The organism is Prosthecobacter sp. (genome assembly GCF_044222565.1).
Classification (GTDB): domain Bacteria; phylum Verrucomicrobiota; class Verrucomicrobiia; order Verrucomicrobiales; family Verrucomicrobiaceae; genus Prosthecobacter.
This window is the reverse complement of record NZ_JBGANA010000008.1, coordinates 1-112257: the sequence shown is the minus strand read 5'-3', so window position 1 is coordinate 112257 and position 112257 is coordinate 1. Positions and strand designations below refer to the sequence as shown.

Genomic DNA, 112257 nt, shown 5'->3' with positions numbered 1-112257 from the left:
CTGGCTCAAGAAGCACGAGATGCGCCCCGGCGAAGCAGAGCCCCTTGGCCTCATACTCTGCGCGGAGAAATCCGACGAGCGTATCGAAGTCTTCGAACTCGCCACACGCGGCATCCGAGTCGCCGAATACCTCACCGCACTGCCCCCGAAAAAACTCATGGAGCAAAAACTTCATCGTGCCGTTCAACTTGCCCAACAGCGTCTTGAAACGAACGCACCGGCTGGTAAAAAGGCAGCAGCAGCACCCGCCATAACCCCGAAACCACCGCTTGGCGTCCCCACCCATCAGCAAGGCCAGTTTCTCGCCTTTATCCGCGAATACATGATGCGCAACCATGCGGGAGCCGCCCCAACCCATACCGCTTTTCAGAAGTTTTTCAACCTTACCCCTCCCTCCGTGAACTCGATGCTCACTCGTCTCGAACAGCATGGATTCATTCAGCGTATCCCCGGTCAAGCACGCGCCATCGAACTGACCCTCAGCCCGGAACTTATTCCACCCCTTGAACGTCCCTTCAAGAGATAGCGCCCAGCAGTTTGCGTGGTTGATCCCAAGACTTTTCTGGACACGCTGCTCCAGCCGCCATGACAACCATCTCCGCCTGGCAAGTCCGCGACAGCATCGAAGTCCGGGCTGCACGCGGCCATAAAGGCGGCCTCAGCGAGGTTCTGGCCATGGTGCCGGATGTGCCACCGATGCCGGGGGCTGAGAAGTGAAAGTTAAGCAAGAGGAAAATGGGGCTTATGCGCTCGAACCGGGTGTCTCATGGAGTGGTCTTAGACGCCTGCCAGGTGCCTTTGGAAGAGCCGCCAGTCCTAGCGGCCACGTGCCCAAAGTACTCGCCTGACATTTTACCTTCATTGCACACACCGAGAAGCGTCCCTGAGATGTACTTTTGGAATTCGCTTCGCCCATAGCACAGGTTGATCCGATCCCCGCTGACCTGCCCTTCGATGACACCCCACACTCGCTCCTTTTTGAGTCCCGCCATCGTCTCCTTTGCGCTGTGAATGGTGCCTGAGATGGCATTGCCCGTTTGCTCAAGAGTTAAAGAAATAACCTCTTCGTATCCGGCTCTCGGATCTGTCCATTTGCCAGTCCAAGTTCCGGAAACGTTCACTGTTGCCGGTTTGGTTTTGGAAAACTTAAGCGTTGCGCGATCATAGGGCCGTTCTGGGAGTCGTATGCCCCAGGAAGCCAGGATCAAACATGCCACGAAACCCAAGGCATAAGCGACGCGGCGGATGCCATGACTTAACAAATCCGCCCGTGAAGCAAAAACGGTCCAGCCAGCCACCCGGGACATTGACCAAATCGCAACTACCAGCATCGGAAGGGACACAAAGAGAAGGCTGCCATAACCCAGGAGCCAATTGCACAGATACATCAAGAGATCCGAACCAATCATGGGAACGAGAATCGTGATGGGAATGCCAGCCAAACGAAGGAGCCAGATTTTCGCTGTTGGATTCATGGGGCCATGTTGCCCCAACGAGAGCAACCACAGCAATTCTTTTGTGAATCTGTCCATCCAAGACCCAACAGGTTTTCGTCATGCAGCCCGGCAACTAGTTTCTGCTGAGAGGCATGGTGTTGGCCAGAGATGCCGGCTATTGATCTCCTCAATCGCAGCTTCAAGACTATCAATGTCATGATTTGTGAAGGGTGAGGCAGAGGTGGAGGTCATGAATGACTTTATCTCACTCACTCTTCAGGCGGCGGGCGTGGTGCTGGCCGCGGATTTTACGGCGGGGCTGGTGCATTGGATTGAGGATGCTTACATCCGCGATGACACGCCGTGGCTGGGGCGGTGGATCGGAAGGCCGAACATGGTGCATCATCATCTGCCGCGGCGCATGACGCGGAACACGTGGTGGGAGAGCAACATGGAGCTGCTGATGGCGATGGGGGCGCTGGTGATCGGCGCGGCGCTGCTGGGCTGCCTGACTTGGCATGTGTGGCTGTTTGCGCTGGTGGGCGGAAATGCGAACGAGGTGCACAAGTGGTCCCACCGCACGAGGCGGGAAAACGGGCGGGTGATCTCGTGGCTGCAGGATGTGCGGATTTTGCAGACGCCGCAGCACCATGCGGTGCACCACACGAATCCGAAGGAGGTGAACTACTGCCCGGTGACGAATGCTCTGAATCCCGTGCTGGATGCGCTGCATTTCTGGGAGGGACTGGAGTGGCTGCTGGCGCATACGGTGGGGCTGAAGCGGCAGCCGGACAGCTCGGTGCCGGGACAGGGGATTCCGCCGGCGTGGATCGCGGAGATGCGAAGGGCGGGGTGAGCGGACGCAAGGATGGCCGCTGGAGCAGCACTCGGAGAGTGCGGACCACATCGCGGTGGGTGCGCGGGGGCTTTATTGGACTGTGGTGATTTTGGCTGAGAGGCCGGGCTGCATGGGGATGACATCCCCTGCCCTCTTTCCCATGAGCTTCTGGCCCAGGGCTGAGGCGGGGGTGATGACAACGACTTCCCTGCCTTCGTGCACGACCTCGGTGCCGCCGGCGAAGGGGCCGAGGAAATAGTGAGCCACTTCACCGGGCAGGGACAATCCCACCAATGCGCCGAGAGTGACGGCGGCACCGGGTTCCAATTCATTTCCAGAGAGAGCGCCGAAAGCCTGGACAGCCTGCTGCAACTCCGCCACACGCTGGGCCTGACCGCGGGCGACGTAGGAAGCCTCCAAGGTGCGGGTGTCGTATTTGTTTTCCGCTTTGCTGTCGGGGTCCGTGGCGGCGGCAAAGGCGCCCTGCGCGGCGCGGGTGAGAGCGGCGAGTTCGGCAGTAAGCACGGAGAGGATCTGAGCGAGGACGGCGGATTTGTTCACAAGAAGAGGAGGTGAGCCGTGCGATGTTTCGGGGGCGGGATCAAGGGTGAAAAAAATCGGGTATTGACCCTGGAGGGCGATTTCCGGTAAAATCCCTCCCATGAAAACGCACCGGCAATCTGTTCAGGGCGCATTCACCCTGATCGAAATACTCATTACGATCACAATCGTGGCGATTCTCGCCAGCCTCACGGTAGCAGGGATCAGCCATGCCATGACCACGGCCAACAATCTGAAAGTACGGACGGTGGTGATGGAACTCAAAAACGGAATCGAGAGCTATTACACGGATTACAATCGCTATCCTGTGAGCTCCAATTTCGCAGGGGCGAATGGCGAGGACGGGCCAGAGCTGCTGACGGATGGAAGCAGTCCTGTGGTGGATGCTCTGATGGGCATTCCGCCGGCCTCCAGCGGCACTCCGGATCTGAATCCGAAGCGCACGCCATTTGCCAACTTCGTTCCGGCAAACGGGGACCGCCATGGGCTGGTGGGCACGGCGCGGCCCTACAAGCTCAATGACATGTATGGCAGGCCCTACCACATCCTGCTGGACACGAATGGTGACAATCAGGTAAAGAACCCGGACGCAGCCAACACCGACCCCAAGATCTCGCAGAATCAGGCGGCGCATCTGGTGATGAAGGTGGCTGTGTACAGCAGCGGGAAGGATCAAACTCCGCTGACCAGCGATGACATCACCTCCTGGCGGCCGAAATGACCTGGCGGGCTACTTTGACGCCGCCTTGAAAACTTCGGGGTGGTCCAGCAGCATTTTCTTCACGCGAGCCACCTGCACCGCAGGGCAGTCTGGCGGGATCCAGGAGGCTTGCTCGATGGCATCGCGCCCGCCGATAGTGCCTGCGATGACGTAGGCGCCGAGAAGGGTGCCAAGCGTGGCTGGGTGGGTGCCATCGATGTCATACAGCGGCAGCGCAGGATAGAGATCGTGCACGAGCCACCAGAAGTCTCCCACAGGGCTGATGAGAATTTGCGCGCCTGGGTTTTTTTGCAGCGCTGTATTGACGGCATTCACATTGGCGAGGTGGATGCGGGCATGGGCCTCCTCGGGATTGTTTCCGGTGAGGAGCGCATCGGCAGACTTTTCCTTCCACAATTTTTCATGCCGTGCCCAAACTTGAAAATCGATGATGAGCATCTGCGGATTCACTTCGCGCGCGGCGGCAACGAGTTTGGAAAGGCCGGTGTTCATGAGTTGGGCCACGTCAGGTTTGTAGGCGGCGACGGCCGAAACCAGGCTCTGTTCCTGGACGACGAGGACGTCCCAGGGCTGGCCGTCGTCAGCGCCTTTTTTGAGGAGATCAAGAGCCGTCTGATCCGCGGCGTGCTGTTCCAATTTGAAACTGCCGCGCAGATAGCTGCTGATGTGCGGTGCGAGCAATTTGGATGACAGCAGCAACTCGCCCACCATGGACGGGAGCTGATTATGGGCGGTGTAGCTGTTGCCGAGAAAGAGGATGCGGACGTGGGGAGCACCCGAAGCGGAAGGTTCAGCGCCGAGGCTGCATGCTGTGCAGGCCACGAGCAGGATGGCAATCCGGACCCATGAGAGTGGCGGGTTCATCATTTGGAAATCATTTCAGCGCCGGATCTGCCGCGCCATCGGCTTTGCGATACAAACTGGTGGGGATGAGCATCTGCGCGGGGAGATCCTCGCCTTTGGAATGACGCATGAAGGCACGCACCACCTCGATGCCCATCTTGTCCGGGAACTGGATGGGATCGGCGTAGATCTTGCCGTCTTTGATGGCCTGCTTGCCCTCGGGCTGACCGTCGAAACCGATGATCATGACCTTGTCTGCCTTGCCGGCTTTTTCCAAGGCGCCGCGCGCGCCGAGTGCGCCAGGATCATTGATGGCGAAGATGCCCACGAGATCTGGCTGGGCTTGGAGCATGTCCTCAGTGGCCTTGTAGCCTTTGTCATTCGCGCCGCCGCAGTCGAGCTCGCTGACGATTTCGATTTTTTGTGATGCTGTGGCGTTGTGGGCGGCGAGCACTTCCTTGAAGCCTTTGACGCGGAGGATGCAGGACTCGACCTGCTTCATGTCCAGCACGCCGATCTTGCCCCCCTGCCCTTTCAGCGCTTCGATCATGGCGTGGGCCGCCATCTTGCCGCCGCCGAAGTTATCTGTGGCGACCTGGGTGACGATCTTCACACCGGGCTCGTTGCAAGGAATGTCCACCGTGAAAACGGGGATGCCTGCGGCGTTGGCTTCCTGGATGACTGGAACGATGCCTTTGGAGTCTGCCGGGCTCAGCACGATGGCGGCTGCCTTTTTCACGATGAAGTCCTTCATCTGATTGCTCTGGCGCGCCACGTCTCCGTCCGCGCTGACGACCAGCGCTTCATAGCCGTGTTTGGCGGCCTCGGCAGCGATGTTGTCGCCGATGACTTTGAAGAAGGGATTTTGGAGGGTGAGCAGAGAGACACCGATGGTGACTTTGGAGGCGGAGGCGGGTTTGTCGGAGGTCTTGCCGCAGGCGGCGATGAGGAGGGTGCAGGTGAGAAGGAAGCGGCGGAGATTCATCGCTCGCATGGTAGCACAGAGAGGTGCGGGGAAGGCAAGTCTGGAGATGGGAGTTATTGCTCAGGGAAGCGTTCCTGCATCGCGCAAATCGCATTTCTCAGTTCGTCAATTCCCTCCGTTCCTGCAACGAAGTGCCCGACCACTGAACGAAACTGTGCGGCCAAATTTGGATCGTCCGGGGCCATCTGGGCCAGGATGGGCTCTATCATTTGCCGTACGATGGCAACGAAAGTGTTACCATTAAAAAAGCAAAATGGTGCCAGGCAATGACACTCATATGCAACGAACAGCGCTCGCTCCAAGGTCAACTCCTGGCCGCGAAGAGTTTCCCAAAGACTTCGGGCAGGTTCGTAGCCATCCGAGGTGGGCTTGTGCAAAACGTTTTGGTGCTGGCAAAGCGCGGCATTCAGACGCTCCACCATCTCCCATGGGAATGGATCAAGCCAGTTTCGTTTCCACACGGTGATTGGAATATTTAGCTGCCAGCTCCGCTGCGTCCTGCTTCAAGCCATCGACTCCCCGGCTTTTGAGATGTCCAACACCCGTTGTTTTGAGCCTAGGTTCCGCGACAAAACGATCCTGGATTGCCAGCGCATCTGCCAGCAATTCTTGAAACATATCCGTCTTGCCATGCGACACGGTGACATCGGAATTCATGAATCATTAATAGCCTAAAATCGGTGATTTGCCAGACTATTCCGTGGGGTAACGAAGGAACCCCTTTCGCCTCGCCTCAAACGCCAGCGCTTCCTCTTCCCAAGTCGCCACGACTTTTTTGTATGATTCGCCTGCACGGATGAGCTTCACGCTTTTGTCGCGATTGAGGAGTGTGTTGACGAGGTCGAGCTTGAACTCTTTTGGATAGAGACGCTGCAGGGTGCAGGCGAAGGCGATGCCTGCCTCCACGGGATGCAATGCAGCGCGATACGTGACAGCCATGCGCACGCCGCCGCAGGCTTCGCCTTTGAATACGCTGGCAGTGGGTGTGAAGCGGATAGGAGTGAACTGGATGCCGGGGAGGCCGAGTTTGTTGAGTTCATGGGCGAGGCGAAGGTCGTCTATGTAAGGTGCGCCGAGAACTTCAAAGGGGGTGTCGGTGCCGCGGCCGACGCTGATGCTGAACTCAAGCAGGCCGATGCCGGGATAGAGAAGCGCGGCGTTCAAGGAGCGCATGTTGGGCGAGGGATTGATCCATGGGAGACCGGTTTGATCGAAGAGCATTTGGCGCTGCCAGCCTTCGACGGGGATGATTTTCAGATCGCAACCCATGCCGCGCTCGGCGTTCATCATGGCGGCGAGTTCGCCGGCGGTCATGCCGTGGCGCAGGGGAATGGCGTGGGTGGCGGTGGGTTTTTCGGCATCGACGACGGCAGGGCCTTCGATGGCGAGGCCGCCGATGGGATTGACGCGATCCAGCACGTAGAAGGATTTGTGTGCCTTTGCCGCGGCCTCCATGCAGAGGCGCATGGTGCCGATGTAGGTGTAGAAGCGGCAGCCGATGTCCTGGATGTCGAAGACGAGGGCGTCGATGTCGGCGAGTTGCTCTGCGGTGGGCGCGCGGTGTTCGCCGAAGAGGCTGAGGACGGGGAGGCCGGTTTTTTTGTCGGTAGAGTTGCTGATTTTTTCCTGGTCGAGTTCGCCGCGGATGCCGTGCTCGGGGCTGAAGAGTTTTTTGAGTTTTACCTCGGGAGCGTTGGCGAGGAGATCGATGGTGCTGTGGCGCTGGGCATCGATGCCGGTTTGATTGGTGATGAGGCCGATGCGCTTGCCGCGCAAATCGGAGAACTTGCGACGGGCGAGGACGTCGATGCCATTGAGCACGGTGGGCACTTCTTTTTCATCGCGTGGCCAGGGCGGGCCGCTGGTAGGTATGAGTGTGGTGCAATGAGCGGCGGCGGTGCCGATGTCTTCATAGAGATCGCGCACGCTGCCTTTGCCATTGGGATGCAGGCGGGAACTCATGAGGATGACGAAGGTCTGCGATGGTGGATCGATCCACAAACTGGTGCCGGTGAAGCCGGTGTGGCCGAAGGAGCCGATGGGGAATGTTTTTCCACGCGGGCGGCTGAAGGCGGAGTCGATGTCCCAGCCGAGGCCGCGACGCTCAAAGACGGTGGCGACGGTTTGGGGCGTGGTCATCAGCTTCAAGGTGTCCGGATTCAATATGCCTGCACCGCCCTGAAGATAGATGCGCGCGTATTTAGCAAGATCGCCAGCGGTGGTGAAGAGTCCGGCGTGGCCGGTGACGCCGCCCATTTTGCGTGAGGTGGGATCATGCACGACGCCGCGCAGCATGGTGCCGTTTTCATCTTTTTCAGTGGGGGCGATGCGCGGCTTCCAATCGTCGGGCGGAAGGAAGCGGGTGGAGTCCATGTGCAGGGGCTCGAAGACATGCTTCGTGGCGAACTCATTGAGCTTCATGCCGCTGACGCGCTGAACGATTTCGCCGAGGAGGATGAAGTTGATGTCTGAGTAGCGGAAGAAGCGATCAGGCGGGCCGTCGGCCTCAGAAGCGACGGCGCGTGCGATGCCAGTGGCGTAGCCGGTCCACTCCGGTTCTTTGGGGATGCCGGGTTTGAGGCCGGAGGTGTGGGTGAGCAGATGGCGGACGGTGATGCCGGGGCGAAACTCGGGAATGTAGCGGCGCACTTCCGCCTCGAGCTCGATTTTGCCCTGCTCCATGAGGATGAGGATGCAGGGCAGCGTGGCGACGACTTTGGTGAGAGAAGCGGCATCGAAGATGGTGTCTTCGGTCATGGCCTCTTTGGCTGGTGTGAGCGAGCGCTGGCCTTCGACGAGGGTAAGTTTTTTTCCTCCGCTTTCAAACCACAGCACGGCACCGGGCGGGTTGCCTTTGGCAACGGCCTTGCTCACAACGGTGCGAAGCGGGTCAAACTCGTCCGCATGTGCGAACGAGCAGAGGAGCAGAAAGATGAGCAGGCGCGGCATGGTGATTCGCATCCTGCCAGAAACGCGGTGCGAGTGCCTATTTCTTTTTCTTCTTCGCGGCAGGTTTGCCCGCCTGCGGACTCTGAAAGATGGGAGCGATGGTGCCTCTCTCCCAATCGGCGATGGCGGCGACGAGGTCTTTGACGACCTCGGGCTTTTCAGCGGCGAGGTTTTTGGATTCGCCGATATCGGCGGAGAGATCGTACAACTCGGGCTCCGCTTTGCCGAGGCGGACGAGCTTCATGCTGCCACGGCGTACGGCGTTGTTGCCGCCGGGGCCGCCGGTGCGCCAGAAGAGAGTTTCGTGGGGAGCGGCGGTTTTTTCGCTGGTGAGGAACGGCAGGAGGTTCACGCCATCGAGATTTTTTGGCGTGAGGTCTGCGGAGTCTGCAGCGGCCAGTGTGGTGGGCAGAAAGTCGAGGGCGATGACGGGCTGCTCGTACTTGCCGGGCTTGATTTTGGCGGGCCAGCTGACGAGGAAGGGCACGCGCATGCCGCCTTCATAAACCATGCCCTTGGCGCCACGCAGAGGGGAGTTGTTGGTGAAGTTCGAACCGTTTTTTGCCTGCAGATTGGGCCCGCCATTGTCGCTGACGAAAAAGATGAGGGTGTTGTCGCGCTGCTTGGTGGTCTCCACCTGCGTGAGGACCGCGCCGATGGCCTCGTCCATGGCAGAAACCATGGCGGCGTAGGTTTGGCGGCTTTTGTCTGGGATCTGCGAATACTTATCGAGCCACTTCTGCGGGGCCTGGAGCGGCGTGTGCGGAGCATTGAAGGCGAGGTAGAGCATCCAGGGCTTGGCCTCGCCAGCGTGACGACTGATGAATGACGAAGCCTCCTCGCCGAACTGCTCGGTGAGGTACTTGGTCTGCGCCTCGTCCTTGCCGTTGCGGTTCAGCGGGATGTTGTATTCCGCGCCGCCACGGGTGTCCGGAAAGTACATGTGGCCGCCGCCGAGAGCGCCGAAGTATTCGTCGAAGCCGCGCTTGTTGGGGTGGAACTGCGGATGTGCGCCGAGGTGCCACTTGCCAACGGCACCGGTGGTGTAGCCGGCTTTTTGCATGAGCTGCGGGTAGGTCGTCTCCGTGAGGGGCAGACCAGCCACGGTGTCCTGCGGCAGCCATGCGGGATTGTTTTCATGACCAAAGCGGTGCTGGTAGCGACCCGTCATGATACCGGCGCGCGTGGGGCTGCAGAAGGGGTGCGAGACGTAGCCATTGGTGCAGAGGAGACTCTGTGCGGCGAGCTTGTCGAGATTGGGCGTGGTGATCTCCTTGGAGCCCTGAAAGCCGACATCATTGTAGCCAAGATCGTCCGCGATGATGAGCAGGACGTTGGGTTTGGCGACGAGGGCCGGGGACGCGAGAAGCAGGGAGGCTAGGAGAAGAAGCGGACGCATGATGATGAGGCGAAAACGTCCATTTGCGGTTCTTGTTTCACTTCCGGCTTGCATCGCCCGGAGAAATCCGGCATGCCCATGGCATGAAGCCCAAACTGCCGCTCATCCTTCTCCTGCCTCTTTTCCTGACCCAGTGTGGTGATGAGGCCAAGAAACCTGTGGATACACCCAAGCCGGCGGTTGAAAAGCAGGCGGCGGAAAAGTCGGTGGCGGAAAAGCAGGCGATGGAAAAGCCTGGGGTGGCGGCGGCTCCTGCTGACGCCAAGCCAGAGCCTGCGTCGGCTCCCACCACAGCCGCGCCTGCACCCGCCAAGGATGCACCGAAGAAGGTGTACTGGACGGAGCAGATGATGCACACGGAGATCAAGTTCCACAACCCGACCTACATGGGAGAGGGGCAGTTCAACATCGAAGGTGGAAACGTAGTGGCGCTGAGCCTGAAGGGGGCGAAGATCGAAAACGCGAAGTTTCTCGAACACATCGAGCCCGTGGTGCTGGACCTGAGCGAAACGCCGGTCAGCGACCTGCGGCCGCTGCAGGGAAAGAAGCTGGTGGAGCTGTACCTCGAGGACACAAAGGTGCGGGACCTTTCCCCGCTGCGTGGCATGCCTCTGGAAAAGCTGTACCTGACTCGTACACCGGTGGAAAACCTGGCGGCGCTGGAAAACATGCCGCTGAAGGAGCTGAATGCGCTTGGCTGCCCGATCGGAGATCTTTCGGGGATAGCCAAATGCCCTATCGAGATGCTGTGGCTGACGAACTGCCCGGTGGAGGACATCCGGCCGCTGAAAACGGTGCCGCTGATCAGCCTGACTCTGCAGGGCACGCGGGTGAAGGATCTGACGCCACTTTCAGGCACGAACCTTCAGCGGCTGCACATCGCCGAGACGCCGGTGACAGATCTGTCACCGCTGAAGGGCATGAAGCTCACGCGGCTGGTCTTCACACCGGCGAACATTACGGCAGGGATCGATGCGGCGAAGGCGCTGCCACTGGAGAAAATCGGCACGCGATTTGACGACGGAGGAAATGATCTGATGTCTCCGAGCGATTTCTGGCCTGCGTATGACGCGGCGGTGAAGGCTGCTGGAAAATGACGGAAATTTATCTTGTCCCCACGGCCATCCTCCTGACAGAATCCCTGCATATTCAATGAAAGAATTCGCTTACATCCACGACGAGAAGCACAGCCCCTCGCCACTGCGCGCGGTGCCTGCTCTCGCCAGTTTTAGCGATGACCAGCTTGATGATGTGCTGAACTCCAGCAGCCTGCTGCAATGCGAGCCGGGGGACCACATCATCAAAGAGGGAAGCATCGACTCCCGCATCTACGTCCTGCTCAGCGGTGAGCTGGAGGTGCGGGTCGGCAGCAAGAAAGTGGCTGCCATCACCCGGATCGGGGAAGTTTTTGGCGAGCTGGCGCTCGTGAACCATGACAAACGTCTGGCGTCTGTGATCGCTTCCAACAAGGCGGTGTGCCTGGCGGTGGACCAGAAGTTTCTGCAGGACATCCATCCGCGCGAGGAAGATCCCGATTTTCATGCGGCGCTGTATGAATTCGTGGCACGACTGGTGGTGCGGAAGCTGGAGGCGACGTCCAAGCGGCTGGCAGAGGTGGAGAAGGAGCTGCGGGAGCTGAAGGAGGCGAATGCTAACGCGCAACCAGTGGTGGCTGCGCCGAAGCTGAAGCGGCCGGTGAAACGTCCAGCGTCCGCGGCGAGGAAACCGGCGCGGGTGAGGTAGACTGGAGCAGGAAGAGTTCGTATAACTCCGCGAGAGAGACCGGGATTTTAGACCGGTTCTCGGAAGGGATGTTTGCGGACTGGTCGTCGGTCTTGGAGCCTTAGAAAGCGCTGATCGACAGACAGTGTCTGCCGTTCTTCGATCCGGCTGCCCCGAGGATTGGGGTCCAGGCGTTTTTATGTGAGGAACTGGGCAGAAGCCGCACTCGGGGAGTGCGGACCACGACACGGGTGGGCCGTGCGGGGATCTGTGGAGATTGGGTGGCGAGGCGACGCTCGGCGGCGGTTGGAGGACCAACCGCCCTACCTTGGTCCGTGCCGCTGCTCCGTTTGGCGAGGTTGGAGACCAACGGCCCTACCTTAGTCCGTGCCGCCGCCAATCGTGATGCGTTTGGCAGGGATGGGGGACTCGATGATGCCGAGTTCGGTTTCCTGCTTGAGGCGGAGCTGGCCGCAGGCGGCGGCGATGTCGTGGCCTTTTTCGCGGCGGAGGGTGGCGGTGACGCCGGCATTGGTGAGCACGGCGAGGAAGGCGTCCTGGGCGGCTTCGCTGGGGCGCACCCAGTCGAGGCCATCGACGGTGTTGTAGGGGATGAGGTTCACCTTGGCATTGGCACTGCGGGCGCGTTTGGCCAAGGCGTGGGCCTGCTGGAGGCTGTCGTTGACGTTGGCGATGAGGATGAACTCGAAGGTGAGGAACTGCTTCCGCTTTTGATTCCAGTAGTCGAGGGCTTCGAAGAGTTCGCTGAGCTGGTACTTGCGGTTCACCGGCATGATTTTCTCGCGCACTTCATCGGTGGCGCCGTGAAGGGAGATGGCGAGGCGGATCTGGAGGGGGAAGTCGGCGAGTTTTTTGATCTGCGGGGCGAGGCCGCTGGTGCTGACGGTCATGTGGCGGGCACCAATGCCGATGCCCCACTCGGCATTGAGGATTTCGATGGCCTTGGTGACATTGGAGAAATTGGCAAGAGGCTCGCCCATGCCCATGAAGACGAGATTGTCCACGCGCTCTCCGGCGTAGGCCTCGACCTGGACGATCTGCTCGACGATCTCTGCGGCGGTGAGATTGCGGGTGAAGCCGGCGAGGCCGCTGGCGCAGAATTTGCAGTCGTAGGCACAGCCGACCTGGCTGGAGACGCAGAGGGTGCGGCGGTCTGAGGCACCGCCGTACAGGGCGGGATTGGCGGGGATGAGGACGGTCTCGACGTAGCGACCGTCGTGGAGCTTGAGGAGGAATTTGCGCGTGGTGTCTGCAGAGCCGGTGACCTTGGCAATGGTCATGGTGCGGGTGACGAAGCGGGTGGCGAGGGCTTCGCGGGTGGCCTTGGGCAGATTGGTCATCGCCTCGAAAGTGGCGGCGCGCTTGGCGAAGACCCACTCGACGAGCTGTTTGGCACGAAAGGCGGGCTGGCCCAGCTCTGTGAACACGGCAGAGATTTCCTCCGGCTTCATGCCGAGGAGGCCCTGGGGTGCGGGGGTGATGATCATGGGTGTGACAGTGGCCTTGAAATGAGGATTTGAAATTCGAGATTTGGGTTTGATGCTGAGGGCATGGGAATCTTTGGACTCATCGCGGCGCTGGTGATGCTGGTGCTGATCGGCGTTGGCATTGGCGTGGGTTTGTTTGCGTGTGCGGTCGCCGCGGTGCTGATGATGCTGGGAGTGGTGTCAAGCTCTGTGGCGCTGGGATTCTTTACAAAGCGTCCGGCGACTGCCGTGCGCGCGCTGCTTCTCCAATGCGGCATCCTGGCGGGCATTCCCGCAGGCGCGGTGACTGCGTGGGTGGGCCGGGCGTTTCTGGACAAGGTGGACGAGAGCTGGCTGATCGCCGTGTATGGCGGCATTGCCGGTGCGTTTGCGGGGGCGGTGCTGGCGCTGATGCTGGATTTTATTTTCAGACGCTCGCACCTGTGGGTGGAGCAGCGGGTGAAGAGGAAGGCGCTGGTGGGGTAGGTTGTGGTGGGAAGCAGGGCATGCTGGCGTCAACGGCTGGCTGGCCCCTCACCCCGGCCCTCTCCCCAAAGGAAAAAGGTGGGTGACGTCGTGCGTCCAGGATGGGGAGAGGGAGACCTGTTTCGGAAGCGCTGGGCTCATCTCGCGGAGCGAGATGGGTACTGTACGGACGGCTGCTACGGCTGCTTTTCCTGCTCGCGGAACTGGGTGGGGGTGAGCTTGGTCATTTTTTTGAAGTCTTTGGAAAAGAAGAACTGGTCGTGGTAGCCGACCTGGCGGGCGATTTCTTTGACGGGGTCGTCGGATTCAATGAGGCGGCGTTTGGCCTGATTGATGCGCTCGCGGCGGAGCCAGTCGATGGGGCTGGTGCCAATGGCGGATTTGAACTGGCGGCTGAAGTGGCTCTCGCTCATGCCGCTGAGCTGGGCGAGCTCGATGACGCGCATGGGCAGGTGGAAGTACAGGCGCATGCGCTCGAGGGCCTTTGAAACTGCGGAAGGAAGCTCGGGCTGGACGAGGCCGGGCTCTGAAAGGCGCACGTGGAAGGCGAGGCCGATAATGGCGGCGACGGCAGCGCTGGCGAGTGCGGCATCGCTGGGGCGGGTGCCGCTCATGTGCTGGAAAGCGCGCTCGAACTCCTGCCTGATGGACTGCTCATTGATACCTTCGAGCACGGGCTGGGAGCGGACCTGCAGGAGCTCGGCGATGCGGTCGAGCGAGCGGCCTTCGATGCGCATCCAGTAAAGCTCCCAGGGGTCTTTCTTGGCGGCGCCGTAGAGGTGGGGGTGGTGGCAGTTCACCCAGAGGAGGGAGCCGGGGCCGACTTCGTGGCGTTTGCCCGCCACCTGGACCCAGCCGCGACCTTTGAGGCAGAGGATGAGCTCGTGGCCGGGGTAGGTCTCGCGCTCAATGCGATGCTCAAATCCGGCCTTCAAATGGCCTGCACGCACCACGGAATAAAACAAATCGCGCTGCCAGTCGGCAGGTGTGGCGTAAAGATTCGTCATGAAGACGGTTTCCTGGAACAACGTGGCCATGGCTGGATAATACATCGCACAGGGGGCGGGTGTCGAGCATAGAATGCAAAGGAGAGCGTGTGCCGGGGGAAAATCCTTTTGCAGCAGAGGGGTCGAGGCGGCATACTCCCTCCCTGCTGCGCGCTTCTGCAAACATGCGCAGGCTCATTTCTAAATCACCATGCCAACTTACGAATACGAATGCCAGACATGCGGCCACCAGTTTGAGGCCAAGCAGTCGATGAAGGATCCGCACCTCACGGACTGCCCTGTGGAGGGCTGCCCGGGGCCGGTGAAGAGGAAGATCGGGCTTGGATCAGGCTTCATTTTCAAAGGGAACGGCTTTTACATCACGGACTACCGCAGTGATTCGTACAAGGCGGCGGCGAAAAAAGATTCTGAGAGTGCGGCGTCGTCTTCGAGCAGCAGTTCGACGCCTGCGGCTGCACCTGCAGCCAGCACGCCAGCGCCTGCAAAACCCTCGGGCACTTCGGCCTGAGTCTGCATCCTTTTCCACTTTCCACTCCGACTGCCGTGATTCGCCATTTGTTCCAGACCTTGCGGCTGCTGGGGATCAGCATGCTGGCGGGAGCTGCGTGGGTGGCGCACCGGCCGGCGGATGTGTCGAAGGTTCTTGTGTCGAATTCCGCAAAAACGGAGGAGCTGGTGGACAATCTGAGGCAGGCGGCGATCAAGCGCGCGGCGGTGATCGAGATCAGCGAGGGGGACATCAACCGGCATCTGGCGGCGACGCTGAAAGGGAAGATCAACGGCAAGCTCGGGGGATGGGTGGAGTTTGAGGGAGCCCGCATCGACCTGGAGCCGAACCGCGCGCGGCTGTATATGATGTGGAAGATTTATGGCCATACGAGGACTGCGAGTGTGGACCTGGCGATCAGCCGGGATGCGGACCATTTTCAGGTGGAGCTGCTGAGCGGGGCCTATGGTCATCTGCAAATGCCGCGTGGGATGATGAGGCCGATTTATCCGTCCTTGCGGGCGCTGGCGGAGGCTCTGGACCCGGAAATCCGGGCGCTGTTTCAGATGACGCAGATCACCCTCGACAAGGACAAGCTTGTGCTTGATTCCCGCTTTCCCACTGCATGAAACGCCGCCTATCATTGATTCGAGGAGGACTGCTCTCGGTTTTTTGCGCCCCATTGATCGCAATGGGGCAGGCACCGGTGGTGCCGCCGCTGACGCAGGAGCAGAAGGAAGCCGCGGCTGCCATTGAGGCGCCGAAGACCTTTATGGCGCCGCCTGTGCCAGGGCAGTTGCAGACCGGCGGGGCTGTGGTGCCGGCAGCACCTGTGCCCGCTGCCGCGCCGATGCCAGTTCCGGCTCCCGTGCCTGCGCCTGCGGTGGCGCCGCCGGCAGTTTCACCTGCGGCTGTGGGGAGTGCGCCGCCCGGAGTGGTGCCGTCTGGCAATACGCTGAGCAAGATGGAGGCGCTGGAGGCGGTGACGCAGAAGCCGGCGATGACCGAGGTGCCGCGTGTTTCGTCTCCGTCGGAGAAATCGCCGGTGACGAGTTCGACAAGCACGAGCAGGCAGTTCATCGTGCATGGAAAAGTTTTTGAGACACGCAGCGCCATGTCCACGCGCTGCGAGGAGATTGCGCAGGAAGTGCGGAAGGTGCTCAATGACAAGGAGCCGTGGGTGCTGCCGATCGTGGTGCTGCTGAACACCGGCGAGGCGGCCGCCAAGACGCAAGGTCCGGCGATTTCGACGACGGTCTCTGAGTTGAATTTCGGAGGCTTTCACCTGCAGGTGACGGTGAATGAACAGCCAGGAATGAATGTGGCGGACCTGCGGCGGGAGGTGGTGCGCGCGCTGCTGGCCGAGCGCATTCTGCGGAACCATCAAAAGATGGAAACACCCAAAGGGAGGCTGCTGCTGCCGGACTGGATTCTGACGGGCGTGCTGCATGCGATGGACTACCGCGCCACGACGAGTCCGAGCGCGGTGTTTTCCTCGCTTTTCAAAAGCGGCAAGGTGTATGGCATCGAGGAAATCATTGAGGCTTCTCCGACGGAAATGGACGGGCTGTCGCGGACGATTTACGAGACGTCCTGCAGTGCGCTGGTGCTGGCGCTGGTGGACCAGCCGAGCGGACCGGAGCATCTGAACAAGTTTCTCAACGCCCTGGCGGTGGACCCGCGCTCGGAACGGGAGCTGCTGAGTGCAAACTTTCCCAACTTCGCGGCATCGTCCTCAAGCCTGAACAAATGGTGGTCGCTGCAGCTGGCATCGCTTTCCAAGCCGGGAGTGGCGGAGCCGCTGACTGCGGCGGAAAGCCTGAAGGCGATCGAAGAGGCGATCATGATCCATTACGAGGCGCTTCCGGCCGAAGTGCCGAAGAACGTGAAGATGCATCCCTTTGTGCTGCCTGCGCCGCTGCAGGTGGTGGATGCGCCGGCACCTGTGGCGGCAGCCGGCCCATCGTCGGCGAATTCGAATACGTCGGCCAAGCCCAAGGCGAAGGGGAACAGCACGGCTGAAGCCAAGGAGGAGACGACGACCGAGGAAGAGGGAAAACCGAAGCGCAGCCTGCTGCGGCGTCTGCTGTTTCTCGGTGATGGCAGCCCCAAAGACGCGGAAACCAAGGCCGCTGAAGCGGCCGCCGCAGAGAAGTCCAAGTCCAAGATGGAGAGTCTGGCAAAGGCGGCTGAAAGCGCCGCTGCCGCTGATAAGGATGCGAAGGCTGACGAGGAAAAGAAGCCCGGCTTCATGGGGCGGCTGTTCGGCGCGGGCGGCAGCAGCAGCGACAAGAAGGAGACTGAAAAGGAAGCTGCCACGGTGGTGACTGAGAAGCCGAAGAGCAAAACGGAGACTGTGACGAAAGTCTCTGACAAGGCTGCGGAAGGTGCAGCCACCTCGGCTGCGGCTGCGGCTGAGAAAGAGACGAAGGCGGAGGAAGAGAAGAAGCCTGGCTTTATGGGTCGTCTGTTTGGCGCGGGATCGGGTGAGAAGAAGGTGTCTGAAAAGGAGGCTGCGGCGGCAGTGGAGAAGCCAAAGACGAAGGTGACGGAAAATTCCGCGGCGCCTGCACCGACGACAAAGACTGCGGAGAAGGACAAGCCGAAGGCAAAGACGGAGAGCAAGAAGGAGCCGGTGGTGACCAAGGAACCAGAGCCCGCGAAGGAAGAAAAGAAGCCGACCAAGCTGAACCCGATGAACTGGTTCCGCGGCAGCAAGAAGGCCACCGACGAACCGACGAAGGAGGAAGCGGACAAACCAGTGACGAAGGAAAAGCAGGCGCTGGCAGAGCCGCCATCCGCCATTGATGTGGCACGGCTGATCTCCCCGGTGCTGGCAGATGCCTGGCAGCTGCTGGGACCCGCTTCTGCGCGCCAAACCACGGAGCCGCTGTTTGATTTCCGCAAGCGCAAGCCCAAGCCGGAGGAGGAGCCCAAGGCAGAGCCCAAGGAGGAGAAGAAGCCGGCTCCTGCCGCTGAAGAAAAGCCTGCCGCCAAGAAGAGCAGCAAACCGCGCAGCACGAACCCGAACTCGAAGCCGGTGGCGAAAACGTCCGGTGCTGCTTCTACGTCTGAAAAACCGCGCACGACCAATCCGAATGCGAAACCTGCCACGGCAGAGCAGGTCAAGTCGCAGCAATCCACGACGACGCCTGGCACGCCTGCACCGCTGGTGCCGGTGATTCTGCCGCTGGAGGAATATCAGCGCATTATGAAGCATCCGGACCGCAGCAGGATCCTGGCGGAAAACGTGGCCGCGCTGCGTGCGCTGGAGCTGCGGGTGAGCGTGCTGTTCCGCCCAGTGGTGCGGGGTTACCTGGTGGCGGTGCTGGACATTGAAGCGGGCCGGACGAAGGACATGGAGAAGCGGCTGGTGACGCTGCATGAGTTTGCGCTGATCGCGTATCAGAAGTCGGTCGCGGTGCGTGATTATCTCGACTGGTTTGAGGCGAGCGAGAGCGGCGGGCTGTCCGGGAAGTTCAATGACTACCTGAACCTGCCCGCGACGATTCAGAAGGAACTGCCGCCGCGGACGGATCCGATCTCGAAGTACCTGGATGCGATCGACAAGGAGTTTTCGAAGTAGGGGGCGAGTGGCGGGGAGTTGAGGTGGCCGCAAAGAGTCGCAAAAAATTTGGGAATGGTTTCTTTGAGTGTTTTGCGGTTACTTTGAAGATTGGATGGAGGAGACGGGGTAACGAAAATTGGAGGTGTGAAGAATTTTTGAAGAGGGTCAAAGAGGTCGTCCGCTGCGACGATTGGTTGGCTTCGTGGTCATGCAAATGCTTCACCAGCCAACTCACTCAAATGGTCTCGGAACTGCGTGCACGCGATGTTGGAGTCCTTGCCAGAATGTCTCCGATACCAACTCCTCAATCCAGGACGCAACTCAGGCGATAGCAAAAGACTGATAATCTCCTGACCTTTGGCACTCTGCTCGCCCTCGATCAGCCGAAACCAAGCGTAAACATCCATCAAAGCGAACACTGGCTGCTCTTCGTCGGTCAAGCCAGCAACGTGCGAAGCCATGACTCGCTTGTAAGCCTGCTCAACATCTGGATGCTGAAATGTCATCGTGCGAGTGATGCCTACCGTTTCGGATCGGGAGGCGACGATGACAAGACAGATGAGATACGAGCCGTTGCCTGCATCCGTTTTGTTCGGCCTTGGATGGGCGGTTGGGCGTTTTCACTTCTTGGGTTGCTCGGTCGGTTTGGCGGCTGGGTGATGGTGATAACGCTGGGCACCAAGCACCTGCGACAAAAGCCGGAAGGAAGTGGCTGCATCGTAGTGAGGTGAAGCTGCTGCAAATCGCCCGTCAGGGAGGCGCCGGAGAAAAGCAAGATACTCTGGGCCACCCACCCCATACGCCTGCGAACGAGTCAAATCAGGCTTGCCGTCTGGCAGAGAAGGGAAAGTCACGAAGCCGACTGGATCAAAAAGGAAGCTCATCATCAAACCCCCGTTGAACTCTGGCTTCGGATCGGCGTATGCAAAGTGAACGATCTTGATGGTCTGCTCCGTGATGGCACCTTTAAAGCTCGTAACGACTCGGCACGTTGTCTCAAGTGGTTGGTAGTTCTTCATGTCCCGGCTACCGAAAGAGTCATCGTCCGGGCGATCGGTCGTCTGACGGACTGACTCTGGATGAATGATCACGACGAAGGGTGACTGTGCCATCAACTCTTGAATGGTGGGGATGGCGACCGGTCGAGCTTCAGCGACACCAACCAACAAGCTCAAGACTGTCGAAAGGGCACTTCGCATCATGGGTGGCGTGTTGAGTTAGGCGAACGACCCGGAAAAGGCGACGGCGAGCGGGAGGCGTCGATGACACGACAGTTGCCATACGAGCCGTTGCCTGCATCCGTTTTGTTCTTCATTCTCGCAGTGGTTCTGCTGAGGGTTAGTTGCTGCTCTCGTCAAAAAACAGACGCTGTCTATCGGGATCATAAATCACTCGGATACCTCCACCATTGCGTGCGACATTCTCATACACCAGTGCAAATGGGTAATGGTTTGGAGATCTATTGGCTTCAACTCTGAATGGCGGAAGTCCTAACCTCAGTCGGCCTCCTGTGCCGTGGAAGTCACGCTTCTCGTTTAAAGTCCATCGACTTTCCCGAGCAAAGTTCTGGAAATCTTCAGGAGCCATCGTGCACTCATAACAGAAGTGATAGAATAGACCGTCATCTTCATGGTAGGTGATGTCTGACGCAGTCTTGGGAAGCCAACTGACAGAGTTCACATGCGAACCGCTTCCGCGTGAAAACGCGCCGCCAAAGAGTGCTATAATCAGGCCGATGCCTACCAAAGCACCAATGATGAGCGCGACCTTCATGAAGTGCAGCAGTTTGGTGATCATCTGCGATTAGGTGTCTTGAATTGCTCTCTCACACTGGGCGCTCATGAGTTAGGCGAACGGCTCAAGCTCAGCGACCCGGCGCACGGGACGCAACGATTGCAACCGCGACGCCCCCGCCGGGTTCGCTGCAGCGCATGGTTAGCCTGCATGTCCAAGATGCACTGCGTAAGCAGCCAACCTCTTCCGGAACTCTCTCTCGCTCTCATAAGGTGATGCCACTGCGTTGGCCGGACTCATCAACTCTGTCCGCGTCCAAACTCCATGCTCTGTAAAACCAACTGCGTCGAGGAATGTCGGACATCCGCACTCGGCATAAATCTCGAAACGCACTGGCAACCGAACCTCAGCTCTGGACTCGCATGAAATCTTGCACTCGTCATCAACGCGCTGCTCAACAGGCGCTGCCTGTCCCTGCTCCCAAACAAACAAAGCACAAGGCCCGCCCTTGCCCTGCCAATCAAGTTCAGATGCTCCACAGACCGGGCACTGAAGGTCTGGCTTCGGGCGATAATGGTCGAACATTCCCATGCGCGTGAATGCAGGCTAACTATTGGATGGCTAACAAATCTGTCGAGTACGTGATCCCTATTATAGGCGACAGATTTGTCGTGTACTCAAGGGGGCAAGCTTTTATGGGTGTTACTTTTGCCGCAACAATGGCGGGATAGGCAACTGAATTGCTGAATATGACGCGTATTTGCGTCCTATTATCGTGTCGAATATGACCGTGAATTGATCTTACTGCGCGGAGGCAGCTCTTGCGATCTGCTGGCGTGGACGGCGGAGGAACCGCTAGGCTGATCCAAGAGTGTCGAGGGGATGTTAGTTAGGTGTGCCAACGGTTTCACGGTCACGGTCTGCGAGCATGAGCGCGCTGGTGGTCGGACGGTTTGGCGGAGGATGGTTTGGGGATAGAATGAATGGGGCGCCAAACACATCCAACCTACGGCCTCCGGCAAGGGTGCCGCCGTGGGCCATTCAAGCCTGGCACGAATGGAGTAACGAAAGGGCTGACGGCAAAGGGAGCGTTTCCAGAGCGGGATCGGAGTTCCGCGCTCCAGGCAGGGATCAGTTCAGGCCGACGTCTTCGGGCATGCCGGCCATGACTTGATAGACGGGGCCCATGTCTTTGAGGATGGCGGACCAGAGCTGGGTGGGCTTTTCGACGGTGAGGACGAGGGGGCGGGGGTCGGCGGTGATCCAGGAGCGGACTTCGAGTTCGCTTTCGAGCTGACCACCGCTCCAGCCGGAATAACCAACGAAGCCGCGGACTTCGTGGCCGAGGCTGAGTGCGTGGAGGGCATCGGCGACGGAGAGATGGGTCTGGCAGCGGAGGGTGCGGCGGCGCTTGTTCCAGTGAAGGGCAGCGAAGGCGAGCTTATCTGTGGAGACGGGGCCGCCCATGAAGACTTGGACATCGCCGAGGGGACCGAGGTCTTGGTCAGGGAGGAGGTCGGCAACGCATTGCTCAAGCGGTCGGTTGAGGATGTAGCCGAAGGCACCGTCCTTGGCGGTGTGCGCCGCCATGAAGACGACGGAGCGGGCGAAATTGGAGTCGCGCATGGCCGGTGAGGCGAGCAGGAGGCTTCCGCTGAGGGAAGAGGACGATTCGTTCGTGCTTTCCGAGTTCATGATAAGTGTCTGACGCAATAATTACGCCAGTCACTCAATTAGCGCATGGAAAAGTTTGGGGGGAGTGGAGGGGGAGTTGACGGTGGCTGAACGATTGTTGACGGTGGTTTACGGTTGTTGGGAGTGGGCGGCAGAGTGTGTGGGGAGTGGTGGAGGCTTGGAGGGGCGTGTTCGCAAGATGTGTTCGCGATGGGAAAGCGAGCGGACGTTCGGTTTGCCGCAGAGGGGCAACGGAGCAGAGGTGGCAGAGTGGACCTGTTCTTTGCTGGCTTTGGTCTCTCTGGCAGATGGGTGAGTGAAGAAACGGCAGCGGTTCGAAGGCCGCTGAGGAAGACAGCGAGAACTGGTCTGACAGAGCGCTGTTTTGGTACGATGGAGGACGTGCACCGCGCTGGAGGTAGCGGGGCGCTGGGATCGACGGGCAAGAGTGCCCATCGTACTGCCAAAGTTTACGCTGCAGCGACTTCGAAGCCTTTGCGGTAGGTTTTGGTGAGGAGGGCGTCGGCTTCGGGGGCGTTGGGGAATTTGAGGTTCGCGGCGTCCCATTCGAGGACTTTGTTGGCTTCCTCCATACGGCCGGTGATGGGGTCGATCTTGGGGATGGCGAGGCGGGTGGCGACGTTGCCGAGCTGGACGGTTTCGGCGAGGGGGCCGGCGTAGTGGAAGCCGTCGCTGGTTTTTTTGGAGGCGAGGCAGGCGTCCACCCAGGTGTGCCAGTGGCTGCGGCCTTCTTCTTTCGGATATTTGAAGCCGGTGAATTTATCGAGGGGATAAAGGCGGGGGCCGGCGACGTGGGCGAGGACCATGGTGCCGCCTTCGCCGATGAAGATGGAGCCGCTGCCGGGGAGGTCGATGTCTCCGGGCATCTGCGCGAGCTTGTGGCTGGGTTTGAGGCCGCCATCCATCCACGTGAGTTTCATGGTCTTGCCGGCGGTGTACTGGGTGCCGGGGAAGACGTAGTTGACGGTTTCGTGAGTGGGCCAGATCTGATTGTTGATGCCGCTGTTTTTGGCGTGAACGCTGATGGGGGCGGTGAGATCGAGCGCGGTGAAAACGGGGTCCATGATATGGCAGCCGAAGTCGCCGAGTCCGCCGCCGCCGAAGTCCTGCCAGTCGCGCCAGATGAAGGGATGGTAGGAGGGGGCGTATTCGCGCATGGGTGCGGCACCGATCCAGAGGTCCCAGTTCAAATTGGCGGGGACGGGGGCGGAGGGTGGCGGCTGGAACATGCGGGTGCGCTCGTTGCCGGTGACGCCGACCCAGGAATAGACCTCTTTGATTTTGCCGATGGCGCCTTCCTTGATGAGGCGGGTGCCCATGCGGTACTCGATGGAGGAGTGGATCTGATTGCCCATCTGGGTGGTGAGATTTTTCTTCTCGGCCCAGAGGCGCATCTGGCGTGCCTCCCAGACGGTGTGGGCGAGGGGCTTCTGGCAGTAAACGTGCTTGCCATGCTGCATGGCGGCGACGGCCACAGGGGCGTGCATGTGATCGGGGATGCCGACGGTGACGGCGTCAAAGCCATCGCCGAGCGTGGTGAACATTTCGCGGTAGTCGGAGAAGTGTTTCACGCCGGGGAACTCTTTGTCGGCTTTATCGAAGCGGTTGGCGTCCACGTCGCAGAAGCCGACGAACTTCACGGCGGCGTGGGAGCCGACGTTGTGGAGATCGCTGTAGCCCATGCCGTTGACGCCGACGCAGGCGACCTGGAGCTTGCTGTTGAGGTTCTGGCCACGAACCAAGGCCGGGAAGGCGGCAGCGGCGGAGGCGAGCGTGGAGTGCTTGAGGAAGGAGCGGCGGGAGGTGGGCGTGGACATAGGCATGAGGAAAGGCGGTGGGTGTGTGCCCGAACGTACGGTGTTACGCCGGGGTGTTTGTCTCGAAAGGCGAAGAAGGGCAGTTTAGTACCATGAGCGGTTGGAAAAGAGTCTGGATCAAAGTGACTCAAAGGCGCACTGCTGGGGTGGGATCTTTGTCTGGAAAGAGCGTGGAGGGATTAGGAAGCGGCGAATGAGGGCGTGGGGGCAGGACGAAGGACAGAAAGGACAGAAAGGACAGAAAGGACTTAAAGGACGCGGGAATGGGTGGAAGAGGGATGCTTTGCTGCTGTTTATGCGTGAGCGTTATTGTTTAGGGGGGCGGGTGATTAACACCGCAGAGATTGGAAAAACGCAGAGGATTTTCTGAACCAGATCCCGGTGCTCGGCAGCGCTCTGGATGATGAGGTGGCGGGGCATGAATCTCATGCCATGGAATACCAGAACGGGCTAAAGCCCGAACTACGTACGAAGAGCCGGACCGGCTAAAGCCGGGACTACAATACGGCGCTGGGTTGACGAGAGAGTCCTTTGAAGAAAGGAGCGCTACGCAGAAAGCTGCATAAAAGAGCGTGACGTCATTTTATGACAGGGAGTACCAGAGCGGGCTACTGCGGAGCCGCGAAGCGAACCCCGAACTACGTGCGAAGGGCCGGACCGGCTAAAGCCGGGACTACAATACGGCGCTGGGTGAAACGGTGGTATGAACTGCCAGCGAAGGCTATTTGAACGGTGGCATTTGTCAGCGCTGGGCTTTGCGTCAGCGTTTTTTGGCGCGTTGGAACCGGCTTTGGCGATCAGCGTCTGAAACGGATGGGGGGAGCGTTTCTGGAACGACGGCAGGGAGCTTGGGGTCTTCGGTTTTTGGAGACTGCTGGAGACGTTCTTGATGCTGAAGGGTCTCGCGGGTGGGTTTGGCGGTTTTGGGGCGGGGCTTGAGTTCGGCGCGGGCCCATTGGGGGAGCTTCCAGGCGGTGCGGGTGACGAAGGCTTCGAAGAGGAGGAGTATGAGGGTGGCGATGAGGAGGTAGAGGCCGAGATCGGTGAAGCGGGGGATGGTGGGGCTGCGCCAGGCCTGGCTCATTTCGAGGAGTTCGCGGCCACCGCTGGTGAGGGAGACGCGGCGGAGTTCTTCGACGCGGGTTTCGTCGAAGGCCCACTCGGTGCTGGTGCCGACGATGGCGGGACCGAAGCTGATGGCTTGCCCGCCGACTTGAACGGCGCCGCGTACCATTTCCCCTTCGGGGAGTTCGGTGCTGGTCTGGAAATGACCGGGCGCGACACGCTCCCAGGCAAGCTCGTGGGAGCCTTCGGCACGGAGGCCGTGGGCGAGGACGACGCGGGGGGCTTTGGCGCGGAGTTTGGGTTCCCATTCTTCATCGTAGAGGAGATCAAGGGTGAGGGTGTTGCCTTCGATGCGATGGCGGACGCCGATGCCGGGTGGAGTGGCCTCGCCCATGAGCCAGCGGACCTGGGTCTGGAGGAAGTCGCCGTATTTAGGCCAGGCGCGGACGCGCTGGGAGTGCTCGCCACCGAGGGGGAAACTAAGGGCGGCGGTGCGGCCGGTGCCGCGGGGGCCGAAGGCGACGAGGGGGGCGGTGTATTCATCCTGCGTGATGAGGGCCTGGCTGGCCCAGTCGCGCAGGTAGCTGAGATTGAAACCGTCCACCTGTGGCGGCCAGTCGAGGGTCTGGCTGCTGATCTCATACCAGCCGCCGGCGGCCTTGGTGCCGACGGGTTCGGCAATGAAGGCGCTGCGGGCGACGGCAACGGTTTCCTGGCTGAAGATGCTGGGAAGCTCTTCGGCTTTGTCGGTGTAGAAGATGCGGCCTTTGCCGAGCTTGGCGATGTCATCGAGCAGCCAGGCATCGGAGTCGCCACGGGTGCCGAGGGCGATGACGCTGACGGTGCCGCCGTTGTGGGTGATTTCGTCGATCAGGGCTTTGTAAGCGCCGGGTTCTTCGGAGTCGGCGGCGTCTGAAAAGAGGATGATGTGGCGCTGGCCTGCGGGGGCGGTTTTGAGCTGATCCCATGCGGCCTTGAGGCCGTTGTAAACATAGATGCCGCCGCCGGTGCTTTCGATGCGGCGTACGGCGCTTTCCATTTTATCGCGGTTGGGGCCGACTTGCTGGAGAGGGACCATCTCATGCGCTTCGCTGTCCACGGCGAAGACGGCGAGGAGATCCTGCGGACCGAGGAAACGGATGGCATTGGCGGCGCCTTCGTCGCCGAGCTGCATTTTGGTGAAGCCGTTCTGGACTGTCATGCCCATGGAGCCACTGCGGTCCATGACGATGGCCATGGCGACCATGAGCTTGCGATGCTCCTGCTTTAATTCGAGCGAGACGGGCAGCAAGGGATCGAGAGGTGACTCGAAGTAGCCGCCGGCGGCGAAGCTCTGTTTGCCACCGGCCATGAGGATGCTGCCGCCCTGCTCGCGCACATAAAAATCCATGGCGGGGAGGAATTCGGAGGGGAGCTCGAAGGCGGGTACGTTGTTGAAGATGACGCACTTCACGCCGGCGAGCTGGCCGGGGCGGAGGGAGCGCAATTCGGTGACGGTTTCGACGGTGAAGCCCTGGCGCTGCAGGGTGGTGGCGACGGGATCGTTGGTGTATTTCGTGAGCAGGAGGACGCGGGGGCCGCCAGCGATTTCGATCATGGCCTCATGGCGGTTGTTGCCTTTGTGGGCGTCTTTCTCGGGCTGAATGAGGGCTTCGTAATGCGCGACGCCGGCGGTGGGAAGGCGGTCGGTGAAGCGGATGATGCCGCTGCCGAGCTGCACAGTGACATTGCTGGTTTTGATTTCGTGGCCATTGCGCAGGAGGGTCACGGGGATTTTGCCATCGGCGGTGCCGCGGAGTTCGACTTCGATGAGGAAGGGCTCGCCGAGCTGAGCGCGGGCGGGGAGATTGAGAGCGGCGATGCGGAAGTCGGTGGTCTCGGTTTCACGGGCGAGGCGGTAGTCGAGTTCGACACCTTGTTGCGTGAGTTTGGAGGCGAGACCGGTGAGGGGCTCGGTGGAGTAGCCGTCGGTGATGGCGAGGATGCGCGCGGGCCTGTCGTGGCCTTCGCGCTGGGCAAAGGCGAGGGCCTGGGTGACGGCCTGGGCGGTGCGGGTTTGAGTCTGATTGCGGGCGTACATTTCCGCGCCTTCAGCGCCGCGCTTCATGACCTCGGCGGCGTAGTTGAGGTAGAAGATGCGGTCCTGGGGGCCGCGTCCTTTTTCGAGGAGCTTTTCCCACTCGGGGAGGCCTTTGGCCATGGGGTGCTCCGCGGAGGTGGAGCTGTCGAGCAGGACCCAGAGGTCGATGCCATCGGCGAGGCGGCGGAGCTGGGGCTGGGCGAGGGCGACGGTGATGAGGAGGAGGATGAGCAGGCGGAGTGGACGCCACAGAGAAAGGCGTGGCAGCAGCCAGCCTGCGAGAAGCAGGACGGGCAGCAGGGCGAACCATTCTGGGTGGCGGAAGATCATGAAGAAAAAGCGTCAGAGGGGGTGGCCGCAAGAAACGCAAAAGGGCGCAAAAATGGGGGGAGGGATGGGGTGGGGGCGGATTGAAGTGCTGGCTGATTGCGGAGCGTAGGCGTGGCGGGGCGTGTGGCAGACGCTGCTGGTGGATGCTGGATGTGGCGGGGGGATGGGTTTGCTTTCCGATTTGATTGCGGCATACCCAGGGCAGCCTCGCCAAGGCTCGGCTTGCCCTGGGCTGAATCCACAGCCCTTTCAGGGCTGATGGGGCGATGCGAAATGGCGAGAGAGCGCGGGGGCTGATGAGTCGGTAGGAGCGCCAATAATTTGGAAGCCCCTGACTGCAGGATCGGTGCAGAATGCGGCGTGCGTGAGCCAGGGGGTGCGCGCCGGAGCCGGCTGGAAGCCGGCGCTCCCAGTAATGAGGAAGTCTCTTTTTGCGTCTTTTGTGTTTTTTTGCGGCTAACGAGGAAGGAGGTCATACGCGGGCGGCCTCCTTGAGTTCGCGTTTGGAGAGGGTGAACCACCAGCTGGCGAGGAGGAGGAGAAGGAGGATGAGTAGCCAGAGGCGCCAGTTAGGGTCGGCTTCGTGGAGGGTTTCGATTTGGACGGCTTTGACTTTGTCGAGTTCGTTGAAGGGCTTGGCCTGGGTGAGATCGGCTTCGCGGGTGTCGGCAAAGTGGGCGGCGGCGGTGAGGAAGAGGGCCTCTCCCTGACGGATTGTGAAGTGGCCGGGCTTGGCAGGGGCGCGGAGGAGACGGGCCTGGGAAAGAGGGACCTCCTGCGTGCCGAGTTTTAACGGAGCGGCTTCTGCATCATGACGATGGGCGACGTGGAGCTGCTGGCGGACATCGAAGTTGGCGGCTTCGGGGGCGAGCTTGTCTTCACGGAGGCCTTCGAGGAAGCGATGGAGGAGGACGGCGAAGGCGGGGAGCTTGCGGGCGTTGGAGGTTTCGAGGTCGAACTGGCAGATGAGCTGACGACCGCCAGCGGGCATGATGCGGAGGACGATGAGGGGGCGCTCTCCCTGCCAGAGGAGGACGCGGTCCTGCGACTGGCGGGGCATGGCTTTGGATTCGCGGACGAGGAGGCCCTGCCAGTTGAGTCCTTCGACCAAGGCGTGAGGTTCGGCGACGATGCTGCCTTTGAGATAGGGTGCGGAGTCGTCTGCGGGGGCCTGGAAGAAGATGCCGTGGCGTTGTTCGGGGAGGGCGAAGGTCGGGGTCATCACGGCGGCGACGAGGTCGGATTCGCCGGGGATGCTGACGAGGCGCAGATGGGCGTAGCGGCTGAAGAGGTCGGCGAGGATGGGCGTTTTTTCTTCGAGGGGACAAAGGGAGAGGACCTTGGGCTGGGGACGGACGAGGGGCAGGTCGTTGTCGAGTGAGAGGGCGTCGTCGCTGAGATGGAGGGAGATCTGCTGGACTTCGCCGGTGGGGAAAGGGCCGGAGAGGGTTTGGGTCTCGCCGGGTGCGAGTTTGACGGACTTGGGTGGAGACTCCGCGCCACCTGCCTGTGCGCGCCATTGGCGTTCCTGCGCGGTGAGGCTGTAGTTTTTGACAAGGGCATGCCAGAGCCACTGGCCGTCTTTTTCTTCCACGGTGACACCAGCCCAGCCGACGTTGTCGGTGGGTTGACCGACGGAGATGACTTGGGCGGCGAAGAGGGGCGGGGCGGAGAGAGGGTGATCGGTGATGAGGACGACGACGCCCTGGGAGCCGACGAGTCCGCGAGCGACGCGCAGCGCTGGGGTGAAATCGTGGACGCCGAGGAGAGGCTGCCACTGGGCGAGGGACTGGCGAAGCTCGCCGGGCATGGTGCCGTGGTAGAGGCTGGGGGCTTCGGAGTCGGAGGAGAGGAGGGTGAGCTCGGCGCGGGCGAGCGGGCCTTCGAGGAGGCCGAGGACTTCATCGACGGCGTGCAGTGCGGGCTCGCGGAAGGCCTGCATGCTGGCAGATGAGTCCATGACGATGGCGATGCGCTGGACGGCATCGTGCTTGAGCCAGCGGGGCTGGACCAGGAGCCAGGTGAGGAGGAGCACCATGAGGAGCTGCAGCCAGAAAGGGATGGAGGTGCGGAGGCGCTCGAAGCGGCTGCCAGTGCGGCTTTCGCGCTTCATCTGCTGGAGCAGGAAGAGCGTGGTGGCGGGCACGCGGCGATTGCGGCGCTGGAGGAAATGAATGGCGATGATGATGGGCAGACCGAGCAGCGCCCACAGACCCCAGGTGTTGGCGAGGGTGAAGCTCATGCGATTTCCACGGCTCCACTGGGGATGCCTTCGAGCTGAAGTGCTTTTTGAAAATCGGCCTCGGCGGAGACGCGGGCGAGGGCGATGCCGTGCTTTTGCGCGGTGGCTTTCCAGAGTTCGAAATGGCGGCGGTAGGCGGCTTCGTAGCGTTGGAGAAGCGCGGATTCGACGCGATGCTCGTGCGGGAGGCTGGTTTCGGGATCGATGAACTCGTAGTTGCCGTCCCAGCCGGGGTCGGCCTCTTCCTGGGCCTGGGGGGCGAAGACGATGCCGCGGCCATTGCGAGAGCTGAGGCAGGCGAGGACGGCTTCGGGCTCGGTGGGAAAGAGGAGATCACTCACCAGAATGCGCATGGCACCGGCACGGAGCGGGAGACGATTGAGCACAGGGGTGGTGGGAGTGGAATGCAAAGCGCTGACGCGTGCGGACCACTGGCCACTGAGGATGACCTCAGGCTCCAGAAGCTGATGGTCCGCGCCGGCGATGGCGTAGCAGCGCAGGGTGGCGCCGGATTGCAGGGCGGATTCGACGGAGTAGGCGAAGAGTTCCAAGGCGCGCTGCTCTTTGGCAGGAAAGGCGAACATGGAGGCCGAGACATCGAAGATGACATCGACGAGGGGACGGACCTCCTCGCGATAGAGCTTCATGGAGTAGGTGCCGGTGCGGGCGTAGGCCTGCCAGTTGATCTGGCGCGGATCATCGCCGGGGAGGTAGAGGCGGTGGTCCTGGAAGTCGAGACTGCTGCCGGTGCCGCCGCCCATGAACTCGCCGGCATGGCCGCGCCAGCGCTGCTGGCGGAAGGGGAGCTTCAGCACGCGCGCCCAGCCACGGGCACGAGCGTGGAGGGAGCGGAGAGCGGTGGCATCCTCAAGCAGCGTCATGAGTGCGGGCGGGTTCGGGAGCGGCGAGACTCTGAGCCTCGCGGTCAAGCGTGGTGTAGGCGGAGGCGTTCAGACGAGCGCGGATGAGTGCGGCGAGCATCCAGAGCGCGCTGCAAACTGCAGCCACGACGAGGATTTCATCCCGCCTGCCGTAACTGATGCTTTCGATGCCAAACAGGGCGGTGATGGGAGTGACGATGCCGAAGACTCCCATTTCCCGAGCGCCCACGGCGTGCAGGAAGGTGGTCATCATAATGCCGACAAGAACGGAAACGAACTGCCAGACCCACCAGTTGGCGAACGTGTTGGTGCGATTGATGCGAATGATGACGGGGACGAATGCCGCACAGAACATGCAGAACATGTACAGAGGAGGACCGTCGTCCCAGTCCCAGTGGCGGCTGCGGAGGGTGATGACCGAGATAAGGAGCATGGCCATGCCAGTGAGAATGGCGGCAAACCAGACACCCGAGACCCAGCCAGGATGAAGGACCTGGGCCGCGAGGCGCTCGAGAGGGCCGCGCCGTGCGGGAAAAGCGAGGGCATTGGGGAAGCGCGGCATCTCCTCGGTCATGACGTCCATGCAGACGATGAGGGTGAGGAACAGAAGGGGAATGAAGGTCCACATGGCGACCTCGGGGTCTTTGTTGAAACAAGCGAGGAGCAGGCCGGTGACGAGCAAGGCACCGTGAGCGGCCAGAGCGACGAGGCGCTTGAACGTGCTGTGATTTTCAGAGGGCGGAGCGATGCGTGAGGAACCGAGAGCGAGGAAGTAATAAATGACATAGACGACCACGGCGAGAATGCCGCCAATGATGCCGAACTGCTCCCAGAAGGTGAGCGAGAAGAAATCGCGCACCATCGAGTCCGCATCCGAGGCAGACACGAGGTAGGCGGTGAAGAAGCCCAGAGGCATGGCACCCGCGCCGATGCAGAGGGTGAGAAAGATGCGAAGCACCAGAGAAGTCTGGGAGGAAAAGGCCAGCAGGCCCGCGGTGATGATGCCGGAACCGAGCAGCAGGATGAGCAGCGCCACGAGCTCCCGGATGATCTCCACGCCGCCGAAGAAGTAGCGCGCCACCATGTAGGGAAGGATGGAACCGGCGACTAGAAGGGACTGACTGCAAAGCGCGGCCCATTTCCCGGACAGAATGCGGAAAGACTGAATGGAGGTGAGGGTGAGCATGTCCAGGGTGCCGTCCGCAGCTTCCGAATGGAGCGAGCCAAACCCGCGCAGCGGCAGAACCACGAGGAGCATGAGGCCGGCGATGCCCCAGAAGATGCCGTTCACCGCCTCGATGGGCACATCCAACGTGGCGGTGACGAGGAGCAGGATGATGAGGGTGTGAAAGAAGATGAGCGACGAGGTGAAGAAGCGGGTGCGCAGGCCCTGACGCAGCTCTTTGACGACGATGGGGCTGAAGCGGTCGCTGAAATCGCGCAGCAGAGGCAGAGAGATCGTGCTCATAATCAGCTGACGGCACCTCCTTGAGAATCATGGTGAACCATGCGCCAGCCTTCCTGACGGGCGGAGCGGGTGTGACGCCAGGCCAAGCAGGCGAGAATGAGAAGAAGAACGGGCCAGACGAGCGCCGCCCAGGAGCCGAGCTCAAGCATTGCCTCTTTGTCTCCCACCGCAGCGTTGCCATACCCGATGGGCAGCAGTTCTGGCAGAGCACAGGCAACCCAAGCGGTGTCGCCCCGGACGGAGCGGGCATTGATCAGGAGGCTGCCGATCACGTAGATGAGCGAACTGACGATGAGCCAGAAGATCAGGAAAGGTGGCAGGAGATCCCGCGCATTACGTGTGGAGAACAGCTGAACGAGGACGGCGATCAACCAGGTGCTGGCGGCACTGATGGCCACCAGCTGCGCCTCTGCGAAACTGCGGGTGAGGCCCACATGCATGGCAACGATCCATGTAATCAGCAGGGTGAAAACAAAGCCCGTGACCCAGCCGGGGGCGAACAACCAAAGAGCGACGCGGCCGAGCAGCCCACGCCGGTAGAAGGCGGCATAGACCGAAGGGATTTCATTCACGCGTTCGGTCAGGGCATCGACCATGACGAGGGAGAGCACGCCGGAACTGACCAAGGACAGGGCGGTGCCTGATGACGTAAGCCAGCCTATCAGGATCAGGAGGAGGATGGTGGAGAGGTGCACGGAGCGCTTGACCACACTGAGGAGAGAGGAGGCGGGCGCGATGCGGGTGGCGGCCAGGCTGAGGAAGTAGAAGACCGCCCAAACCGCCATGGCGAGGGCCAGCAACACGGCACCCTTTTCCGCCGAGCCGCCGGCGCTGGTGAGGATGGAAAACGTTTTGACGGAGGACATGCCGCTGGTCACGCGGGTCATCATGAAAAAGAAAGACGCGCCACATCCGCCGATGAGCAGGGGCAAACCGATCACGACCGCCCGCAGCCAGAACTGACGCTGGGTGGAGAGGGCCACGATCACCGCGGCAAGCACGACGCCAATGACCCATTTGTAAAAGAGAACGGCAATCTCTTCAAAGAGGTCCAGGCCGCCGAAAACGAAACGTGCGACCACGTAGGGAAGGACGCTGAAGGCGATGAGCAGCGACTGGGAGGCGATGGCGGCCCACTTGCCAAAGACGATGCGCCCGGCGGAGAGCCGGGTGAGCACGAGCATGTCCAGAGTGCCGGCCTTCAGCTCATCCGCCACGGCGGAGAAACCGCGCAGAGGAATGATGATGCAGAGCACGAGCGTGATGATGCCGTCAAACCAGCCGCTGACCGCCGCGGCGTTTTCCGCGCCACCGCTCATGAGCGTGAAGAGAACGAGCAGCAGATGCAGGATGAGCATGACGCCGCCAAACAACCGCGTGCGCAGTCCCTGACGCAGCTCCTTCACCACCATGGGCGAGAGACGGTCCGGGAAGTCGGTGATGGCGAAGGAGGAGGTCATGTGATCAGCTCAATGACGAACGACAGAGAGTTGGATGCGAATGCTGGTGTTATTCGTCATTTCTGCGGCGGGAGTGGCGGGGGCTGGGACTGGGATTTTAAGGTGCCTTTGTCGATCTGGCCGAGCATGTCGATGAAGGCGTCTTCGAGGCGGCGCTCTTCGCGGTGGTAGTCGAAGACGGGGAGGCCGTCCTGGATCATGCGGTTGAGGACACCGGCGAGCGTGGCTTCATCGGTGGCCTGAACGCGGAGGCGGGCGCCGCGCTTGGTCTCTTCCTCGAGTTTGATGAGGGGAGCGGTGAGGGCCCACTCGATGAGTTTGGCGGGATCGCCAGATATCTGGACATTGATGAGGGTCTCCGCCGCGGCCTCTGAGCCGCGGAGCATGCTTTCGGCATCGCCATGATGAACGATGCGGCCTTTGTCGATGAAGAGGAGGCTGTCGCACATCTCGCCGAGTTCGCTGAGGATGTGGGAGCTGATGAGGATGGTCTTGCCCTCCTGCGCGAGAATGCGGATGAGGCTTTTCAATTCCACGCGCGCCTTGGGATCGAGACCGGCGGCGGGTTCGTCGAGGATGAGGATCTGAGGATCGTGCAGCAGGGCGCGGCCGAGGCAGAGACGCTGGGTCTGGCCTTTGGACATCTTGTTGCTCATGCGATCCGCGAGCGGCGTGAGGTCGGTGAAGTCCATCACCTCCTGAATGCGACGAAGGCGGTCATCTCCTTTGAAGCCGAGAGCGCGGGCGTAGAAGTCGAGGTACTCCAGCACGGTCATGTGCTCATAGGTGCCGAAGGCGTCCGGCATCCAGCCGAGGAGGCGGCGCACCTTGGTGGGGTGATGGACGACATTGTGGCCGCCGATGCGAACCTGACCGCTGCCTGGAGAGTCCAGCGTGGCCATGATGCGCATGGTGGTGGTCTTTCCAGCACCATTGGCGCCGACGAAGCCGACGACCTGGCCGTGATTGATCTGAAAAGAGACGCCGTCCACCGCCTTCAGGGCGCCGAAGCTGCGATGCAGATCGTCAACAACGACGGCAGGCTGGCTGCGGTCCATCTCAGGAGCATGCGCGGGGGACGAAGCAGACGATGACATGAAGATGAGAAGAGGGGTTCAAGGCTGAGTCACCGGGCCAAAGACGACGACATGATCATCCACCCAGCGAATGGAGGAGAGGGTGTCCAGGGTGAAGTCCGGGGCCTGACGCGCCCGGGCGACGAAGAAGGAGCGGCGGGCCTTGCAAGCGTCGGTAAGCTGGGAGCGCAGGCTCTCCACCGCAGGCTTGAGAGCGGCCTCCCGCCAGGTAAAAAAAGAACTGTCGTCCGCCTGTACCAGCGTGGCGCTCTGGCCTGTGGCGAGGGGTTTCTCAAGCCGCCAGCGCGCGCCGGCGGCATCGGTGTAAAACAATTCGTCCACCGTGAAGCCGAGGGCGGAGATCAAGGTGGGAGGGGCATCTGCAGCGGCACCGGCCTTGAGCTCCAAACGCGCGCGAGTGGAAACGGCAGCGCGCAGGACCTGGCCCTGCTCGGCACGGCTCTGGAAGAAATTGCCGCGGCGAGAGCGGCCCTCCTGAGTGAGATTGGCGGGCTGGCCGGTGCTGCCGGTCTTGAGCTTTACCCAGGGGGTGTCCGGAAGGGCGAGGGGCTCCACGAGCGCGGGCTGCTTCATTTCAAAGCCAGCCCCGAAGAGGACGCCGGTGCGGCTGACCTGCTCCTGAGTGACGTAGGCAGCGGCTTCCGCAGGCTCGAGATCGACCGCGACGAAGCGCCTGCCGGTGCCGCCGGTGCCATCCTGCACCAGAATGAGCACCACCATGACCACACTGGCGGCGATGGAGAGCAAGGGTGTGGTGACAAAGAGCTTGTGGCGACGCCCGGCGGGAGCAAGCACGAACAGATTGACCGGACCGACGAGGAGACCAAAGACAACAAGAAACACAATGACCTGCCAGGAAGCAAAGCTGCGTATGCCAAGGCTGGAGAGCAACGGCCAGCGGGCCGGCACGGTGTGATCCGAGGTGAGGCTGGTGATGCGCTGAACCCCACCCCAGTAACGGCTAATCGTGGCGGAGGCAGGCAGGGTCTTACCATCCCAACTCAAGATTTTGATCTCACCGAGAGAGGTGGACTGCTCCTCCGGGAGACCGAGGGAGGCGGCCGTCAGGCCGGAGGTGAGGAAGACATGAAGCTTGCCCCCCAAACGCACCCACTCGAGCAGCGCGCGCTGCACGGCAGGCTTCAGCTTCTGCCAGTCCGTGCCGCTGAGGAGGACGAAATCAAAGCCGCTGAAGCCGAGCCATGAGTCCGGCAGGTCGCCCGTGTCAAAGCGGCTGCCAAAGATGGGAGTGGCGCCGTAGTAGCCGCGACTGCCAGAGCGCAAACGCGACTCCAATTCCTTGGTGAGCTGGGTGAAGCTGAACTCCGCCAGAGTCTCGCTGAGGGCGATGGCAGGGAGATGAGCACTGTGGTTGGAGTGGTCAAACTTTGGCTGTGCATTGAATCCTGTGCCGGAGAATTCCACCTTCAGAGAGCGGCTGTTGCCGCCATAGCCATAGTCCAAAGCGAGCGGCACCAGGAACAGGGCGGACTGGGTGGAGCGAGCCGGCACTGCCAAAGCGAAGCTGCTGTTATGCTCATTGTGCAGACGGTAGTGCTCCGTCTGTGAGTGAAAGGAGAAATCCCAACGGGCATTCTGCAGCGTGCCATTGGTGGCGACGATGCGCATGGGTGCATAACCGGACGCAGGGAGCGGATCAAAGACGCTGCGGACCTGGAGCCGCGTGCCGGTGCGGGCGTCAAGCTCGTCATTGGCGATGATTTTCTGCGCCTGAGCGGGCGCAGCCATGAGGGCCACCACGCACAGCAGAAGGCAATAAAAGGGCTTCATGCCGCCTCCTTCAAGGTGCGTGGTGTCGCGAGATTTTGCACCGGGACCTCCTCCAGAATGGCGCGCACGACGCCAGCGCTGGTTTTTCCATCCATGCGGGCGGTGTAGTCCAGAAGCACGCGGTGATTGAGCACCGGCAGCGCCAGGGCCTGGACGTCTTCAAAGCTGGCGTTCGGCCGGCCATGCATGAGAGCGCGTGCCTTTGAAGCGGCGGCGAGGCTGAGGGCGGCACGCGGGCTGGCGCCATAACGCACGCCCTGCGCGGCCTTTGACTGGCCGGGGTGCGTGGCATCCACCAAACGGGCGATGTAGTCCGCCACGATCTCCGGGAGAAAGATGCGGCGGGCGGTGGCCTGGATGAGGGCGAAGGTCTCACGCGTGATCACCGAAGCGACCTGAGGCTCGACTCCCAACTCGCGCTGGGTGACGATTTTGGCAAGGGTCTCGGCGGAGTTGCGCAGGACTTCGAGCTTGAACAGAAAACGGTCCACCTGGGCCTCCGGCAATGGATAGGTGCCTTCGAGCTCGATCGGGTTCTGCGTGGCGAGCACGAAGAAAGGGTCTGGGAGTGTGTGCGTCTGACCCAGCACGGTGACGCGGCGCTCCTGCATGGCCTCAAGGAGTGCGGACTGCGTCTTGGGAGAGGCGCGGTTGATTTCGTCTGCCAGAAGCAGATTGGTGAAAACGGGGCCGGGCTGAAACACGAACTCGCGTTTGCCATCCACCTCCTGCAGCACGGGATTTCCCGTGATGTCTCCGGGCAGGAGATCGGGGGTGAACTGCACGCGGCGGGTGGTGAGATTCAGCGCCTTGGAGAGGCCTTTGACGAGCTCCGTTTTGCCGAGGCCGGGCAAACCTTCGAGCAGGACGTGGCCGCGGGCGATGACGCCGCAGAGCACAAGCTCGATGAGTTCACTCTGGCCGAAGAGCACTTCGTTCAAGGTCCGCCGCAAGGCATCGATGGGTAGGGATGCTGTCTGAATTTCTGAGGCTGAAGCGTAGGCGTCGGTCATTCATCCGACTAAAACAAGAACCAAGGCAGGAAGTCGAGATGAAATCTCCGCTTCACACACATTTCACAGAGGGTAGTTACAAAACCGGGCGATGATTGTTTTATAGCACGGCGGGATTCTGACGCTGCGTCGACGGCGAAGAGTGCGCATCGTCATATTGAAAGGCAGGAACCGGAGCGCAGCGCAGATAGCCAGCCGCAGGCTGCCCGCAGGGCGAACGCAGTGATGCAATGCCTGTCGTACTTATTTGAAGACGCGCTTGAGCACGGCTTTTTCGTCGGGGGTGAGGGACTCGCGCCAGACCTGCTCGCCCCCCTGGCCTGCGTTTTGAATGGAGCCGGCGGCTTGCGGGCCTTTGGCGGTCTTGTCCACTTCGTGTTTGCCATCCTGCAGGGCGAGCATGTTGCCGACCTGGGCGCGTGACATGTCGGTGTTTGAAACGGCTTCGTTCTTGTTGGTGCCGAAGTCGTTTTCTTCATCCGAGAGGGTCAGCGGCGCGGTGCCGGGTCCGCGGGTGATGCCGCCTTTGCCGGGCATTTCGCCCATGCCTTCTTTTTGAAGCAGGCCGAGGAGCGCGGCGAGTTCATCGTCCTCCCCTTCCCCGTCGCCAAGGAAGCCGGGGTTTTTGCACATGCCATTGCAGGCGCCGGCTTTCTTTTTCATGGACTCGCTGAGCTGCTTCATCTGCTCCGCAGAGAGGCTTTTCATGTTTTTGGGGTCGATGCCAGCGATGGCTTTCAAGAGCGAGGGGTCAAGTTCCAGAGCGCTGGACTTCATGTCCGCGAGGGCCTGATCGAAGTCTTTGAGGAGGTGCTCCTTGGCAGCGACGGAGAGCTGATCGGCGTAATTTTTCAGGGCGTTGAGGCTGCGCTCTGCGGTGGTGAGATTTTGGGCGAGCTGTTTGATATCGCGCTGCAGCTGCTCTTTGAGGGTGTCTCCGGCATTGAGGCTTTCATGGCTGAACCACTTCTCAGGCGGCTGGTCGCGGAGATCGGAGATCTTGGCGAGCTGCTCTTCTTTTTCCTCCTCGGTGACGATCTGCTCTTCCTTGAGCTTTTCCAACCAGTCCTCCATCTGCGCCCATGCTTGCGGCTCGACCGTCGGGCCTTTCGCCTCGGCGTCTTGGGCAACGGGGAGCAGGATCGCCAGCGCGAGACTGCCCGCGAAAGCGAGGAAGGGTCCGCTGACGGACTGCCAGCGCCAGCGCCAGCCGTCGTCTGCCGCTGCGACCAGCGATGGCCAGGCGCCACGGCCTGCGACTGCTGTGGTGAGTGCATTGTGAAGCTGCAGCTCAGACTCGAGACGTACCAGAGCCTGGGAGGTGGACACAAACTGATGCCGCGCGAGCAGCCAGCTGATGATCATCAAAGCGGCGAAGGCGGACAGGACCCAAGGCCAGAGCTGGCTGAAACCGAGATCCATGCCGCGGGAACGCAGGATGAAAATGGTGGCGAAACCGATGACACCGGCCATCACGAGAAGGGGCATGGAACGCGCGAGCCACCAGCCGACGTTCACTTTGCGCCGCGTGCGTCGCGCCTGTCTCATCCAGGCCGTGGAGAGCTGAACTTGGTCCGTCATGGCGGGAGTGATAACCGATCCTGCGGCGGATGACTAGGACAATAATTGGCGCAGGCCGGTCCAGCGCTTGCGGCTTTCCTGTTTGCTGACGGCTAGGGAAAGGGCGCGCTCGGCTCCGACGAGGACGCAGAGTTTTTTGGCGCGGGTGATGGCGGTGTAGATGAGGCTGCGCTCCAGCAGGACGTAGTGCTGGGTGCTGACGGGAATGATGACGCAGGGGAACTCGCTGCCCTGGCTTTTGTGAATGCTGAGGGCGTAGGCAAGCTGGAGTTCATCGAGCTCTCCGGGCTCGTATTCGACGAGGCGGTCGGCGTCGTAACGGACGTGAATTTTGACGGGGTCGGGATCGATGGTGACGATGTGGCCGATGTCGCCGTTGAAGACTTCCTTGTCGTAGTTGTTGTGCGTCTGGATGACCTTGTCCCCGACGCGGAAGGTGACGCCGAAGCGTTCGATTTCGAACTTGAGTTCGTTGGGCGGATTGAGCGCGAGCTGCAGGGATTGATTGAGCGAAATCGTTCCGAGGAGATTGCGATTCATCGGTGTGAGCACCTGGATGTCGCGGATGGGATCGAGGCCGTATTTGTTGGCGAGGCGCGTGTGCGCGAGTTCGACGAGGGTGTGCTTGATCTCCTCGGGCTCGGATTCCTGAAGGAAAAAGAAGTCGCTGCTGCGTGAGGTTTTCAAATCGGGCACCTGGCCGCGATTGATCGCATGCGCGCTGGTGATGATGCGGCTGCTGGCGGCCTGGCGGAAGATTTCGGTGAGCTTGACGCAGGGGACCTTTTCGCTGGCGATGAGATCGTAGAGGACCATGCCAGGACCGACGGAGGGGAGCTGATCGGCATCGCCCACGATGAGCAGGTGCGCGCCGTCTGGCAGCGCGGCGAGGAACTGCGCCATGAGCGGGGCGTCGATCATGGAGGCTTCATCGACGACGAAGAGATCGCCCACGAGGCGCTTGCCGCGATGGCGGCCCCACTGGCCTTCGCCTTGGTATTCGAGCAGCCGGTGGAGTGTCTTCGCTTCGAGCCCGGTGCTTTCGGTGAGGCGCTTGGCGGCGCGGCCGGTGGGTGCGGCGAGGACGAGCTTCACCTGCTTGCTCTGGAGAATGAGCAGGATGCTGCGGAGGATGGTGGTCTTGCCCACACCGGGGCCGCCGGTGACGATGAGGAGGCGATGGCGCAGGGCCTCACGCACGGCGCGCTGCTGGCTTTCGGCGAGCTCTTTGCCGGTTTTTTTCATGACCCAGGCTAGAGCGGCGTCTTCATCGATGGCGGGATAGGCGGCGGGGAGAGCAGCGAGGGATTTGATGTTGGCGGCGATGCTTTGCTCGGCGGCGCGGAGGTAGGGGAGGTAGAGGAAGGAGGTGGGTGTGGCGGAGTCTTCGGTGCGGGCAGGAGTGCCCACATCACTTACCCGCTCGACCTTGTCCTCGGCGATGAGGGCTTCGATTTGCGGGGCGATGAGAGTTTCGACGCCGAGGAGTTCGGCGGCTTTTTGGATGACCTGATTTTCGGGGAGGCAGCAGTGACCGCTGCCGGCGGCGGTTTCGAGGACGTGGAGGATGCCTGCTTTGATGCGCTCCGGCGCGTCCTCGGCGACGCCGAGCTGGTAGGCGATGTCGTCCGCCGTTTTGAAACCGACGCCGCGAATGTCCTGCGCGAGGCGATAGGGGTTCTCTTTGAGTACGGACTGGGCGTCCTCGCCGTACGTCTTATAGATGCGCAGGGCACGTGAGGAGCTGATGCCGTGCTGATGCAGGAAGAGCATGATGCCGTGAATGGACTTCTGCTTCATCCAGGACTCGCGGATTTCGGTGCGGCGTTTTTTGCCCACGCCTTCGACGTCTTCGAGTTTTTTGGATTCGTTCTCGATGATGTCGAAGATCTTGGGCCCGAACTTTTCGACCATGCGTTTGGCATACTTGGGGCCGATGCCTTCGATCAAACCGCTGCCGAGATAGCGCTCGATGCCGGCGAGGGAATCGGGGCGTTTCAGCTTTAACTCGTCGGCTTTGAACTGCGGGCCGAAGTCGCGGTTCGGCTCCCAGACGCCGCGGGCTTCGAACTCCTCTCCGGCGACGACGCGAGGCGCTTTGCCGATGAGGCTGACCACGTCCTGGCGACCTGCGGGGACGATTTTCAGGATGCAGTAGCCATTGTCCTCATTGTGAAACACCACGCGGTCCACGAGTCCGCGGAGGACTTCGGATTTGGTGGTGGAACGTGGGGGCGGCATGGGAGCAGGCTAAACAAGGATACGCCTTCTCACAAACACGATTGCCATCGGGTTCGTGTTGTCGTTGTTGAACCTGTGGCCCTATTGGTCATTATTTGAGATCGAATCAAACCTCTCTGTTTTGCTGGATCAGTATCGACTCAAACTTCGCGATCAACTCCCTGTGATCCTGCGCCCGCTGCTGCCGGATGACCGGGAGAGGATCATTGAGGCGTTCAGGAGACTTTCGCCTGAGTCCACGTATTTCAGATTCTGGACGAGCTTTCGCGGAGCGAACCCGACCTTCATCGACAAACTGTGCGCGGAGGATCAGGAACAGCATGCGAGCTGGATCCTAGTGATCGAAAACAATGATGATGTGCCGGGAGTGGGAGGTGGCTCGTTCTGGCGCTCCAAGGAAGCTGCGGATACAGCGGAGGTCTCCTTCACGGTGGCGGATGAGTTTCAGGGGCAGGGTGCGGGCACGATTTTGCTGGCGGCGATATGGGAGCATGCGTACTCGATCGGCATCCGGCAGTTTGTGGCGGAGGTGCTGGATGAGAACCATGTGATGCTCACGTGGTGGAGCAGTCTGGGCGCGGTGCATGTGAGACAGCCGCATGGCGGGTGGGAGCTGACACTGATGCTGGAAGAAGCCCTGCTGCCGGATACGTCTGCGGCGAACAGCTTGCGTCAGAGACTGGCGTCTATTCGCGCGGCGTCTTCTGAGGCCTGAGGCTTTGACTCTCTCACCCGTTGTGCCGGGTGCGAAATTCCTTGGGCGTCATGCCGGTGCGTTTGCGAAACTGCTGGGTGAAGGCGCTTTGATCGCAGAAGCCGTGGTCGAGGGCGATCTGGATGATGGGGTTGGAGGTCTTGGCGAGGGCTTCGGCGGCGGATTGAATGCGCGAGCGCAGGAGCAACTCATAGGGGCTGAGGCCGAGGGCGGCGCGGAGCTTGCGGTGGAGGTGGCGTTCTGAGACGCCGGCGGCTCGGGCGAGTTCGGCGGTGGTGGCGACTTCATGACAATGCTCGCTGGCGTATTGCATGGCGGCGGTGACCTCGCGCACGTCATGCTGGCGCATGCGGTCTTCATCTCGGCGGGTGATGCCCATGACGCCGATGACGCGGCCTCGTTTGTCGCGCACGGGGAGCTTGGTGCAGAGAAACCAGTTCAGATTGCGCTGCTCATCGTACCAGACTTCGAGACGGTTGATGAGGGGCTTGCCACTGCGGATGACTTTCTGATCGTCCTCGCGATAGGCCTTGGCGACTTCGGGCGGGAAGAATTTTTCATCCATGGCGCCGACGAGTTCACGCTCGTTCTTGATGCCGAAGCGCTCGAAGGTGGCGCTGTTGGCGGCGATGTGCCTGCCCTGCTCGTCCTTCATGAAGAAGAAGACGCCGGGCATGTGCTCGAAGATGGCGCGCACGCCCTGGGGATCGGCGATTTTGGCGAAGAAGTCGGCCTGAAGTCGTGGCAGGGACATGGCAGGATTTTAACAAAGATTGGCAGGCTGTCACCAAAGGAGCGCAGGGTGGCGGAAGTATGTTAACATACGATTTTACCAACTCCGTCCGTCATGCACCTCCGCCTCCTCTCCATCCTCGCGCTTGCAGGCTCCGCCGCGTTTGCGCAAACAAAGCCGACCTACACCTTTCCCATCAAGGCGCTGACTGCCGAGGAGGAGCTGAAGACCATCCAGCTGCCGAATGGCTATGCGCTGGAGCTGGTGCTGAATGATCCGCTGATCAAGGAGCCGATGGCGATCGCCTTTGATGGCAACGGCAAGATGTACATCGTGGAAATGCGGACGTACATGCAGGACATCGATGGCACGGACGAGCTGACGCCGAAGAGCCGCATCTCGCTGCATGAATCGACGAAGGGTGACGGGGTCTTTGACAAGCACAGCGTGTACATGGACAACATTCTGCTGCCGCGCATGGTGCTGCCGCTGGATGACCGGGTGCTGGTGGGGATCACGGACACGAATGACATCACGCTGCACCGGGATGCGAATGGGGACGGCGTGGCGGATGAGCAAGCGCCCTGGTATGTGGGCGGGCCGCGAGGCGGGAACATGGAGCACCAGCCGAGCGGGCTGGTGTGGGGCTTGGACAACTGGATTTACACGACCTACAACGGCTACCGCCTGCGCTGGAATGGCAAGGAGGCACCGCTGAAGGAAAACACGGCCCCGAATGGCGGGCAGTGGGGCCTGGCGCAGGATGATTACGGCAAGATGTGGTGGAGCAACGCGGGTGGTGAGAAGGGCCTGTGGAACTACCAGGCGCCGATTCTCTACGCGGCAATCAATGTGCCGCAGCAAAAGAGCGAGAAGTTTGACACCGTGTGGCCCATCGTGGCGCTGGGTGATTTTCAGGGCGGGCCGGGGCGCTTCATGGCACCCGATGACCTGCGGCTGAATCATTTCACAGGCTGCGCAGGCCAGACGATCTTCCGCGGTGACCGCCTGCCGAAGGAGCTGTATGGGAATGTGTTTCTGCCGGAGCCGGTGGGCCGCCTGATCCGTCGTGCGATTGTGGACGTGAAGGACGGCATCACGACGGTGACAAATCCGTATGAGGCGGAGATGAACGAATTCATCCGCAGCAGCGATCCGAATTTCCGCCCGGTGAATATGACGACGGGGCCGGATGGCTGCCTGTATATTGTGGACGCATATCGCGGCATCATTCAGGAAGGGAACTGGGTGAAGCCGGGGAGCTTTCTGCGCGGTGCCATTGAGCCGACGGGCATGCAGCATGTGAGCGGACATGGCCGCGTGTGGCGTCTGGTGCACAAGGATTTCAAACCCGGCCCGCAGCCGAAGATGATCGGCGAGACGCCCGAGCAGCTGGTGGCGCATCTGACGCATCCGAACGGCTTCTGGCGTGATACGGCGCAGCGCATGCTGATTGTGAAGAATGACAAGAGCGTAGTGCCTGCGCTCATCGCGATGACCGCGAAGCATGACAACCACCTGGCGCGCCTGCATGCGCTGTGGACCCTGGAAGGGCTGGATGCGATCACGCCCGACCTTGTGCGCGCGGCGATGAAGGATGAGCACCCGCAGCTGCGTGCAAGTGGCATCCGTGTGGCGGAGACGCTGCTGAAGAAGGGTGACACGGCTTTGATCGCGGACATCAAGGCGTTGCGTGCTGACAAAGATGCCACGGTGGTGCTGCAGACGCTTTACACGAGCCGCCTGTTCAACTGGCCGAACTGGAAGCTGGAGGCGCAGACCGCGCTCATGACCTCGCCGAGTATTGGCGTGAGGGAGATCGGCGCGCAACTGCTGGTGGAGGCACCGAAGATCAGCGGCAGCTTCAGCAAGGATGAGAAAAAGCAGCTGGAGCGCGGTCAGGAGATCTTCCGCTCGCTGTGCTTCGCCTGCCATGGATTCGATGGCAATGGGATGCCCATCGCCGGGCGAGAAGGCGCGACGCTGGCCCCGCCACTGGCGGGCTCCAAGACGGCGGTGCAGGGAGACGCCATCATTCGTGTGATGATGAACGGCCTCGCCGGCCCGATCAACGGCAAGACCTACGAAGCGCAAATGGTGCCGATGGCCACGAACAACGACCAGTGGATCGCCGATGTGACGAGCTACATCCGCAAGGCTTTTGGCAATAACGGCAAGCTGGTGCAGAAGAAGGAAGTGGAGAAGCTGCGCAAGGAGCTCTCCAAGCGTGTGACGCCGTGGACCGTGGAGGAGCTGCAGGCGCTGTATCCGCAGCCGCTTAAAAATCGTACGGCGTGGAAGCTCACGGCCAGCCACAATGCGAAGGAAACCGGCAAAGCCGTGGATGGCGACATTGCGACGCGCTGGGACAGCCATGGTTCGCAGACACCGGACATGTGGTTTCAAATCGATCTTCCTGAGGCGACGGAGATCTCCGGGCTGGTGCTCGACACCGGCAAATCGCACAATGATTATCCGCGACAGTACAAGATCGAGCTGTCACTCAACGGCACTGAATGGGAGAAGCCTGTGCTGCAGGGTAAAGGTGAGGCAGGGTCTGTGGAATACCTTTTCCCGAAGCCGACGAAGGCCAAGTCCATTCGGATCTTCCAGACGGGTGAACAGAAAGGGACGTACTGGTCCATCCATGAGCTGGAGATCTTGGGCGTGGTGAAGAAGTGAGTGTCCCTCACGAACCAAAGAGGTGCCGGCCCGTGGTGCCTGCTGCAGTGGCGTTATCGACTTCCCAATAGATGTCGGTCATGATCGCCGCAGGAGGAAGCCGCGGGCTTGATCTGGCGAAGTCCGCTGCGGCCCTGGCTTCTGCATAGGCAACCGTCTTGATGCGCCTGATGCCGTCCTGATCCAGAACGTTTTCGTTCATCAGTTTTGCCGCCCATAGTTTCAGCGGGTCGTGGTTTTCGTATCTCTCCTCGACCTCCAGCTTGGTGCGATACTTGAACTTGTTGGCGTCAGCGACAGAGAAGCCTTCGAACCGATAGGTGGAAAGCTCCAGCACGGTGGGGCGCTGGTCACGGCGGGCGCGCTCGATGGCGGGCTGCAGTTTGGCGCGGATTTCGTAGATGCTGTCGCCATTGATGAGGTCCCATTCGATCTTGTAGCCTGCTGCGCGGCTGGCGAGGGAGCCATGAGTGGCGGAGGAGCGCTGCACCGAAGTGCCCATGGCGTAGCCGTTGTTCTCAATGAGGTAGATCACCGGCAGGCTGAAGAGGGAGGCGAGATTGAGCGATTCGTGAAACGTGCCCTGATTCACCGCGCCGTCTCCAAGGAAGCAGAACACGGCACCCCGCTTTTCCTGATGTTTTAACCCGAAGGCGAGGCCTGCAGCGAGGGCAGTCTGAGTGCCGGCATAGCCGTGACCGCCCCAGTGACGATGCTGCGGCGCGTAAAGGCCGAACTGCCCTCCCCTGCCCTTGGCGCAGCCGGTGGCTTTGCCAAACAGCTCTGCCATGCCCTCACGCATGCTCATTCCTGCGGCAATCGCCGTGCCCATGCCACGCAGGCTGCAGATGGTGTGATCGTTGGGTCCCATCATGGAGCGGACGGCCACGGGAATGGCCTCCTGCCCAATCTGCAATATGAGAAAGCCTCCCATGTGGCCGGCCTGGTAGTGCTGCAACGCGACATGCTCAAAAGCCCGGATGCGGTGCATCTCCCGCAAAAGGTGGATTTTGGCTTCGCGGGTCAGTGCTGCATTGACCGGAGCCTGAGAGTGGTCCGTGCTCATGGAGAGGGTGCGGAGAGTTTGGACAAGCGAGGGAGAAAGTCGAGCTTGAGGTTGGGGCGTGGCGTCCGCATCTTGCCATCCATCCGTAACACGGTAGCCGCTCTCCCTTCTCCCCCCTTTCCATGAAGCAGTTGTTCCATTCCATCGGTGCTGTCGCGCTGGTCCTTGGCTTGCTTGGCTGCAAGCGAGCGCCGTCAAATTTATTGCAGGGGTACGTGGAGGGGGAATTTGTGTATGTGTCTGCACCGCAGGGAGGGAAGCTGGCGAAGCTGAACGTGCAGCGCGGGGCGCAGGTGAAAGCCGGGGATGTGCTGTTTGAACTGGAGAATGTGGCGGAGACGGCGGCGCGCGATGAAGCGAGTCAGCGGGTGCAGCAGGCGAAGAACACGCTGGCGGATGCGCAGAAAGGAAAGCGACCGACGGAGATTGCGTCGCTGGAGGCGCAGCTGAAGCAGGCGCGCGAAGCGTCGGCCTTGGCGGAGATCGAACTGGCGCGGCAGCTTGAGCTGACAAAATCGGGCGCGGTAGCTGTGGACAGCACGGACCAGGCACGCAGCGCGAATGTGCAGAACCACAAGAAGGTGGAGCAGCTGGAGGCTGATTTGAAGACTGCTGCTCTAGGCATGCGCAGCGATGCGGTGGCGGCGCTGGAGGCGGAGATGAAAGCGCGCGAGGCAGCGCTGGCGAAAGCGGCGTGGGACCTTTCGCAAAAGCAGCAAAGTGCGCCGCAGGCAGCGGTGGTGAATGACACGCTTTACCGGGAAGGTGAAATGGTGGCGGCGGGCAAGCCGGTGGTGTCGCTGCTGCCGCCGGCGAACATCAAGGTGCGCACGTTTGTGCCGCAGACGCGGCTGGCGAAGCTGAAGGTGGGAGATGCGGCGAAGGTAAGGCTGGACGGCACCGCTGAGGCGCTGAATGCGAAGGTGAGCTTCATCGCGGCGCAGGCGGAATACACGCCGCCGGTGATCTACAGCCAGGAGAACCGCAGCAAGCTGGTGTTCATGATTGAGCTAAGGTTTGATGACGGGGTGGCGGCGAAACTGCACCCAGGGCAGCCGGTGGATGTGGAATTCGCCCCCTGATTCACGATGAGCGAGGAACTGGCCATCGACGTGAAAGGAATGACGAAGCGCTTTGGCGAGCGCACGGTCGTGAACAAGATCGACCTGCAGGTGAAGAAGGGCGAGATCTACGGCTTTCTAGGTCCAAATGGCAGCGGCAAGACCACCTTCATCCGCATGCTGTGCGGCCTGCTGAAGGCGGACGAGGGCAGCGGCACGTGCCTGGGATTTGATGTGATCAAGCAGAGCGAGGAGATCAAGAAGCAGGTGGGCTACATGACGCAGAAGTTCAGCTTCTATGAAGACCTGAGCATTCGCGAGAACCTGGATTTCGTGGCGCGGATGTATGGCGTCAAAAATCGAGGGGAGGTGGTGAACGCATCCATCAAACGACTTGGCCTTTCCGGACGTGAGCAGCAGCTTGCGGGGCAATTGTCCGGAGGGTGGAAGCAGCGGCTCGCTTTGGCGGCTTGTTTGATTCATGAGCCGAAGCTGCTGCTGCTGGATGAGCCGACTGCGGGTGTGGACCCGAAGGCACGGCGCGATTTCTGGGAGCAGATCCACCAGCTTGCCGCTGAGGGGCTGACGTTTCTCATCACCACGCATTACATGGACGAGGCTGAGCGCTGCCACCGGCTGGCGTACCTTGCTTATGGAGATCTGCTCACGCATGGCACGGTGCAGGAGGTGATCGAGAGTGCGCAGCTCACTACCTGGCAGGTGAAGGGCGGTGACCTGCTGAAGCTGGCGGGTGCACTGCGCGGAAAGCCGGGTGTGCACCAGGCGGTGGCGTTTGGCACATCGCTGCATGTAAGCGGTGGTGATGCTGCGGCGCTGGAGAAGGCGATTGAGCCGTTTCGCAAAGATTATGAATGGACGCAGATCCGCTCCGGACTGGAGGATGTGTTCATTCACCTGATGGACAAGTCGAAGGATAACTTTGCTGCCGCATGAACCGCTACTTTTCCATCGCCCGATTTCTGGCGATCATCATCAAGGAGTTCATCCAGATGCGGCGGGATCGTGTGACGTTTGGGATGATGGTGGGCATTCCGCTGCTGCAGCTGTTGCTGTTTGGGTTTGCGATCAACTCCGATCCGAAACACCTGCCCGCGGCTGTGCTCATGAACGACCATGGGCCGCAGGCGAGGACGCTTCTCAGCGCCATCCGCAACAGCGGTTACTACGAATTTGTGAGGCAGGTGAAGAGTGAGGACGAGGCGCGCGAGGTGCTGGAGCATGGGGAGGTGCAGTTTGTCATCACCATCCCGCAGGATTTTTCACGGGACCTGCTGCGTGGAGACAAGCCCACGCTGCTGATCGAGGCGGATGCGACGGACCCTGCGGCAACGAGCAATGCCATCAACATCATGCGCCCGCTGCTGACCACGGCGCTCATGAATGACTTCAAAGGACCGCTCGCTTATCTGGCGCAAGGCGAGGCTCCCATCGACCTGCGGATTCATGCGCTGTACAATCCCGAGGCGGTCACGCAGTATAACATTGTGCCCGGGCTCATGGGCGTGGTGCTGACGATGACGATGGTCATGATCACTGCGCTGGCCATCACGCGTGAAAGGGAACGTGGCACGATGGAAAACCTGCTCTCCATGCCGACGCGGCCGTTTGAAGTGCTGCTGGGGAAGATCATTCCGTACATGTTTGTCGGTTACATCCAGGTGACGCTTATTTTGATCGCCGCGCACTTCCTGTTTCATGTGCCGATGATCGGGAACCTCGGGCTGCTGTTTGCCGCTGCGTTTGTTTTCATTGCCGCGAATCTCGCGGTGGGGATTACGTTTTCGACGCTGGCAACCAATCAGCTGCAGGCGGTGCAGGGTTCGTTCTTTTTCTTCCTGCCTTCCCTGCTGCTCTCCGGCTTCATGTTTCCCTTTCGCGGCATGCCGCAATGGGCGCAGATGATTGGGGAGGTGCTGCCTCTCACGCACTTCCTGCGCATCGTGCGCGGGGTGCTGCTGAAGGGGAATACGTTCGCGGATATCTCGCTGCAGCTGTGGCAGATCGGGCTGTTTGCGATCGTGGCGTTGTTTATCGGGGTGTTCCGTTATCGGCAGACGCTGGATTGAGGCAGCGTGTGGTTGCCACGGAGCGTTTTTTCTCCAGAGGTCTCCGCCATGAATCCTGACGAGGCTGATCGTTCTTTTGAACTGCGGCGCTTTCCCGATCTTCGAAGCCCCCTGGCAAAAGTGCTGACGTTCTACTTCGTGGTGATCGCCTTGAAGCACTGGCTGTTTGCGCTGGGCATTGTGGGCTTGGTTTTGGTTTACAGGTATTGGCGGCTGCGCAGGCCCGCCGACTGCCTGTGGCTTTCCGATCATGAAATTTGTATTCCGGCTGGTTGGTTTCAAACGCTCAAGATCACCAAGCGCCAGGTGGAGGAGGTGTCGCCCTCAGCCAAGGGTGTCATCATTGCCTGGAGAAGCGCGGGCGTGCCTCATTACACGCCGGTGAGTTCCGGGTGGTTTGAAGAAGCCGTCTGGCGCAGGGCGTATCCGGCGCTTTTGGCTTGGGGGTCTGCCCGAGCTTAGCCTGCACTTCCCACACTCCCAACGTTGACACGCGGCGATGTAGAGCGGAATTCCGATTCCGCGAAGGTGCCGACTCGGTATCGGAATACCGAGCTACATCCAAGCGTGCCACACGTTATTCGCAGATTCCCAGTGGTGTGAGAAATGCTGGTTAGAGCTTGTAAAACTTGATGGCGTTTTTGGACCACAGCTTGCGCTGATCTGCGAAGGGGCGTGATGCCACGATCTGATCCAAGGCTTCGACCCAGCCGCGGACTCGGCTGCCGAGGAGGCAGACGGGCCAGTCGCCGCCGAAGAAGACGCGGTCGGGGCCGAAGGCATCGAGGCAGTGGTTGACGACCGGGGCAAGGTCTTCGGCGCGCCATTCGCCGGGTGGCACGAAGGCGACGATGCCGCTGATCTTGCACATGACTCCGGGCTGTGCGGCAACGGCATCAATGCCGCGTTTCCAGCCGTCGGCGGTGCAGCTTCGTTTCAAGCCGGGGCCGAGTTTGGGATTGAAGGCTTTGGGATCGCCATTGCCGCAGTGGTCGAGAACAAAGTGTGTTTCCGGGCACTGCTGGATGAGCTTCACGGCATCGTGCAATTCCGTGGGGCGCATGGTGAGTTCGAAGTTGAGGCGGTGTTTACCGAGGGTCTGAACGCCGCGTACGAAGTCTGGGCGCAGGCAGTAGCCTGCGGGCGTGGAGGGGCCGTGCAGGACCTGGCGCAGGCCTTTGACGATGCCCGTGCCCGCGTAGCGCTGCACGTAGCTTTCGAAATCGGCGGAAGCGGGGCGGCCGCCGATGGTGGCGGCGACGGTGGGGGTGTTGCGCGCACGGATTTGCGCGACGATGGCGTCTGCTTCTTTGATGTGATCCTGGGGAGCCACATCGACCTCCATGTAGATGGCTTTGACGTTCAGGCCGTGAGTGGCTTCCTGATATTCCGGGGTGAGATAATTATGCCGCAGCACTTCGGGCGCTGTTTTAAGCCACGGAGGATTCACGAAGTCGCCGCCCCAGAGGTGCTGGTGGGTGTCGATGATGAGCTTGTCTGCGCGCCGGGTGGTTGTGGTGCAGGAAGAGGCAGTGAGAGCTGCGGCGGAAGCGGTGGCGGTGTGGAGGAACTGGCGGCGGTTCATGGGTTAGGAGGCTGTACGCGCCACCCAACGGCACCTTGTCATCTCGTTTCAAACCTTGCCTGAGTGAATTGCTGAAACTGCGGCGTTGGAAGCTCAATGTCCTTCTTCCGCGTCGCGTTTACCCTGCTTCCCATCCTGTCGTTTGCCGCCGATCAACCCCAGTGGGGCCAGGCCTGGACGCGCAATCTCGTTTCAGACGAAAAGCACCTGCCGGAGAATTTTGATCCCATCACAAGACAAAATGTGAAGTGGGTGATGGATCTCGGCACGCAGGGGCACTCCACGCCGGTGGTGGCAGGCGGGCGCATCTTCATCGGCACCAACAACGCCAACCCGCGTGATCCGAAGCACGTCGGTGATCGGGGCGTATTCATGTGCCTGGATGAGAAAGACGGACATCTTTTGTGGCAGCTCGTGGTGCCGAAGCTGGAGGACGACAAATACTTCGACTGGCCGGACGTGGGCATGTCATCTGAAGCCACGGTGGAGGGTGATCGCGCGTATCTGGTGACGAATCGCGGCGAAGTCGTGTGCCTGGACGTGCATGGCATGGCCAATGGCAACGACGGTCCCTATCAGGATGAAGGCAAACACCTGGCCCTGCGGGATCAGCCCGCGCTGACGCCCGGCCCGCTGGATGCGGACATTGTGTGGCTGCTGGACATGAAAGAGGCCTGCGGCATCTGGTGTCATGACAACGCGCACAGCTCCATCCTCATCCGCGGCGACCACCTGTACCTGAACACCGGCACCGGCGTTGACAACACGCATCGTTTCATCCGCAAGCCGGACGCGCCGAGCCTGATCGTGGTGGACAAAAACACGGGCAAATACCTCGCGCGGGATGACGAGCACATCGCGCCAAACATCTTCCACGCGACCTGGTCCTCACCGAGCTTCGCGGAAGTGGATGGCAAGCCCACGATCTTCTTTTGCGGCGGCAATGGCATCACCTACGCCTTCGAAACGCTGGAGAGCGCATCGCCCACCGATGCGGTGGTGACGCTGACGAAGCGGTGGCAGTACGACCTCGACCCCACCGCGCCCAAGACACAGGTGCACCAGTTCACGCAGAACAAGCTGGAAGGGCCGAGCAACATTTACGGCATGCCGGTGCTCGCCGGTGGCAAGCTTTTCATCGCTGGCGGCGGCGATGTGTTCTGGGGCAAAAACGAATCATGGCTCAAATGCGTCGATCCGCACGATGGCAAAGAGATATGGAGCCACCCCCTCGGCAAACACACACTGACCACCGCCGCCGTGCACGACGGCCTCGTCTATGCCACCGATGCCGACGGCGTGGTGCATTGTGTCGATGAGAAAACGGGCGAAGGCATCTGGACCCACGCGATGAATGGCACTTTCTGGGCCTCTCCGGTGATCGCGGACGGCAAGATCTACCTCGGCACCCGCAAAGGAAACTTCTGTGTACTGGCCACCGGCCGTGAGAAAAAGGTGCTCTGCAATCTCGAACTCAAAGCCCCCATCAGCGCGAGCACGACCATCGCGAATGGTGTCGTCTATGTCGCGACGATGAAGCAGCTCTGGGCGCTGGCGCTGCCTTGATGATTCAATGGCTTTGCGATGTCCAAATGGCAAAGCCGGCGAGGCAGATTACCACGAGCGGCAGCGTAGGCGGTGTGGAGCAACTGGCGGCGGTTCATGGTGGAGAGTGGAGAGCCTATACGAGGATGATAAGCGACTCCTTGTGAGGATCTGCGGGCTTGGATGCCTTATTCGTCCGCGTTCAGCCCTTCAATATCCGCCAAATCCTTGTGCCGGCCACTTGCCCGTTTGTTGCGGATCAAGTCTTCGAGCGCAATAACCGGCACCGTCAGGCCATCGAAATCGGCCATTTGTTTACGTGAAACGCATTCAGCAAATTCGACGCCTGAAATCTGATTGAGGATTTCGATCCGATTCGGCGGGAACCCAAAACGCACAATGTTTCCAGGTTTGAGAAACAAGGATTCATCGACCATGCCCGGTTTTAAGCCAAATCTTTCCAAGCTTTTCAGGATGCGCCGAGTGTTCTCGACACTCATCTCCACCCAGACATCCATGTCCTGGGTCAGCCGCGGGTAGCCGTGGTATCCCACTGCCCAGCCGCCGATCAAGAGGTACTCAACCTTCTCCTCGTTGAGATACCTCAAAAACTCGGTCAGATCGTCTGAGAGCATCCTCTCCATAGTAAGCGAGTCGTAGTTTTTCGATGCCTAGGAAGCGCTCACGCGCCGGACGCGACATCCAGTATTCGTAATCCTCACGCCGCTGATCCTCGAACGTGCCCACCGAAATCGCTGTGCGATTCAAGCGGTTCATGTTCAGTAGAGATTGAGCGGCGGGTGACATCTTACCTGATGTTAGAGGCAAAGATTGGGTGCGCAAGGCGGCATCTCAGCGTGCCCTGAAGTCCAACGGCCTTGAAGAAGCATCTCGAACTCTTCATTGTGTGATATGTACACCTTCGAAGAACTCAGTGCCGAACCAGTTCACACCTTTTGCTATCTGATAGGTGTTCTGAAGGAATGGCCCCTAAAGAATCAGATCACAGCGGATTTCTTTACCGGGCATTTCGGCTGGCTGATCAATGTTGAAGATCAAAGTGACACCGTTTGGGAGACACGAAGACGCTGTGATCTGACACGCAAATACGTTCTGCCCACTGCCCCCCTCACAATGACACCTTCATGGAGTCCTTTTCCACTTGCCTCCAACGTCATGCCGGAAGTGTTGCAACACGGCCGAACGGACGATGCTTGGGCTTCAGCGTATGCGATTTTCAATCCGGTTCTGAAGGTCGGAGAGGTCATAACCCTGCAATTTGGCGGCAAACAAACTTCTTTCGAAACACCGGTGACCGATGGGCAATTGCAATTTGAGAACATTCACGCCCATCACTTTTTCTGGTTGCTCGAGATGACGATTGCCCGTGCGCAAAAAATGAAGAAGCCGATTATTTTAGCCGGACTTCCAGGCTTCGGTTACCAGGATGTTCTCGATCAGGATCTAATCGGGGAATCACGACTACGCCTGTTGGAAGCGGGCTATTTGTATCCTTCCAGAGCGCCGCAAGGGGCAAGATTTAGTTTTCTCAGCGATCCAAACGCCCGCGCAGCGCGAAAAGAGGAGATGGAACGGCTGACCAGGTCGTCTCCTGTTTTCCCACCTCCGCCTTGTTGCTAAAGCGGGCAGCCATCTCTGGCTGCCCGCATAAGTGATCAGAAATGTCAGCTCCGTACACTCACACGTGAATCGGATGCCCCTTGGCGACTTCCGTAGCCTCCTTGACCATTTCCGACAGGGTCGGATGGGCGTGGATGGTGGCTTCGATTTCGTCCCAGGTGGCTTCGAGATTCATGGCGAGGCCGATCTCGGCGATCATCTCGGTGCTTTCGGCTCCGATCATGTGCGCGCCGATGATCTCACCGTGCGGCTCGCCGTAGAGGATCTTGACGAAGCCTTCGGGCTCCGCGGCGGCGAGGGCCTTGCCGCTGGCGACGTAGGGGAACTTGCCGACCTTGAACTTGAGGCCCTTTTCCTTGGCGGCGCGCTCGGTGAGGCCGATGCTGGCCACCTGCGGATGGCAATAGGTGCAGCCGGGGAAGACGCCGACTTTCTTGGGCTTGTGCTTGGTGAAGAGACCTTCGACGCACTGCACGGCCTCGTAGCTGGCCACGTGGGCGAGCCAGGGCGGCCCGATGATGTCGCCGGCACCGTAGATGCCTTTGACGGAGGTTTGATAACGGTCGTCGGTCTGGAGCCAGCCGCGGTCGGTGAGCTTGATCTCGATGCCGCCGGGCAGCACGGGGGCGACGCCGATGGCGACGAGGCAGACGTCCGCCTCGAGGGTTTCATTGGCCGCGCCTTCGACGGTGATTTTGACACCCTTGCCGTCTTCGGAGGTGCCGGTGACTTTGGTGTTGGTGAGGATGCGGATGCCGGCCTTGGTGAGGCTCTTTTCCAGGGTCTTGCTGACTTCGGTGTCTTCCACGGGAAGGATGTCCGGCAGCATTTCAACGACGGTCACCTTGGTGCCGTAGGCGTTGAAGAAGTAGGCGAACTCGATGCCGATGGCGCCCGCGCCGATGACGATGACGCTCTTGGGCTGAGTGGCGAGGGTCATGGCTTCCTTGCTGCCGATGACGGTCTTGCCATTGAAGGGGAAACCGGGCATGGGGCGGCTCTTGGCACCGGTGGTGATGAGGATGTTCGCCGCGTCGTGAGTTTCCTTTTTGCCGTCTGCGGCGGTCACTTCGACCTTGCCGGCGGCAGGGATGCTGGCGGTGCCTTTGAGGTAGTCCACCTTGTTTTTCTTGAACAGGAACTCGATGCCCTTGTTCAGCTTGTCGCTGACGCCACGGCTGCGGCCGATGACCTTGGACCAGTCGTACTCGACGCTGCCGATCTTGAGGCCGAACTCCTCGGCGCGGTGGGTGAGGGTGTGGTAAAGCTCGGCGTTCTTCAGCAGGGCCTTGGTGGGAATGCAGCCCCAGTTCAGGCAGGTGCCACCGGCGCGGTCGTTTTCCACGCAGGCCACTTTTTTGCCGAGTTGAGCTGCGCGGATGGCTCCGACGTAGCCCGCAGGCCCGCCGCCGATGACGATGAGGTCGTAGTTCATGTAAACAGTATGTGTGGGGGTAAGACGTCCGAGAGAAGCGCAGGCCGGAGGGATGTTCAACCGGGGAATCAGGGTTCCCGGGGCTGGGCATTTCCCGCTGGCGGATTTGTGCCCTATGTTTATGGTACGAGCATGAAACCCAAGGCGGTCATCATCACGGACCCAAAAAAGTTACGGGCGATTTGCTCCAATCAGCCGCGCGTCTCGCGGGAGCAGGCCATTCGCTCCATTTTGGCTGCCAATCGGGCAAGCTCATCCCCGCCGCCCGCGAGAGTGAGCTGAGCCGCCTTTTGGAAGAATCTGAAGTCGGGATTCCAGCCTATCCGCCTTCTTTCGTCGGAGGAGAGCACACGGTTTTCATTCCTGACCAGTCAGAAACCGTCCTCAAACACACCCTGCCCGGCTTTTACGGGAGGATCATGGATGAGACGAAATTGCTGGATCCGCGCACCTTTCAGAACAAAACCCGGCTCATGATGCGGGCGGCGCTGCCTTCGGAGTATCTTCGCCGCTGGGCTGTTATGGATGATGTGTTCGGGATGACGACTCACTACCTCGGCAAAGTGACCGGCTCCGACCGGGAACCCCAGATGGCGGTGGAGCAGCCGTTCATCCCGGAAGATGAGAATCTGCCTGCGACGCTGGAGGACGCGGAGGCCTTTTTCGAGGCGCACGGGTTTGAGCGGGTGGATGATGTCCACATCATCAATCCCGAGGTGCATGGGGTGACGTGGTACCGGCAGCGGGACGGTGTGCTGGTGACGGACGCCCATGCGCGAAACTTCCGCCGCGACCTGGATGGAGTTATTATACCGGTGGACCTCGTCATTGCGCTGGTGCCGCCGGGTGCCTCAGCCTTGCTCCCTCCGGCGGACCGTTTATGGGAGCCGATGGAGGATTGACAGGGTGGGCGGAATTGAACACTGTACGCTGACAATTTTCAAAGGTTCGGACCGTTGGTATTCAGGCTGCCGTTTCATGCGCTCCACTTTTTTGCTTTTTTCCACCCTTATCTTGCTCTCCGGGCAGGTACGGTCGGCTGATCGACAGGCGGAAAGCAAGGGAGGCAAAATGGACATCGCGGCCCTGCTCAAAGTGCAGAGTGATGTGCAGAAGCTGCTGCCCAAGGTGCGGACCGCGGTGGTGGCCATCCAAACGGGAGGTGGCACGGCCAGCGGGGTGATCATTTCCGCGGACGGGCTGCTGCTGACGGCGGCGCATGTGCCCAACGGACCGGGCAAGGAGATGCGGGTGATTTTTGAAGACGGCAGCGTGACCACGGCCAAATCTCTGGGACTGGACAAGACGACGGACGCCGCACTGGCCCAGCTGAAAGACCGCGGGAAGCCCTGGCCTTTTGTGAATCTGAGCCGTGAAGTGGCGAAAGCGCAGCCTGGCGAGTGGTGCTTTGCGCTCGGCCATCCTGGTGGCTTTGAAAAGGCACGGGGGCCGGTGCTGCGGGTGGGCAAGATCATCAAGCAGACGGCCAACAGCCTGCATACGGACTGCATTCTGATGGGCGGGGACTCGGGCGGCCCGCTCTTTAACTTCAATGGCGAGGTGATCGGCATTCACAGCCAGATCTGGGAGGGGCGGGACCAGAACGTGCATGTCTCGATGGCTCCTTTCCTGCGGTCCTGGGATGCCATGCAAAAATCTCAGGTGATCAAGACGTGGGGGATAGGCGCCGGCGGCTATCTCGGGGTGGCCACGGTGATGAACGACGACCTGGAGCTGACGGTGGCGGACGTGATCGATGGTTCCCCTGCCGTGAAGGCCAGCATCCGCTCCGGGGACATCATTCTCAGCGTGAATGGCGAGGCCATGACGGACCAGCAGCAATTCAGCGCCACGGTGCGCGCACGAGCCGCAGGCGACACGCTCAAGATCCGGCTGCGGACGCACGGCAAAGAACGGGATGTGTCCGTGCAACTGGCCCAAAAGCCGCAGGAAGAAGGACAATAAGCCATGACGAAGGACGAATGCAGAATGCCGAAGGAAGGGGCCGCAGCGCGCCATGCGCGGGCGTCTGCGGCATTCGGATTTCAAAAATTCGGTGTGCGGCATTCCGCCATCCTGTTTCTCTTCAGCACTGTCTGGGCCCAGGCGGATGCACCACGTGGCACACTGCCCGCGGAGCAGCGGACGAACGGGAAGCAGACGCTTGCCGCAGTGGAGAAGCTCAAGCCTCTCACGGCCGCCTGTGCAGCACGCATTGAGAGCCTGCTCGGACGGCCCATCTGCACGGCGACCATCGTGGGGGAGGACGGGTATGTCCTGCTCAAGGCGAGTGAAGTGCCGGAGCTGCAAAAAGCACGGATCAAGTTTAGCGACGGGCGCACCGCGGACCTGCGGGAAGTGCACCGGGAGACGCGGCTGGACCTGCTGCTGGCGCAGGCGGTGGGGATAACCGGACTGCGTGCGGTTTCGTTTGGAGGAGCGCGGACGCTCACCCTGGGGCAGTGGCTGTGCAGCGTGGCAGACTCCGGGACCGAGCCACGCATCGGCATTGTGAGCGCGAAAAACCGGCGCATTGCCGGCACTGGCGCGGCGCTTGGCATCCGCATGGATGAAAAATCCACGAAGGATGGCAAAGGGGTGCGCATCGTGGGCATCGCGAGCGAAAGTCCCGCGGAAGCCGCCGGCCTGCAGGAAGACGACATTTTGCTGACGATCGCAGGCGAGAAGGTGGTGGAGTTCCGCCGGGTGCATGACATCGTGAACAAGCGGCAGCCGGGCGAGATCATCGATGTGCGCTACCTGCGCAAGGACAAGGAGGAAAGCTGCCGCGTCCGCCTGGCCAGCCGCACCAAGGTGCTGCAAAACTGGGAGGGGGAAGATTTCGCGAACGGCGGGGTCTCCCTGCGCAGCGACAATTTTCCCGAGGTGCTGCAGCATGACATCCCGCTGCTGCCCACGGACATGGGCGGCCCGGTGGCGACGCTGGAAGGCAAGGTGGTGGGCATCAACATCGCCCGAGTGGACCGTGTGACCACCTTTGCCCTGCCGGTGGAGGCGTTTTGGACCGAGGCACAGCAATGGATGAAGGAGGACCGCCATCCACCGAAGGCGGTGCCGGCGGAGTGAGGCACCGTTCTAATCCGCCCAGTTTTCAAATCGCAGCCCAGGCACCTGTGCAAAATCCACGGTGTTCCGTGTCAGCAGCACCGCATCATGCGCAAGCGTGATGCAGGCGATTTTCAAATCACGCGTCCCGATGCGCACATTTTCGCGGCGCAGTTTCAGAAAAAGATCGGCCGATTCCGTATCCCAGCCCAGCACTGTCCATTTTGCAAACACATCCACACTCGTGTGCATGCGCCTGTAAACTCCGATTTGCTCGTGCGGATCCCCCGACCTGCGATTCAGTTCCGCCAGCCATCCACGCATGGTCTCCTCAATGGTGACCACGGTCAGAGAGGCGTCATCACCGGACGCATCCACTCGGGCGCGCAAGCGTTCACCTGGCTCCGAAGCGCTCAGAAACTGCCGCAGTATGTTGCCATCAAAGACCAGCATGAGGCTTCAGCGCTGCCTGCTCTTTCTCCCAAGTCTGCGTTTTTGCCCACGCCTCTCCCGCTTCCATCGCTGATTCAAAAATCGGATCCTCGGCGAAAGCTCCGAAGGTGCTCATCCATTCCCGTTTTGGGTGGAGGGTCAGCCCCTGAGCGTTGCCGACAGGCACGCTGACAGGTTGTGTAGATCCAGGAGACATGCTTTTGATACTACACCCGCCCCCTTCAAATTCAAGGACCGCCTTTCCCGGCCTGTCTGCACCTCAAGGCGGTGCCGGCGGAATAAAGGGAGTGCAGGTGGCGGGCTTCGATGCAGAGTCAGGCACTCGATTCGAACCATGAACGTTTTTCGATCTGCCAATACGATTGCACTGGCTCTGATCTGCGGCTGTCTTTGCCACTGCGCGACCACGGATTCGGGAGGACCGCCACCAGTGGCAATGGGCTTTGTGCCTCGTTCTTTGAGCGTCACGAGCCGTTCGGTCGTGCCGGCCCTGAGTGCTGAGCAGGCGAAGCAAAAACAGATGAACGCCCTGGAAACTGCGTGGCGTGTGCAGCCGGAAACCGAGGTGATCCACTTCGGAACCGAGGGCGCCATGAGGGTGATCCATGTGCCTTCCCGTTCGGAAGTGCTGCAGAGGGACTATCCCGGATTTGCGCGCGGACTTTCGAACATGAAGGACTTCATCAGCTCGAAGCCGGCAGCGTATCCGGACCCGCCGCAGCCGGATTTTCTTTTTGCGAACGCCAGTGTTTACGTCCGGGCGAAGTTTCGCTGCCTCGACCTTCCCTGGGGGAAGGCGGTGATGATGCTGGCGCAGTACACGCAGGAGGCGCATCCGCCACCGCCGAACCGTGATGATTTGCGCCTTTGGATCCGCGGGATTTCGAATGATGCCCTGCTAGGCAAGGGCGGCTTCTGCATCTCGGCAGAGCTGAAAGTTGCGCACCCTCTGCTGAAATCCAGGGACGCCACCTGCGCCGAGGTCGAGGGGCAGGATGAGGAGAAGGCGGTCGTGGACGGGGAGAAACGGCTCAACACCTTTCCCGACGAGTCTTTCAGCCCCTCTTTGCAGGACATTGAACGGATGCTGCGGGAGCTCAAAACCAGCAATACACCTTAACTCGGTCCAAGGCTCGACTTTCGGAGAAAGCCAGCCAAAATCGCCTCCTGATGCAAGCGGGACGCTTGCCCTACTCCTATGCGCTACCAACCTCTGCCTGCCGAACTGTTTGTTTCCAACCGTAAGCACCTGTATGCCAAACTGCCGCCGCAGTCGGTGGTCATTGTTCATGCCAATGATGTGCTGCCGACGAATGCGGATGGCTCGCTGAGCTTCATCCAGAACAGCGATCAGTTTTACCTGAGCGGGATTGACCAGGAGGAGACGATCCTCGTGCTCTTTCCGGATGCGGCGGATCCGAAGCAGCGTGAGATGCTGTTTGTGCGGGAGACGAACGAGCACATCGCCGTATGGGAAGGCGAGAAGCTGACGAAGGCGCAGGCGAAGGAGCGCAGCGGCATCGAGCGCGTGCACTGGCTGGAAGATTTTGAGGTGCAGTTCCGCAGCGTGATGTGCCAGGCGGACCATGTCTTCCTGAACTCGAACGAGCACACGCGCGCCACCATCCCCACGGAAACGCGGGAGATGCGCTTCACGCAGCGCTGCCAGCGCGAGTATCCGCTGCATGACTACCGCCGGCTGGCGCAGCTGATGCATGAGCTGCGGGTGATCAAGAGTCCGCATGAAATCACGGCGCTGAACGAGGCCATCCGCATCACGGGAGACGGCTTTGACCGGCTGCTGAAGTTTGTGAAGCCGGGGGTGCACGAGTTTGAGATCGAGGCGGAGCTTTGCCATGAGTTCATCCGCCAGCGCGGGCGCGGGTTTGCCTACACACCGATCATCGCCACGGGAAAAAACGCCTGCGTGCTGCACTACATCACCAATCACTGCCAATGCGAGGATGGTGATATGCTGCTGCTGGATGTGGCGGCGAACTACGGCAACTACAACGCCGACCTGACGCGCACGATCCCGGTGAATGGCAAGTTCACCCCGCGCCAGCGCCAGGTGTACGAAGCGGTGCTGCGCGTCTTCAAAGAGTGCTGCAAGATGCTGCGCCCCGGCGTGATCATTCGTGAGTATCAGGAGCAGGTGGGCAAGCTGATGGAGAAGGAGCTGCTGGGACTTGGGTTGATCACTGAAGAAGACATCGCCAAGCAGGATCCTGAAAAGCCGGCGTACAAAAAGTATTTCCCGCATGGCACTTCGCATCCGCTGGGAATCGATGTGCATGACGTGGGGCACATGTGGAAGCCGGTGCAGCCGGGCATGGTCTTCACGGTGGAGCCGGGCATCTACATCCGGGAGGAGAAGCTGGGCGTGCGCCTGGAAAACAACATCTTCATTGGCGAGACGGAAAACATCGACCTCATGGCGCACATCCCGATCGAGGCGGATGAGATTGAAGAGTTGATGAAAAAGAAATGACGAATGCAGAATGTCGAATGGTCCAGACTGCCGGACTGTCATTCATACCGTGATCAGCGAAAATAGGCCTTCATCTCAGCAATGAAATTCACCACAGAGGCACGATGAACACAGAGTTCCCAATCCGGCTTCAATTCCGACCTCTGTGGTCATCGTGCCTCTGTGGTTAAACATAAGCGCCGTTACATCCAAACGATTGTTTAACTCTCCTTGTTGTCGTTCGTCATTTTCCCATGTCGCTGCCGCGCTTTCATCTTCCCGCTGCTGAATGGTCTGTGCCTCACCTCACGCTGAGTGGTGATGAGGCGCAGCATTGCAGCCGGGTGATGCGGAAGGAGGCGGGGGACAGCATCGAGATCTTCGATGGCGCGGGCCGTGTGGCCGTGTGCGAGATCACGCATGTTTCCAAAGCGGAGGTGCAGGCGAAGATTGTGTCTGAAACATGCGTCGAGGCATTCCAGACCTCGATTCACCTGCTGCCTGCGCTGATCAAAGGCGAGCCTTTTGAGTGGCTGCTGGAGAAGGCGGTGGAGCTGGGAGCGGCGAGCGTGCAACCGGTCATCACGGAGCGGACGGTGATTCATCTCGATGCGGCGCAGACGGAGAAGAAGCTGGGGAAGTGGCGGCGGCACATGATCGAGAGCGCGAAGCAGTGCCACACGCCGTTTGTGCCGGAGCTGCATGCGCCACTGCCTTTTTCCAAGGCGCTGAAGTTTGAGGCGGAGTTCAAACTTATACCGGCGCTCAGCGAACACAGCCGCACTCTGAAGCAGGCGCTGCCAGCAACGAAGCCGCGCAGCGTGGCGGTGCTGATCGGGCCTGAAGGTGACTTTACTGCGGAGGAAGAAGCGCAGGCTTTTTCGGCAGGCTATGTGCCCGTAACGCTGGGGCCGCTGGTGCTGCGAGCAGAAACGGCCAGCATCGCGACGCTGGCGATTCTGGGGCATGAAATGCGCTGAACAGGTTCGGTGGTTTGTTTCTTCCCCCGCAGGGCTTGCTTCATGGCTTGTTTGCAGAAGGGCCATCTGCCATGTTCACTTCATCATGAAGCAAAATTTGCTCCCAATCGCTCTGGTCAGCCTGCTTTGTCTGTCGCTACCATCATGCATTGTGCTGTATCCGCGCTTCACTCCCAGATCCGCCGAAGTGCTGGGCAGAGTCATTGATTCCACGACTGGAGCGCCGGTCCCCAAAGCCACGGTTTCAGGGGCTTCCTATGACTGGGATCAGAACATCAATCCAATGGCAGTGAGAGTCGAGGCGAAGCTAAAGCCGATTTATCCACGGACCAAGACCCACGCTGACGGCAGCTTCCGGCTGAGGGCCACATACAATTTCCTTCTGACCAAGGTTTTCTTTGCTCCTTGCTCCGGTTCCATTGGCGACCAGACAGGCACACGAATTTCCAAATTCCTAATCCAGGCCAGCGGATATCACCCTCAATCCTTTGCAGAAACAGATTTGGCGGGCAAAGAACGCTCTCATATTGGAACGATCAAATTGATACCGCTCCGGTCAGCCCAAAATTGATGCGCGTGCATGCGCCAGCGGGGGCGTTTAATTATCTGACCATGACACCCAAACTCATTCTCCAGCTTTTGTGCCTCCTAGCTTTGTGCTGCACGCTCCCGGCAGCGGAGACGGAGAAGGCGAAGATCGAAGCGCTGATCTCGCACATTCAGGGATTGGAAGGCGCGACCTTCATCCGGAATGGCAGTGAATACACTGCGGCGAATGCAGCGAAGTTTTTGCGCGCGAAATGGGACCGGGCTGACAAGGAGGTGAAAACGGCGGCGGACTTCATCGCCAAGGTGGCGTCCACCTCGGGCACTTCCGGCAAAGCGTACGTGATTCGTTTCAAGGATGGGAAAGAGGTGCCGTGCGGGGAGTATCTGACGGCGCAGCTGAAGAAGATGTGAGCGGACTGTTTCCAGGCACATGCAGCATCGATTGGGAGAACTCTCAATGGCCTTGTCCCATTGCCCCACCCGGCTTTACTCTGGGGCATGAAAACTCACCTCATGCGCCTCCACCTTCTCCTCCTGACGGTGTTCACGCTCATGGCACTTCCGGTTCTGCATGCGGAACTGGCCGGTGAAGAAGCACTCTTGAAAAAAGGGGGGCCGGACGCAGCGAAGCTCATCAACAAAGCCAGGGACATCCTTTACAACACCCAGGTCTTTGCCTCGCGTGGCGTTGGGGAAGGAGGAACGCCGACCGATGCCTGCTGGGCACTCACGACGCTCGTGCGGTACGACCGTGAAGCGAAGTCGTTCTTGAATGATCTGTTTGAGCAGGCCGAGTTCCCAGAGCAGCGGCTGTATGGCATGGCCGGACTCATCGCCCTGGATCCGAAGGAAAAGAGCCGCTTTACCGAAGAGAAGCTGAAGCAGTTTGCGGAGGAGCGGGTGTGCTCGCAATTTGGCTGTGTTGGAGAGGCGAGCACTTTTGGAATCCAAAGGTATCTGCTGCTCCAGGACGGCTACACGGGTTATTACCTCTTCAAGGAACTGCCGTCATTGTATTCCACCACGACGGTGTCCCGGCCCAAGGAATCCGCCAAGTGACCTGATGCGCCCGCCGGGAAGCGAGGATCACTTCAAATCCGCCGGCGTGTTCACGTTGTGGAAGAAGGGCATCTGCTCGTCTCCCAGCGTATGGGTGATGGCGAGGCCGGTATGGACGGCGGCTTCGATGATGTGCTGGAGTTTGAAGTCTTTTTTGGCGAGCGCGTCCTGCATGAGGGGCAGCATGGAGGGAACGTAGAGGCCGGCCAGGGCTTCGTCTCCATGAGGGCCGCGAAAGAACCAGCCTTTGTCCGGGCTGTCGTGCTTGTGAAGCTGCTCGCGCAGAAAGGCGGCGGTCATCCAGGGCATGTCCACGGCGAGCACGAGGAGGGGCATCTGCACCTGCTCCAAGCAGCGGGTGATGGCGCCGATGGGGCCTTCATCCGCGTCTTCGGGATCGAGCACGATTTCCACTTCATCGCTGGGACTCACATAGAGGGGCTGGTCGCCGCGGCAGGAGAGGAGCACGCGCTCAGCACCGAGGGACTGGAGCTTGTGAAGCTGCGCCTGCCAGAGATCCTGGCCATGCCAGTGGAGCAGGGCTTTGTCCTGTTTCATGCGGGTGGAGCGGCCACCTGCCAGCAGTGCGGCGGCGAAGGGAGTGTTCATGAGGGGCGGAGGGTACCGTCGGTCAAAATTTTGGCGCGCAGGCCGCCGTGGCCTTTGAGGGCGGCTTCGGCGCCTTCGGCGAAGGCCTGGTTCATCCAGTGGCAGGGAGCGGCCTCCTGCGTGCCGAGAAAACGAACGCCCTGCACCTCGAATTCGGTGCCGATGAGCGTGTTGAGGTCGATGCCCTTGGTGATGATGTTGCGGCGGAAGGCCGAAGGCGGCACGCCCATGACGCTGAACTGCTCACAAAGGCGCTCGTACTGCTCATGCTCGAAGAAGGTCACCTGGCCCTTGTAGTCATCCTTCCAGCCGAAATAGCGATCGCCACGCAGGCCCTTGCCGGCAACGCATTCAACCTCAGGCACTTCGATGGTGGGCGTGGTGCCGGGCGGCTGGCCGTGATGACCGACGTAGATGTGCTCTGGGGAAATGAAGATGTGCAGGATTTGCATGCGGGGATTGGATGTTGGGTCCAACGTGCTGCTTATCCATACGTCTATGAACGCAACAGAGCAACCCATCCGCATCGGCATCATTGGCGCCGGAGGCATCGTCAAATCCCGCCACATCCCAGGACTGCGGGCCATTCCAAACGTGCAAATCGTGCAGGTCACAAATCGGTCCGTGGAGAGTGCCGAGGCCTTCTGCCGGGAGTTTGCGCCGGAAGCGAAGGCGGTGGAACGCTGGGAGGAGCTGGCATCGAGCGATGAGGTGGATGTGGTGTGGATCGGCACGCACCCGTACATGCACTCTGAAATGACCTGCTATGCGCTGCAGCACGGGAAGCACGTCTTTACGCAGGCACGCATGGCGGCGTCTGTGCCGGAGGCGAACCAGATGTGGGAGGCGTCCATCCGTTATCCTGAACTGGTCACGGCGATCTGTCCGGCACCGCAGGGCATGAAGGGCGGGGAGCTGGTGAAGAAGCTGCTGGCGGAAGGAGCGATCGGCACGCCGCACCAGGTGCTGCTGCACAGCTTCAATGATGCGTGGCTGGACGCGGCCAAGCCCGCGCACTGGCGGCAGCAGTCCGAGCTGAGCGGGATTCAGATTCTCACGCTGGGCATCTACACCGAGGTGCTGCAGCAGTGGCTGGGGCACATCGTGGAAGTGGAAGCGCGCGGCAATGTGGTGATCCCGGAACGCGCGGGTGTGGAGGTGGACATTCCTGACTTTGTGCATGTGATGGCGAAATTTCGCAGCGGCATCGAGGCCACGATGCTCTTCAGCGGCGTGGCGGCGCATGCGCCCACGGACAAGCTGTGGATCTTTGGCTCCGAGGGCACGCTGAGCTATGATTTCAACACGGACGACCTGCAGATGGGCAAACGTGGCGGCAAGATGGAGTCGGTTTCCATTCCCACGGAGATGCAGCGGAGCTGGACGGTGGAGCGGGATTTTATCGCCGCAGTGCGTGATGCCAAAGCGCCGAGACCGCGTCCGGATTTCAACGAAGGCATGAACTACATGCGCGTGGTGCAGGCCGTGTGGCAGGCGATGGATGCCCAGGCGGCGTTGCGGGTGGTGTAAGCGGTGTTTGAAAACGCCTCAATGGAGCGCGGGCCTCCGAGCCCGCAGCAGGTGGCAAGCACTCTACGTGGGATCATTCACACCAGCTGCTCTTAGACCAACTCTCAAAAATCTTGTCACATTGCCCGGACGGCGGAGCGGCCCCAGTGGCTGCGTTGGTCGCTTGCCTGTTATTTTTAAATAGCAGGCGGCGCTCCCGCCTTGCCACTGGGGCCGCTGCGCTCGCCGGTTCAATATGACAATCTTTTCGAGAACTGCTCTTAACAGAAAAAAGCGCCGCAGCACTCAAGGCGGAGGCTGATGGGAAAACGCGGCGCTTTTCATGGGAGCGGAGTGCTGCGGGCTCGGAGGCCCGCGCTCCGCCAGAAAGGCTGGAGCTGCGCAGTCCGCACAGCGGTTTTCAAACACCGCCTAAACCACGCCCGGCAGCGGTGTGCGCCGGCGGCCCACGGCGAGGGCGCCGTTCACGATCTGCAGCAGACCTTCGACCTGATAGGGCTTCGGCAGGGCGGCGGCAAAGCCGTAGGCGGCGCAGTCTTTCATGACGGCGTCGTCGCGATAGCCGGAGGAAACGATGGCGAGAATGTTGGGATCAAGACGGCGGAGGTAGAGCATGGTCTCGCGCCCGCACATGCCATCCGGAATGGTGAGGTCCAGAATGGCGAGGTCATAGGGTCGGCCCTGCTGCATCGCCTCCTGGTAGAGGCGCAGGGTGTCCTTGCCATCGCCGGTTTCCACGACTTCAAAGGAGGCTTTTTCCAGAGCGCGGCGCAGGAGATCGCGCACCATGAGATCGTCCTCAAGCAGGAGGATGCGTCCGGCGGAGGGCTTGGCGACAGGCAGTGGGCGGCTGGGCGTGTGGGCCGCCGGCGCGAGGGCGGCCTCGATGACGCGGCGCATGTCTCCCATGGACTGGTAGCGATGCTGGCGGTCCGTCATCAAGGCACGGACGATGACGGCGTCGAGTCGGGGGTCGATGCCGGGCACCAGCGAGGAAGGCGGCTGCCAGGAGCCACGGGGGAGTGCTCCGGTGAGCATCTGGTACATGAGAACGCCAAAGGCGTAGATGTCCGCACGATGATCGACGTCGCGGTGGGCATTGAACTGTTCAGGGGCGGCGTATTCGGGGGTGCCCATGACCATGTGCGTCTCCGTGACCATGGAAGGGGCGCGCATGACGTCTTTGGCCAGACCGAAGTCGGTGATCTTCACCTCTCCCTGACGGGTGAGCATGATGTTGGCGGGCTTGATGTCCCGGTGGACGATGCCTTTGGAGTGGGCGTATTCGAGTCCGGCGCAGATTTGCGGAAGCAGCTGCAGGGCGAGCTCGCGGGTCATGCGGCCAGTGCGCATGATTTCGCCGAGATCCGTGCCGTCCACGAACTCCATGACGAAGAACAGGAACTCCGTGCCGATGTGGCCGTAGTCGTAAATGGCGACGATGTTCGGGTGATTGAGCGTGGCCATGGCCCGCGCCTCACGGCGGAAGCGATCCTCAAAGGCGAAGTCGAAGCCGTCACTTACACGCAGCACCTTGATGGCGACGGGTCGGGCGAGGCTGAGCTGGGTGCCCCGGTAAACCGTGCCCATCCCGCCGATGCCCACCTGGGCCTGGACCGAATAACGGCCGAAAGGCATCATGGCGGAGAGTTCCTGCGGCGAAGGCGGGGCGGAACGTGCCACGGCGGGCGGTGTGGTGATGGAATGACCGGTGAGACGCATCGGGAGTACTGTGGCACACCTATCAACGGGAGCAACAACCATAAAGCTTAGAAGATATTTAGGTTGTCTTCTTTTTTGACCGTTCTCGAATGGAAAGGGCCTGAGGCGAGGCAGAGCGGTGCTGACTGACGCGCCTATTGTCCGCTAACCTGCTGAACGTCAGGCAAGTGCGGGTTTTACCCTGCTGCTGGCCGCCAGCCTGCGTGTGTAAATCAGCCCGCCGATGGCGAGGGCGAGCAGCACGATGCCCAGCAGAGGGCGCACGACAATCCAGGCAAGAGCGATGACGAGGAAGGAAAGCGTGGCGGCGAGGACAAAGGAGATCAGGCCGGTGCCCATGCCGATGACATTTCCAACAAGAGGAACCACGCTGCCCACCACGCTCAGAGGGCGCATGACGGCCATGAAGCCAAAGGCCATGAACAGGAAGCCGAGAAGCCGCACCACCCAGGTGATCACCGAGTTTTCCCGGGCGGCGGTTTTAAACATCGCGGCTGCGCTGACAGCTCCGTCCTGGATGATGTCGATCGTATCCCCGGCATTGGTCTGGTAAGGCTCGAAGGTCTGCCCGTTCTGGGCGGCGAGGACGCTGAAAACGCCGGGTTTCACGACTTCATAGGACACACGCACGTCTCCGATCTTGGGTTCTTTAGGATTAGCCCCAAAGAAGAAGGCCCCGTCTTCGATTTTGGTGCCTTGCCGATGATCCGCAGGCAATCTGGCAAGATCCCCGTCCGTGAGCGCACTCTTGATGGGGCTGCCCATCTGTTTCACGAAGTTCTCCGGCACATTGAAGGCGCCCAGAGTGACTTTTTCGGCATTCATCAGCTTGGTTCCAGCGATCAATTTACCCTCATTGGTGTGACCGACCGGAGTTTTAAATTCGGAAGACTGGACCGGATTGTCCACCCACTTCTTTTCGTAGGTGTAGGTGACGATGGTTTCCTCACCGCCGCCGACTTTTTGCTTCGTCTCTGATTTCTGGCTCTCCACCCACTGATAAATCGTCTCGGTGCGGACGAGGCGCAGAGCGGGCACGCTGACGCCGTAAACCGTGTCCACCAAGGGCCCCTCCGCCTTTGCTTCGCCGGTGACATGGACGAGCTTTTTGTCATTGGCGGGGTCCACGCGGTCTGCTGCCACCTCCACAACTGTGGCCGCGCCTTCCTTGAGGCTGTTTGAAGTGGTGACCGCACGGCCTTCATTCAACCAGAGGACGATCATCGTTACAGGAATGATGACAATGCCAAACAGGATGCCTTTGATGGACGTGCCAATACGACCCGAATAGGATTGCGAAGTTACTTCTGTATAGGAGTCGGCCATAAAGATGGGGTCGGTACCATCTGTTTGATCGGACCCGGGGCTCCTTTTGGTCGGCGGATTTTTTGGCCACACGAAAATACCGAAACCCGTGACAAGGCGGCAAGAAACGGCGGCAACTCCGTTTGTTAGTCTCTCCAACATGAAAACGCGCCTTCTCCTCCTTGTGCTCGGCAGTTCCGCGCTAGCCGCCGACTCCAACGTCAAACCCGAAGCTGTGGCCGGGAATGAAGCCGTGAAGAAGATCATGGAGACCCGCCCCGGACGTGGAGTGATGCGCGACGACACGCCACCCACACCGCCGGAGGAAGCGCTGAAGAAATTCAAAACGCGCAGCGATGTGGCGCTCGACCTCATGGCCGCCGAGCCGGTGGTGGAGCAGCCGCTGTATGCGAGCTGGGATTCCAAAGGCCGCATGTGGGTGACGCAGTACCGCCAGTACCAGTTTCCCGCCGGGCTGAAGATCATCAGCTATGACCAGCACCTGCGCGCGAAGTTTGACAAAGTGCCGCTGCCGCCGCCACGCGGTGAAAAGGGCGCGGACAAGATCACCGTTTTTGAAGACACGGATGGCGACGGCTTTTTCGACAAGCACGAGGACGTCATCACCGGCCTGAACATCGCCAGCGCCGCGCTGCATGGCATGGGGCGCATCTGGGTGCTGAATCCCCCTTACCTGCTCAGCTACGCGGACGCTGACTTTGACGCGAAGCCTGACTCTGACACACCCGAGGTGGAGCTGAGCGGCTTTGGCCTGGAGGACACGCACAGCGTGGCGACGAATTTGCAATGGGGCATGGACGGCTGGCTCTACGGCGCCAACGGCAGCACCACCACCGGCAACGTCAGCAGTGCGGCGACCAAGAACGTGAAGTGGGAGGGCCAGTGCATCTGGCGCTATCATCCGAAGAAGAAGACCTTTGAAATCTACGCCGAGGGCGGTGGCAACACCTTCAGCCTCGACATCGACAGCAAGGGCCGCCTCTTCTCCGGCACAAACGGCGCGACGCGTGGCATGCACTACGAGCAGGGCAGCTACGGCATCAAAGGCTGGGGCAAGCACGGTCCGCTCACCAATCCGTATGCCTTCGGCTGGTTTGAGCACATGCGCCATGAAGGCGACAACAAACGCTTCCCGCAGGCCTTCACCGTGTATGAAGGCGGCCTGCTCGGCAGCGCCTACGAAGGCAAAATCATCGCGCCAAACGCGCTGCAAAACCTCGTCTATGTCAGCGAGCGCATTCCGGACGGGTCCACCTTCCGCACCAAGGACGAAGAAAACCTCCTCAGCACACCAGACCGCTGGTTCCGCCCGGTGTGGGCCGGAGTCGGACCGGATGGTGGCTTCTACATGGCGGACTGGTACGACACCCGCCTCAGCCACGTGAGCCCGATTGATGACTGGCACAAGACCAGCGGCCGCATTTATCGAGTGAGACCTGCAGCGGGAGCGCCGAAATTGAAGCCGTTTGATTTAAGCAAGGCGAGTGGTGAGGAACTGCTGGGTTATTTAGGCCATCCGAATGAGTGGTTTCGGAAGCAGGCGGTGCTGGAGATGGGGTGGCGTGGTTTGACCGAGCTGGATGCTGAGCTTTCCAACAAGCCGCTTACATTGGAGAAGCTGTGGGCTCTGGATGCGCTGACGCGTGATGTGTCCACAGTGTCTAAGATGGCGAAATTTGGTGCGGAGGGGAGCCGTCTACCCAAACAAGCTTTGGAGAACGATGATCCTTATGTGCGCCGGTGGGGCGTCAAACTGCTTGGCGAAGCGGGATTGCCCGCGCCGGAGTACATGGGCATTTTGGCCGAGCTGGCCAAGAAGGAAAAGCACATCGAAGTGCGTGCTCAGATCCTGGCCAGCGCCAAGCGCATGCCGTCCTCGTATGCGCTTCCCATGCTCTGGGCTGGCGATACCGAAGACATCAGCGGCCATCTGGCCCTCCTTGCATGGTGGGCGCTTGAATCAAAAGCTGAAAAGGAACGCGCTGCCGTCTTCGCCTTCCTCAAATCGGACACCGCTTTCCTCAAGACCACCCTCTTCCGCGACCACCTTGCTGAAAAGCTCGCGAAACGCTACGCGCTGGCCGGTGGCGAAGAGAACTTCCAGTCCTGCGCGGACCTGCTGGCGCTGACGAATGATGAAGCCCTGCGTGGCAAGTTCATCGCCGGCATTGCTTCCGCCTTTGAAGGCGCGGAAATGCCGAAGCTGCCGGAGTCGCTCACGAAGGCGCTCAATGATTACATGGCGAAGCAAAGCGGCGGCGATCTCACGCTGGCGCTGCGCAGCGGGAATGCGGATGCGCTGAAGAGCGCGCTGAAACTGCTGGATGACAAGAAGGCCAGCAACACGGCACGCATTGCCATCGCGAAGACTTTGGCGGAACTGGGCAAGCAGGAGGCGGTGATGCCGATGGTGAACATCTTGAAGAGCACGAATCCGGCGAGCCTGAAGCGGGGCATTCTGCAAGCGGCGGCCAAGTTTGATGACAAGCGCATTCCAGAAGCGCTGCTGCTGAACTGGGAAGGCCAGATCGCCGGAGACAAGGCGCTGCGTGAAGACGCCCTGCGCGTGATGGCGGGGCGCAAGGAGTGGGCGCAGATTCTCGTGGCCTTCGTCAATGACTGGAAGATCCCCGCCAAGCACTTCACGGTGGATATCGTGCGCCAGCTCAGCCTCTACAAGGACGCTGACATTGACGCGGGCATCGAGAAGCACTGGAAAGGCCTGCTGGCCACCGGCCCCACGCCGGAAAAGAAGAAAGAAGCCGAGCGCATCAAAGCCGTGCTCAAAACCGGTCTTGGCGATGCCGACAAAGGCAAAGTGCAGTTCATGGCCCGCTGCTTCATCTGCCACAAGCTCTTTGGCGAAGGCGGCCAGATCGGCCCCGAGCTGACCGGCTACGACCGCAGCAACGCAGACTTCTGGCTGGACAACCTCTTCATGCCCAGCATGGAAATCCGCGAAGGCTTCGGCGCCTACATCGTGAAAACCAAAGGCGGCCAGATGCTCACCGGTCTCATGGACGCGCAGGATGCGAACGGCATCGTGATCAAAGACATGGCGGGCAACAAGACCGCGCTCAAGCAGGCCGAGATCGAGAAGATGGAAGCCTCCCCCGTTTCGCTGATGCCAGAAGGACTGACCACGGGCATGAGCGATGCGGATTTGAAGGACTTCTTTGCGTATTTGATGAAGAAGTGATCCGCATTGGCAAGACTCAACCGCGCATGACGGCATGCGCTGGTTTGACATGGCGGCATGCGCTGGTTTGACTTGGCGGCATCGGCTCTTCGTATTCTGAAGGCCAACGGCCTTCTGTATTTAAGCCCAGGGTTGGAACAACCCTGGGACATGAGACAAACTCACACCGTCGCGACAAGCAACCCCAACGGGGTTGCGTCCATTCGCCGAATCGCCCAGAGTTTCGTTATGTCGCAATCGATCGCCCGCGTATTAATCCATACGGTGTTTTCCACGAAAAGCCGTGAGCCGGCCTTCCATGACGCGACGTTTCGTTCTGAGGTCCATGCGTATCTCGGTGGTTGTGCGAAAGCACTGGATTGTCTCCCGCTCAAAATAGGTGGCGTGGCGGATCATGTGCATTTACTGACGACACTGTCGCGAACCATCGCCATCGCTGAGTTGGTGAAAGAGATCAAACGGGTGTCCACGAACTGGATTCAGAAACGTGACGGCATGTTTCGTCAGTTTCATTGGCAGGCGGGATATGGGTGTTTCTCCGTGTCGGAATCGAAAGCAGCGGCATTGGTGCGATACATCGAGCAGCAGGAAGAGCATCACCGGAAGATCACGTTTCAAGACGAATACCGCGAGTTGCTACGCCGTCACGGCCAGACGTGGGACGAGGCGTATGTTTGGGATTGATCGGAGCGTCTGGAGGACGCGGGGATGGACACAACCCCGTTGGGGTTGCACGCCATGGGGAGGGCGGGTTCTTCGCACGTCCCAGGGTTGTTCCAACCCTGGGCTTAAATACGAAAGCCCGTTGGGCTTAAGAGCCGAGAAGAAGCAGGTGCCAGTGCTGGTTTGGCCACACCTCACACATACAGCACCCGCAGCATGCGCAGCCAGGTGGTGGCGATGCCGATGTACATCGTCGTGATGGCGGCCGTGCCGACGAACGGGAGATCGAGATTGCCAAAGACGGCGATGCCGCAGTAGAGCACGCTGATTCCTGAGATGGCGGCGGCGACATTGTAAACATGCCGGCCGATGTAGTGCTCATTGGTGAAGGCGGCGGCATTGGTGACGGCGGAAAGGAGGCAGATGAGCGCCAGAAAGTCTGTTCCCGGCACCTGCAAGAGGTAGCCGAGCACCAGCGCGGTGGGCGATAAAAACACCAGGCCGCCGACCACGATGCCCTCCCAAAATTCACGCGGCTTGAGCGCCTGGCGCGCGAAGCGGTCCAGGGTGACGAAGAAGGTGCTGAACCCGCGGGCGAGGTGGGACCAGAGGGCGAAGACAAGCCATGCGCCGATGACGACACCCGCCCAGAAGGGCGCGACGTTCCTGAGGTAGCTGCTGAGAACGCGATAGCCGATGAAACCACCGATCATGATGGCGCTCTGCCGGCCTTCGGTGAACTGGTTCATGAAGTGCGCAAACTTCAGCTGCAGGCGGTAGGGCCAGGACCGGGCGCGGAAGGACTCGATGAGCCCCATGCGCGCGCTTTCATTCATGGGGTTCAGGCGCAGGGCCTCAAGGAAATGCTCGTTGCCCTTTTTGTGGTCTCCCTGCATGAGCGCCATCCAGCCGGCGCTGGTGTGGGCGCTGTCATCTTCGGCATTGCGCTGGAGCTGGTAGCGGGTGAGCTCCTGATTGTCTCCATCTTTTCTTTGCAGCAGCAGCGCGGCGGAGAGCACCTCCGCAGCCATGGTGTTTTCGGTGTCCAGGGAGAGCGCGGCGCGGGCGGCGTCTTCGGCCTTGGGGTAGTCGCGCAGGCGCAGGTGCAGGCGCGCGAGCACGGCGTGGCTGAAGTCGCTGTCGGGATTGAGATTCACCGCCGCCTCGGCCTGCTCCAGGGCGGCTTTGATCGCGGCGGTCTGGCCGTCTCTGGCGTTCGCATTCAAAGCGAGCGCGAGGACGCTGCGGGCGAACGAGTTTTCGGGTTCGAGCGCGACACCACGGCGTGCGGCATCCACGGACTGCGGAGCGGTGTCGTCTTCGTTCATCCAGCACAGCGCGAGCATCAGGTAGCTCGCTGTGTGGTGCGCATCGATCTCGAGCGCCTGCTTGTAGCAGGCGATGGCGTCCTGCAAGCGGTGCTGGCTCTGCAGCAGACGGCCGCGGGCAAAGGCGGCCTCAGGGGAGGGATGAAAGTCGTCTGACATGCGCTGCGCTGGTGGGGTTCAGCGCTTCAGGAGGCCGAGGTGCTTCAGGACGTCGTCGTAGAATCCGCTTTGATTCGAATACATGGCGTAGTTTTTGGCGCTCTCAAACCAGGCCTTGGTGGTGGCCTTGTGACGGCCGGCGGCCTTGATGAGGTCCTTCGTCGTCAGCGGGATCACCTTCCCCGTGCGCATCACTTCGTTCATCACGTCTTCGACGGCGATGTCAAAGACCGCCTTCAAATCTGCGCCGGAGAAGCCTTCGGTTTTTTTGGCGAGGGCGCGGGGGTCGAGTTCGCCGATGGGTTTCTTCTGCGCCATGACCTCGATGATGGAGGCACGCCCGGCTTCATCCGGCGGCGGCACAAACAGGGTGCGGTCAAAGCGCCCGGGACGCCGGAAGGCGGGGTCGATGTGCCACGGGGCATTGGTGGCGCCGATGATGAGCACGCCGTCGTTGTCTGACTCCGCGCCGTCCATTTCATCGAGGAAGGCATTGATGAGATTGCGACCGGCGCTCTGGCGCAGATCGCGACGATCCGCAGCCAGGGCGTCCACTTCGTCAAAGAACAGGATGCTGGGCTTGTTCTGCCGGGCGAGCTCAAAGACCTCGTGCATGTTTTTCTCCGAGTTGCCGATCCACATGTCGAGAATCTGGTGCAGGCCGAGGGCGATGAAGTTGGCCTTGATCTCGCCGGCGGTGGCCTTGCTGATGAGGGTCTTGCCGACTCCGGGCGGGCCGTAAAGCAGCACACCGCCACCGACTTTTTTGTCGTAGGCCTTGAAGAGCTCCGCGTGCTGCAGCGGGTAGATGATCTTCATGCGGATCTCCTCTTTCAAGGCCTCCATGCCGCCGACGGCGGAGAAGTTGAGCTTGGGTTTTTCGAAGTCCGCCAGGCCGAGATCAAAGGCAGCGCCACCGCGCGGGTGGCCTTCGTCCTCGCTGTCTTCGGAGACGGATTCAATGAAGCTGCCGCTGGACGTCATGGCCCCGCGCTTGCGGCCGGGGGCTTCATCTTCGGGAGGCTTGACGCCACGCAGGTCTTTTTCGATGCCGGGATCTGCCAGCGAAGCGTCCAGGGCGATGCCCTTGTCATACATGGCGCGGGCCTTGGATCGCTCTCCTTCCGTGATGTGAATGCGGGCGAGCAGCATGTAAGCGGCGGCACAGGTGGGCGTGTCTGAGAGGATCTGCTCCGCACGCACGGCGGCCTGGGAGGTCTTTCCCTGCAGCAAGGCGACGCGGGCCAGGCCCAGGCGTGCGTCTGCGTTTGCAGGATCGTTTTGCAGCACACGCTGGAAGCTCTGCTCCGCCTCCTCCATGAGGCCTTCGTCCAGGCAGGCGTCCGCAAACAGCATGAGCAGCGGTGCATTGTCAGGCGAATGCTGGAGAGCCAGGCGAAGAGCATCGAGGTTTTGTGCCATGCAGAGACTCCAGCGTGGGCCAGGGGATGTGGCAAGGCATTTTAGACGACCGCTTAAAAACCTTAGGCCATTGCCAAAATGGCGGAGAGGTCCCAGCGGCTGCGCTGGCGGAGTGCCTGCACGCGTTACAAAGCCCGCCAGTAGGCAGCGATTCTGCTGAGAAACGCCTGCCACTTGGCACCCGGCCGACCGCGATCCATGAGAAAGTGCGGACAGTTTTTGTGGCCGAGATTGCGGTGGTCATCGTGCCGCACCATGAGCCAGTGCTGGTGCGGGACGACGTGATCGAGAGGAATGTCGTACTGCTTCATCAGCCAGGCGGTGAGCTGCGCGGTCTTGTCCAAAGTGCGTGCGCGGTCATTCCCGCGATTTTCACACATTTCGATGCCGATGGAGCTGCGGTTTCCCGGGCCGTCGTAATCCGCGTGCTCGCCTCGTTCATTGGTGGGCATGCTCTGGTAGATGGAGTGGTCGTCCACCGTGAAATGCCAGCCGATGTAGCCGATGGCATTGTGGCGGCCTTTGATGGCCCCGGTTTTCAGCATCTGCGCATGGGCGTAGGCCGTGCCTCCCCGGGAAAAATTCTCCGTGGCATGAATGGTGATGTACGTGGGACGCATGGGCCGGTACTGCCGGCGCGCGTAACGGCCATTGGGTATCAAATCCACCGTGACGCCGGGTGGCGTGGGTCCCTGTGGAACCATGACTGAGCAGGAACTGAGCAGGGAGGCGATCAGCACGCAGCGGGCGATTTGGCGGAAATTCATGGGAAGAAATGGAGAAAGCAGTTTGTGTGACAAAATCAGGGCCGCGTTGATTGTCGCTGCTTTGTTTTACTGTATTTTTCGTTTCTTGAGGCTTTTTTGGCGGTATTGGGCAGCGTTGCAAGGATTCTCAAATTTGCACATCAGGGGCGGCATTTTAACGCGTGGAATATTTTTTCGCCGTGGAACCCTTGAAACTGCGGCGTGAAACGCTTTTCGGCACAATGGCTGGGAAAAAAATCTGGCCAAAGCACAATATCTTGTGCATGATCCGCCTCGGGACACATCCCGTCTAGTATTTACAGCACTTGCTGGTTTACTTATCAATTTCGATAAAACTCTAAAAATCACCCCTCACTCTGCAACGAAATCGTCATGGAAAAGCTCTACAAGATTGGCAATCGCGAGTTCCCGCTCGATCAAGACAAAGCTGAAGCTGCTTATGCAGCCAAGAAGGTGATCAATGGCCGGAAGAGCATGACGTTTAACCTTCTGCCCCTGAAATATCAGTGGGCCTATGACCTTTACCGGATCATGAAGGCCAACCATTGGGAGCCTGAAGACATCCAGATGCAGAAGGATGTGGAACAATGGCGCTCCAACGATGTGTCCCAGAACGAACGCTGGATCATCATGATGGGCATCGGCTACTTCAGCGCCGCTGAAGGCATCGTGGGAGACAACGTGCAGCACGTGGTGCGCGAGCTGGTGACCGCCCCCGAATTGAAGCTCGTCCTGGGCCGCCATGCCCATGAAGAAAACATCCACGCGGATTCCCTGCTGTACATGATTTCCTCCCTGGGCATCAACCCGCATGAGTGCGAGGCGATGTTTGAGCAGATCCCGACGATCGTGAAGAAGAACGAATTCGTCACCAAGCACTCCAACAACCTGCGCCGCGACCTGGACCTGACCAAGCTGGAGAACAAGCAGCTGCTGGCGAAGAACATCTTCGTCTTCGGCCAGTGCATGGAAGGCACGCAGTTCTACGGCCTGTTTGGCATGATCCTGAGCCTGTACCGCCAGAACAAGTTCCCCGGCATCGGCCAGATGTTCCGCTACACGCTGCGCGATGAGTCGAACCACATCGAAGTCTTCCGCAATCTGTTCATGGACCTCATCGAGGAAAATCCGGAAATCTGGACCGCTGAGTTCCGCGAGGAGCTGCTGAACATCATGCGCGAAGGCGTGGCTTTGGAAAAGGAGTTCATCCGCGACTGCCTGCCGGTGAATGCCGTGGGCCTGAGTGCTGAAGAATTCGAGCGTTACACCGACTACATCGCCGACCGTCGTCTGGACGGCTGCGGTCTCCCGGCGCTGAACCCGGGCATCACCAATCCGCTGCCATGGCTGGCGGAGCTGATGGACATCAAGAAAGAGCAAAATTTCTTCGAGGGCAAGGTGACCGACTACCAGAAATCCTCCGCCCTGGAAGTGTGTTCCGACGACGATCTTTAATTCCTTTAGATCTTTAATTTATCAATGCTGGCCGACTTTCCGCTGGATGGGCGGCGGCCTTTTTCATCTGCCAGATTCGTTCATTTCCGCCAACCACCTGCTTCCGTTAAGTAAACTTCACACCTGCATCTCCCGCCATGCTCACCGACCTGCTCCACGAAGACAAGGCGCTTAAACGCGTCACCCACAACACTCCCCAGAACGAAAAGCCGCAGTTTGAATGGAGGAGTGCGCTGGCCGCCGGCACGATCAGCATTCCACTGCCGGGCTCCACCAAGGTGCGGATCGGCAGCAGCGAGCGTGACTTTGATGTGGGCGAGATCGCCGACACGGTGGGCAACGCCATCACGGACCTGCTGCTGGCGCGCGAACGGCAGAGCGAGATTTTCAATGATTCCAACCGGAAGCTGGTGCAGGCGATTTCACGGGCGGTGGCGGAAGAGGTGACGCAGCGCACGGCGGACAGCAGCAGCGAGGCTCCCATGATGAGCACGAAGGAGATCTATCAGGTGATCGAGCGGGCGCTGGTGCGCCACAATGCGCATGATGTGGCCCGCAGCCTGGCCGAGCGGCGTAAACGTACTGAAACCCTTGCCAACTCCGACGCGAACGATGCAGGCTCGCTCCAACCCCTCATGGTCACCACCAAAGTCATCCGCCGCAACGGCCAGCTCGTCCCCTGGAACCACAACAAGATCGAGATCGCCGTGCGCAAGGCCTTCCTCTCCATGGAGATGGACTCCTCCCCTGCCGTGCAGGTGGCCGAGGCCGTGAGCCGCGCCATCATCAATGACGGCAAGCAGTTCATGCACATCGAAGACGTGCAGAACCTCGTGGAAGAAGAGCTGATGAAGCAGGGCTACTTCAAAGTGGCCCGTGCCTACATCCAGTACCGTGCGCTGCGCTCCACCATGCGCACCACCGACGAGCAGGCCGCCGCCATCGCGGACGAGCAGGAGTCCGACCAGCAGCAGACGCTGATCCTCGTGCGTGCTTCGCCCACGGAAACCTTCCTTTGGGACGGCCAGGACCTGAAGCGCCGCATCGACTTCGCCAGCCTCGGCCTCGACCTCATCCTCAATCGTGGCGAGATCGAAATGGAACTGCGCCGCTCCATCTTCAGCGACATCACCGTCGAAGCGCTCAAGACCACCATCATTCTCAATGCGCGCACGCTCATGGAGAAGGACGCCGATTTCGCGAAGTTCGCCGGCCGCATGCTCCTCACCTACATCTATGAAGAAGTGCTCGGCTGGAGCATCGTGGATCACGGCATCGAGCAGCTGCCGAACTTCCACCGCCGTGGCTTCCGCAAGAACCTCGCCCGTGGCATCGAAATCGAGCGCCTGCACCCGCAGCTCCTCAAGTATGACCTGGACAAGATCGCCGACGCTCTTGATCCCGCCGCGGACATGGACTTCGACTTCCTCGGCATCCAGACCCTGTATGACCGCTACCTGATCGTCGATAAAAAGACCAAGCCCTCCAAGCGCCTGGAAACCCCGCAGCTCTTCTGGATGCGCGTGGCCATGGGCCTCTGCGTGCAGGAAAAGGAAAACGCCGAGGACAAGATCATCGCGCTGTACCGCCTGTACAAAGGCCGCCGCTTCTGCTCCAGCACGCCGACGCTTTTCAACAGCGGCACGATGCACAGCCAGCTCTCCTCCTGCTACCTGTACAAGGTGGACGACAGCATTGAGTCCATCATGCAGCGCGGCATCGCCGACAATGCGTACCTTTCCAAATGGGCGGGCGGCCTGGGCGGCTCCTGGACGGCGGTGCGCGGCACCGGCGGCTACATCAAGGGCACCAACGGCGAGAGCCAGGGCGTCATCCCCTTCCTCAAGCTGCACAACGACCAGCTCATCGCCGTGAACCAGGGCGGCAAGCGCCGCGGCTCCGGCTGCGCCTACCTGGAAATCTGGCACAACGACATCGAAGACTTCCTGCAGCTCCGTGTGAACACCGGCGACGAACGCCGCCGCACGCACGACCTGAACACCGCCAACTGGGTGCCTGACCTCTTCATGAAGCGCATGGAGAACCGCCAGACCTGGACGCTCTTCCGCGCCAATGAAACTCCTGATCTCCATGAGCTCTACGGCAGCGCCTTTGAAAAACGCTATGCCGAGTACGAAGAGATGGCCGCCAAGGGCAAGATCTACGGCCGCACCATCGAAGCGCTGGACCTGTGGAAGAAGATGCTCAAGTCCATCTTCGAAACCGGTCATCCTTGGATCACCTTCAAGGATCCGTGCAACGTCCGCAGCCCGCAGGATCACGTGGGCGTCATCCACAGCTCCAATCTCTGCACCGAGATCACGCTGAACACGAGCTTTGAAGAAACCGCCGTCTGCAACCTGGGCTCCGTCCTCATCGACAACCACCTCGACGACAACGGCAACATCGATCACTCCAAGCTGCGCGAGACCATCCGCGTCGCGGTGCGCATGCTCGACAACGTCATCGACATCAATTACTACCCCACCGAGTCCGCGAAGACTGCGAACAGCCGTCATCGCCCCATCGGTCTCGGCGTCATGGGCCTCGGCTACGCGCTCTATCGCAAAGGCCTGCCCTTCGCTTCGAAGGAAGCCGTCGAATTCAACGACGAGTTCATGGAAGCCGTGGCCTACTACGCCTATGAGGCCAGCAGCGACATCGCGGCGGAGAAGGGCACCTACTCCACCTACAAAGGCAGCAAGTGGGACCGTGGCCTCCTCCCGCAGGACACCGTGGACCTCCTCGCCAAGGAGCGCGGCATGGACATCGACGTCCCCCGTGGCGGCAAGATGGACTGGTCCGGCCTGCGTGCGAAGATCGCCAAGAACGGCATGCGCAACAGCAACGTCCTCGCCATCGCGCCGACGGCCACCATCTCGAACATCATGGGCTCCAGCCCCTGCATCGAGCCCCTGTTCACGAACTTCTACACCAAGAGCAACCTCTCCGGCGACTTCATGGTGCTGAATCCTTACCTCGTGAAGGACCTCAAGAAGCGCGGCCTCTGGAATTCCGAGATCCAGAACAAGATCAAGTACACCGACGGCGAACTCGAAAGCATCGAGGAAGTCCCCGTGGACCTGAAGCGCAAGTACGCCACCGCCTTCGGCATCGACTGGGCCTGGCTGCTCGACGCCGCTGCACGTCGTCAGAAGTGGATCGACCAGTCCCAGAGCGTGAACCTCTTCTGCGGCGAGAGCGCCATGCAGACCCTCTCCCACATGTACCGCGCCGCCTGGCGCAAGGGTCTCAAGACCACCTACTACCTCCGCACCCGCAGCGCCTCCAACATCGAAAAAGCCACCAGCGAAGTCGAGAAGGAAAAGCGCGGCGTCGTCGCCACCCACCACGCCGCCGTAGCCGCCACCGCAGCCGCCGCCAAACAATACACCGCCGAAGAAGTCATGGCCTGCTCCATTGAGGCCATGCGGAACGGCGGGACGTGTGAGGCGTGCCAGTAGGCGCTCATCAACATTGATCCATTCAAACGGCGGGCATATTGCCCGCCGTTTTTTGTGTGGCCGAAGGTCCAAATGAATAGGTGACACGGGCAGGCCGGTTTGTTAACCTTCCGTGCATGAAGATTCCTTTCCATGCATGGATCGTCTGTGGCTTCGTGGGTGTTTCCACATCTCTGATGGGCCAAAGCCCTTCGCCTGCCAAATCAAACAAGGCGGTTGAGGATTGGATAGCTTACCGCAAACGCGAAGAGGAGAAGGAGCGTGCGTTCTTTGCAAGCGCCCGGGCCAATGAAGTCGCGCGCATGGAAAACGTTAACTTCAACGAAGAGTGTGTCACTGCCTCGGATCCGGCGGACCGACTGCTGTTTGAACACGAGCAGCATGTGAACAGCTTTCTCAGTGTTGCTTCGAAGCTGGGACTCCAACGAACGCTGGTCACTCATATGAGCAACCCGCGCCTTGCCACGCATGGTGGTGTGATGCATCCCGAGGAGTCTTGGAATGAAAACGGGCATTCTTATGCCCTGCTATCCCTTTGGGGGATGATCGGGGATCTCGACCAGCCAAAACCTAAGGCTTATCTCTTCCGAACTTCCCCGATGCTTCACCGCCAACGCCAGAATGCAGCCGAAGTGAAAACAGAACTTGCCATGGAAGAAGCGGCGCTCAACCGCTTCGAGAGCCACGCTCTCACCCTCCTTCGGAAGGGCGAAAAACTTGTGCGTTGGGAGTGCAAGGAATCCATGCATGCAGTTGGTGCCATTCGGGCGGAAGCCCAATGCTTGCGCTGCCACGACAACAACAAAGCAGGTGACTTGCTGGGAGCTTTTACATACAGTTATACGAAAGGGACGGCCTCACCACCCAACGAGCAAGCGAAGCTGATTCTGGGCCTCAACGAGGAGGGCAAAACTCCGCTCCAAATTGCGAAAGCCACCGGATTGTTGAAAGACAACAAAGAAACAACGGCCTTCTTCGCCGAGGCCAGCGTCGAACAAGTGCTTTTACAACATGGCGTCGTCACAAAGAAAATGCTCACCGACCAAGCCCTCCAGCGTCAGCAAGCACTCAAAACGGACCTCGGCCCAGTCAAAAAGCCTCAGGGGACGGTGAGTGGTGAATGATGCACGATTAAGTCGTCAAATTCAGGCCATGAACACCTTCAAACCCCTCTCCACCGCCGAGCAGATGAAGAAGCTGCAATCCGGGGGAAATGACGTCAGTGTGCAAAAAATCAAAAAACTGCCTCCGCAGCTAGTCCATCACGCTCAACCCCAAAAGCCCAACGGGCTTTCGTCATGCAGCCCAGGAGAGCCGAGCGATAGCGAGTGCTCTCCTGGGAACCTCGCCACCCACGATCCCCGCAGGATCAGGAACCTCAACGAGGTTCCGTCACCCGAACGGCCCACCGGCGGCGCTGCGCCCGTGACGGGACCGCGTTGCGGTCCTGGCACGCGAGGGTGGCGGTGGGGTTGGTTTCCTGCTTGATCCATTCAGCGGCGGGCGGTGGTGACCGCCGTTTTTCTTCGCCCCGCTCGACAATTAAAGAACAATAGATAGCATCGTGCGGATGAATCCTAATCAGCCCATCGGCCCCAGGTTCTACACCCCTGGCTCAGGTGCCGCGTATCAAGCCGCTTTGAGCGCAACAAAGCAGCAATGGATCGATCCACGCCACAAGGAGGCGTTCCAGTTGCTGAATCAAAAGCTGCGCGACGAGGAAACTGGCGGCGCCCGCAAGAACACGAGCTTTTTTCTGATCACGCTCCTCTTGTTCGTGGGCTGGATGGTGTGGAGCTCCTCAGACAACGGCACCGTTTCGGTAGTGCGGCTGGCCACGCTGGTAGGCACGCTTCTGCTGCATGAGTGCGGCCATTTTGTGGCGATGAAGTGTTTCGGCTACAGGGATGTTTCGATGTTTTTCATTCCTTTCTTCGGAGCCGCCGTCAAAGGCAGGAAGAAAGATGTGCTGCCCTGGCAGGAGGTGGTGATGACTCTTGCCGGACCACTGCCAGGCATTTTTCTGGGTGTGCCTTTGCTGCTGCTGTCCACCCAGGAAGGTCATTCGTGGCTGAATGAAATTGCCTTCATGCTGATCGTGATCAACGCGATCAATCTGCTGCCGATCAAGCCGCTGGACGGGGGGCGTTTTTTTGAGATCGTGCTCTTTTGCCGCTGGCGCTGGACATCCCAGGTCTTTGCCATTCTCTCGTGGATCGGCTTTATGATTTTTCTGCTCAAGGTGGTGGACATCTCCCCCATCATCGTGATCGGTCTGGTGATACTGCAGGCATCCGTGGCCTGGCGTCAGCGGAAAATGCGCATCAAACTGCGCGAGCAGGGCATCTCCAAGCAGCTCCAGCCGAACGGCGAGGCTGATCTGGAACAGGCTGTGAGCATGTTCCGAATCATCGACGAAGTTTTTGGGCCTAGCACCGTCCGTCCAACCCACCTCGCCGGAATCGCTAGCCAGCATCTTCAGCCCGAGCAGCAGCAGCAGCCCACTGGAGTCGCAGCCTCGATCGGGCTGATGGTCGTCTACGTTGGCACCGTCTCGCTGATCGTGGCCGCTGTGACTGCCTACGTAGTCCTGCGGTATCATTAGGCCACTGGCGCTTAGGCACGCATCGCCGGCGGAGATGTGGGACGCGGCTCGAGCGCAGAGCAGATAAGGACGCCTTGACCCTCACATAAAAGATGCCTGAAAGATGCCAGTCATTATTGAATGAGCCGCATCTCAAATCATTGTTTATCAATGTGTTATCGCAGCCGTTTATACACTGGGTTTGGCGCGCGATCGGGCTTGAGGGCTAGGGGCATAAACCATCGGGAGCCTGGATTGAATGCCCAGGCCTGTCAGGACTTGTTTCTTGCCGCGAGTGCTTCTGCCGGGTATTCTCCCGACCATGAGCACCGCCACGCTTCAGCAGTTCGGCCAGAGCCTGCCATCCTGGCTGGCCTTGGTGCAGCGTGGTGAAACGGTGGCCATCATGGACGGTGGGCATGAGGTGGCGCGATTGGTGCCGCCGGAGAAACCGAAGGCTGTGGCACCTGCGCCTGCATGGTCTTGGAAAGATCATCTGGCAGAGCTGGAGACCATCTTCCCAGAGCCGGTGATCGGCGCAGCGGAGGAATTGGAGTTATCGCGGGAGGACCGTTTTTGATGCCCGCCTATGCGGACTCCAGCCTGTTGTTAAAGCTCAATATCCGAGAGCCGGAGACTACAGCAGCATGGCAGGTGGTGAACCGCCTGCAGGAGCCGCTGGTCTTTACCCCGCTGCATCGTCTGGAAATGCTCAACGGCATCCGGCGCTGTGCAGCCACCAAAAAGGTGACACGCGCCCAGGCGGTGCGTGCCATGCTCTTGCTCCGCGCTCATGTGCAGGGCGGACGCTACACACTGCCGGTGGTGCCGTGGCAGGCAGTTTTCCAGCGCGCCCACCACCTCAGCCGCAAGCACGCCCGCAAGCTGCTGGTGCGCTCTCTGGACTTGCTGCATGTGGCTTTGGCGCTGGAGATCGGGGCCACCGAGTTTTTGACCTTTGACGATCGTCAAAGGCAGACTGCCAGCGCCGAGGATTTGAAGGTGCTCCCCTGATTGGGTGGCCTCCACCTCATGCCAATACCCCGGCATCAAATTCCCCATTCCCGCCAGGGAATGGAGGGCTGTGGAAACGAGCCGGGCAGTAGCACTGGCAATCCTGGCTGTGAAGAGAGCGCCGCTAACGGGCGGGAATGCCCGTGCTACTTATCGCGTCGGCGCGCCTCAACGTTCTGCGCTTAATGCCACGACGAACGTGCCCAAACCGCCTGCCATTCGTGCCAGACGTTTTGCTCATCGAACGGCTGCCGGGTGAGGGTCTGAATGGGCTGAAAAACCCTGAATTGAGGCTGGAAAACAGGTCAAAATCTCTTGATAAAATACCGATTCATACCATGATATGCCCATGGTGATAATCACCGAAACGAGCGCCTCGTTGCCCGCCTCCGGACGGCGTTTGGAAGAAAAAATGCCGTTCATCCTGTGCATCAAAAATCGGTTTCAGCCCTGCCGCCAGATATTATGGAAACAGCCACACACGCTCTCATGGGTGCGATCGCCCAGCAACGTCCTCTGCGCCGCAAGTGGCTGTTTCCCTCGCTGAAAATCGACGGTCGTGAGATCAGCGCGGAGGTTGCCAGGCAGCGGCATTGCGATCATCTGCGGAAAGGGCCGCATGTGGCCCTCCAGTCGGACGGCAAGCCTTTCTACCGCATTCAGTGTCCTGACTGCGGTGAGAAGCTTAGCCTGCAGCTCCCGCACTCCAGTGTCCCAAACCGCGAGAGGTGCCCGCAGTGGAATGAGGAACTGTATCAGAAGCGCCTCAACGGTGGCTATGGGGCTTACGATCAGATCCGGGCGGCTGCCGTCGCCAGGCGGAAGGCGGAGTGGCGGGCGGTCTATCATCGCTATCTGGCATCTGCGGATTGGCAGTCGGTGCGTCAGCGCGTGCTCAAAAGAGCCAGGGGCATCTGCGAGGGATGCCTGGAGGCTGCGGCCACGCAAGTCCACCATCAGACCTATGCCCATGTGGGTGATGAGCTTCTCTTCGAGCTGGTGGCGATCTGCCGCCCCTGCCATGAGCGCCTGCATCCCAAGTCTTCGACCGGCGATTCAGAGCTTCTCGAAAGGCACCTGCAAAAAGTTGATGTTTACGGATGCTGAACCCGGCCGGGTGCTGCTGTGCAAGGCCTGAACAGAGGCCGTGAGCGAGGCCCAAAATGCTTGATCAAATACCCATTCATACCACAACCTACCTATGGTGATCCCGACTGAAATGATTGCCGCGCTGCTCGCTTCGGGCCGGCGCTTTGAACTCACCCCCGAGGGTGGCGTGATCGTGGATGCGGAGCCATCCAAGGCCAGCCGGCGTGCCGAGAGGAACCGCCGCTACTATGAGTCACAGCGTCTGCGTGCCGCTGAAAACGTCTCACCATCGTCTGAACCCGTCTTGGAGTGTCTGGATGCGTCTGAATCGTCTGAAAAAACAACACCTCTCCCCCTCTCTCCCTCCCACCCCCTTTCCCCTCAGACTCCCCTTTCCCCCGCCCACCCACACGCCCCCACACCTGCACAAGGGCGAGCGCCCGCGTACGTACGCGAGGCCGAGACGGGTCGAGGCCAGGCAGCGCAGCCATCGGCAGCGCAACGCCTGTCAGCAACACAGAAGCCCAAACGCCGTGGACTGCCGGTGGATGACGCGGTGTGGCTCGCGCACCTCGCCACGAACCCGGCGTATCAAGCCCTCGACATCCCGGCGGAGCTGGGGAAATGCACCGCCTGGTGCGAGCTGAAACAAAAGCGCCTCAGCCGTGCGAGACTGCTGAACTGGCTGAACAAAGCGGACCCGCGCATCACCCTCAAAGGCCTGGAGTCTTCCAGCGGCACAGAGCCCCATGCCGGCCGTGGAACCCAGGCGGAGCTGGAGGCCTACGCGATGCAGATCGGACTGCCGGCCAGCGACGGCGCCTCGATGTTCAACCACTGGCAGGCGAACGGCTGGATGAACGGCCAAAACGCGATCAAGGACTGGCAGGCCGGACTGCGCAAGTGGCGCGATCAAGGCTGGCTGCCTTCGCAAAAAGTGATTCACCGGCCCGCGCCAGCGCCGATGACACGCAGTGATTCCGCGAACCGACCGGGACGGTATGCGTAGAAAGCGAGTTCTTGCGCCAGCTAAGTTGTCAGGAGCCATGCTGGAAGGATTCATGCAGGTGCCACGAATAAAGAGGGCAACACCGAGCGCTGCCAGGAGGCGGTGGACCGGCTTGCGGATCAATCCAGCTCGCCCAACTCCAGAAGGAGATGCCGCTGATTGAGATTGTCTGTGTCGTTAAATCGGAGCAACCACGCCGTGGTGCGGCCCACGGCGGTGAGGCCGAGAATGTAGGGGCCTTCCCGCCGAAAGTGTTCGTCCCAGCGGTCTCTTCGCGGGTGATACAACCGGGTCAGCTCACCTGAGTCGGGATCGATGCTGGAGAGATTCGGGCCTTTGACCGCATTGCACCAGGAGCAGGCGAGAGCGAGGTTTTCCTGCGCGTCGGTGCCGCCATGCTGCTGGGCGATGATGTGCTCGATGTGAAAGGGGTTTTCCTCCTCGTCCTGCTGACGCAGCCGACAGTACTCGCAGCGGTTTCCCGCGCGCTGCCGCACCTCGTTTCGAATGGCGGGTTCCATGCCTCAGGCAGCCTGGCGTTTCAGAAAGAGCCTGGCCTGAAGTTTGAGCATCGACATCATCTTGCCTGCATAGATGTAGCTCCAATACTCGGACTCCTCATCGCGAGCGAGCCGCCCCTCGTTGGCCTTGGCCGCCAGTTCTTCCATGCGGGCCGTTTTGGCAGCGTCGGGTTCGATTTGAACGATGTTTGCCGCCGTCTCAGCCGTGAAGCACGGACGGGCCGGATCGAGCATCTTTTCGAGGCTGGAGAATGCGTTCATGACAGGTGGAGTCTGCCACACCGTCTTATGGGCCGCAACCCTGCTGTGTGGCATAGAGGATACGGCTGGAAGCCCGTTCACGCGCTTGATTCACGGCGGTTTCCGAGAATCCTGGGTGCATGAAGACACCTGATCCTCTCACCATCGCCGCGCAGATGAAGGTGCTGCAATCCCGGGAGGATGTGGCGACGTGGGCGCTGGCGCATCTGGGGCTGCCGCCGGAGTGGCGGGACACGAATGAAGAGGGCAACACGGAGCGCTGCCAGGAGGCGGTGAACCGAGTCTTCACGCTGACGCGCAAGGACATCGAGGACAGCCTCGCGGCGCAAGGCCTGCAGCCCGAGAACCTGCCGCCGGTGAGCACCGAGGTGGGCAGTCGCGACGGCAGCTATTTCATTTCCAAACGGCGGGGCGAGTGGGAGTTCTACTATCAGGAACGCGGCTTCCCCTATGTCAGCGCCACCTTCGATGATCTCGCGGAAGCGCGGAAGCTTCTCATCAATTACTTCATCCCCGTCTGGCTGGATCACCTCCACGTGCCCTGCCGCACGAAAGAGGGGAAGATGATCAAGGAGTTGTAGAGCCAAGAACTCGAACGTTGGGAGGAATAAAACGCGTCCTCACAAATGCCCCGGCGGCGGATGACGGTCACGCAGCGATTCTTCGCGCCGAATGCTCACAGCTATGGGCCGATTCATAGCGAGCGCCTGTACCGTGGCACGACCCGTGGGGGTAATGCCTGTCAGTTCACAATCGCGCCAACGAAAATGCAGATTCCAAACATCGCGCCGGGGATTAAACAACGGCTCCATGAAATTAGTGATGGGATCGATCGCACTCACACGGGCCGATTTGCGCAATGAACATGAAACACAGGCAAGAGCCAGGTTTTCAGATTCCGTCTGCCCATCTAGACTCGCCGGGTGAATGTGATCTATGTGAAACACGGCTTCCTGGCCTTCCTGTGACAGACCACAGTACTCGCAGCGGTTCATCGCACGCTCGATCACCTGCCAGCGCAACGAATTTGGAATGCTCATGCAGCCGCCCTGGCCTTGAGTCCGAGATACGTCAGCGTGTCCGCCAGATCCACCAAGCCCTCGGCTTCACGCCGTTCCTGGTCGGTCAAGACTTGACCGGAATCCTGCTTGTCCAGCAACGACGTCAGCCGCTCATTCACGCCTTCAGGCAATTTGAACCGCGCCAGATCGTCCGGTAATTCGAGATCGAGGTGAATCGACTGTGACATAAGTAGATTCTATCGTTTTCCCTTCTCCTGCGCAACGGCTCAATTCCCGCCGCAATCCGCCAGCACCACCTTCGCCGCATTGAAGCCGCAGAGGCCGGTGACGTTGCCGCCGGGGTGGGTGGAGCCGCCGCAGAGGTAGAGGCCGGGGATTTCAGTGCGGTAGGTGCCTGCGCCTTGGAAGGGGCGATGGTAGCCGATTTGATCGTTCGCGAAGGAGCCCACGAGCAGATCGCCGCGCCTCATGTTGGGCAGGAGTCGTTCGGTATCGAGGGCGCTGCGGGTGAAGGAATCGAGCACGGCCTCGCGCAGATTGGGGGCGTGCTGCTGCCAGAGCGCCAGCATCTCGCGGCCATGGGCGTCTTTTTGAGCGTCCCAATTTTTGGCATCGCCATGCAGGGCGTAGGGCAGCTTTTCCCACATGAAGGCGGTGTGAGCGCCGGCGGGAGCCTGTGAGGGATCAAACTGCGTGGGACAGGCACCCCACATGACGGTGCGCGGAATCTCGCCACGCTCATGCGCGGCGACGATGTCATGAAACTGCGCCACGTCATCGAGCCCGAGGATCATCATGAAGGCCTGGCTCAATTCGGGATGCTTTTCCGCTGCGGTGTAGCGCGGTGGCTCGCGCAGGTTGAGGTTCAGCGCAAAGAGAGGAGCGAGGAGGTTGTACTCAAACGCGGCCGCCTTTTCACGCAGGTGCGAAGGCGCGACATCGGCGGGAATGAGATCGAGAAAGGTCTGCTGCGGATTCAGGCCGCTTGCGACAAATTGCGTGGCCTCGATGCGGTCTCCCGTGATGGATTCCACGCCGCAGGCGCGGCCATTACGCGTCAGGATGGAACGGGGCTGCCAGCTGGTGAACACCTCGCCGCCATGCTCCCGCAAATCGGCACACAGGGCCTCGGCGAGACGACGCGAACCGCCGATGCACATCTGCGCCTTGCGCGGGCTGGCGAGCAGCGCGGGAATGGAATGCCCGAAGCCTTTCTGCCGCAGATCGACCTCTCGCAGGCCATTGAAGAAGAGCAGGCCCGCACGCACGGCGGGGTGCTCGAACTCGCGCATGACAAACTCGACGGGTGAGAGGGCCTGCACCTCCAGCAGCGTGCGGCCGAGGGGACTTTGCTGCAGCATGGCGATACGCTCCGCCGGCGGCAGCGGTGCGTTTTGCGCCTCGGGGATGAGGATCTGCTCCACAATGGGACGGAAGCGCTCCGTCCACTCGCGCAGGCGCTCGGCATCGCGTGGCGAGATGGCGGCAAAGGAGGCGTAGGTTTTGTCGAAATCCGTCCACCATTCCAGCACGCGGTCTTCGGGCAGCAGCATCGCCACATTGAGCTCGGGCTCGATGTAGCGCACGCCATGGCGCTCCAGCTCCAGCTCGCGATACCACGGCATGGCATTGATGCCGCGATGGAAGAAGGAATGCGTGTTGTGATTAAAGCCTGAGCCGTGCGGATATTCCACCGTGGCCAGACCACCGCCTGCGACAGCGTTTTTCTCCACCACCGCCACCTTCAGGCCCGCGCGTGCTGCGTAGCAGGCGAGCACCAGCGCATTGTGCCCGGAACCGAGGATGATGCCGTCGTAGGTCATGATTGCGTGATAAAACGCGGTCATGAGGTGAACTTACACACGAGAGGGGAGAGATCAGCATGCAGGCTCCTCCGTAGGACGGGCGTGGCGCAAGCCCGCCCGTCTGCCAGCGCGCTGCCAGATTTGCGGCATATGGCGTTTCGCAAAACTCATTTCCGTTTAGCAGGCTGTTTCTTGATCGCGGATCATGGGCTTCGACGGCGGCTGGCTGAGGACAGCCAGCCCTACCAGCGCTGAGCATGCGAGCACCCAGCGCGAGGTAGGGCGGCTTGTCCTCAAGCCCCCGCCGAGTGTCCCCTCGCTCGCTTTCCGGAAATCTGTTTTGGAAAACACGATAATACCACGCGCGATTGAAACCGAGGTTGAGCAGGTTTGTGCACGGGCAGCGTGGCGCTCCGGTCGTAGGTTGGATGTGTTTGGCGTCGGGCGTGTATCCTGCTCCACAGCGCTCTCCGCCAAACCGTCCGACCACGAGGGTGCTCGCACGCCCCGTTGTTTGCGGAACGCGGATCGACGGGCGGGCTGTGCCACACCCATCCTACGACTGGCGGGCATGCAAGCATGGGCTGCCAGATTTGCGGCGTACGGACGTCCTCGCAGTAGGGCGGTTTGGCGGAGGGAACTGAGAAGCGTGGGAATGCGTTCGACGCCAAACACGCCCAACCTACGGCCCGGCTGGCGCACGATCCGCGAACGACCTCACTGCTGAGGGCGGGTGTTCCATGTCTGCAGGTGGATGTTCTGGCGGGTGTGGTGTACGGCGGGCTCGAAATGGGTCCAGACGAGGCTGAGCTTGCCGGGGGCATCGACCTTCCATTCGCTGAGATTGGGCGAGCCGTAGGCGCGCTGCTGACGCGGATCGATTTTTTGCTCACCATCCTCGAAGGCCAGATCTTCCAGTTTCCAGCCATCCAGGGTGACGTGGAACTCCGCTTTTTCGATGCTGTCTTTCCAACTGCCGCCGGTGCGTGTCGTGTAAGAGAAAAAAGTGTCTCCCATAACGGAGCGGCCATTGGTGGCGATGTACTCACGCTCCACGATCACTTCACGATCCGGCGGGAAGGTCACGGTGATGGTATAAAAGTCGGCGACCGCATCGGCGGGGTCGGCAGACTGCCCGAGGTGGCATTTTGAGGTTTTCAAATCCTGCCAGCCACGCTGTTTTTTCGAAGCCACCTCCTTGCCGTCCACACGGCTGATCATGGAGCGAATCGTTCCGGTGTCGCTATCCGTGAGGAAATCCGGGAAGCCCAGGATCTGCACGGCATCCGCCCCCGCTTTGCTGCTGCGGAAGACAAAGCGGCAGTGCACATGCGTCTCCGTCTTTCCAAAGGTGATGTCGATCTTTTCCGACACCATGCGCACGACGGACTCCCCGCCCTGAAACTCACCCACGGGCTCAGGGCCGTGCGCACCGAGATTCATGCTGGCATCATTTGCCGCCAGCGGGGTGGTGGCGATGCCGAAGATGATTCCCAGCAGCAGCCGTGTGTGGATAAGCATGCGATCATACAAGCCAGTCGTATCCCGGCTGGCAAGCAGCATCTGCTTCGAGTTCGTCTGCGTCCGGGGGATCAGATGGAAACATCCGTGTCTTCAGAATCTCCACCCGCCAGCGGCTTGAGGATCATGCCGGCGGCGACGGTGTTGTTGGTCTGCTCGTCCACGAGGACGAAGCTGCCGGTGGTGCGGTTCTTGGAGTAGGGGTCGAAGAAGATCGGCGCGGCGCAGCGCAGGCGGACGCAGCCGATGTCGTTCAGCGCGAACTCCTTGCTGGCGGCGCTTTTTTCCAGCGTGCTGATGTTCACCTTGTAGAGCACATCGGTGACGACGGCACGCACATCATTGGTGGTGTGGCGCAGGTGGAAGCGGCTGCGGGGCTTGAGCGTTTTCTTGTCGGCAAACCAGCAGATCATGGCATCAAACTCCTGGTTGGTCTGAGCAGGCTCGCCGGCCTTGACGATCATTCCGCCGCGGCTGGTGTCGATCTCATCGGCCACGGTGATGCTGTAGCTGAGCTGCGGGATCGCCTCTTCCTGCGGGCCTTCGAAGGTATGAATGCCGGTGATCTTTGATTTCATTTCAGACGGATAGACGAGCACATCATCGCCCACCTTGAAGGTGCCGCTGGCCACGCGACCGGCAAAACCGCGATAGTCGTGCAGGTTGCCGACCTTGGCGTCTTCGCGGTCGGAGATGGGGCGGATGACCCACTGCACGGGGAAGCGCGCTTCATCCGCGGCAGTCTCGGTGTGCACCTGGGCGGTCTCGAGATGCTGCAGCAGCGAAGGGCCGGTGTACCACGGCGTGTTGACGGATTTTTCCACCACGTTGTCGCCATTGAGCGCGCTCATGGGAATGGGAGTGACGTGCGGCAGATTGTCGAGGCCTTTGGCAAAGGCCATGTACTCGGCCACGATCTTGTCATAGACAGCCTGGTCAAAATCCACGAGGTCCATCTTGTTCACCGCCAGCACGATGTGACCGATGCGCAGCAGGCTCGCGAGATAAGTGTGGCGCATGGTCTGCTCGATGACGCCCAAGCGTGCATCGATCAGGATGATCGCGAGATCCGCCGTGGACGCCCCCGTGACCATGTTGCGCGTGTACTGAATGTGCCCCGGTGTGTCAGCGATGATGAACTTGCGCTTCGGCGTGGCAAAATAGCGGTAGGCCACGTCAATCGTGATGCCCTGCTCGCGTTCAGCACGCAAGCCGTCCGTGAGGAGTGCGAGATTCACATGCGCATCGCCACGACGCTTGGAGGATTCTTCCACGGCGAGAAGCTGGTCTTCGAAGATCGACTTCGAGTCATACAGCAGGCGGCCGATGAGCGTGCTTTTGCCATCGTCGACGGAGCCAGCGGTGGTGAAGCGGAGGAGGGAGGATTCGGTGGGATTAACGAGAACGTCCATGGTAAAAACTAGATGGGAAAGAGGGATTTAGGCAGCAGCCTCAAGAGCTGCTCAAATGGCTTCAAGCTGGAGGAGAGATGGCGTGACTACCATTCATCTCCGGTATCGGGAGGATTGTTGGGGACTTTGGACAAGATGCGGAGGAACTTGTCCTTATGGGGTGACTGAGTGCATCTCAGATTCAAGGCTTCAAGAGCCTCAGCCTGCTCAATTTCTGAAGCCACCATGTCAGCAACGAAGCGGGCAGGCTCTTTGCCTTCCTTGTCGGCGTCTTTCTCCAGGCGCTGAGATGTGGCCTCGTCGAATTGGATTGTCAAAAGCGGCATGTTATTTGAGGCGACTGCTCCAGTAACCCGGACGGCGTTTGCTGTGCGCGATGGCGACGATGATGATCGCGTCAGGGTGGATGAGATAAATGAGGCTGTAGGGGTAGCGCTTGATTCGAATGGTTCGGATGTCTGGCCGGATTTGACGATAGCGGGCAGGGGCTTTGAGAATTTTGGCGATGGTATTATTCGTTTCTTCGATGAAGTGATTCGCAGCCTGATCACTTCGCTTTCGATACCAGCGCAGGCCATCGGCAAAATCTCGCTTCGCTCCGTCTGCCAGCTGGACTCTCATGCGGGACGTTGGAGAGATTCGCGGGCTTCCTGGAGCACATCCTGCCAGTCGTGCATCTGGCAGGTGCCAGCCTCAACTTCAGCAACCCGGCGGTCGATCTCTGCCATCCATTCGGGCGAAAGCGGCGGACCTTCCTCCTCATTGTCGAACTCATCGTCCAGCGATTCCGAGAAGCGGTCGAAAAAGGCCACGCGCTCTTCTTGAGTGAGGCGCTTGGCGGCTTCGAGCAGGCTGTCAACCGGACTGAGAACGCTGGTGTTCATGGGTGGAGAGTAGCACAGGTTCGAAAATCAGAAATACCCTTCTTTTTTACGGTCCTCCATGGCGGTTTCGCTGCGCTTGTCATCCGCACGCGTGCCACGCTCCGTCTGGCGGGCTGCGGCGACTTCGGCGACGATTTCATCAATCGTGCTGGCGGTGGATTCGACGGCGCCGGTGCAGGTGGCGTCTCCGACGGTGCGGAAGCGGATGGTCATCTCCTTCACGCGGGGCTTCTCTTCATCGAGCAGCGGGATGATGCCCGTGCTGGCGTCGAGAAGCTGGCCGTGGCGCTCGATGATCTTGCGCTGGTGGCTGAAGTAGAGGCTTGGCAGAGGGATGTTTTCCTGGCGGATGTACTGCCAGATGTCCATCTCGGTCCAGTTGCTCAGCGGGAAGACGCGGAAGTGCTCGCCGAAGTGTTTGCGACCGTTGAAGATGTTCCAAAGCTCGGGGCGCTGGTTCTTGGGGTCCCACTGGCCGAACTCATCGCGGTGGCTGAAGAAGCGCTCCTTGGCGCGGGCTTTCTCTTCATCGCGACGGCCACCACCGAGGCAGGCATCGAACTGGTTTTCTTCGATGGTGTCGAGCAGGGTGACGGTCTGCAGCTTGTTGCGGCTGGCGTTGTGGCCTTTTTCCTCCTGCACGCGGCCATCGTCGATGGACTTCTGCACCAGCCCCACGGTCAGCGTGGCGCCGATCTCCTGCACGAACCAGTCGCGGTACTCCATGGCCTCGGGGAAGTTGTGGCCGGTGTCCACGTGCAGCAGCGGGAAGGGCAGCCTGGAAGGGTAGAAGGCCTTGCGCGCGAGCCAGGCCATGACGATGGAGTCCTTGCCACCGGAGAACAGCAGCGCGGGCTTTTGGAACTGCGCCGCGGTTTCGCGCAGAATGTAGATGGCCTCGGATTCAAGGAACTGGAGATGAGTGATCGCGGACATGAGACGGGGACGTGTATTAAAGGATCTTAAAAATGCGCAGGGAATTGATGACGACAATCAGCACGCCGACAAGCACCATGAAGGGCTTGTGCGGGATGTGCTTCGCGGCCCATGCGGCCAGAGGCGCGGCAATGACGCCGCCAAGGGCGAGCGCAACGATGATGTTCCAGTGCGTGAGGCCGATGGTCAGGAAGAAGGTGATGGAAGCTGAGAGCGTGACGAAGAACTCGACCGCGTTCACACTGCCCACCGTGATGCGGGTGTCATTGCCACGAATGATGAGATTGGAGGCAACAATGGGCCCCCAGCCACCGCCGCACATGGCATCCACCAGCGCGCCAAAGAATCCCAGCGGGGCGAGGTGTGTGGTGACTTTGCGTGGTGGGACGCGGGTGAAGGCCTTCGCGATGATCACCGCGCCCATGATCACAAGGTAGACGGAGATGTAGGGCTTGAGCACCTTGCCGTCGATCGAGGTGAGGATGTAGGCACCCACCACCGCGCCGATCACGGCTGGAATGAGCAGCCGGCGAAACAAGGCGCGGTCCACATTGCCAAAGGCATGATGGGAAAGGCCCGAGGCACCGGTGGTGAAACACTCCGCCGCATGCACCGTGGCGCTGACCACCTTTGGCTCCACGCCAAAAACGGACAGCAGCGACGATGCGCTGACGCCGTAGGCCATGCCGAGCGCGCCGTCGATCAACTGAGCGACGAAGCCAGCCAGCACATAGAGTCCGAATTCGGGAGTGAAGATATCCATGAACGCTTACGCTTTGTCGGTGACGAGCTTGGCATGCAGGCCGCATTCGTGTTTTTCATCTCCCTTGGCGGGATCGTAGTAGGTGCGCTCGTTGGGCAGGCCGTGTTCGGCCAGGTAGGCGTCCATCTCGGTGGGGGTCCAGTCGAGGATGGGGTTCACCTTGAGGCAGTTGAACTTGGCGTCCCACATGAAGGGCTGCAGCGTGGCGGCGCGCTGGGGGTTCTGCTCCTTGCGCAGGGCGGTGATCCACACTTTCGGGGCCAGCTCGCGCATGCCACGCTCAAAGGGCTCCAGCTTCATGATGCGGCTGAAGGATTCCACGCGCTCCACTTCGTCCGGCATGGGGATCTGGCCGCCATTGAGCGCCAGCCAGTGGGCGGCGGTCATCTTGGGCAGGTAGGGCTGCAGATTGAGGCCCAGCTTGGCACGGCTCTTTTCCGCAAAGACGTAGGTTTCAGGGAGATTGGTGCCGTGATCGACCCAGAGGATGGGGATGTCGGCGCTCTGCTCAGTGGCGAGGTGCAGGATCACGGCCTCATACGGGCGGAAATTGGTGGTCACAATGGCCTTGCCGTCGGCATGAGCGAGGGCGGTCTTGATGATTTCCTGCGGCGACTGGCCACGGGAGGCGTCGTTGAGAGCTTGGATTTGATCGGGATTCATGCGAGGGGGGCGAGTATTAACCTAATTCCCGATATGTAAAGTAGGTAATTGAAATGGTGGAGGAAATTTGGGCATGAAAAAGGGCGCGGAGATGATCCGCGCCCTGATGAAAGGAGAGACTTGGGGAGCTGCTTATGCCTGGAGGGCAGCGGCAGGCTCGATGTTCACGCGGCGACCGTCTTTGTCGAAGAGGACCTTGCCGTCCACAAGAGCAAAGATGGTGTGGTCTTTGCCAAGACCGACGTTGCGGCCTGGCACCCACTTCGTGCCACGCTGGCGGAGGATGATGTTGCCTGCGATGACGGCTTCACCGCCGAATTTCTTGACGCCAAGACGCTTGCTCTGGCTGTCGCGACCGTTTTTGACGGAACCTTGTCCTTTTTTATGGGCCATAAGAAGTGAGAAGTAGAGGGATTAGGCGTTGATGGCGGTGATCTGCACCAGGGTCAGCGGCTGGCGATGGCCACGGGTCTTGTGGAAGCCCTTGCGCTTGCGGAACTTGAAGGTGGTGGCCTTGTCAGCCTTGTGCTGCTTGATCACCTTGGCGGAGACGCTGGCGCCAGCCACGGTGGGAGCACCGACCTGGATGCTGCTGCCTTCGCCGGCGACGAGCACCTGGTCGAAAGTAACGGTTTCGCCTTCGGCAGATTCCAGCTTCTCCACGTCGAGCTTGTCGCCCGCGGAGACTTTGTACTGCTTGCCGCCTGTTTTGATGATTGCGTATGCCATAACCTGAAAAAGTAAGAGTTGCCCCGTCATTTTGGGACGAGGGGCGCGGAGGTTTCCACACCTCACCCAGTTCGGCAAGGGAAACTTTTGTGAAATCAGGCTGCCGGGGCCTGAGAATTGCCAAAAAAATGCGTCAGCGCCTCCATCATCCCCTCACTGGCGGGGCGGCTGGCGATGAAGCCGCCGTAGTTGCGGACGATGTGCTTCACGGGCTCGACCGAATTGCTGGGGCAGGCGATCATGCGGGCGTGGCGCGGATCGAGCATGCTGAGATCGTTGAAATTGTCCCCCGCAGCGAAGCACACGGAAGAGTCCAGGCCAAGGAGGCGCGCCAGCTCGCTCAGCGCGGTGCCCTTGCTGTAGCCGCTGTGAGAGAAACGCAGGTAGATGCCATTGCGGTGATAACCGATCTCCGGGTACTGCTGGGTGTGCGTGTCGATGTAGGCACAGATGCCGTCCATTTCGAGATCATTGGACCCGACGATGCCCATCTCTCCGGAGCTGCCGGTGAGGAAGGAGGCATTCGTCTGCGTCTCCACCATGTGGCGTATGGCCAGAAGGGACTGCTGGTGATCTTTCGCGAAGCGCTCCTGCGCACGGCGCGCCTGGCGGTTCCAGGAGCCATAGTCCGTCCAGCGGCTGAAGAAGCCGGGCTTATAGATGTCGCTCTCCTGCGCGATGATGAAATCCGGCTCGTGAAAAATGCCATACTGCGCGAGGCCCTGCACCGTCTGGTTCAAGCTGCGTCCGGTATTGATGACCCACGCGGCGCCCTGGCTGCGCAGAAGCTGGATCATCTGCCCGAAGCCCGGATGATACACGGGGTCGCTCTCCGGATGCACGAGAGTGCCGTCGAAATCGAAGCAGAGAATGAAGCGGTGTTTGGGGGCTGCCATGTAAGCGGGGCGCGCATTCATGCCGCGAAAGAGGCCGGCTGCAAGACCGCGATCACACGCCAGAAGGCCAGAACGCACAGCGCCCAGAGGACGGATTCATAAATCACGAACACCGGCAGCCGCATTTTCCGCCGGCGTGCGCGATGCACCAGGGCCTCGCTGGCCCAGAGCAGGCTGAGCACCAGCGGCGGGTAGAGGGCCAGATGGCGGTTTCCCCAGGTGTACACGGGCATGTCCCAGCCAAAGTCGAAGATACATGCCACGCATGCCAGCAGGCTGAACAAAGCCAGGGGGGCCGTTTCAGGATGGAGAGCCTGCCCGGCATGGGCCGCCTGCGGCGCCACGAAGCCGAGGATGAGCATGAGCATGATCAGGATGCTGGCCAGGGCGAAGACAAACAGGCCGCGCTCATGCGGCAGGGAATCAAAGCTCCAGGGAAGCTGCAGCACGGACTCCGTCATTTTCAGACCGCCTTGATAAAAACGCTTCTTCACGTCTTCAGGAGAATGAGCGGCGACATAGTTGGCATAGCTGGGCCGGTCATCGGCCGGCACCGCCTGGAGAGATTCACGGGTGCTGTGCGCCGCCGCCCATTGCTGCATGGCGGATTCATTTTCAAACCACCGCCAGTAAAAGGGCCCTGCGTCTCCCAGCTTTTCCTTCGAATACGCGAGCATGGGCCCGACGGTGATCAAATGGCACACCACCAGCAGGATCATGCCCAGCCAGTGATTGCGCCAGGCCCAGAGGGAGGTGCCGCGTTCATGCGGCAGATGGGCCAGCACCCAGCCCCACAACCAGCGCAGGGAGCTGACGGCAATGAACACCCCGACGAGCGTGGTGGCGGTGGGCAGTGTCAGATTTGCCAGCGCGGAAATGAAGCCGATCAAGCCATAGAGCCAGAGGGAATTGCGCTTCAAGGCCGCAATGCAGCACACCCAGATCATCAAAAACAAAATTTGAAACAGCACATCCGGCGAGAACGAAGACGCTGAAGGCAGGAGCACTCCGAACCCGATGGTGAGAATGGTGAGCAGCGCGGCGGGGACGGAAAAAAAGCGCGCCGCCGCCAGGCCCAGCAGAAACAAAAAGCCCAGGCTGAGCCCGAGCACCCAGCGCTTGCTGGCACGCAGCACATGGAGGTCTGCCGCAGTCAGCGCCGTCGTGGCCGGGCCCTGTCCCGCGGCCACATTCCAGGCTGCCAGCCAGGGCCAAAGCGGACGCACCACGCCATCTGTGCGGTGCGGCAGCCAGTCGTTCAAGGGCTGGGAGACGCTCTTGGAAAAATCCGGCGTGAGATCAGGCCGCGTTTCGATGGCGGCATTGAGGTACACGCGCTCCTGCGCGGAAATGGCGGGAGAGGTGAGGCATTGAGAATGAAAGGCCCGGACATAGCACCAGGCAAAAAAGATCAGGCAGGCGAACATCATCACCCAGCGCCCGCCGCGCAGCCAAAGTTTTGTGAGTTGCAGGAACACGGACTTGACCGGTAGGCGTTCTGCGAGGTTGGAATGACGAGGAGAGCAGGTTACTTGCGGGGCCGCACTTTGATTTCCACCCGTCGGTTCATGCCCTGCTGCTCGGCGGTGCCTGCCGTGCTCACGATCGGCTTGGATTTGCCCATGCCGACGGCCTGAATGCGGTCCGTGCCCAGCCCCAGCGACTCACGCAGCCAGCTCACCACCGCGGTGGCGCGGCGGATGCTGAGCTCGAGATTGTAGTCCTCACCGCCGAAGCTGTCGGTGTGGCCTTCGATGATGAACAGCGAGTCCGGGTTTTTTTGGATGAGAAAACCGAGCTTCATCAGGCTGAGGCGGGCGGCTTCCGCCAGCTGGTCGCTGCCGTAGTCAAAGAGCAGGTCCGTGGGCATCAGAATCGGGGCCGTGCTGCCGCCCATTTTGCCACCGCCGCCGAGGAGATCATCGAGATTGCTGAAGCCCTTCACCCGGGCGCCTGCGGCTGTCTCCGTGCCCTGGCTTTTCACCGCATCCAGCAGGCCGGTGTCCATCTTGCCACCCAGGCCGGGGTCCACCGCGCCGGCATCCAGCAGCATCTGCTTTTCTGACACGGGCTTGGACAAAACATCCCGCCGCACGCTGGCGAGATCCGCGGCAAAGTCAGGCGCGGCCATCGACTGGGGAGCGAGGAGCTTGGCCATGTCGCTGCCTTTGGGGGTGCCTGGGGCGCCGTCTCCTGGATCATTGGCACGGATGAAATTGGTGATCTCCTTCACGTTCGGCGTGAGGTCGATCTCCTGGTTCTTGGGCAGTTCCTGCAGCTTGTCGAAGTCATCCAGCTTGGGCTCGAAGGCCTTCATGTCCGGCATGTTGCCGGGAGCGATGGTCTCGGGGATCTGCTTGATGGGGTCCTGCTCCTTGAACACCCGCTCATCGATGCGGATGCGCTCGGGCAATTCGCGCGGCTTGGCGGGAGCCACGTTGGCGATGCCCAGCGTGTCAAAGCCCACGACGAGCATCATGTGAAAGACGACTGACAGGATCAATGCAAACATCATCCACCACTTCAGGCTCCAGTCGTCGCGGGAACGAAAAGAGGACTGCGGAGTGGTCCATTCGGGGGGATGGGTGACTGCGGCCATGATACCGGCACCCTAACACGCGGACAAAGCTTTGCACGCATCACTTTAGCCGTGACATCGGCTCCGCCAGTTTCGTATGATCGGGGAGTAATCAACCCACCATTCCCATGAACCGACGCTCCTTCCTGACCACCAGCACCGCCGCCCTGACGGGCACCCTCCTCGTTCCCTCCAGCAGCCATGCGCTGGACCTCACCCAGGCCCCCCTGCCCTACGCCGCCGAAGCGCTGGAGCCCCACATCGACGCCCTGACGATGAACATCCACTTCGGCAAGCACCACACCGCCTACATCACCAAGCTGGGGGATGCCCTCAAAGCGGCGAACATTGCCAAGACAGACGCCATCGAGCTGGTCTCCGACATCAAATCTCTGCCAGAAGCCTCCCAGATGGCCATCCGGAACAACGGCGGCGGCCATGTGAACCACACCTGGTTCTGGAAATGGATGGCCCCCGCCGGCAGCGGCCCGAAAGGCCCCGAGGGCAAGCTCGGCGAGGCGATCCAGAGCACCTTCACCAGCGTGGACGATTTCAAAAAACTCTTCGGCGAAACAGGCGTGAAGCGCTTCGGCTCCGGCTGGGCCTGGCTCATCGTCACCAAGGACGGCAAGCTCAAAGTCACCTCCACACCGAACCAGGACAACCCGCTCATGAAAGGCATCGTCGATGAGGCCGATCTCGGCACTCCGATCCTCGGCCTCGACGTCTGGGAGCACGCCTACTACCTTAAGTATCAAAACAAGCGCCCTGACTACATCGCCGCATGGTGGAATGTGGTGAACTGGGCCGAAGTGGCGAAGGGCTACGCCGCGGCGAAAGGAAAGGCCTAAGCGCCCACGCCGCACCGCGCCATGACAGGACTCATCGAGGTGAAGGTCATGGAGTTGAACCAGTTGTTCAACTCCATGGACCCCTCCCCGTTTCATGAGCGCGACCTCGATCATGACGCGGAGGAGTTCATCGTCAGCTGGGCGCAGGAGCACCCCCAGCAGCATGAGCTCAAACTGGTCGTGCATCTGGCGAAACACCCCGCCGATGTGGCCGATGCACGAAAACTCGTTGCCGACTCCGTGGCGCACTACTTCGACTATCGTGCCGCGATGACGCTGCGAGAATTCAAGCGCCTGATGCGGGAAGGGCGGGCCTCGTTGGTCATCGGCCTGCTCTTTCTGGGTCTCTGCCAGTTCATCGCCACCCTGCTCGCCCCGGCCGCCGCCAACTGGCAGACCGTGGCGCGCGAAGGGCTCACCATCATCGGCTGGGTGGCCATGTGGAAACCGCTGGAAATCTACCTTTACCGCTGGTGGCCGCTGCTGACCCTGAGAAAACTTTACCAAAGTCTCAGCCGTATGCCTGTGGAAGTCCACTGCTCGACGCCCACTTGAAACTCTCCAACCTTATGAAAACACTCCTCGCCACCCTCCTGCTCATTCTCCCGACTCTTATGCTCGCCGCCGATCCCGTCAAACATGTGAAATCCGAAGAAGCCGCCAAGATCATCGCCGACGGCAAGACTGCCGTGGTCGATGTGCGCACTCCGGACGAGTTTAAAGACGGCCACATCAAAGGCGCCAAGAACATCGACATCATGTCCAAAGACTTCGAAGCGCAGGTGGCGAAACTCGACAAGACCCAGCCCACCCTCGTCCACTGCCAGGCCGGCGGCCGCAGCACCCGTGCGCTGAAGACCTTTGAGAAGCTCGGCTTCACCCACGTCATCCATCTGGACGACGGCTTCGGCGGCTGGGCAGCGGCGGGGAAGCCGGTGGAGAAGTGATTGTACACACTCTTCAATTAAAAGACCGTCACTCCCTGATGGAAGTGACGGTCTACTCTGAGAATTATCAACAACATCAACAACTGACTAAGAAGCAAGCAAACCAATAAAGGAAAGCCGACCAGAGATTATGCAAAGAAGCCGCGTCGACTATGGCCGCCTACAGCCCCATATTGGGACGTAGACTCACCGACAGTCAATCCAACAAAACTGCCTGACACCAACTGACCAGATTCACGAGACTGCTCTTGAACGTGGTTAAGAAGGATGTCGAAGACCTTTTGGTCGGGTTGTGCTCCCTCACGGTGTGTGAGCCTTTGAAGAGCTTGCCACTTCTCCTCGGTAAGACCCACACGAATCACTGCGCTTCCATCCATCGTGGGCTGGATTTCACAGGGAGTGGGGTGTGATTTCATAGTTAATTACTTTTTCTTTTCCAGAGTTTTTCTGGAGTCCAAGTCAGACCGGACTTGGCAAAGTTATTCTGAATAAACGGCAAAGAATGTCAACAACATTTGTGGCATATACGCCACACATTTTGGCGTAAAAAATTTCAAAAAAATATCATTTTGTGTCAACCGTGTTGCAAAATAATCGAAATTATTCGAGAAATTTGTTGCGATATTACAGAATCTGAACAGATTCTTAGCCACAGAATCAAATGATTCTATTACGTACCTGCAACCAACAACAACAAAGCAGTAAAACTCAATCACCAGGAGCAATAGATATATGACAAACCAAGCGAAAGAAGTTCTGCGACCACGGAATTTGTATCTTCGCATTCCTCCACAAATGAAGGAATCGCTGAAGGCACTAGCCGATGGCTCAGGCATGTCGCTGGATGAGTATGTGACTTCAGTAGTCGAAGACGCTATCGACAACGGATATCGTTTTCAGATAGTCAAAAAGAAAATCGCAATCCGCGACCTCAACCACGAGCCTCAACTCGTAGCGGGCTAATAAGGACTCACCTTGTTCTTATCTTAAATGGGCAGCATCGGCCTAGCCGCTGCTGCCCATTTTTTTAATTTTTCTTATATCCGCCAACCCCTTCACCACATCCGCCGCCAGCACAAACCCAAACGTACCGGTGACATGAGTTGCCGCTCCGAAACCGGCGGCGCAGTCCAGGCGCAGGCCGGTTTCGGCTCCGGTTTCAGGTTCAAGAGAGCAGGAACCATCGGCCCACGGAAACACCGGTTTCTCCGTGGAGAAAACGCAGGGAATATCCATCGTGATCGGCCGGCCTTGCTCGCTTTTGGCGAATCCATATTCGCGGCGCAGACACTGGCGAACGCCACGGAGCAACGGGTCCGCTCCTGCATGGCCGAGATCGGCGATCCGGATAGCCGTGGCATCGCGCCGTCCGCCGGCGGAACCGGAAGTGATGACCGGCATGCCGCGCGCATGGCATTTGGCAATGATGAGCGCCTTGATCGAGGTGCGATCCACGGCATCGACCACAAAACTGAAGTCCGGCGCAAGCAGACGATCCGCATTGGATTCGGTGAGGAATTCGATAACGCGGTTCACGCGACAGGCGGGATGAATCTCCGCCACCCGTGCGGCCAGCACATCGACCTTTGAGACACCAATGGTGTGGGCGAGCGCGGGGAGCTGCCGGTTCGTATTCGTGATGCAGACGTCGTCCATGTCGATCAACGTCAATTCACCAACGCCGCTGCGGGCCAGCGCCTCGACCACCCAGGAGCCCACTCCGCCCACACCGACGATGGCCACGTGTGCAGCGGCCAGACGCGGCAGAGCAGCGGCCCCGTAGAGCCGCCCGATACCGCCAAAACGCTGCGTGTAGGATTCATCCATGCGCTCGTGTAATACGCCTGCGACGGAAGATCAAGAACCCACGTTTACAGCGAGACGTTCGACTTTGCCGCAGAGGAGCAGAGGTGCGGGGATGTAGCGCGGTATTCCGATACCGCGACGGCGCCGACTCGGTATCGGAATACCGAGCTACATCGCCCATGCCACATGCTGTGAGCAGATTCGCTGAGAGTTAATCTTCTGTCCAACATCAAGCCGCCTTGAGTTCCGATTCTCCGCTGCCTCAGCCTCCTTGCTCCTTTGCGGCAAAATCGAGCATTGCCAACATACCTCAGCAATGATGCGCGCCGCGTGTGTTCACATGCAGCGAGTACAGGCTCTGCGAGGCGGTGATGAAAAGGCGGTTCCGCTTCGGCCCGCCGAAGCAGAGATTGCTGGCGGTTTCTGGGAGCTTGATGTGTCCGAGCATTTTGCCTTCAGGATTGAAGACATGCACGCCATCGTAACCATCGCCGATCCAGCCGGCGCTGGCCCAGAGGTTTCCCTCAACGTCGCAGCGCACACCGTCGGAATTTCCCTTGGCCTTCTTGTCCGCGAGAACGCCTTTGTTGGTGGTGAAAACCTTGCCGTTTTTCACTTTCTTGCCATCCACATCATAGACGCGGATGTTTTTCGGCGAGCCGCTGTCCACGACATAGAGCTTCTTGTAATCCGGCGAAAAACACAGCCCGTTCGGCTTCTCCAAATCTTCGGTGATCTTGCTGATCTCGCCGCTGGGATCGATGCGGTAAACGGATTCCTTCAGCAGCAGTTCCCCTTTGTTTCCTTCGTAATCCATCATGCTGCCGTAGCCGGGATCGGTGAACCAGATGGAGCCGTCAGGATGCACAGCGCCATCATTCGGTGCGTTGAGTGGTTTGCCATCAAACTTGTCTGCGAGGACGGTGACCTTGCCGTCGAGTTCATAGCGCACGACGCGGCGCGTGGCGTGCTCAAAGCTGATCTGGCGGCCCTGGAGGTCAAAGGTGTTGCCGTTGCTGTTGTTGGCGTTGTTGCGCATCACAGAGACGTGGCCGTCCTCGGGCAGGTAGCGCATCTGCGCGTTGTTGGGGATGTCGCTCCACACGAGGTAGTTTCCAGTGCCGTTCCAGGCCGGGCCTTCCGCCCAGAGCATGCCGGTGTGCAGACGGCGGATGGGCGAGTTTCCCTGGATGAGCTTTTCAAACTCAGGCTCCAGCACGATGACATCAGGATCAGGATAGCGTTCCGGTGTCTGGCCGGACCAGTCGCGGGAAAGCAGTGTCGTGGTGGCGGCGGAAGCGGCGAAGGTGGCTAGAAAAGTGCGGCGGTTGGTGGTCATGACAAGGGTGTTGTAGCGAATGGGGTGCGGGAATGGCAAGGATTTCGTCTCCCCCCTCCACAAAATGGCCCCGGCCACATCTCTGCGACCGGGGCCTGATCAAAACATCAGCCTGCGGGATCAGATGATCTCCACGTTTTGGCGACCGTGCTCTGCGTAGTCCTTCGCAGCCCAGCCGGGCATGGCGACAGGATACCAGCCTTCGGCGTCTGGCTTGACCGGAGCTTCGGACTCGGCGGTGATGATGGCGGGCATGTGCTGCACCTTGCTGTTGAGCGCGTCTTCCCACTTGATCTCCTTGCCGGAGTAGGTGGCCATGCGGCCCATGAGGGCGGTCATGGTGGATTCGGCACCGTAGTAGGCGTTGTTGATGGGCTTGTTCTCACGGATGCAGGCCTGCAGCGTGTCGTGCTCGGTCTGATACGGATCTGGATCAAGCCGCTTGGCGTTCTTGCCCTTGGCTTCGCCGATGTCCTTGCCGCCTGGACGGTATTTCCAGATGGTTTCGCCCTTGTGGTTGTTGGCGTAGCAGCGGCCGCTGTTGTCGAGATAGATCTTGCCCTTGGTGCCGGTGAATTCTTCGCGCACGGCATTGCTGACACCGGACTGGTGGCGGCACTGGCTGTTGATGCGCACACCGTTTTCATAGGTGTACTCCACGTAGTGGTGGTCAAAGATCTGGCCGAACTTCTTGTCCACGCGCTGCTGACGGCCGCCCATGCCCTGGGCAGTGACGGGAGGACCGCCAAGGAACCAGTTGGCCACGTCAATGTTGTGGATGTGCTGCTCATTGATGTGGTCGCCGCAAAGCCAGGTGAAGAAGTACCAGTTGTTGAGCTGATACATGAGCTCGGACTGGCCTTCGCGCTTGTCGCGGAACCAGATGCCGCCGCCGTTCCAGTAAACCTGGCCGGAAACGATGTCGCCGATGACGCCTTCTTCTTTGACCTGGGTGAGAGCCTCGCGGTAGCAGTTCTGATAGCGACGCTGAAGGCCGCAGACGACCTTGAGGTTCTTTTCATCGGCGATTTTGGCCATCTCGAGGACCTTGCGCACGCCGGGAGCATCCACGGCGACGGGCTTTTCCATGAAGATGTTTTTGCCAGCGTTCACCGCAGCTTCGAAATGATAGGGGCGGAAGCCGGGAGGCGTGGTGAGAATGACGAGGTCGCAGCAGTCGATGACCTTTTTGTAGGCGTCCGGGCCGGCGAAGACGCGGGAGTCGTCCACTTTCACCTTGTCCGGGGCTTTGTTGCGCAGATTGCTCAGCGCGCCATCGGCCTTTTCTTTGAAGGCGTCTCCAACAGCGTGGAGCGTGATGCCCTGCTGATTGGTGCTGAGAGCCTGGCCGGCGGCGCCGGTGCCACGACCGCCGCAGCCGATGAGGCCGATTTTGATTTCATCGCTGCCAGCTGCCCAGGCAGACTGGGCGACGGTGAGAGCGCTGGCGGCGGCAGTGGTGCCGATAAACTGACGGCGGGAGGTGGCCGCAGCGGAGGTGGTGGTCGGTGTGTTCATTGGATGGAATGGATTTGATTTAATAGACGGAATCAGGCGAGCGCGTTTTTGATGAGAGCGAAGCCTTCGGTGTAAACTTGTTCGGTGCTTGGGAAGAAATCGCGCCAGACGCGGGTGGCTGCGGCGAGGTCTGGCAGGGCGCTGCCAAAGGCCTCGATGGTCATCCAGCCGTTGTAGCCGATCTTTTTGAGGTGCTTGATCTGCTCCACGATGTTGATGTGGCCGCGCCCTGGGGTGCCGCGATCATTTTCAGAGATGTGCACGTGGTTCAGCTTGCCGGTGGCAAACACAGTGTCGATCGCCGCAAACGGGTTCTTCTCCTCGATGTTGGCGTGGAAGGTGTCGTACATCGTGCCGAAGTTGGGATGATTGACGCGCTTCACGTAGGCAGCGGCCTGCTCCATGGTGTTGAGGAGGTGGGCCTCAAAGCGGTTCAGGGCTTCGATGGCGCACTTCACACCAGCGGCTTCTGCCACGGGAGCGATGGCGCGATGCACTTCGGCAGCGCCTTCCAGTTCAGCCTCGGTCGGGAAAGCTCCGGTGAACTGGCCCAGCACCTGGTAGTAAGGACCGACGAGGGTCTGCACGCCGGCATTGTGTGCGCATTCGATGACGCGCTTGAGATGATCCACGGCACCCTGGCGGTTTGCAGCCACCGGGCTGATGGCATTGTGGGCTTCATCCGGCAGAACGGTCACGGCGGTGCATTCCATGCCGTTGTCCTTCAGCACCTGGCCGATGCTTTTGAAATGAGCGGGATTGCTGACATCAAAGATCGGAACCTCCACGCCGTCGTAGCCCGTGGCCTTGAGTTTTTCGATGACTGGAAAGTTCGCCTCGGTGACGTGGCCGGTGTAAAGCAGGAGATTGAATCCGATTTTCATGGGGTGGGGCGCGAAGCTAGGGAATGGCGGGCCAATTGGCAAGGTTTGTATCGGAAGATTTCCCTCATGGCAGGCAACGCCCCAGCCGCGCCTTCTATTGCGCGGATCTGCATAAATCCCAGCGGTGGCGCAACAGCGGCAAATTTGGCATTGAAAAGGGTGCGCCAGATTTGAATAGTGTGCTCTTCCCCTGCCGTGCTGCCTTTCGAGCCGGAAACCCACCCCACCATGACTGCCCTTCGATTCCTTGCGATGTCCGCCACCTGCCTTGCACTGGCTGCGTGTGAGAATACAAAAAAGTCCAGCAGCAGCGATCCCTACGCCTCGAACTACGGCAGCGACGGCCACTACAACCCCTATCCGGGTCAGACTGGCTACGCCTCGTCAACGACGCCGAAGTACCAGACGCCGCCCGCCCCAAACTCTTTCCCGTCCGAACCTGAAGCGCCGGCCAATCCCTACGCGTTCAGCGGCGCGAAGAAGACGCCTCCTTCGAGCAGTTCTTCCGGTACCAAGTCGTCCACCACCAAAAAGACGGTGGCTTCCAGCAGCACCAAGAAGAAGACGACGACTCCTTCGAAATCGACCGCTAAGAAGTCAACAGGTTCGAGATATACCGTGGCCAAGGGCGACACACTGTCCGCCATCGCGAGGAAAAAGGGGTCTTCGGTGGCTAAAATCAAGGCTGCCAACGGCCTGAAAAGCGACATGATCCGCCCCGGGCAGGCCTTAAAGATACCGTGATTCGGCTTTCAGGCACTTTTTGGCTGCAAAATGTGCTGCGAACTGAATATTTCCCCAGTTAGAGCCGTCCATCCCCTGCCAATAAAAATCCATGCCTGCCTCAGCCGCGCCTGATCCTGGCGAAGTCTCAGACCTCGACTTGGTCAAACGCAGCCAAGCGGGCGACACGCGGGCTTTTGACACACTTGTCACTCGCTATCGCGGGAGGATTTATGCCATGACCTATCACCTCATCCAGAACGAAACCGAAGCATGGGACCTCGCCCAGGAGGCTTTCATCAAGGCGTGGCGTGCGCTGCCGACGTTCAAGCACGATGCGGGATTCTACACCTGGCTGTACCGCATCGCCCACAACGTGAGCTATGACTGGCTGCGGAAGAAGAAGATTCAGGGGGATGGAGAGTTTGACGATGAGCGCACTGAACATCGCGTGGCAGCGGGTGCTGAAGCCGCGCCGAAGGGAGATCTGGCCCCCGACACAGCCCTGCGCAATGCGGAGCTGGGCCAGCGCATCCAGGAGGCCATTGCCAAGCTCTCGCCAGAACATCGCCAGGTCATTGTGCTGCGCGAAGTCGAGGGGCTGGCCTATGAAGACATCGCCGCTCTGATCCCCTGCTCGCTCGGCACCGTGATGTCCCGCCTTTTTTACGCCCGCAAGAAACTTCAGGAACAACTCCACGACGTTTATGAAACATCCCTCTGAAGAACACGATCTCATCCGCTGGCTTGACGGCGAAATGAGTGAAAAAGAACGCACTTCTTTTGAGAAGAGCCTCGAACAGGACGCATCCCTGGCCAGAGAAGCCCGCAGCATGCGCGCCCTGAGCGACACCCTCCGCGCCCATCTCCCCGCTGAAATCCGTGTGCCGCACGGTGATTATTTCAACACGCAGATCGGGGTGCGCATCACCCAGATGGCTCTGGATGACGCACGCGCAAAGCAGGGAGGAACTAGCTGGGGTTCCATCCTTCAATGGATTCGCCAGCCGTGGTTTGCCCTCGCCGGAACCACCGCCCTCGCGGTGCTGAGCTTTGGCCTGCTGCGACCCTCCGGGGCCGACACCACGCAGAGCAGAATCCTCAGCTCCTACACCCCAAACATCCATGTGCAGGCCCATGCCTATCATGACAGCAATGCGGACGCCACGGTGCTGATGCTGGATGGCCTGGATGCCGTGCCGGCTGCCAAGAAGATTTCTGGAATTCGGGTGCACCACAGCGATGTGGAGCCCGAACTGGCCGAGACAACGATGTATGACGATCAGGGGGCCGCCCTGCTGCAGATCTCCCGTGATTCCCTTGGCAATCCGGTATTCTCCCCCCGCGGATGAAAGCGCTTCTGCCAGTTCTTGCCTTTTTCTGCTGCACAGCATTCGTTGGTGCCCAGGAAGCGGCTGCACCTGTGATCTCTACCGCCAAACATGCCACAGATGGGCATGTGTGGGGTGCCTTGATCTTTGCCACCAACAACGCAGAGCAGCTCACAGGAGCCAAAGAACAGGCGCACTCCGACCTGCCCAATCTGACCCAGCGCCTGGGCAAAGTCTTCCCCTTCAAGCATTTTGAAATCCTGGGGCAGCATCGCCAGGATATCTTTCGTGAATACGAATCCTGGGTGGTCCCTTCTCGGGATCTGTTCATGAAGATCGACTCCAAAGGCCCCGCCGACAAAGACGGCGTAAACCTGCACCTGCAGGTCTGGCGTGAGCAGCAGGTGCTGGTCAAAAGCGACGCCGTGCTGCGCAAAGACAGCCCCCTCTTCATCGGCGGACCACCGTGGAAAGACGGGCGGTTGATCTTTGTGCTGTTTTTGGAGCGCAAATAGCAGTGAGATCAAGAACCTGCCCATTCAGTTCAACTCGGGCACTTCAGCACCTAATGCAGAGATATGGTCTGCACATTTATCGCTGAATTTAAGGCGGGATATTCGCCGATCAAATCGATGCAGCTAAGTGTGCTTGAACCATAACACCCGAGCGCCGGCAGATTTTTAGATTTTTTTGGCGTCATACTCCTCCAGCCAGGAGGAGCATTTCTGGAGAATGATTTGATCGATGTTGGATCGATCCGCACCGTCCCAGTACCATTGCACTGTCTCGTTCTTCAAGTCATCGTACGCCCAGCGCAGCAAATAGAAGTCGTAGATGTCGTTTTGATAGTCTTCAGCGATGCACAAATCACACAGCTCCCTCAGTCTGCTTTGCATCAATGGGGGCTGAACCAAGATGTCCGAGACAAGGTCTCTGGCATAGGCGGAAATTGCGGCCGGACCATTGGGAATAGAGATGCCCAACTCACGAAGAGCCCTTTTCGCATAATCACGCACCTCAAATATGACAAGCGGCGAGGCAAGTCCTGCGAGAATCCTGAGCGAAGGGGTGTCGTAGCCCTCAGTTAGAGCCTCCATCGCCCACTCCACACAGTCTGCCGGATCCCCCCGAGGAGTACCACAGAACATGATGACTTTTCCAGGCAGGACCTTCATGGCAGTTATTAACAGATGACTCTATGGGAACCTTGCGGTCTGTGTACCTGCTGGCGATTGGCTGCTCCGGGTGAAGGATGGTATTTTCTGCACGCCACGCGGGCACAAAAAATCCCGCATCTCTTACGAGATGCGGGATGATGTTTAATCTGGCAACGTCCTACTTTCGCATAGCCTTTCGCCATACTATCATCGGCGCAACAGCGTTTCACTTCCGTGTTCGGAATGGGAACGGGTGGTA

General features: G+C 60.2%; 109 protein-coding genes, 1 rRNA gene and 1 pseudogene (1 of these 111 only partly in view). 48 read left to right on the top strand and 63 right to left on the bottom strand.

Features of this window, described 5'->3' with window-relative positions; all coding sequences use genetic code 11:
* The 3 genes and pseudogenes from ACILSR_RS13650 to ACILSR_RS13640 form a co-directional block, all read left to right on the top strand.
* Positions 1-217, top strand: a pseudogene (locus tag ACILSR_RS13650) (YhcG family protein) (its annotated part extends 854 nt beyond the left edge of the window); the annotation flags it as partial.
* A 33-nt stretch (positions 218-250) separates the two neighbouring features.
* Positions 251-526 carry a LexA family protein gene (locus tag ACILSR_RS13645; protein WP_395750518.1) on the top strand — a complete coding sequence of 92 codons (276 nt, stop codon included), beginning with the start codon at positions 251-253 and terminating at the stop codon, positions 524-526.
* Positions 527-585: 59 nt separating this feature from the next.
* A complete protein-coding gene (locus ACILSR_RS13640) occupies positions 586-717 on the top strand; it encodes a hypothetical protein (protein WP_395750335.1) in 132 nt (43 codons plus the stop codon).
* A gap of 47 nt (positions 718-764) precedes the next feature.
* Here the strand turns inward: ACILSR_RS13640 and ACILSR_RS13635 are convergent, their stop codons facing one another.
* A complete protein-coding gene (locus ACILSR_RS13635; protein ID WP_395750334.1) occupies positions 765-1475 on the bottom strand; it encodes a hypothetical protein in 711 nt (236 codons plus the stop codon).
* 211 nt (positions 1476-1686) lie between these two features.
* Here ACILSR_RS13635 and ACILSR_RS13630 point away from each other — a divergent pair, with 211 nt between their 5' ends.
* The gene (locus ACILSR_RS13630) at positions 1687-2292 is read left to right on the top strand and encodes a fatty acid desaturase CarF family protein (RefSeq protein ID WP_395750333.1); all 606 of its coding nucleotides are present in this window, start codon (positions 1687-1689) and stop codon (positions 2290-2292) included.
* A 72-nt stretch (positions 2293-2364) separates the two neighbouring features.
* On the opposite strand, the gene ACILSR_RS13625 is transcribed toward ACILSR_RS13630, so the two are convergent.
* Entirely contained in the window at positions 2365-2835 is a 471-nt protein-coding gene (locus ACILSR_RS13625; RefSeq protein WP_395750332.1) for a transcription elongation factor GreAB, read from the bottom strand.
* Positions 2836-2935: 100 nt separating this feature from the next.
* On the opposite strand from ACILSR_RS13625, the gene ACILSR_RS13620 reads away from it, so the two are divergent.
* Positions 2936-3556: a prepilin-type N-terminal cleavage/methylation domain-containing protein gene (locus ACILSR_RS13620; RefSeq protein WP_395750331.1), complete on the top strand. Its 621-nt coding sequence runs from the start codon at positions 2936-2938 to the stop codon at positions 3554-3556.
* 9 nt (positions 3557-3565) lie between these two features.
* On the opposite strand, the gene ACILSR_RS13615 is transcribed toward ACILSR_RS13620, so the two are convergent.
* From ACILSR_RS13615 to ACILSR_RS13590, 6 genes are read right to left on the bottom strand one after another with little or no spacing between them, the layout of a single operon-like run.
* Positions 3566-4423: a hypothetical protein gene (locus tag ACILSR_RS13615; protein WP_395750330.1), complete on the bottom strand. Its 858-nt coding sequence runs from the start codon at positions 4421-4423 to the stop codon at positions 3566-3568.
* A gap of 7 nt (positions 4424-4430) precedes the next feature.
* The gene (locus tag ACILSR_RS13610; RefSeq protein WP_395750329.1) at positions 4431-5384 is read right to left on the bottom strand and encodes a substrate-binding domain-containing protein; all 954 of its coding nucleotides are present in this window, start codon (positions 5382-5384) and stop codon (positions 4431-4433) included.
* A 53-nt stretch (positions 5385-5437) separates the two neighbouring features.
* Positions 5438-5845, bottom strand: coding sequence for a hypothetical protein (locus tag ACILSR_RS13605; protein WP_395750328.1), 408 nt, complete (start codon positions 5843-5845; stop codon positions 5438-5440).
* On the bottom strand, positions 5823-6041 hold the full coding sequence (locus tag ACILSR_RS13600) for a hypothetical protein (RefSeq protein ID WP_395750327.1): 219 nt from the start codon (positions 6039-6041) through the stop codon (positions 5823-5825). Before ACILSR_RS13600 ends, ACILSR_RS13605 begins: the two co-directional genes overlap by 23 nt.
* Positions 6042-6077: 36 nt before the next feature.
* Positions 6078-8333 carry an exo-beta-N-acetylmuramidase NamZ domain-containing protein gene (locus ACILSR_RS13595; RefSeq protein WP_395750326.1) on the bottom strand — a complete coding sequence of 752 codons (2256 nt, stop codon included), beginning with the start codon at positions 8331-8333 and terminating at the stop codon, positions 6078-6080.
* A gap of 37 nt (positions 8334-8370) precedes the next feature.
* Positions 8371-9732 carry a sulfatase gene (locus tag ACILSR_RS13590; RefSeq protein ID WP_395750325.1) on the bottom strand — a complete coding sequence of 454 codons (1362 nt, stop codon included), beginning with the start codon at positions 9730-9732 and terminating at the stop codon, positions 8371-8373.
* An 83-nt stretch (positions 9733-9815) separates the two neighbouring features.
* On the opposite strand from ACILSR_RS13590, the gene ACILSR_RS13585 reads away from it, so the two are divergent.
* Together ACILSR_RS13585 and ACILSR_RS13580 are read left to right on the top strand one after the other, a co-directional pair.
* Positions 9816-10829, top strand: coding sequence for a leucine-rich repeat domain-containing protein (locus tag ACILSR_RS13585; RefSeq protein ID WP_395750324.1), 1014 nt, complete (start codon positions 9816-9818; stop codon positions 10827-10829).
* A gap of 55 nt (positions 10830-10884) precedes the next feature.
* Positions 10885-11475 (top strand): cyclic nucleotide-binding domain-containing protein, encoded by a 591-nt coding sequence (locus ACILSR_RS13580; RefSeq protein WP_395750323.1) that lies wholly within the window; start codon positions 10885-10887, stop codon positions 11473-11475.
* A gap of 359 nt (positions 11476-11834) precedes the next feature.
* On the opposite strand, the gene rlmN is transcribed toward ACILSR_RS13580, so the two are convergent.
* On the bottom strand, positions 11835-12962 hold the full coding sequence (rlmN, locus tag ACILSR_RS13575) for a 23S rRNA (adenine(2503)-C(2))-methyltransferase RlmN (protein WP_395750322.1): 1128 nt from the start codon (positions 12960-12962) through the stop codon (positions 11835-11837).
* Positions 12963-13025: 63 nt separating this feature from the next.
* Here rlmN and ACILSR_RS13570 point away from each other — a divergent pair, with 63 nt between their 5' ends.
* Positions 13026-13427, top strand: coding sequence for a hypothetical protein (locus tag ACILSR_RS13570; RefSeq protein WP_395750321.1), 402 nt, complete (start codon positions 13026-13028; stop codon positions 13425-13427).
* A 176-nt stretch (positions 13428-13603) separates the two neighbouring features.
* On the opposite strand, the gene ACILSR_RS13565 is transcribed toward ACILSR_RS13570, so the two are convergent.
* Positions 13604-14464, bottom strand: a complete 861-nt coding sequence (locus ACILSR_RS13565; protein ID WP_395750320.1) for an AraC family transcriptional regulator — start codon at positions 14462-14464, stop codon at positions 13604-13606.
* A 160-nt stretch (positions 14465-14624) separates the two neighbouring features.
* Here ACILSR_RS13565 and ACILSR_RS13560 point away from each other — a divergent pair, with 160 nt between their 5' ends.
* From ACILSR_RS13560 to ACILSR_RS13550, 3 genes are read left to right on the top strand one after another with little or no spacing between them, the layout of a single operon-like run.
* Positions 14625-14942, top strand: a complete 318-nt coding sequence (locus ACILSR_RS13560; protein ID WP_395750319.1) for an FmdB family zinc ribbon protein — start codon at positions 14625-14627, stop codon at positions 14940-14942.
* Between the two features lie 35 nt (positions 14943-14977).
* A complete protein-coding gene (locus tag ACILSR_RS13555; protein ID WP_395750318.1) occupies positions 14978-15550 on the top strand; it encodes a hypothetical protein in 573 nt (190 codons plus the stop codon).
* A complete protein-coding gene (locus ACILSR_RS13550) occupies positions 15547-18507 on the top strand; it encodes a hypothetical protein (RefSeq protein ID WP_395750317.1) in 2961 nt (986 codons plus the stop codon). The genes ACILSR_RS13555 and ACILSR_RS13550 overlap by 4 nt, the downstream gene beginning before the upstream one ends.
* Positions 18508-18695: 188 nt before the next feature.
* On the opposite strand, the gene ACILSR_RS13545 is transcribed toward ACILSR_RS13550, so the two are convergent.
* From ACILSR_RS13545 to ACILSR_RS13475, 15 genes are all read right to left on the bottom strand, one after another.
* The gene (locus tag ACILSR_RS13545; protein WP_395750316.1) at positions 18696-18950 is read right to left on the bottom strand and encodes a hypothetical protein; all 255 of its coding nucleotides are present in this window, start codon (positions 18948-18950) and stop codon (positions 18696-18698) included.
* A gap of 159 nt (positions 18951-19109) precedes the next feature.
* Complete coding sequence (locus ACILSR_RS13540; protein ID WP_395750315.1) at positions 19110-19691, bottom strand: hypothetical protein; 582 nt, start codon at positions 19689-19691, stop codon at positions 19110-19112.
* 136 nt (positions 19692-19827) lie between these two features.
* Complete coding sequence (locus tag ACILSR_RS13535) at positions 19828-20286, bottom strand: hypothetical protein (protein WP_395750314.1); 459 nt, start codon at positions 20284-20286, stop codon at positions 19828-19830.
* Between the two features lie 1068 nt (positions 20287-21354).
* Entirely contained in the window at positions 21355-21918 is a 564-nt protein-coding gene (locus ACILSR_RS13530) for a YqgE/AlgH family protein (protein ID WP_395750313.1), read from the bottom strand.
* Between the two features lie 449 nt (positions 21919-22367).
* Positions 22368-23735, bottom strand: a complete 1368-nt coding sequence (locus tag ACILSR_RS13525; protein ID WP_395750312.1) for a Gfo/Idh/MocA family protein — start codon at positions 23733-23735, stop codon at positions 22368-22370.
* Positions 23736-24495: 760 nt separating this feature from the next.
* A complete protein-coding gene (locus ACILSR_RS13520; RefSeq protein WP_395750311.1) occupies positions 24496-27210 on the bottom strand; it encodes a VWA domain-containing protein in 2715 nt (904 codons plus the stop codon).
* A 472-nt stretch (positions 27211-27682) separates the two neighbouring features.
* The gene (locus ACILSR_RS13515; protein WP_395750310.1) at positions 27683-29452 is read right to left on the bottom strand and encodes a BatA and WFA domain-containing protein; all 1770 of its coding nucleotides are present in this window, start codon (positions 29450-29452) and stop codon (positions 27683-27685) included.
* Positions 29449-30333, bottom strand: a complete 885-nt coding sequence (locus ACILSR_RS13510; protein WP_395750309.1) for a DUF58 domain-containing protein — start codon at positions 30331-30333, stop codon at positions 29449-29451. The genes ACILSR_RS13515 and ACILSR_RS13510 overlap by 4 nt, the downstream gene beginning before the upstream one ends.
* Positions 30320-31801 (bottom strand): hypothetical protein, encoded by a 1482-nt coding sequence (locus ACILSR_RS13505; RefSeq protein ID WP_395750308.1) that lies wholly within the window; start codon positions 31799-31801, stop codon positions 30320-30322. The genes ACILSR_RS13510 and ACILSR_RS13505 overlap by 14 nt, the downstream gene beginning before the upstream one ends.
* A gap of 2 nt (positions 31802-31803) precedes the next feature.
* Positions 31804-33261 (bottom strand): hypothetical protein, encoded by a 1458-nt coding sequence (locus tag ACILSR_RS13500; protein ID WP_395750307.1) that lies wholly within the window; start codon positions 33259-33261, stop codon positions 31804-31806.
* A 56-nt stretch (positions 33262-33317) separates the two neighbouring features.
* Positions 33318-34358 (bottom strand): ABC transporter ATP-binding protein, encoded by a 1041-nt coding sequence (locus ACILSR_RS13495; RefSeq protein WP_395750306.1) that lies wholly within the window; start codon positions 34356-34358, stop codon positions 33318-33320.
* An 18-nt stretch (positions 34359-34376) separates the two neighbouring features.
* Positions 34377-36149 (bottom strand): hypothetical protein, encoded by a 1773-nt coding sequence (locus ACILSR_RS13490; RefSeq protein ID WP_395750305.1) that lies wholly within the window; start codon positions 36147-36149, stop codon positions 34377-34379.
* Entirely contained in the window at positions 36146-37162 is a 1017-nt protein-coding gene (locus ACILSR_RS13485; RefSeq protein ID WP_395750304.1) for an AAA family ATPase, read from the bottom strand. Before ACILSR_RS13485 ends, ACILSR_RS13490 begins: the two co-directional genes overlap by 4 nt.
* A gap of 243 nt (positions 37163-37405) precedes the next feature.
* Complete coding sequence (locus ACILSR_RS13480; RefSeq protein WP_395750303.1) at positions 37406-38743, bottom strand: hypothetical protein; 1338 nt, start codon at positions 38741-38743, stop codon at positions 37406-37408.
* 33 nt (positions 38744-38776) lie between these two features.
* Positions 38777-40984 (bottom strand): ATP-dependent RecD-like DNA helicase, encoded by a 2208-nt coding sequence (locus ACILSR_RS13475; RefSeq protein ID WP_395750302.1) that lies wholly within the window; start codon positions 40982-40984, stop codon positions 38777-38779.
* A gap of 163 nt (positions 40985-41147) precedes the next feature.
* On the opposite strand from ACILSR_RS13475, the gene ACILSR_RS13470 reads away from it, so the two are divergent.
* Positions 41148-41699, top strand: coding sequence for a GNAT family N-acetyltransferase (locus tag ACILSR_RS13470; RefSeq protein ID WP_395750301.1), 552 nt, complete (start codon positions 41148-41150; stop codon positions 41697-41699).
* A 13-nt stretch (positions 41700-41712) separates the two neighbouring features.
* On the opposite strand, the gene ACILSR_RS13465 is transcribed toward ACILSR_RS13470, so the two are convergent.
* A complete protein-coding gene (locus ACILSR_RS13465; RefSeq protein WP_395750300.1) occupies positions 41713-42453 on the bottom strand; it encodes a helix-turn-helix domain-containing protein in 741 nt (246 codons plus the stop codon).
* 93 nt (positions 42454-42546) lie between these two features.
* Between ACILSR_RS13465 and ACILSR_RS13460 the strand changes: the two genes are divergently transcribed.
* On the top strand, positions 42547-45114 hold the full coding sequence (locus ACILSR_RS13460) for a discoidin domain-containing protein (protein ID WP_395750299.1): 2568 nt from the start codon (positions 42547-42549) through the stop codon (positions 45112-45114).
* A gap of 7 nt (positions 45115-45121) precedes the next feature.
* On the opposite strand, the gene ACILSR_RS13455 is transcribed toward ACILSR_RS13460, so the two are convergent.
* Positions 45122-46180: a thiamine pyrophosphate-dependent enzyme gene (locus ACILSR_RS13455; RefSeq protein ID WP_395750298.1), complete on the bottom strand. Its 1059-nt coding sequence runs from the start codon at positions 46178-46180 to the stop codon at positions 45122-45124.
* Between the two features lie 122 nt (positions 46181-46302).
* Between ACILSR_RS13455 and ACILSR_RS13450 the strand changes: the two genes are divergently transcribed.
* The 4 genes from ACILSR_RS13450 to ACILSR_RS13435 are packed head-to-tail and all read left to right on the top strand — an operon-like array spanning position 46303 to position 49790.
* Positions 46303-47262, top strand: coding sequence for an HlyD family secretion protein (locus tag ACILSR_RS13450; protein ID WP_395750297.1), 960 nt, complete (start codon positions 46303-46305; stop codon positions 47260-47262).
* A gap of 6 nt (positions 47263-47268) precedes the next feature.
* The gene (locus ACILSR_RS13445) at positions 47269-48195 is read left to right on the top strand and encodes an ABC transporter ATP-binding protein (RefSeq protein WP_395750296.1); all 927 of its coding nucleotides are present in this window, start codon (positions 47269-47271) and stop codon (positions 48193-48195) included.
* The gene (locus ACILSR_RS13440; RefSeq protein ID WP_395750295.1) at positions 48192-49328 is read left to right on the top strand and encodes an ABC transporter permease; all 1137 of its coding nucleotides are present in this window, start codon (positions 48192-48194) and stop codon (positions 49326-49328) included. Before ACILSR_RS13445 ends, ACILSR_RS13440 begins: the two co-directional genes overlap by 4 nt.
* A gap of 48 nt (positions 49329-49376) precedes the next feature.
* Positions 49377-49790, top strand: coding sequence for a hypothetical protein (locus ACILSR_RS13435; protein ID WP_395750294.1), 414 nt, complete (start codon positions 49377-49379; stop codon positions 49788-49790).
* A 151-nt stretch (positions 49791-49941) separates the two neighbouring features.
* Here ACILSR_RS13435 and ACILSR_RS13430 read toward each other — a convergent pair whose 3' ends face one another.
* Complete coding sequence (locus ACILSR_RS13430) at positions 49942-50913, bottom strand: amidohydrolase family protein (RefSeq protein WP_395750293.1); 972 nt, start codon at positions 50911-50913, stop codon at positions 49942-49944.
* 96 nt (positions 50914-51009) lie between these two features.
* Here ACILSR_RS13430 and ACILSR_RS13425 point away from each other — a divergent pair, with 96 nt between their 5' ends.
* A complete protein-coding gene (locus ACILSR_RS13425) occupies positions 51010-52479 on the top strand; it encodes a PQQ-binding-like beta-propeller repeat protein (protein WP_395750292.1) in 1470 nt (489 codons plus the stop codon).
* Positions 52480-52646: 167 nt separating this feature from the next.
* On the opposite strand, the gene ACILSR_RS13420 is transcribed toward ACILSR_RS13425, so the two are convergent.
* Positions 52647-53093 carry a hypothetical protein gene (locus ACILSR_RS13420; protein WP_395750291.1) on the bottom strand — a complete coding sequence of 149 codons (447 nt, stop codon included), beginning with the start codon at positions 53091-53093 and terminating at the stop codon, positions 52647-52649.
* A 277-nt stretch (positions 53094-53370) separates the two neighbouring features.
* Between ACILSR_RS13420 and ACILSR_RS13415 the strand changes: the two genes are divergently transcribed.
* Entirely contained in the window at positions 53371-54099 is a 729-nt protein-coding gene (locus ACILSR_RS13415; protein WP_395750290.1) for a hypothetical protein, read from the top strand.
* 58 nt (positions 54100-54157) lie between these two features.
* Here ACILSR_RS13415 and lpdA read toward each other — a convergent pair whose 3' ends face one another.
* On the bottom strand, positions 54158-55534 hold the full coding sequence (gene lpdA / locus ACILSR_RS13410) for a dihydrolipoyl dehydrogenase (protein WP_395750289.1): 1377 nt from the start codon (positions 55532-55534) through the stop codon (positions 54158-54160).
* Positions 55535-55716: 182 nt separating this feature from the next.
* On the opposite strand from lpdA, the gene ACILSR_RS13405 reads away from it, so the two are divergent.
* The 3 genes from ACILSR_RS13405 (at position 55717) to ACILSR_RS13395 (ending at position 58621) form a co-directional block, all read left to right on the top strand.
* Positions 55717-56436, top strand: coding sequence for a hypothetical protein (locus tag ACILSR_RS13405; protein WP_395750288.1), 720 nt, complete (start codon positions 55717-55719; stop codon positions 56434-56436).
* A gap of 169 nt (positions 56437-56605) precedes the next feature.
* Entirely contained in the window at positions 56606-57499 is an 894-nt protein-coding gene (locus ACILSR_RS13400) for a S1C family serine protease (protein WP_395750287.1), read from the top strand.
* 3 nt (positions 57500-57502) lie between these two features.
* Positions 57503-58621 carry a PDZ domain-containing protein gene (locus tag ACILSR_RS13395; protein ID WP_395750286.1) on the top strand — a complete coding sequence of 373 codons (1119 nt, stop codon included), beginning with the start codon at positions 57503-57505 and terminating at the stop codon, positions 58619-58621.
* A gap of 9 nt (positions 58622-58630) precedes the next feature.
* On the opposite strand, the gene ACILSR_RS13390 is transcribed toward ACILSR_RS13395, so the two are convergent.
* On the bottom strand, positions 58631-59053 hold the full coding sequence (locus tag ACILSR_RS13390; RefSeq protein ID WP_395750285.1) for a type II toxin-antitoxin system VapC family toxin: 423 nt from the start codon (positions 59051-59053) through the stop codon (positions 58631-58633).
* A gap of 334 nt (positions 59054-59387) precedes the next feature.
* On the opposite strand from ACILSR_RS13390, the gene ACILSR_RS13385 reads away from it, so the two are divergent.
* The 6 genes from ACILSR_RS13385 (at position 59388) to ACILSR_RS13360 (ending at position 64111) form a co-directional block, all read left to right on the top strand.
* Positions 59388-60173, top strand: a complete 786-nt coding sequence (locus tag ACILSR_RS13385) for a hypothetical protein (protein WP_395750284.1) — start codon at positions 59388-59390, stop codon at positions 60171-60173.
* Between the two features lie 78 nt (positions 60174-60251).
* Positions 60252-61544 (top strand): aminopeptidase P family protein, encoded by a 1293-nt coding sequence (locus ACILSR_RS13380; protein WP_395750283.1) that lies wholly within the window; start codon positions 60252-60254, stop codon positions 61542-61544.
* 233 nt (positions 61545-61777) lie between these two features.
* Positions 61778-62503: a 16S rRNA (uracil(1498)-N(3))-methyltransferase gene (locus ACILSR_RS13375; protein WP_395750282.1), complete on the top strand. Its 726-nt coding sequence runs from the start codon at positions 61778-61780 to the stop codon at positions 62501-62503.
* Positions 62504-62588: 85 nt separating this feature from the next.
* Positions 62589-63074 (top strand): hypothetical protein, encoded by a 486-nt coding sequence (locus tag ACILSR_RS13370; protein ID WP_395750281.1) that lies wholly within the window; start codon positions 62589-62591, stop codon positions 63072-63074.
* A gap of 41 nt (positions 63075-63115) precedes the next feature.
* Positions 63116-63463: a DUF5329 family protein gene (locus ACILSR_RS13365; protein WP_395750280.1), complete on the top strand. Its 348-nt coding sequence runs from the start codon at positions 63116-63118 to the stop codon at positions 63461-63463.
* A 102-nt stretch (positions 63464-63565) separates the two neighbouring features.
* On the top strand, positions 63566-64111 hold the full coding sequence (locus ACILSR_RS13360) for a hypothetical protein (protein ID WP_395750279.1): 546 nt from the start codon (positions 63566-63568) through the stop codon (positions 64109-64111).
* Between the two features lie 27 nt (positions 64112-64138).
* On the opposite strand, the gene ACILSR_RS13355 is transcribed toward ACILSR_RS13360, so the two are convergent.
* Together ACILSR_RS13355 and ACILSR_RS13350 are read right to left on the bottom strand one after the other, a co-directional pair.
* The gene (locus tag ACILSR_RS13355) at positions 64139-64720 is read right to left on the bottom strand and encodes a molybdenum cofactor guanylyltransferase (RefSeq protein ID WP_395750278.1); all 582 of its coding nucleotides are present in this window, start codon (positions 64718-64720) and stop codon (positions 64139-64141) included.
* Positions 64717-65172 (bottom strand): MOSC domain-containing protein, encoded by a 456-nt coding sequence (locus tag ACILSR_RS13350; protein ID WP_395750277.1) that lies wholly within the window; start codon positions 65170-65172, stop codon positions 64717-64719. Before ACILSR_RS13350 ends, ACILSR_RS13355 begins: the two co-directional genes overlap by 4 nt.
* Before the next feature lie 46 nt (positions 65173-65218).
* Here ACILSR_RS13350 and ACILSR_RS13345 point away from each other — a divergent pair, with 46 nt between their 5' ends.
* Complete coding sequence (locus ACILSR_RS13345) at positions 65219-66250, top strand: Gfo/Idh/MocA family protein (protein WP_395750276.1); 1032 nt, start codon at positions 65219-65221, stop codon at positions 66248-66250.
* A gap of 411 nt (positions 66251-66661) precedes the next feature.
* Here ACILSR_RS13345 and ACILSR_RS13340 read toward each other — a convergent pair whose 3' ends face one another.
* Entirely contained in the window at positions 66662-67933 is a 1272-nt protein-coding gene (locus ACILSR_RS13340) for a protein kinase domain-containing protein (protein WP_395750275.1), read from the bottom strand.
* A gap of 198 nt (positions 67934-68131) precedes the next feature.
* On the bottom strand, positions 68132-69298 hold the full coding sequence (locus ACILSR_RS13335) for a TMEM43 family protein (RefSeq protein WP_395750274.1): 1167 nt from the start codon (positions 69296-69298) through the stop codon (positions 68132-68134).
* Between the two features lie 139 nt (positions 69299-69437).
* Between ACILSR_RS13335 and ACILSR_RS13330 the strand changes: the two genes are divergently transcribed.
* Both ACILSR_RS13330 and ACILSR_RS13325 read left to right on the top strand, forming a co-directional pair.
* Positions 69438-72497 carry a c-type cytochrome gene (locus ACILSR_RS13330; RefSeq protein WP_395750273.1) on the top strand — a complete coding sequence of 1020 codons (3060 nt, stop codon included), beginning with the start codon at positions 69438-69440 and terminating at the stop codon, positions 72495-72497.
* Positions 72498-72554: 57 nt separating this feature from the next.
* Complete coding sequence (locus tag ACILSR_RS13325) at positions 72555-73181, top strand: transposase (RefSeq protein ID WP_395750272.1); 627 nt, start codon at positions 72555-72557, stop codon at positions 73179-73181.
* A gap of 173 nt (positions 73182-73354) precedes the next feature.
* Here ACILSR_RS13325 and ACILSR_RS13320 read toward each other — a convergent pair whose 3' ends face one another.
* From ACILSR_RS13320 to ACILSR_RS13310, 3 genes are all read right to left on the bottom strand, one after another.
* Entirely contained in the window at positions 73355-74647 is a 1293-nt protein-coding gene (locus ACILSR_RS13320) for a tetratricopeptide repeat protein (RefSeq protein WP_395750271.1), read from the bottom strand.
* A gap of 18 nt (positions 74648-74665) precedes the next feature.
* Entirely contained in the window at positions 74666-76069 is a 1404-nt protein-coding gene (locus ACILSR_RS13315) for an AAA family ATPase (protein ID WP_395750270.1), read from the bottom strand.
* Positions 76070-76194: 125 nt separating this feature from the next.
* Positions 76195-76836, bottom strand: coding sequence for an N-acetylmuramoyl-L-alanine amidase family protein (locus ACILSR_RS13310; RefSeq protein ID WP_395750269.1), 642 nt, complete (start codon positions 76834-76836; stop codon positions 76195-76197).
* A 372-nt stretch (positions 76837-77208) separates the two neighbouring features.
* Between ACILSR_RS13310 and ACILSR_RS13305 the strand changes: the two genes are divergently transcribed.
* The 6 genes from ACILSR_RS13305 to ACILSR_RS13280 all read left to right on the top strand — a co-directional run bounded on the left by ACILSR_RS13305 (position 77209) and on the right by ACILSR_RS13280 (position 85353).
* Complete coding sequence (locus ACILSR_RS13305) at positions 77209-78291, top strand: ribonucleotide-diphosphate reductase subunit beta (protein WP_395750268.1); 1083 nt, start codon at positions 77209-77211, stop codon at positions 78289-78291.
* A 137-nt stretch (positions 78292-78428) separates the two neighbouring features.
* Entirely contained in the window at positions 78429-81755 is a 3327-nt protein-coding gene (locus tag ACILSR_RS13300) for a ribonucleoside-diphosphate reductase subunit alpha (RefSeq protein ID WP_395750267.1), read from the top strand.
* A gap of 116 nt (positions 81756-81871) precedes the next feature.
* On the top strand, positions 81872-82879 hold the full coding sequence (locus ACILSR_RS13295) for a hypothetical protein (RefSeq protein ID WP_395750266.1): 1008 nt from the start codon (positions 81872-81874) through the stop codon (positions 82877-82879).
* 446 nt (positions 82880-83325) lie between these two features.
* Entirely contained in the window at positions 83326-84360 is a 1035-nt protein-coding gene (locus tag ACILSR_RS13290) for a site-2 protease family protein (RefSeq protein WP_395750265.1), read from the top strand.
* A 301-nt stretch (positions 84361-84661) separates the two neighbouring features.
* A complete protein-coding gene (locus ACILSR_RS13285; RefSeq protein WP_395750264.1) occupies positions 84662-84919 on the top strand; it encodes a type II toxin-antitoxin system Phd/YefM family antitoxin in 258 nt (85 codons plus the stop codon).
* The gene (locus ACILSR_RS13280; RefSeq protein ID WP_395750263.1) at positions 84919-85353 is read left to right on the top strand and encodes a type II toxin-antitoxin system VapC family toxin; all 435 of its coding nucleotides are present in this window, start codon (positions 84919-84921) and stop codon (positions 85351-85353) included. The genes ACILSR_RS13285 and ACILSR_RS13280 overlap by 1 nt, the downstream gene beginning before the upstream one ends.
* Positions 85354-85590: 237 nt before the next feature.
* On the opposite strand, the gene ACILSR_RS13275 is transcribed toward ACILSR_RS13280, so the two are convergent.
* Positions 85591-85776, bottom strand: coding sequence for a hypothetical protein (locus ACILSR_RS13275; RefSeq protein ID WP_395750262.1), 186 nt, complete (start codon positions 85774-85776; stop codon positions 85591-85593).
* A gap of 66 nt (positions 85777-85842) precedes the next feature.
* On the opposite strand from ACILSR_RS13275, the gene ACILSR_RS13270 reads away from it, so the two are divergent.
* Positions 85843-86460 carry an HNH endonuclease gene (locus ACILSR_RS13270; RefSeq protein WP_395750261.1) on the top strand — a complete coding sequence of 206 codons (618 nt, stop codon included), beginning with the start codon at positions 85843-85845 and terminating at the stop codon, positions 86458-86460.
* Positions 86461-86554: 94 nt separating this feature from the next.
* Positions 86555-87451: a hypothetical protein gene (locus ACILSR_RS13265; protein ID WP_395750260.1), complete on the top strand. Its 897-nt coding sequence runs from the start codon at positions 86555-86557 to the stop codon at positions 87449-87451.
* Between the two features lie 119 nt (positions 87452-87570).
* Here the strand turns inward: ACILSR_RS13265 and ACILSR_RS13260 are convergent, their stop codons facing one another.
* Together ACILSR_RS13260 and ACILSR_RS13255 are read right to left on the bottom strand one after the other, a co-directional pair.
* Complete coding sequence (locus tag ACILSR_RS13260; protein ID WP_395750259.1) at positions 87571-87972, bottom strand: HNH endonuclease; 402 nt, start codon at positions 87970-87972, stop codon at positions 87571-87573.
* 3 nt (positions 87973-87975) lie between these two features.
* Entirely contained in the window at positions 87976-88233 is a 258-nt protein-coding gene (locus ACILSR_RS13255; protein ID WP_395750258.1) for a hypothetical protein, read from the bottom strand.
* Positions 88234-88352: 119 nt separating this feature from the next.
* Between ACILSR_RS13255 and ACILSR_RS13250 the strand changes: the two genes are divergently transcribed.
* Positions 88353-88814 (top strand): hypothetical protein, encoded by a 462-nt coding sequence (locus ACILSR_RS13250; protein WP_395750257.1) that lies wholly within the window; start codon positions 88353-88355, stop codon positions 88812-88814.
* 39 nt (positions 88815-88853) lie between these two features.
* On the opposite strand, the gene ACILSR_RS13245 is transcribed toward ACILSR_RS13250, so the two are convergent.
* From ACILSR_RS13245 to ACILSR_RS13170, 16 genes are all read right to left on the bottom strand, one after another.
* Positions 88854-89273, bottom strand: coding sequence for an HNH endonuclease (locus ACILSR_RS13245; protein WP_395750256.1), 420 nt, complete (start codon positions 89271-89273; stop codon positions 88854-88856).
* On the bottom strand, positions 89270-89482 hold the full coding sequence (locus tag ACILSR_RS13240) for a hypothetical protein (RefSeq protein ID WP_395750255.1): 213 nt from the start codon (positions 89480-89482) through the stop codon (positions 89270-89272). Before ACILSR_RS13240 ends, ACILSR_RS13245 begins: the two co-directional genes overlap by 4 nt.
* Before the next feature lie 39 nt (positions 89483-89521).
* Entirely contained in the window at positions 89522-91102 is a 1581-nt protein-coding gene (locus ACILSR_RS13235) for a phytoene desaturase family protein (RefSeq protein WP_395750254.1), read from the bottom strand.
* Positions 91103-91777: 675 nt separating this feature from the next.
* Positions 91778-92581, bottom strand: coding sequence for a hypothetical protein (locus tag ACILSR_RS13230; protein WP_395750253.1), 804 nt, complete (start codon positions 92579-92581; stop codon positions 91778-91780).
* Between the two features lie 71 nt (positions 92582-92652).
* Positions 92653-93993 carry a sulfate adenylyltransferase subunit 1 gene (locus tag ACILSR_RS13225; RefSeq protein ID WP_395750252.1) on the bottom strand — a complete coding sequence of 447 codons (1341 nt, stop codon included), beginning with the start codon at positions 93991-93993 and terminating at the stop codon, positions 92653-92655.
* An 86-nt stretch (positions 93994-94079) separates the two neighbouring features.
* Positions 94080-94319 carry a hypothetical protein gene (locus ACILSR_RS13220; protein ID WP_395750251.1) on the bottom strand — a complete coding sequence of 80 codons (240 nt, stop codon included), beginning with the start codon at positions 94317-94319 and terminating at the stop codon, positions 94080-94082.
* Between the two features lies 1 nt (position 94320).
* Positions 94321-94614: a type II toxin-antitoxin system RelE/ParE family toxin gene (locus ACILSR_RS13215; protein ID WP_395750250.1), complete on the bottom strand. Its 294-nt coding sequence runs from the start codon at positions 94612-94614 to the stop codon at positions 94321-94323.
* The gene (locus tag ACILSR_RS13210; RefSeq protein WP_395750249.1) at positions 94611-94877 is read right to left on the bottom strand and encodes an addiction module protein; all 267 of its coding nucleotides are present in this window, start codon (positions 94875-94877) and stop codon (positions 94611-94613) included. The genes ACILSR_RS13215 and ACILSR_RS13210 overlap by 4 nt, the downstream gene beginning before the upstream one ends.
* A gap of 27 nt (positions 94878-94904) precedes the next feature.
* A complete protein-coding gene (gene cysD / locus ACILSR_RS13205) occupies positions 94905-95813 on the bottom strand; it encodes a sulfate adenylyltransferase subunit CysD (RefSeq protein ID WP_395738463.1) in 909 nt (302 codons plus the stop codon).
* 16 nt (positions 95814-95829) lie between these two features.
* Entirely contained in the window at positions 95830-96576 is a 747-nt protein-coding gene (locus ACILSR_RS13200; protein WP_395750248.1) for a sulfite exporter TauE/SafE family protein, read from the bottom strand.
* Positions 96577-96582: 6 nt separating this feature from the next.
* Complete coding sequence (locus ACILSR_RS13195) at positions 96583-97239, bottom strand: phosphoadenosine phosphosulfate reductase family protein (RefSeq protein ID WP_395750247.1); 657 nt, start codon at positions 97237-97239, stop codon at positions 96583-96585.
* Between the two features lie 132 nt (positions 97240-97371).
* Positions 97372-97632, bottom strand: coding sequence for a 50S ribosomal protein L27 (rpmA, locus tag ACILSR_RS13190; protein ID WP_395750246.1), 261 nt, complete (start codon positions 97630-97632; stop codon positions 97372-97374).
* 21 nt (positions 97633-97653) lie between these two features.
* On the bottom strand, positions 97654-97968 hold the full coding sequence (gene rplU, locus ACILSR_RS13185) for a 50S ribosomal protein L21 (protein WP_395750245.1): 315 nt from the start codon (positions 97966-97968) through the stop codon (positions 97654-97656).
* A gap of 95 nt (positions 97969-98063) precedes the next feature.
* Positions 98064-98885 (bottom strand): HAD family hydrolase, encoded by an 822-nt coding sequence (locus ACILSR_RS13180; protein ID WP_395750244.1) that lies wholly within the window; start codon positions 98883-98885, stop codon positions 98064-98066.
* Entirely contained in the window at positions 98882-100342 is a 1461-nt protein-coding gene (locus ACILSR_RS13175) for a hypothetical protein (protein ID WP_395750243.1), read from the bottom strand. Before ACILSR_RS13175 ends, ACILSR_RS13180 begins: the two co-directional genes overlap by 4 nt.
* 50 nt (positions 100343-100392) lie before the next feature.
* Complete coding sequence (locus tag ACILSR_RS13170) at positions 100393-101463, bottom strand: OmpA family protein (RefSeq protein WP_395750242.1); 1071 nt, start codon at positions 101461-101463, stop codon at positions 100393-100395.
* 107 nt (positions 101464-101570) lie between these two features.
* Here ACILSR_RS13170 and ACILSR_RS13165 point away from each other — a divergent pair, with 107 nt between their 5' ends.
* From ACILSR_RS13165 to ACILSR_RS13150, 4 genes are all read left to right on the top strand, one after another.
* On the top strand, positions 101571-102293 hold the full coding sequence (locus tag ACILSR_RS13165; protein WP_395750241.1) for a superoxide dismutase: 723 nt from the start codon (positions 101571-101573) through the stop codon (positions 102291-102293).
* Positions 102294-102314: 21 nt separating this feature from the next.
* A complete protein-coding gene (locus ACILSR_RS13160) occupies positions 102315-102848 on the top strand; it encodes a hypothetical protein (protein WP_395750240.1) in 534 nt (177 codons plus the stop codon).
* A gap of 14 nt (positions 102849-102862) precedes the next feature.
* The gene (locus tag ACILSR_RS13155) at positions 102863-103240 is read left to right on the top strand and encodes a rhodanese-like domain-containing protein (protein WP_395750239.1); all 378 of its coding nucleotides are present in this window, start codon (positions 102863-102865) and stop codon (positions 103238-103240) included.
* A gap of 795 nt (positions 103241-104035) precedes the next feature.
* Positions 104036-104203: a hypothetical protein gene (locus tag ACILSR_RS13150; RefSeq protein ID WP_395750238.1), complete on the top strand. Its 168-nt coding sequence runs from the start codon at positions 104036-104038 to the stop codon at positions 104201-104203.
* A 42-nt stretch (positions 104204-104245) separates the two neighbouring features.
* Here ACILSR_RS13150 and ACILSR_RS13145 read toward each other — a convergent pair whose 3' ends face one another.
* From ACILSR_RS13145 to ACILSR_RS13130, 4 genes are all read right to left on the bottom strand, one after another.
* Entirely contained in the window at positions 104246-105067 is an 822-nt protein-coding gene (locus tag ACILSR_RS13145; protein WP_395750237.1) for a ThiF family adenylyltransferase, read from the bottom strand.
* A gap of 289 nt (positions 105068-105356) precedes the next feature.
* Positions 105357-106385, bottom strand: a complete 1029-nt coding sequence (locus ACILSR_RS13140; protein WP_395750236.1) for an SMP-30/gluconolactonase/LRE family protein — start codon at positions 106383-106385, stop codon at positions 105357-105359.
* Between the two features lie 120 nt (positions 106386-106505).
* The gene (locus tag ACILSR_RS13135) at positions 106506-107903 is read right to left on the bottom strand and encodes a Gfo/Idh/MocA family protein (protein WP_395750235.1); all 1398 of its coding nucleotides are present in this window, start codon (positions 107901-107903) and stop codon (positions 106506-106508) included.
* Positions 107904-107935: 32 nt separating this feature from the next.
* On the bottom strand, positions 107936-108787 hold the full coding sequence (locus tag ACILSR_RS13130) for a sugar phosphate isomerase/epimerase family protein (protein ID WP_395750234.1): 852 nt from the start codon (positions 108785-108787) through the stop codon (positions 107936-107938).
* A 228-nt stretch (positions 108788-109015) separates the two neighbouring features.
* Here ACILSR_RS13130 and ACILSR_RS13125 point away from each other — a divergent pair, with 228 nt between their 5' ends.
* The 4 genes from ACILSR_RS13125 to ACILSR_RS13110 all read left to right on the top strand — a co-directional run bounded on the left by ACILSR_RS13125 (position 109016) and on the right by ACILSR_RS13110 (position 111356).
* Complete coding sequence (locus ACILSR_RS13125; RefSeq protein WP_395750233.1) at positions 109016-109531, top strand: LysM peptidoglycan-binding domain-containing protein; 516 nt, start codon at positions 109016-109018, stop codon at positions 109529-109531.
* A gap of 91 nt (positions 109532-109622) precedes the next feature.
* Positions 109623-110234, top strand: coding sequence for a sigma-70 family RNA polymerase sigma factor (locus ACILSR_RS13120; RefSeq protein ID WP_395750232.1), 612 nt, complete (start codon positions 109623-109625; stop codon positions 110232-110234).
* Positions 110218-110862: an anti-sigma factor family protein gene (locus ACILSR_RS13115; RefSeq protein ID WP_395750231.1), complete on the top strand. Its 645-nt coding sequence runs from the start codon at positions 110218-110220 to the stop codon at positions 110860-110862. Before ACILSR_RS13120 ends, ACILSR_RS13115 begins: the two co-directional genes overlap by 17 nt.
* A 71-nt stretch (positions 110863-110933) precedes the next feature.
* Positions 110934-111356: a hypothetical protein gene (locus ACILSR_RS13110; RefSeq protein ID WP_395750230.1), complete on the top strand. Its 423-nt coding sequence runs from the start codon at positions 110934-110936 to the stop codon at positions 111354-111356.
* Between the two features lie 165 nt (positions 111357-111521).
* Here the strand turns inward: ACILSR_RS13110 and ACILSR_RS13105 are convergent, their stop codons facing one another.
* Positions 111522-112016, bottom strand: a complete 495-nt coding sequence (locus ACILSR_RS13105) for a hypothetical protein (RefSeq protein WP_395750229.1) — start codon at positions 112014-112016, stop codon at positions 111522-111524.
* 147 nt (positions 112017-112163) lie between these two features.
* A 5S ribosomal RNA gene (gene rrf / locus ACILSR_RS13100) occupies positions 112164-112257 on the bottom strand; the annotation flags it as partial.

Bases quoted from the DNA above. Each gene is read 5' to 3' on its own strand.
- ACILSR_RS13640 (WP_395750335.1), top strand. From the start codon at position 586: ATGACAACCATCTCCGCCTGGCAAGTCCGCGACAGCATCGAAGTCCGG.
- ACILSR_RS13635 (WP_395750334.1), bottom strand. From the start codon at position 1,475: ATGAATCCAACAGCGAAAATCTGGCTCCTTCGTTTGGCTGGCATTCCC.
- ACILSR_RS13630 (WP_395750333.1), top strand. From the start codon at position 1,687: ATGAATGACTTTATCTCACTCACTCTTCAGGCGGCGGGCGTGGTGCTG.
- ACILSR_RS13620 (WP_395750331.1), top strand. From the start codon at position 2,936: ATGAAAACGCACCGGCAATCTGTTCAGGGCGCATTCACCCTGATCGAA.
- ACILSR_RS13615 (WP_395750330.1), bottom strand. From the start codon at position 4,423: ATGATGAACCCGCCACTCTCATGGGTCCGGATTGCCATCCTGCTCGTG.
- ACILSR_RS13610 (WP_395750329.1), bottom strand. From the start codon at position 5,384: ATGAATCTCCGCCGCTTCCTTCTCACCTGCACCCTCCTCATCGCCGCC.
- ACILSR_RS13600 (WP_395750327.1), bottom strand. From the start codon at position 6,041: ATGAATTCCGATGTCACCGTGTCGCATGGCAAGACGGATATGTTTCAA.
- ACILSR_RS13595 (WP_395750326.1), bottom strand. From the start codon at position 8,333: ATGCCGCGCCTGCTCATCTTTCTGCTCCTCTGCTCGTTCGCACATGCG.
- ACILSR_RS13590 (WP_395750325.1), bottom strand. From the start codon at position 9,732: ATGCGTCCGCTTCTTCTCCTAGCCTCCCTGCTTCTCGCGTCCCCGGCC.
- ACILSR_RS13585 (WP_395750324.1), top strand. From the start codon at position 9,816: ATGAAGCCCAAACTGCCGCTCATCCTTCTCCTGCCTCTTTTCCTGACC.
- ACILSR_RS13580 (WP_395750323.1), top strand. From the start codon at position 10,885: ATGAAAGAATTCGCTTACATCCACGACGAGAAGCACAGCCCCTCGCCA.
- rlmN (WP_395750322.1), bottom strand. From the start codon at position 12,962: ATGATCATCACCCCCGCACCCCAGGGCCTCCTCGGCATGAAGCCGGAG.
- ACILSR_RS13570 (WP_395750321.1), top strand. From the start codon at position 13,026: ATGGGAATCTTTGGACTCATCGCGGCGCTGGTGATGCTGGTGCTGATC.
- ACILSR_RS13565 (WP_395750320.1), bottom strand. From the start codon at position 14,464: ATGGCCACGTTGTTCCAGGAAACCGTCTTCATGACGAATCTTTACGCC.
- ACILSR_RS13560 (WP_395750319.1), top strand. From the start codon at position 14,625: ATGCCAACTTACGAATACGAATGCCAGACATGCGGCCACCAGTTTGAG.
- ACILSR_RS13550 (WP_395750317.1), top strand. From the start codon at position 15,547: ATGAAACGCCGCCTATCATTGATTCGAGGAGGACTGCTCTCGGTTTTT.
- ACILSR_RS13545 (WP_395750316.1), bottom strand. From the start codon at position 18,950: ATGGCTTCGCACGTTGCTGGCTTGACCGACGAAGAGCAGCCAGTGTTC.
- ACILSR_RS13540 (WP_395750315.1), bottom strand. From the start codon at position 19,691: ATGATGCGAAGTGCCCTTTCGACAGTCTTGAGCTTGTTGGTTGGTGTC.
- ACILSR_RS13535 (WP_395750314.1), bottom strand. From the start codon at position 20,286: ATGATCACCAAACTGCTGCACTTCATGAAGGTCGCGCTCATCATTGGT.
- ACILSR_RS13530 (WP_395750313.1), bottom strand. From the start codon at position 21,918: ATGAACTCGGAAAGCACGAACGAATCGTCCTCTTCCCTCAGCGGAAGC.
- ACILSR_RS13525 (WP_395750312.1), bottom strand. From the start codon at position 23,735: ATGTCCACGCCCACCTCCCGCCGCTCCTTCCTCAAGCACTCCACGCTC.
- ACILSR_RS13520 (WP_395750311.1), bottom strand. From the start codon at position 27,210: ATGATCTTCCGCCACCCAGAATGGTTCGCCCTGCTGCCCGTCCTGCTT.
- ACILSR_RS13515 (WP_395750310.1), bottom strand. From the start codon at position 29,452: ATGAGCTTCACCCTCGCCAACACCTGGGGTCTGTGGGCGCTGCTCGGT.
- ACILSR_RS13510 (WP_395750309.1), bottom strand. From the start codon at position 30,333: ATGACGCTGCTTGAGGATGCCACCGCTCTCCGCTCCCTCCACGCTCGT.
- ACILSR_RS13505 (WP_395750308.1), bottom strand. From the start codon at position 31,801: ATGAGCACGATCTCTCTGCCTCTGCTGCGCGATTTCAGCGACCGCTTC.
- ACILSR_RS13500 (WP_395750307.1), bottom strand. From the start codon at position 33,261: ATGACCTCCTCCTTCGCCATCACCGACTTCCCGGACCGTCTCTCGCCC.
- ACILSR_RS13495 (WP_395750306.1), bottom strand. From the start codon at position 34,358: ATGTCATCGTCTGCTTCGTCCCCCGCGCATGCTCCTGAGATGGACCGC.
- ACILSR_RS13490 (WP_395750305.1), bottom strand. From the start codon at position 36,149: ATGAAGCCCTTTTATTGCCTTCTGCTGTGCGTGGTGGCCCTCATGGCT.
- ACILSR_RS13485 (WP_395750304.1), bottom strand. From the start codon at position 37,162: ATGACCGACGCCTACGCTTCAGCCTCAGAAATTCAGACAGCATCCCTA.
- ACILSR_RS13480 (WP_395750303.1), bottom strand. From the start codon at position 38,743: ATGACGGACCAAGTTCAGCTCTCCACGGCCTGGATGAGACAGGCGCGA.
- ACILSR_RS13475 (WP_395750302.1), bottom strand. From the start codon at position 40,984: ATGCCGCCCCCACGTTCCACCACCAAATCCGAAGTCCTCCGCGGACTC.
- ACILSR_RS13465 (WP_395750300.1), bottom strand. From the start codon at position 42,453: ATGTCCCTGCCACGACTTCAGGCCGACTTCTTCGCCAAAATCGCCGAT.
- ACILSR_RS13460 (WP_395750299.1), top strand. From the start codon at position 42,547: ATGCACCTCCGCCTCCTCTCCATCCTCGCGCTTGCAGGCTCCGCCGCG.
- ACILSR_RS13455 (WP_395750298.1), bottom strand. From the start codon at position 46,180: ATGAGCACGGACCACTCTCAGGCTCCGGTCAATGCAGCACTGACCCGC.
- ACILSR_RS13450 (WP_395750297.1), top strand. From the start codon at position 46,303: ATGAAGCAGTTGTTCCATTCCATCGGTGCTGTCGCGCTGGTCCTTGGC.
- ACILSR_RS13445 (WP_395750296.1), top strand. From the start codon at position 47,269: ATGAGCGAGGAACTGGCCATCGACGTGAAAGGAATGACGAAGCGCTTT.
- ACILSR_RS13440 (WP_395750295.1), top strand. From the start codon at position 48,192: ATGAACCGCTACTTTTCCATCGCCCGATTTCTGGCGATCATCATCAAG.
- ACILSR_RS13435 (WP_395750294.1), top strand. From the start codon at position 49,377: ATGAATCCTGACGAGGCTGATCGTTCTTTTGAACTGCGGCGCTTTCCC.
- ACILSR_RS13430 (WP_395750293.1), bottom strand. From the start codon at position 50,913: ATGAACCGCCGCCAGTTCCTCCACACCGCCACCGCTTCCGCCGCAGCT.
- ACILSR_RS13425 (WP_395750292.1), top strand. From the start codon at position 51,010: ATGTCCTTCTTCCGCGTCGCGTTTACCCTGCTTCCCATCCTGTCGTTT.
- ACILSR_RS13420 (WP_395750291.1), bottom strand. From the start codon at position 53,093: ATGCTCTCAGACGATCTGACCGAGTTTTTGAGGTATCTCAACGAGGAG.
- ACILSR_RS13415 (WP_395750290.1), top strand. From the start codon at position 53,371: ATGTACACCTTCGAAGAACTCAGTGCCGAACCAGTTCACACCTTTTGC.
- lpdA (WP_395750289.1), bottom strand. From the start codon at position 55,534: ATGAACTACGACCTCATCGTCATCGGCGGCGGGCCTGCGGGCTACGTC.
- ACILSR_RS13400 (WP_395750287.1), top strand. From the start codon at position 56,606: ATGGACATCGCGGCCCTGCTCAAAGTGCAGAGTGATGTGCAGAAGCTG.
- ACILSR_RS13395 (WP_395750286.1), top strand. From the start codon at position 57,503: ATGACGAAGGACGAATGCAGAATGCCGAAGGAAGGGGCCGCAGCGCGC.
- ACILSR_RS13390 (WP_395750285.1), bottom strand. From the start codon at position 59,053: ATGCTGGTCTTTGATGGCAACATACTGCGGCAGTTTCTGAGCGCTTCG.
- ACILSR_RS13385 (WP_395750284.1), top strand. From the start codon at position 59,388: ATGAACGTTTTTCGATCTGCCAATACGATTGCACTGGCTCTGATCTGC.
- ACILSR_RS13380 (WP_395750283.1), top strand. From the start codon at position 60,252: ATGCGCTACCAACCTCTGCCTGCCGAACTGTTTGTTTCCAACCGTAAG.
- ACILSR_RS13375 (WP_395750282.1), top strand. From the start codon at position 61,778: ATGTCGCTGCCGCGCTTTCATCTTCCCGCTGCTGAATGGTCTGTGCCT.
- ACILSR_RS13370 (WP_395750281.1), top strand. From the start codon at position 62,589: ATGAAGCAAAATTTGCTCCCAATCGCTCTGGTCAGCCTGCTTTGTCTG.
- ACILSR_RS13365 (WP_395750280.1), top strand. From the start codon at position 63,116: ATGACACCCAAACTCATTCTCCAGCTTTTGTGCCTCCTAGCTTTGTGC.
- ACILSR_RS13360 (WP_395750279.1), top strand. From the start codon at position 63,566: ATGCGCCTCCACCTTCTCCTCCTGACGGTGTTCACGCTCATGGCACTT.
- ACILSR_RS13355 (WP_395750278.1), bottom strand. From the start codon at position 64,720: ATGAACACTCCCTTCGCCGCCGCACTGCTGGCAGGTGGCCGCTCCACC.
- ACILSR_RS13350 (WP_395750277.1), bottom strand. From the start codon at position 65,172: ATGCAAATCCTGCACATCTTCATTTCCCCAGAGCACATCTACGTCGGT.
- ACILSR_RS13345 (WP_395750276.1), top strand. From the start codon at position 65,219: ATGAACGCAACAGAGCAACCCATCCGCATCGGCATCATTGGCGCCGGA.
- ACILSR_RS13335 (WP_395750274.1), bottom strand. From the start codon at position 69,298: ATGGCCGACTCCTATACAGAAGTAACTTCGCAATCCTATTCGGGTCGT.
- ACILSR_RS13330 (WP_395750273.1), top strand. From the start codon at position 69,438: ATGAAAACGCGCCTTCTCCTCCTTGTGCTCGGCAGTTCCGCGCTAGCC.
- ACILSR_RS13325 (WP_395750272.1), top strand. From the start codon at position 72,555: ATGCGCTGGTTTGACTTGGCGGCATCGGCTCTTCGTATTCTGAAGGCC.
- ACILSR_RS13320 (WP_395750271.1), bottom strand. From the start codon at position 74,647: ATGTCAGACGACTTTCATCCCTCCCCTGAGGCCGCCTTTGCCCGCGGC.
- ACILSR_RS13315 (WP_395750270.1), bottom strand. From the start codon at position 76,069: ATGGCACAAAACCTCGATGCTCTTCGCCTGGCTCTCCAGCATTCGCCT.
- ACILSR_RS13310 (WP_395750269.1), bottom strand. From the start codon at position 76,836: ATGAATTTCCGCCAAATCGCCCGCTGCGTGCTGATCGCCTCCCTGCTC.
- ACILSR_RS13305 (WP_395750268.1), top strand. From the start codon at position 77,209: ATGGAAAAGCTCTACAAGATTGGCAATCGCGAGTTCCCGCTCGATCAA.
- ACILSR_RS13300 (WP_395750267.1), top strand. From the start codon at position 78,429: ATGCTCACCGACCTGCTCCACGAAGACAAGGCGCTTAAACGCGTCACC.
- ACILSR_RS13295 (WP_395750266.1), top strand. From the start codon at position 81,872: ATGAAGATTCCTTTCCATGCATGGATCGTCTGTGGCTTCGTGGGTGTT.
- ACILSR_RS13290 (WP_395750265.1), top strand. From the start codon at position 83,326: ATGAATCCTAATCAGCCCATCGGCCCCAGGTTCTACACCCCTGGCTCA.
- ACILSR_RS13285 (WP_395750264.1), top strand. From the start codon at position 84,662: ATGAGCACCGCCACGCTTCAGCAGTTCGGCCAGAGCCTGCCATCCTGG.
- ACILSR_RS13280 (WP_395750263.1), top strand. From the start codon at position 84,919: ATGCCCGCCTATGCGGACTCCAGCCTGTTGTTAAAGCTCAATATCCGA.
- ACILSR_RS13275 (WP_395750262.1), bottom strand. From the start codon at position 85,776: ATGAACGGCATTTTTTCTTCCAAACGCCGTCCGGAGGCGGGCAACGAG.
- ACILSR_RS13270 (WP_395750261.1), top strand. From the start codon at position 85,843: ATGGGTGCGATCGCCCAGCAACGTCCTCTGCGCCGCAAGTGGCTGTTT.
- ACILSR_RS13265 (WP_395750260.1), top strand. From the start codon at position 86,555: ATGGTGATCCCGACTGAAATGATTGCCGCGCTGCTCGCTTCGGGCCGG.
- ACILSR_RS13260 (WP_395750259.1), bottom strand. From the start codon at position 87,972: ATGGAACCCGCCATTCGAAACGAGGTGCGGCAGCGCGCGGGAAACCGC.
- ACILSR_RS13255 (WP_395750258.1), bottom strand. From the start codon at position 88,233: ATGAACGCATTCTCCAGCCTCGAAAAGATGCTCGATCCGGCCCGTCCG.
- ACILSR_RS13250 (WP_395750257.1), top strand. From the start codon at position 88,353: ATGAAGACACCTGATCCTCTCACCATCGCCGCGCAGATGAAGGTGCTG.
- ACILSR_RS13245 (WP_395750256.1), bottom strand. From the start codon at position 89,273: ATGAGCATTCCAAATTCGTTGCGCTGGCAGGTGATCGAGCGTGCGATG.
- ACILSR_RS13240 (WP_395750255.1), bottom strand. From the start codon at position 89,482: ATGTCACAGTCGATTCACCTCGATCTCGAATTACCGGACGATCTGGCG.
- ACILSR_RS13235 (WP_395750254.1), bottom strand. From the start codon at position 91,102: ATGACCGCGTTTTATCACGCAATCATGACCTACGACGGCATCATCCTC.
- ACILSR_RS13230 (WP_395750253.1), bottom strand. From the start codon at position 92,581: ATGCTTATCCACACACGGCTGCTGCTGGGAATCATCTTCGGCATCGCC.
- ACILSR_RS13225 (WP_395750252.1), bottom strand. From the start codon at position 93,993: ATGGACGTTCTCGTTAATCCCACCGAATCCTCCCTCCTCCGCTTCACC.
- ACILSR_RS13220 (WP_395750251.1), bottom strand. From the start codon at position 94,319: ATGCCGCTTTTGACAATCCAATTCGACGAGGCCACATCTCAGCGCCTG.
- ACILSR_RS13215 (WP_395750250.1), bottom strand. From the start codon at position 94,614: ATGAGAGTCCAGCTGGCAGACGGAGCGAAGCGAGATTTTGCCGATGGC.
- ACILSR_RS13210 (WP_395750249.1), bottom strand. From the start codon at position 94,877: ATGAACACCAGCGTTCTCAGTCCGGTTGACAGCCTGCTCGAAGCCGCC.
- cysD (WP_395738463.1), bottom strand. From the start codon at position 95,813: ATGTCCGCGATCACTCATCTCCAGTTCCTTGAATCCGAGGCCATCTAC.
- ACILSR_RS13200 (WP_395750248.1), bottom strand. From the start codon at position 96,576: ATGGATATCTTCACTCCCGAATTCGGACTCTATGTGCTGGCTGGCTTC.
- ACILSR_RS13195 (WP_395750247.1), bottom strand. From the start codon at position 97,239: ATGAATCCCGATCAAATCCAAGCTCTCAACGACGCCTCCCGTGGCCAG.
- rpmA (WP_395750246.1), bottom strand. From the start codon at position 97,632: ATGGCCCATAAAAAAGGACAAGGTTCCGTCAAAAACGGTCGCGACAGC.
- rplU (WP_395750245.1), bottom strand. From the start codon at position 97,968: ATGGCATACGCAATCATCAAAACAGGCGGCAAGCAGTACAAAGTCTCC.
- ACILSR_RS13180 (WP_395750244.1), bottom strand. From the start codon at position 98,885: ATGAATGCGCGCCCCGCTTACATGGCAGCCCCCAAACACCGCTTCATT.
- ACILSR_RS13170 (WP_395750242.1), bottom strand. From the start codon at position 101,463: ATGGCCGCAGTCACCCATCCCCCCGAATGGACCACTCCGCAGTCCTCT.
- ACILSR_RS13165 (WP_395750241.1), top strand. From the start codon at position 101,571: ATGAACCGACGCTCCTTCCTGACCACCAGCACCGCCGCCCTGACGGGC.
- ACILSR_RS13160 (WP_395750240.1), top strand. From the start codon at position 102,315: ATGACAGGACTCATCGAGGTGAAGGTCATGGAGTTGAACCAGTTGTTC.
- ACILSR_RS13155 (WP_395750239.1), top strand. From the start codon at position 102,863: ATGAAAACACTCCTCGCCACCCTCCTGCTCATTCTCCCGACTCTTATG.
- ACILSR_RS13150 (WP_395750238.1), top strand. From the start codon at position 104,036: ATGAAGGAATCGCTGAAGGCACTAGCCGATGGCTCAGGCATGTCGCTG.
- ACILSR_RS13145 (WP_395750237.1), bottom strand. From the start codon at position 105,067: ATGGATGAATCCTACACGCAGCGTTTTGGCGGTATCGGGCGGCTCTAC.
- ACILSR_RS13140 (WP_395750236.1), bottom strand. From the start codon at position 106,385: ATGACCACCAACCGCCGCACTTTTCTAGCCACCTTCGCCGCTTCCGCC.
- ACILSR_RS13135 (WP_395750235.1), bottom strand. From the start codon at position 107,903: ATGAACACACCGACCACCACCTCCGCTGCGGCCACCTCCCGCCGTCAG.
- ACILSR_RS13130 (WP_395750234.1), bottom strand. From the start codon at position 108,787: ATGAAAATCGGATTCAATCTCCTGCTTTACACCGGCCACGTCACCGAG.
- ACILSR_RS13125 (WP_395750233.1), top strand. From the start codon at position 109,016: ATGACTGCCCTTCGATTCCTTGCGATGTCCGCCACCTGCCTTGCACTG.
- ACILSR_RS13120 (WP_395750232.1), top strand. From the start codon at position 109,623: ATGCCTGCCTCAGCCGCGCCTGATCCTGGCGAAGTCTCAGACCTCGAC.
- ACILSR_RS13115 (WP_395750231.1), top strand. From the start codon at position 110,218: ATGAAACATCCCTCTGAAGAACACGATCTCATCCGCTGGCTTGACGGC.
- ACILSR_RS13105 (WP_395750229.1), bottom strand. From the start codon at position 112,016: ATGAAGGTCCTGCCTGGAAAAGTCATCATGTTCTGTGGTACTCCTCGG.